Genomic DNA, 115,343 nt, shown 5'->3' with positions numbered 1-115,343 from the left:
GTCGTCGATGGCTATGCCGGGCCGCAGACCTTCGCCGCGATCGAGGCGGCGCTCTCACCCGAACCCATCATCGTCAAAGAGGAGGCTGCGATGCCTGCACTCGCGTCCATCGGCCACAATGGGGGGCCTGCTCTCGAACCGCAGATGTCGGGGCCGCCGTCGCCGGTCCAACAGTCTGCCAAGGCTGTCGGCGCCGCGAAGTGGGCGGCGATCGCCGGCGCGCTCTGGACGGCCGTCGTTGCCGCCGATGTGCTGCCGCCGGCGTTCACGACGCCTGAGTTTATCGCGGCCGTCACGGCCGCGATTGGAGCCGTCGCCGGCGCTGTTGGTAGCTACCGCGCCCCAAAAAATGCGGAGCCGGGCTGATGGATGGCCAGAAGGTGAGGCACGATTCGATCCGTGCCTCGATCGAGGGGCTCTGGATCGAATATCTCTATGGCGACGGCTGGCGCTTGGTCGAGATCGTGCTCGGCCTTCAGATCTTGTCGCGCGCGTTCTCGATCCTGTTCTTGGGCGGGATGGCGGTCGGGTACTACCTGACCTTCCCCTTTGTCGATCACGCGCTTGCCTGGGGACTGCTCACGCTCGGCATCGGCGTCGCGCGCATCGCCGGCACCGTCATCAACGGGCGCTGGAAGCGATCGCCTCGGCTTCGCTGGTGCACCGGCGTGCTCGCGTTCGCCTATCAGGGCCTGCACTGCTTTTTCTTCTGGCAGCTCGGCCTCACCATCATCGCAAGCGGCTACCTGCTTTGGACCATCTTCGAGGCCATGGCGATCATTCGCTCCACGATCGACATCGCACGGAAAAGGAACGAGGGATGCCGCGCTGGCTGATCGAACTGCTGAACAATCCGGCCGCGGTCACAGCGTTGGGCAGTGCGCTCGTTGTGCCGCTTCTTACGCTGATCGGACTGGTGATCACCAAACGCGGGACCGCGCCGCCACCTCCTGCCTATGACGTTCGAGATCTACCGGACCATCCGCTGCTGGTCTCGACGAAGGTGCATCTTGGGGAGCCGGAGCTGGAGCTTCTGAAGGATGCGGCGGCGCGATCAAGGCGAATGGAGCGGCAGCTCGATCGCCTCATCGAGAAGATCGACCATGTGAACGATCGGCTGGATTGATTATCGGAATGGTGATGGTCGTTTTGCCCGGACCACCTCCCAGACCTTTGCGAGTTCTTCGACTGATGAAAAATGCTCCATCTTCCGCCCTTCCATGAATACTGAGGCGAGATCGAAGTTGCGGATAACGCCGTGCCGCCGCTCGCCAACCAGGCGACCGTTAGAGCTGCGGCGACGCACAGCCAGTGTCTGGCCCATCCACTCGGCCGTATTGGTGATCGTTGCGATGTCCGCTGAAGCTGCACGCGTGGTAATCGCCATATCAATTCTCTGATCGGGAAAGTCGGAAAGGCGGTCGTCTGCCGCCTTTCGGTTGATCTTCAAAGAGACGGTATGATGAGCAGCGCGGCCGTCGAGATGATCGCCGCCATCAGGAGAAGGACGCACGCCATTTTCACGTCCTGCGTTCGGCCGCTCACTGCGTCTGCGTTTCAGCCGGAATCGGGGCGGTCGCGTCTATGGGCGCGGTCGCATACCAGAAGTATCCGAAGACCACTGCAGCAAGGATGAGGATGCCACCCACGATGTTTTGCTGATTTTCGGGCGTTTGAATTTGGGTCATTGGGGATCGCCTTTGATAACGGAAGTTATGCCGCTCGCTTTCGCGACGGTTTAGGCTTCATGTTCTAGGCTTGGTGGCGGCACGAGTCTGACGTGCGGCGAGTCGATCGATGTGCTGTGGATGAGATATTCGACGACTAAAGATAGTCATAGCACACTATTGCTAGGACTATAGGCCAATTCGTTTGTTTGACCTTAGTGGCGAAGATGGTGAGGTTCGGCACCCTGACAGCTCAAACACCCGCTCGGTGCCTTGGGGCTTTTCGTCGTTCTACCGACCGCACCAGATATTGCCCTCATTGGGCCAGCGTTGCGCAAGGCCATCCTCGATCAGAACTTCGCCGGCATCGCGCCCATCAGCCAAGCGGATCGTGGCGAGCTCACGCCCATAGCGCCCAGATCGATCCAGCCACTGGATCTCATAGCCGCCTGCCATCAACTCCCGCAGTCGATCGGTCGCCATGTGGCCCAGTGCTCTCTCTTGCTCGCATTCTGGCCGGCTGATCTCCGGTGTGTCGATCCCCTCATATCTCCAATTGCGACCGCCTTCCCAGCCTGTGTCGCCATCTACGAGACAGGTCAGCTCCCGCTCGGCACGGTTCGGACCTGTGCAGTCCGGCAGCGTCATCAGCAGGGAGATCGTAAGGGCTTCAATCATGGGGCTTTCTGCACTCCCTCCAGCCGCGGTCGGCCGTGTGAATTGCCGGCTGGATTGAGACATTGCGAATGAGGTGAGAGCAAGCTTCGAATCAGCCGAACGATGCTCGGACCATATGACAGGCAGTCCGGCAGCGCTAACTCCAACCCGCCCTCAATGCCGATCTCATGTCGACCTGCTGATCAAAGCAATTAAAAACTAGGGTTTATTTGCAGAGCTAAAGTGCGTTTCAACAGATTGCTTCAGCCGATGTACAAGACAGGCTTGCAGGGCTCCAGATTATTCGCGAGCATTGGATGTTTTCAAAATGGAGCAACCCATGCAGACGTCCAATGTGACGCGAGAGTACATGGCTTCTATGTTGGCCGAACTTAAGTTGATGGCAAAGCGAGAAGGGCTCGACTATCTGGCTTACGTAGTGGCAATGGCGGAGGAGGAAGCCAGGTCACATGCCTCGACAGAGGCGCCAACGATTCAGGAAACATCGAGGAAAGCCGGAGCTTAACTTGCATTTACATTGAAAATCGATTGCACTGCGCACCGGGGGACGCGTAGACCGGTGGCGCACTGCGACAATGAATTTCAATGATGTTTCCGACTACCTGATGACGGTGGAAACCCCTGATGCTGAGCGCGGGGTAAGAGTTCATCGGTTGATCTTCGATCTCTTAAAGCATCCGACAGCCGCGCAAAGTGCTGCCGAGTTCGGGAGATCATTTCAGAAATTCGAACGGGCAACGATGGAACGTTGGGGCGACGTCGAAACCGTGCGGTTCCGTGCCCTAGAAGATCTGAGCCGCCTGCGACAAGCCGTGTCGGCCGGTGCAGAGGGCTAGAAGAAGCCGAACACCGAACAACAGCAGCTTCCAAGCAGCATGAGGGCAGCAATCAGCAGTATCAAATCGGTGAAGCTGTGCAGGCGCTCTTCCGCACATAGCTCAGATCTGTGTCGCCGTCGGCGGTTCAACACTTGCATGCACTTCCTGTGTATTGAGAACCGTATGTCTCACACAGGTGCTGACAGAGCGTTGCTGGAAAACTCCTGATTTTAACGGGTTGTCAGCCTCCCAAACCATCTTTGCGCTCACCGCGAGCCACGATCTTTAGGGCATCGTCGGGAAGGGGGCGCTGGAGTGCGGCCGCCTCTGACCACTCCGCGCGCAACCAGACATCCGCTTCTTCTGCAGTCGTGAGAATGACCGGCATGGCTTTCGGATGCACGGCGCCAACGACGGCGTTCGGCTCGCAGGTGAGGAAGCCGTACAGGTCGGCGTTGATCTCGCCTTCCTTGACCTTTCTCGTACTCGTCCAGTTCGTGCAGACGCCGGCGAACATCATGAGCGGTCGGCTCTCGTCGGCCGCAAACCAGACAGGCACTTTCTTACCATCGATCGTGTCGTATTCGGAGAAGCTGGTGAACGGCACAAGGCAACGGTTTGCAGGGCCGAGCCAGCGGCGCCAGTGCGGGCTCTTCACGTTGCGGATGTTCGTGACACCGCTGTCGACCTTCTTGCCCTTCAGCACGAATTGCGGCGACGGCATGCCCCATCGCGCCATGACAAGCTCGCGCGTGCCGTCGGCTCCATTGCGCACGATCGGCGCCGGATAGTCCGGGAAGATGCCAGGCAGGGGCGGGAGGTTGCCCGTTTGGTCGCGCATGGCACGAGCAAGCTCGAGGATCGCGGCCTGGCCTTTGGTGAGTGAGTAGAGATTGCACATGGAGGCGAGGATGCCACGAGGCCGGCTCACCGTCGATATGGGATAACCTCCCGCTTCCAGATGATGCGATCCTTCGGATAGCTCGGGGCTTCGCGGAATTCCGCCGCGGGTTTCGTCTCGCCGCAAACCGTGCATTTCATCGGCAGCCTGTGCGGCGATCTGCCGTTGCCGAGAGCCTTTATCAGGTCGTCAATCTGAAACATGGCGGTATGACCGCATCGCCTGCAGCTGACGCGCAGGTACCGGAAGTGCCTGCGGGCATCGTCGAGATGGTGCAGCGTTCGCATCGATCATCGGGTCATTGATCTGGGTCCAGGTAGGTGCCGATCGTTCTCTCGGCAAAGCGGAGCGCCTCCTCGCGATCACCGAACCTGAAGTCGAGATACTCGACGCCATCAATGAACACCGCGGTTTTGAAGCGGTAGAGCGTGGCAAAATCAGTTTCGCCCAGACTTGCGCTGCATCGAAGTACCTCTGCCTCGATCCTGACGCGGTGCGGATAGGTCTTTTTCACCATTGTCCTGGAAGGGGCGCCACGAGAGCTACTCATCGTCAGGCGCCTGCCATTTGATCGCGCGCCATCCCCTCGAGAAGCCGGAAGACATGCAGGCATCGGCAAGTGCCAGTCTTCGATAGAGCGCGTTGAGATCGGCGACGAGATCACCGATGGCAGCGCGGGCGTCATGATCATAGGCAGACAGGATGGCCTCGACCTGGTCAGGCGGTCCGATTTTCTCATTTCGCACAGGTACAGCTCCGCCGCTTCCGCAGGCCAAACCAGCGGATCAAAGTTCATCGGTAGGGATTTGTTCCTATTATGTTCACGGTCGCGTCTGGAGTCAATCGGTTACGCGAAGGGTGAGTTCTTGATCAGGAGAACAGCCAGTAGAAGCCGATGAAGCTGAGGGCGAGCAGGGCGATCGCGATGAGAACGGCGCTGCGCCGCGATATCCCGCCATTGTCGTTGGTCCCGACATATTCCAGATCGGCAAAGGTAATCTCGTCGGCGCCGTGTCCCTGGCGCGCGGCGGGGTCGTATCTCATCTTCACGGTCTTGAGCTTTGGCGGCGTCATAAGGCGATGATGCCGTGTCTCGATCCACAAGACCAGATAGATCGGTTCCGGAACGCGAGCAGAGCACACCAAAAGGACGACGGCGCGCCGACTTGCAGCCGCACGCTTCCGATCAGCTCCGGCCTGATCATTGAGCCAAACATGAACAGGAATTGTCGTCCCGGCAGGAAGCTGACGGGCGGCTGCAGCGCGTCAACGCTGCACGCGACGGTCAGAGTGGAATCAGCCCGTCCAGCAACCAGCATGGCTTCGTTGCCGCGCCCGACGCCCCGAGGGGCGCATCGGGACCGTGGCGTCTACGAGGTTAAGAAACATGGAATCTCTCTTCTCTTTTGAAGAGGTGCGGCCAGTCGCTCCCGTGGCCGGCTATATCGGAGGAAAGAGGCAGCTCGCGCAGCGGCTTGCCGCCATCATCGAACAGATACCGCACACGCTTTATGCCGAGCCCTTCGTCGGCATGGGCGGCGTCTTCTTCCGCCGGCGCCTGATCCCCAAGGCCGAAGTGATCAATGACGTGTCCGGCGACGTCGCTACGTTCTTCCGGATCCTGCAGCGGCACTATCCGCAGTTCATGGAGACGTTGCGCTTTCAAATCGCGTCGCGCCGGGAATTCGACCGTTTGCTCAAATGCCGGACGGAGACGCTCACGGACCTGGAGCGAGCAGGACGCTTTCTCTATCTCCAGCGGCTGGCCTTCGGCGGAAAAGTGGTCGGCCGGTCATTCGGCGTGGCCACGACGGGTGGATCCCGGTTTAACATGACCCGCCTGGGACCGCTGTTGGAAGACGTCCATGAGCGTCTCTCCGGCGTGGTGATCGAGAACCTGGACTGGGGCGTTTTTCTCGATCGCTACGATCGACCAGACACCCTGTTCTTTCTCGATCCGCCTTACTTTGGGTGCGAGCGGGACTACGGCGACGACGTATTCACTCGATCCGACTTCGAGCGGCTCGCGGACCGGCTTGATGTCCTGAAGGGGCGCTTCATTCTCACGCTGAATGATTGCCCTGACGTCCGAAGCATCTTCGCTCGCTTCGCAATGACGAACGTGGAGCTGACATACACCATCGCCGGTGGTGAGGGGCGCCGGGTCGGCGAAGTTGTCATCTGGGACGGGCGGGATCCGCGACCGGCGAACTTGCCCAGCGGTTGAAGCCGTCGGACGACAAGTCTGCCAATACCTGTAGTTGAAATCGACGAATCGAGTTGCGATACCCACACTCTAACGGGGAGGGGCAAATGGCCTATTGGTGGGTATCGCAAAACCAGACACACAAACAGGAGCGCGAAGGAGGTTACCTTTGGGCTCCAAAAAGTGGAGCGAATGGAGCAGTATTCACCCACTGGTCCAACATGACACTGGTTCGCGCCGGCGACATAATCTTCTCTTATGCCCAACAAGCGATCGGGGCGATCGGTGTTGCCTCGGGTTCGGCCTACGATGCACCTCAACCGGCAGAGTTTGGTAACGCTTGGCTCGGGGAAGGCCGGAGGGTCGATGTCGCCTACAGCCCTATCGCGCCTCCAGTCGGACTCGACACATTTGTCGATGATTTGATGCCGTTGCTGCCAGAGAGGCACTCCCCAATTACAAGCCAGAAGAAGGGCGTCCAGGGCTACTTGTTCGCGATCCCTCCCAAGGCCGGACACCTCCTTTGTGAAAGGCTTGGTCAGATCGCTCGGGTGGACGAGGCGTTAGCCGACGCCCTCGTTCAAACCATTCCTGATGAGACAACCAGGGAAGCGATGATCAAAGCCCGAATTGGCCACGGTCGATGGAGGCGCGACCTCCTTAGCTACTGGTCGGGCAGGTGCGCTGTTACGGGATTGGACGTTGATCGGCTGCTGCGAGCGTCCCACATCAAACCGTGGCGTGACTCCGATAATGCGGAGCGACTAAATACAATGAACGGCCTCATGCTCAACGCCACCTACGACGCGGCGTTCGACGCTGGCCTCATAAGCTTCAGGGATGATGGAGCAATTTTAATTTCCCCACAACTATCCGACAGCCAACTGATTGCCGCAGGGATCTCCGCCACGGCAAAGCTGTCGAAGGTCGTGGACGCGCACCGCAATTTCTTGGCACATCATCGCAGCAGCGTGCTCAAACTCTGAGATGGTATGAGTTCCAAGTTTCACCATATGTTCGCCGAACAAGACGGCCCTTAAAGTTGGAACATACGCTAAACGGATTTGATCCCTAAGCGCCTTCTAAGCCGATGGTCGCAGGTTCGAATCCTGCAGGGGTCGCCATTGGGCGTTCTGCTCATATCCGTCAGATCGACGACATCCCAAAGGCTGTTCTTACACTCGCGCCTCGGTCGGCAAGAACGACGAGCGACTCTTTCAGAGACTAGGCTGGCATCGTGCGGCTCATGAAGGTCCGCCGACGTGCAGGTCTGTCACACGCCATTCAAAGGCGTTGCGATACCAGCCGAGCTCATGCTCGATCTCAATTGTCTGCGGAGATCGAGGATATGCTGCGCCTCTTGTGCGCGTTGTACAATCGATATTTGCGCAAGAAGAGAAGGTTGCGCTGGCGTAGGCAAACCGCGTCTGAACAATGCCATGATCGGACACATCGTCGCTGTGCGCGAAAAGGTGACTGGCCTTTCACGGCCGCAATCCGGTAAGGCAGGGCATTCGAAGAGCCGGCGGACCCGAAAATAGCGTGACCATAGCCGATATCTCCATCTTCACGGCCATCCTGGCGGGCGCGATCTCGTTTCTGTCGCCCTGCGTGCTTCCGCTCGTGCCGCCATATCTCTGTTACATGGCCGGCGTGAGTGTCGAAGATTTCCGCGCGGAGCCGGCAGGCGTCGGCGGAGCCGTGGTGGCGATGCGCACGCGGCGGGCGGTGTTGCCGGCTGCGGTCATCTTCACGCTTGGTTTCGCGACCGTCTTTGTGGCGCTCGGCGCCGGTGCGTCGCAGATCGGGGCGCTCCTTCGCTCCAACATCATGCTGCTGTCGCAGGTCGGCGGCATCGTCATCATCGCCATGGGCCTGCATTTCCTCGGCGCTTTCCGGATAGGCATTCTCAACCGGGAAATGCGGTTCCAGGGTGCAGGCAAACCGGCGACGCTGACCGGCGCCTATGTGATGGGTCTCGCCTTCGCGTTCGGCTGGACGCCCTGCATCGGGCCGGTTCTCGGGGCGATCCTTGGTGTTGCGGCCTCGCGCCAGACCGTGGGCGATGGCGCGCTTTTGCTTTCGGCCTATTCTCTGGGGCTCGCCATTCCGTTTTGGATCGCCGCCGCATTCTCCGGCCATTTCATGCGGTTCCTCACGCGCTTTCGGCGTCACCTCGGCGCCGTGGAGAAGATCATGGGCGCGCTGCTGGTCTTCACCGGCATCATGTTCCTGACCGGCGGCATGGCGCGCTTTGCGTTTTGGCTGCTGGAGACATTCCCGGTTCTCGGCACGATCGGCTGACGGTGAAATCGTGTGCATTGCGTGCGCTCTGTCACATGCTTGCCGCATGGCGCACGCATAGGCCATAGTTCGCGTCGCTAGACGGACAGCTTCGACCATGGCCGAAAAACCGAAACGCCTGCCGCCAACCATGCGCATCAGGAACTACTTCCTGACGGGCCTGATCATCTGTGCGCCGCTTGCCATCACCGCCTATCTCACATGGTCGTTCATCATGTGGGTCGATGGCTGGGTGAAGCCCTATGTGCCGCGGGTCTATAACCCCGACACGTACCTGCCGTTTTCGGTTCCGGGCTTCGGGCTCGTCGCGGCGCTGATCTTTATCACGATCGTCGGCTTCCTCACCGCCAACATCATCGGGCGCACGCTGATCGATGTCGGCGAAAGCCTGCTCGATCGCATGCCGATCGTGCGCAGCATCTACAAGGGCCTGAAGCAGATCTTCCAGACCGTGCTGGCCGAACAGTCGAATTCCTTCAAGCAGGCGGGCCTGATCGAGTATCCGCGTACCGGCCTCTGGTCGATCGTGTTCCTGGCGACCGACACAAAGGGCGAGATCGGTCACAGGCTCGAGGAGCGCGGCGACGACACCGTGTCGGTGTTCTTGCCGACGACGCCGAACCCAACCTCCGGCTACCTGCTTTTTGTCGATCGAAAGGACGTCATCATTCTGGATATGTCGGTGGAGGAGGCGGCCAAGATGATCATCTCGGCAGGCCTTGTCGCGCCGGATTATCAGCCGAAGCTGAAGGCACTCGCCGAGGCACACCGCAAGGACGAGCCACGGCCGGCAGCTTGATCATCCGGCGCGCAGAAGCCGGATCGCCTCGTCACGGCGGAAGAGGTAGAGCAGGGCTCGCAGTGCCTGTCCGCGTGAGCTAGCAAGCTCGGGATCGGTTTCCAGAATGTATCGCGCATCGTTGCGGGCCGTTTCGAGCAAATCCCCATGAGTCTCCAGGCTCGCGAAACGGAAACCCGGCGTGCCCGATTGCCGCGTGCCGAGAAGCTCGCCTTCACCGCGCAGCTTCAGATCTTCCTCCGCGATGACGAACCCATCCTCCGTGTCGCGCATCACGCCGAGGCGCGCGCGGCCGGTATCGGAGAGTGGCGACTTATAGAGAAGGATGCATGACGAGGCCTCATCGCCCCGGCCGACGCGCCCACGCAACTGGTGCAACTGGGCAAGCCCGAAGCGTTCGGCATGTTCGATGACGATGATGGTCGCGTCCGGCACGTCGACGCCGACCTCGATGACGGTGGTCGCCACGAGGAGCCGCGTCTCGCCGTTCTTGAACGCCATCATCGCGGCGTCCTTTTCCGGCCCGCTCATGCGGCCGTGCACGAGCCCGACCTTTGGCCCGAGGACGGACGCCAACAGCTTGTGCCGCTCATCCGCCGACATGAGGTCGGACACCTCCGACTCTTCCACGAGTGGGCAGATCCAGTAGGCTTTCTTGCCTTCCGCCACCGCCGCGCTCAGCCGGTCTACCATCTCGCCGATCCGCTCGTCCGGCACGGTCACGGTCTGAATCGGCTTGCGGCCGGCGGGTTTTTCGGTGAGGCGCGACACGTCCATGTCGCCAAAGGCGGCGAGCACGAGCGTGCGCGGAATCGGTGTCGCCGTCATCACGAGCATGTGGGGTGCCGCGCCCTTGGCCGTCAGCCGCAGGCGCTGGTGTACACCGAAGCGATGCTGCTCGTCGACGACTGCCAGCATCAGATCTTTGAACGTCACCGTGTCCTGGAAAAGCGCATGGGTACCGACGACGATCTGCGCGTCACCGCTTTCGATCCGCCCGAGCACGGCGGCCCGCTCGCGGCTGCCGGCGCGGCCCGTGAGGATGTCGACGCCGATCCCGAGCCCGGCCGTCAGCTTCTCGATGGTTGCCAGATGCTGCCGGGAAAGGATTTCCGTCGGTGCCATGAGCACCGCCTGGCCACCGGCTTCCACCGCCGCCAGCATTGCCATCAGCGCGACAACCGTCTTGCCGGAGCCCACATCGCCCTGCAGCAGCCGCAGCATGCGCTCGTCGGCCCGCATGTCAGCGAGGATGTCGTCGATGGCCTTGAGCTGGCCGCCTGTCAGTTTGAACGGTAAGTTGGCGCTGACCTTTCTGCTGAGCTGGCCCGTGCCGATGACGGGACGGCCCGAAAGCTTGCGGATGCGCTGCCGCACCATGGCAAGCGACAGCTGTCCCGCGAGCAATTCGTCATAGGCGAGCCGGCTGCGGAAATTGTTGCGCGGTTCGAGGTCGGCGGCCGACTGGGGCGTATGCAGGTCCCGTAGCGCTTCGTGGAAAGCCGGAAAGCCGTGACGCGTGACGATGCCGGGATCGATCCATTCGTTGATCACCGGAAGCGTCTCGAGCGCCCCGTCGATCGCACGGCGCAGCACCTTCGGCGAAAGGCCAGCCGTCAACGGATAGACCGGCTCGACGAACGGCATCGAGGCCGCATCCGCCTCCCGCACCATGTGATCCGGGTGAACCATAGAAGGCCGCCCGTTGAACCAGTCGACCTTGCCCGAGACGAGCATGGTCTCGCCCAACGGCAGCGCATGTTTCAGCCAGTCGGTTTTCGCGCGAAAGAAGGTCAGCGCGATCTCGCCCGTCTCGTCGGAGGCAAAAACGCGATACGGCACGTTTGGCTTTCCGCGCGGGCCGGGCTGGTGACGGTCGATCGTCACCTTGAGCGTCACGATCAGTCCTTCGGGTGCGGACGCGATGCCCGGCTGCTGGCTGCGATCGATGATCGAGTGCGGCGCGAGAAACATGAGATCGACGACACGCGTCTCCTCCGCCCCTTCACGGCCGGTCAGGCGCGCAATCAGGTCCGCGAGCTTCGGCCCGATACCGGGTCGGCTGGCAACGGGAACAAAGAAGGGGTCGAGTTCGCTGGGACGCATGGCCGCATACTGATGCCCCTCCGCAGGCGCGCGAGCAAGGCTGACAAGCGATGCAGGCTTGGCTATAGAGGCGCGATCAACAGGAAGCTTTCTCATATGACCGGTACGACAGTGACGAGCGCCGACCTCGATCCGCGCCGCAGGCGAATTCTCTTTCGCGCCTGGCACCGCGGCATTCGCGAGATGGACCTTATGCTCGGATCGTTCTGCGATCGCGAAATCGCGACCATGAGCGAGGCCGAGATCGCAGAATTCGAGGGTATTCTAGCGCTCGACGACCGTGAACTGGTCAAATGGGTGACGGGGGAAACCCCGATTCCGGCAAATTACGACACGCCGCTCTTCACCCGCATCCGCGCATTCGACCCCGAGATATTCGGCACGAACAGGACCTGACGATGATCGAAGGCCTGTCGCTCGATCTGCTGACGAAGAACCGCACGCCCGTCACGCTGGCCCATGTGCCGGCTGGCGCAGAACCGCTCGTCATCGCCGAAATGGCGCGGGCAGGGCAGGCGGTCGCCTATGTGGTTTCAGACGGGCAGCGCATGGGCGATATCGCGCAGGCGCTTGCCTTTGTCGCGCCGGAAATTCCGGTGCTGCAATTGTCGGCCTGGGACTGCCTGCCTTACGACCGCGTTTCGCCGAGCACCGAAGCTGCCGCGCGCCGCATTTCCGCGCTGACATCCCTCATCGGCTACCAGGCCAAGCCACATCCCGCGATCGCGCTCGTGTCCGTCAACGCGATGCTGTTGAAGGCACCGCCGGTTTCCGTCATCGACGGGCTTGGCTTCACGGCCAAGGCCGGCAGCCAGGTCGGTATGGATGCCATCATCACCCGGCTTGCGGCGAATGGCTTCGAGCGTGTCTCGACCGTGCGCGAAGTCGGCGAATTTGCCGTGCGTGGCGGCATTCTCGACGTCTATGTCCCGGGTGCACAGGAGCCGCTTCGCCTCGATTTCTTCGGCAACACGCTCGAAAGCGTGCGAAGCTTCGACCCGGCGACGCAACGCACGACCGGGCAGGCGAAGACGCTCGACCTGAACCCGATGAGCGAGGTGACGCTGACGCCGGAAACGATCAGCCGCTTTCGCACGAACTACCTGGCCCTCTTCGGTGCCGCGACGCGCGACGACGCGCTCTACCAGGCGATCAGCGAAGGCCGTCGCTATGCCGGCATGGAGCATTGGCTTCCGCTCTTCTACGACAAGCTCGATACGGCTTTCGATTATCTGAAGGGGTTTTCGTTCGTCACCGATCACCTCGTGGCTGAAGCCGCGTCGGAACGCTCGGCCCAGATCAAGGACCATTACGAGGCACGGCGCCACGCCGGCGAGCAGTCGGGCAAGGGGCAGGGCACGCCCTATAAGCCCGTGGCCCCTGAAAGCCTTTATCTCGACGCATCGGAAGTCATGGCGCGCATCGATGCGCTTCACGGCATTCGCGTGACGCCTTTCGACGAACCTGAAACATCCGATCGGCGCGTGGTAACCCTTCAGGCCAAGCCCGGTCCGCGCTGGGCGCGCAAGGTGGAGGAAGCTCGCCAGGCCGGCAGCGCCGACGACGAGCGTGAGAACCTCTTCGCCACCGCTTCGCGCCACATCGCGGACAAGCGCGCAGACGGCAAGCGCGTGCTCGTGACCGGCTGGTCCGAAGGGTCGCTCGATCGTCTATTGCAGGTGCTGAGCGAACACGGCCTTGCCCGCATCAAGCGAATCGAGAAGCTCGACGATATTCTGAAGCTCGCCAAGGGCGAGGCTGCGGCTGCGATCCTGCCTCTGGAGCAGGGTTTCGAGACGGGCGATCTCGTCGTCATCGGCGAGCAGGACATTCTGGGCGACCGGCTCGTTCGCCGCGCGCGTCGCAAGAAGCGCGGCTCGGACTACATCTCGGAAGTGGCGGGGCTTGAAGAAGGCTCGATCGTCGTCCATGCCGAGCACGGCATCGGCCGCTTCGTCGGGCTGAAGATCATCGAGGCGATGGGCGCGCCCCACGACTGCCTCGAGCTGCACTATGCCGGCGACGCCAAGCTCTATCTGCCGGTCGAGAACATCGAGCTTCTGTCGCGCTACGGGTCCGAGGGCACCGAGGTCACGCTCGACAAGCTTGGCGGCGTCGCCTGGCAGGCGCGCAAGGCCAAGCTGAAGAAGCGCCTGCTCGATATGGCAGGCGGCCTGATCCGCATTGCAGCCGAACGGCGCATGCGCTCGGCCCCGGTCCTGACGACGCCGGAAGGCCTCTACGACGAGTTCGCGGCCCGTTTCCCGTACGACGAGACGGAAGACCAGATGAACGCCATCGAGGCCGTGCGTGGCGACCTTGGCGAAGGCCAGCCGATGGATCGTCTCGTCTGCGGCGATGTCGGCTTCGGCAAGACGGAAGTTGCCCTTCGCGCCGCTTTCGTTGCGGCAATGAACGGGGTCCAGGTAGCGCTGGTCGTGCCGACAACGCTGCTTGCACGCCAGCACTACAAGACCTTTGCCGAGCGCTTCCGTGGCCTGCCGATCCGGGTCGCCCAAGCGTCCCGCCTCGTCGGAGCGAAGGAACTCGCGCTCACCAAGGGCGAGATCGCCAGCGGCAAGTGCGACATCGTCATCGGCACGCACGCACTGCTTGGCTCGTCGATCAAATTCGCAAATCTCGGCCTGCTCATCATCGACGAGGAGCAGCATTTCGGCGTCAAGCACAAGGAACGGCTGAAGGAGCTGAAGTCGGACATCCACGTGCTGACCTTGTCGGCAACGCCCATTCCGCGCACGCTGCAACTGGCCATGACCGGTGTGCGCGAATTGTCGCTGATCACCACGCCCCCGGTTGACCGCCTGGCGGTACGCACCTTCATCTCGCCCTTCGATGCTCTGACGATCCGTGAGACGCTGCTGCGCGAGCACTATCGTGGCGGCCAGAGCTTCTATGTCTGCCCGCGCATCGCCGATCTGGAGGATGTGTCGGCCTTCCTGCAGTCGGAAGTGCCGGAGCTGAAGGTCGCGACCGCGCACGGCCAGATGCCGCCGGGCCAGCTCGACGACATCATGAACGCCTTCTATGACGGCCAGTACGACGTGCTCTTGTCGACGACGATCGTCGAATCGGGCCTCGACGTGCCGCGGGCCAATACCCTGATCGTTCACCGCGCCGACATGTTCGGCCTTGCCCAGCTCTACCAGCTGCGCGGTCGCGTCGGCCGCTCAAAGGTCCGTGCCTTTGCGCTCTTCACGCTTCCGGCGAACCGGATGATCGCGCCCATGGCGGAGCGCCGGCTCAAGGTGTTGCAGTCGCTCGACGAACTCGGTGCCGGCTTCCAGCTGGCCAGCCACGACCTTGATCTGCGCGGCGCAGGCAATCTGCTCGGCGAAGAACAGTCGGGCCACATCAAGGAAGTCGGCTTCGAGCTCTACCAGCAGATGCTGGAGGAGGCCGTGGCCGAACTGAAGGGTGAGGACGAGGTGCGCGACACCGGCTGGTCGCCGCAGATCACCGTCGGCACCCCGGTCATGATCCCGGAAGACTATGTGCCGGACCTGCATCTGCGTCTCGGCCTCTACCGGCGCCTGGGCGAAATCACCGATCTTTCCGAGATCGACGATTTTGGTGCCGAACTCATCGACCGCTTCGGGCCGATGCCGACGGAAGTGCAGCACCTCCTGAAGATCGTGTACATCAAGGCGCTCTGCCGCACGGCGAATGTCGAAAAGCTGGATGCGGGACCGAAGGGCGTCGTCGTGCAGTTCCGGGACAAGCAGTTCCCGAACCCCGCTGGCCTCGTCCAGCACATCGCGCGGCTCGGCAACCAGGCGAAGATTCGCCCAGACCACAGCGTCGTCTTCATCCGCGAACTGCCGACCCCGGAAAAGCGCCTCGGCGGCGCTGCCGTGATCATGAACAAGCTCGCGGAGATCGTGAAGGCGGCTTGATCAGGTTTGCTCTCCCCTGCAGAGGGGAGAGCAAGTCTCTAGGCTACAATGTGATCCGGTAGCGGGCGAAGCCGTTCTCGCCGGCCCCGGCTTCCTCGATTGCCACGCCTTCCACATCGGCGATCACGTCAGCGGCTGCTGGGCCCGTGTCGAAGACGACGGTCGTGTCGGGCAGTGGGCTGAAGCGCCAGTTGCCGTCGGCAGCAGGATCGATCTCGCCCTGTTCGATGATGTAGCGGACGATGATGTCGCGGTTGGTGTCCGGTCCGACGAAGATGATCTTGTCGGAGGTGATGCCCGGAAAGCTGCCCCCGCCGCCGGCGCGGTAGTTGTTGGTGGCGACCGCAAAGCGTTGGCCCGGATCGACAGGCGCACCCTCGAAGGCCAAGTTCTTGATTCGGCTGGCGCTTTCATCGACGAGCACGCCGTCGGAATCGTAGCGCGATGGCTGAGACAGGTCGATCTCGTAGGTGACGCCGTCGATCACGTCGAAATTGTAGGAGGGGAAATCCGGATTGATCAGCGCGGCATCGGTCGCACCGGGCTCGATCTGGTTGAAGATCCCGGCCGAGCGCTCCAGCCACTCCTTCAGATCGGCACCGGTGATGGCGACCGCATGGATCGTATTCGGATAGAGATAGAGGTCTGCGACGTTCCTTATCGCGATCTCGCCGACCGGCACGTCGGTGTAGTAGTCCGGCCCGCCGCGCCCGCCAGCCTTGAACGGTGCGGCTGCGGAGAGCACCGGCAGATCGGCGTAATCTGGATCGCGTGAAAGGATGTCGGCGATGTACCAGGTTTGCGCCTGGCTGACGATCTGCACCGACGGATCGTCGGCGACGAGCGCAAAATAGGAATGCAGACGGGCCGCCGTGCGCCCCACGGGCGTGCGGACATAGACAATGGTCGCCTCGTGCTCGGCTTCGACGGAGGCGAGCACCTCGGCGTCGCTCTCGACCAGCGGCGTGACGGTTGCGTCCACCCGCTCGAAGATCGGCCGCGCCTCGGATGTGTGCGTGACGACCCGCCAGCTGTTGCCGTCGCGCTCGAGCAAAAGGTCGATCAACCCGAGATGCGAGCCCCAGAAGCCAGGCATCACACCGGGCTTGCCGGCAATCGTGCCTTCGGCATTGTCGACGCCGGCCACACCTTCGAATTCCTCGCCTGGAAAGACGCGATGCAGATGGCCGGTGACGATCGCATCGATGCCATCGATGGCGGCAAGCGGAATGGCCGCATTCTCCATGCCGTCGCTATGGGCTTCTTCGCCGATGCCCGAATGGGCGAGCGCGATGACGATGTCGCAGCCTTCCTCGCGCATTTGCGGCACGAAGGCGCGGGCGGCCTCCACCATGTCGCGCGCCGCGGCGTTGCCGGTGAGGTGAGCGGCGTCCCAGGTCATGATCTGCGGTGGCACGAAACCGATAATGCCGATGCGAATCGGGTGGGTTTCCCCCGCGCCGTCGGTCAGCTCTCGGTCCAGAATGACGTAGGGCTCGATATAAAGCTCGTCCTGAACCGGATTTCCGGCGAGTGCCCCGCGCGTGACATTGGCGCAGACGAAGGGAAATTCAGCGCCATCGAGCGCCTTGAAGAGAAAGTCGAGGCCGTAGTTAAATTCGTGGTTCCCGAGCGTGGACGCATCGAAGCCGAGCGCGTTCATCGCCTTGATGACGGGATGCACGTCACCCTCGTTCAGGCCGCGCTCATAGGCGATATAGTCACCCATCGGGTTGCCCTGCAGGAAATCGCCATTGTCGACCAAGATCGCGTTCGTCGCCTCCGCGCGGATCGAATTGACGATCGCCGCCGTACGGGCGAGCCCCATCGTGTCGTTCTCGCGGTCGGCGTAATAGTCGTAGGGGTAGACATGCACATGCAGGTCGCTCGTGCCCATGATCCGGAGATGCGCCTGGTTCGCCTGCGCCCGTGCCGAGAACGGGTGCAGCAGGATGAGGGTAGAGAGAGCGGCGGAGCCGGCGAGCAGATGGCGTCGGGTCAGGGCAAGCGGCCTTTTATGCATGATCACGGGTACGGTTCCTCTCGATGTCGATGTGGCCTGATCCCCAGCGCCGCGCAATCGAGCATCTGCCTGTGACGCATTGATGACGGCTGGGCGGATCGACATTAAAGCTGGCCTGAAATGGCTGGCCAAGCGGCAGGCGCGTGCTAGAAAGCTTGAAAACCTGACCATGGGAGACCGGCAATGTCATTCCTTTCCAAGCTGTTCGGCCTTGGCGGCGAGAAGGCCGCGCCCAAGCCCGTGGCAGCCGCTCCCATCGAGCATCAGGGCTGCGAAATCATCGCCCAGCCGATGAGCGAAGGCGGCCAGTGGCGCGTCGCCGGCGTCATCGCGAAGACCGTGGACGGCCAGCGTGTCGAGCGTCAGTTCATCCGCGCCGATCTCTGCATGACGGAAGAAGAAGCCGTCGAAGTCTCGCAGCGCAAGGGTCGCCAGATCATCGAACAAAACCCGCGCCTGTTTTCCGATCCGAGCGATACCGGCCCGGTCTGATCGCCCGTCGGTCTGGGACACGCTTCAGTGAATATCGAGCATGTCCTTGGGCGTGACGTGCTGATTGGCGCTCCAGTCCGTTGAGCGCTCGATCATCCGGTGGATGACCGGCTTGCCCGGTCCCTTGTGCATGGCGCGAATGGCTTCCGCGATGACGGCATCGGCCTCCGTGGTGCGCTGATGATAGCGCTGATATTCCGTCCATGTCGGCAGGTGGTAGGTCTCCTGCCAGAGCTCAGGATCTTCCAGATCGCGCATCAGCGTCCAGTGGCGCGCGCCATTCCGGAACCTGAGGCGCCGGCGTTCCGCCATGGCTTTGAGGAACTCCGGCATGTCGTCATTGCCGATCCGATACTCGACCATAATGACGATCGGGCCGCTCTGCGGCTTGATGTCGAGGGCGAGATGCGGCTCCTTCCAGCGGTTCAGCGGGTCGAGTTTCAGGCGCGGCGGTGACGGCAGCGGCAGGACGAGGCCGATCGCGGCGCCCACCACCATCAAGACAGAAGCCGCAAGAAGCGCGTTCGACGCGCCATAGCTCTCCGTGACCATGCCCCAGATCCAGGACCCGAGCGCCATGCCGGTAAAGGTCGCCATCTGATAAAGTGACAACAGCCGCCCGACGACCCAGCGCGGCGTCGACAGCTGCACGGTGGTGTTGAAGAGCGAAAGCGTCAGCACCCAGCAGGCTCCGCCAAGCGTCATCGCCGCCATGGTCAGCGGTGCGGAGCGGCTGAACGAGGCGATGAACGCGCAGACGGCGAAGCCGAGGAAGCCGGTGCGGATCAGCGTTTCACCTGCGAATCGTGCCCGCAGCGCGGAATTGGATAGCGCCACTGCCACAGCTCCGAGCCCGAAGGAGCCTAGCAGCAGGCCGAAAAGCTGCGGGCCACCGGCGAGAATGTCGCGCGCAATCAGCGGCATCAGCGCCATCACGGCGCTTGCCGAAATGCCGAACATGGCGCTGCGCAGCATGACGATCTCGATCTTCGGCGACATGACGAGATAGCGAAGGCCCGTCATGATCGCGCTGCCGAGGCTCTCGCGCGGCAGCGTGCTCGCCGGAAGCGATGGTTTCCAGCGCACGAGCACGAAGATCAGTCCGAGATAGCTCGCGGCGTTGATGGCAAAGGCCGCGGCGGCACCGGCCGCAGCGACGATGGCGCCGCCGATGGCTGGGCCGACGCTGCGTGACAGGTTGAAGCCCATGGAGTTGAGCGTGACGGCTTGCGGAAGATCGTCGCGACCGACCATGTCGCCGACGGATGCCTGCCAGGAGGGATTGTTGAGCGCCATGCCCGAACCGATCAGGAAGGTCAGGCCGAGAAGCGTCCATGGCGTCAGCGCGTCGTACCATGCCGCAATCGCAAGCATGGTCGCGACGACCAGCATGAAGCATTGAGCAAGCAGCATGACCTTGCGCCGATCGTAGCTGTCGGCGATCGCCCCCGAGATCAGCGCGAGAAAGGCGATGGGCAGCGCGTTCGATGCCTGGACAAGCGCCACCATGTCTGCAGAAGCCGCGAGCTGCGTCATCAACCAGGCGGCGCCCACCGTCTGGATCAGCATGCCGAAATTCGATGCCATGGCGCCGAGCCAGATGGCGCGGAATGTCGGATGCCTCAGCGGTGCGAGCGCGGCAAACGTCGCAGGCTTGGAAACGTCTTCCTTCATGATCGGCTTTCGGTGAGGCGGCTGCAGGCAGTTTGAAGGATGCGGGGGAGAGCGAGACTAAACCTCTGTCTCCGCTTCCGGAACCCCTGTTGCCTCAAACACCGGCGGTCAGAAATGTTCCGCGTCGATGCCGATATTCGGTCTGTCGATCACGTCGCGCAGCGCAAACGAGGAGTTGATGCGCACCACATGGGGCAAGGCCGACAACCAGTCCCGATGCAGCCGCTCGTAATCCTGGAGATCCTTGACGGCGACCCGCAGCACGTAATCGTACTCGCCGGACATCAGGTAGCAGGACAAGACGTTGGGGCAGAGCTTCACGGCCTTCTCGAACTCGGAGAGCGTGCGCGCGAATTGGCCCGACAGCGAGATGTGAACGATCGCCGTCATGCCGTAGCCGAGCGCCTTGTCGGACAGTCGCGCGTGATACCCTCGGATGACGCCGGATTTTTCGAGCAGATCGAGGCGGCGCGAGCAGGCGGAGGGCGAGAGCCCCACTGCTTCCGCAAGATTGGCGTTCGAGATTCGCCCTTCTTCCTGCAACCGCTTCAGGATCGCACGATCGATAGCATCGAACTCCATAGACGGCGAAATCCCCGAATAACCTAGCATCACGCGCAAGAATATTCGAAATTCAGTGATCTGTGAATTCATCTTCGCAAGGACATTGCAGGCATCCAATGTTGAAATCTGATCTCGTCGCCCGCCCTCCCGTCGCGGGCCGCCATGGAGGATCGCAATGCGCGTAGGCTGCCCGAAGGAAATCAAGAACCACGAATACCGCGTCGGCCTGACGCCGGGCGCCGTGCGCGAATATGTTGCCCATGGCCACGAAGTGATCGTCGAAACCGGCGCGGGCACCGGCATCGGTGCCGATGACGGTGCCTACCAGGCGGCCGGCGCCAAGATCGTTGCGACCGCTGCGGAAATCTTCCAGCGCGCCGACATGGTGGTGAAGGTCAAGGAGCCGCAGCCATCTGAATGGGCGCAGCTGCGCGAAGGCCAGCTGCTCTACACCTATCTGCACCTCGCTCCGGATCCCGAGCAGACCAAGGGTCTCGTCGAATCCGGCGTAACGGCCGTCGCCTATGAAACCGTGACCGACGACCATGGCGGCCTGCCGCTTCTCGCTCCGATGTCGGAAGTTGCCGGACGCCTCGCCATCCAGGCCGGCGCAACCGCGCTGCAGAAAGCCAATGGCGGCCGCGGTATCCTGCTCGGTGGCGTGCCGGGCGTGCTGCCTGCGCGTGTCGCGATCATCGGTGGCGGCGTGGTTGGTCTTAATGCCGCAAAAATGGCCGCAGGCCTCGGCGCGGAGGTGACGATTCTCGATCGGTCGTTGCCGCGCCTTCGCCAGCTCGACGATATCTTCAATGGCCGCGTCCGCACGCGCTTCTCCACGATCGAGGCGCTGGAAGACGAAGTCTTCACCGCCGATCTGGTCATCGGCGCTGTTCTGATCCCGGGCGCTGCGGCACCGAAGCTCGTCACCCGCGAGATGCTTTCAGGCATGAAACGCGGTGCCGTCATCGTCGATGTCGCGATCGACCAGGGCGGATGCTTCGAGACCAGCCACGCGACGACGCATTCCGAGCCAACCTACGAGGTCGATGGCATCGTGCATTACTGCGTTGCCAACATGCCGGGTGCCGTGCCGATCACATCGGCCCACGCGCTGAACAACGCGACTCTGCAGCACGGCCTGAAGCTTGCCGATCGTGGCCTGAAGGCGATTGCCGAAGACAAGCATCTGCGCGCCGGCCTCAACGTCCATGCCGGCCGCATCACCAACCGCGCCGTTGCCGAAGCGCTCGGCTACGAAGCTGCGGAACCGCAGGCGGTCCTCAAGGTCGCTTGATCGCCTGGAGGGTAGGCGCTCGGCCTCTGGCCGGGCGCCGCCTTGTCAATCGAGCTTAGCAAGCCGCAAGTGATCTGCGTCGGTCATCGGATGGATGAAGGTTTCTGTCTGACCGATCGGGTTGAAGCCCATTTTCTGGTAGAGCGGCAAAGCTGCCTTGTGGTCGAGCGTACAGGTATTCACCGTCACGCGCTCCGGTCCCAGAGCCCAGGCCGAATCGATTGCCTGGCGCAGGAACCAGCGCCCGATCCCGCGACCATGCGCGTGCTTCATCAGCCCAAAATAAGCGAGATCGACGACCTCTTCGCTTTCCCGCTTCAGCTCGAAGAACCCTGCAGGTGCGCCATCCAGGTAGAGCACGTCGATCGTGGTGGCCGGATCGTGCACGACGCCTGACAGCGTTTCGTCATCCATGCGCAGCCGGTAGACCCAGTGGTAGTCGCGCCCGATCCGATACTGCAGGTAGCGGTAGAAGTGCAGCGGTATGTCTCGGACACGCATCAGCGCTGCCTGCACGTTCACCGGCAGCGGGTGATGACCCGATGGCGGTTTCACCATTTCCAGATAGGTGACCGTCGTCGTCAGCGGTGCGGGCGTTTTGCCTTTGGCCAAGCCGTCACTCCTTCAGCGACGACGCGGCATCGTCGATGATGCCGGCACCCTGCTTCACCGGCGTATCGTCGCGCGAACCCCATTCCGACCACGAACCGTCATAGAGCTTGTTGTCCGTATAGCCGAGCGAGTGGAGCGCGAGCGTAATCGTCGCTGCCGTGACGCCCGAGCCGCAGGTGGTAACGACGGGTTTGGAAGGATCGACGCCGGCATGCTTCAGCGTCTCGGCGAGTGCTTCGAGATCCTTGAGACTTCCGTTCGCGCCGAGCGAGGCTGCCGGAACGTTGAACGCACCCGGCATATGGCCCGAGCGCATGCCGGCGCGAGGCTCGGGCTCTTCGCCGGTGAAGCGACCATGGGGGCGCGCATCTGCGATCTGGGCGGAGCCATCGTCGATCACGGCGCGCACATCGTCGATCGTGGCAACCCGGCTCGCATCGAAGGCAGGGGTGAAGACAGCTGGCTCAGGCGCGGACGTCTCGGCCGTCACGGGGCGGCCTTCGGCTTTCCAGCGGTCGAGTCCGCCATCGAGCAGAAGCACCGAACCTGCGCCCATGGTGCGGAACATCCACCAGACGCGGGGAGCGGAAAAAAGCCCCGGACCGTCGTAAACAACGATCGTGTCGTTCTCGGAGATGCCTAGGGCGCCGACTTTCTCGGCGAAGATCTCAGGCGAGGGCAGGGCGTGCGGCAGCGACGAATTCGGATCGACGATGGCGTCCTGATCGAAGAACACCGCGCCCGGGATATGGCCGCTCGCATAGTCCGCACGCTGATCGCGGTTCTGTGCAGGCAGGTACCAGGACGCATCGACGATCTGCAGGTGGGCTTCACCGAGCCGCGCCTGAAGCGTTTCGCCGTCGATGATGAATGGGCTTTTGGTCATGGCGTCATCCTCCCTGGTAGGCTTGGCAATACTAGTCCGGCGCGGGTCCGAAGCGAATGCGGAAACGCCGGTTTTCCTTGCCCTTTTTCTCGATCTTGGCGATGTGGATCGCGCCAACCTCCTGCGTTTCGGACACATGAGTGCCGCCGCAGGGCTGGCTGTCCACGCTCGAACCTTCGCCGATGCATACGAGACGGATGCGCCCGGTACCACGGGGTGGCCGGACGTTCTTGGATTTGACGATGCCCGGATTGGCGTCGAGCTCCGCCTCGTCGATCCACTGGGTGAAGATCGGGTGATTGGCCTCGACAAGTTCCATCAGCCGCGAGGTCACCTCGGCACGATCGATCGTCTCGCTCATGTCGAAATCGACCCGGCTGTCGTCTTCTGAAACCGAGGCACCGGTAATCGGGTAGGGGCAGACGACGGAGAGCAGGTGGCAGGCCGTATGCATGCGCATCAGCCGGTATCGCCGCGCCCAGTCGACATGAAGCACCAGCTTCTCGCCGAGCTCCGGCTGGGCCGCCCCGTCCTGCGGCAGGTGTATGATCTGGCCCGGCGCCTCGCCCTTGATGGTCGCAGCGATCGGAATGAGCGAGCCGTCGGCGCGCTCGAACTGTCCTACATCACCCGGCTGGCCGCCTGACGTGGCATAAAAACAGGTCTGGTCGAGCACGATTCCGCCGGCCGCATTGACGGACAGGACGGTCGCCTCGGCAGTCGAGAGATAGGCGTCTTCGATGAAGAGCGGACGCGTCGCCTCGCTCACGCCTGCACATCCTCGAATGGCACGTCGAACTTGGCAGGGTTCTCGATCCAGCCAGGCACGGGGAGATCCTTGGAGCGCAGGAACTCCGGATTGAAGAGCTTGGACTGGTAGCGGTTGCCGTAATCGCAGAGGATCGTGACGATCGTCTTGCCGGGGCCCATGTCGCGCGCCATGCGCATCGCACCGGCAATGTTTATGCCGCTGGAGCCGCCGAGGCAGAGGCCTTCTTCCTGCACGAGATCGAAGACGAGCGGCAGGGCTTCGGCATCGGGAACACGATAGGCGAAATCCGGCGTGAAGCCCTCGAGATTGGCCGTGATACGGCCCTGGCCGATGCCCTCCGTGATCGAGGTGCCGGGCGAGGCGAACTCGCCACTGGTGTAATATGAGTAGAGCGCAGCACCTTCCGGATCGGCGAGGCCGATCTTGATGTCCGGGTTCTTGTCCTTCAGCCCCATGGAGACGCCGGCAAGCGTCCCGCCCGATCCGACGGCGCAGATGAAGCCATCGACCTTTCCGTCGGTCTGCTCCCAGATTTCGGTTGCTGTCGTTGCGATATGCGCATCCCGGTTCGCGGTGTTGTCGAACTGGTTTGCCCAGATCGCACCGTTCGGCTCGGTCTTCGCCAACTGCTCGGCGAGCCGACCCGAGACCTTCACGTAGTTGTTGGGGTTCTTGTAGGGCACGGCCGGAACTTCGACCAGCTCGGCGCCAAGGAGGCGGATCGCGTCCTTCTTTTCCTGGCTTTGCGTTTCGGGAATGACGATCACGGCACGGTAGCCAAGCGCGCGGGCAACGAGTGCCAGCCCGATTCCCGTGTTGCCCGCCGTGCCTTCGACGATCACGCCGCCTTTGCGTAGGAGGCCTTGCCGCTCCGCGTCGCGGATGATGAAGAGCGCAGCCCGGTCCTTCACCGATTGACCTGGGTTGAGAAACTCCGCCTTGCCGAGAATGGTGCAGCCGGTCTCCTCCGAGGCTCGTTTCAGCTTGATCAGCGGCGTATTGCCGATGGCGTCGAGAACGGAAGGAAGAAAGGACATGAAAATCCGCCTTTTGGGATTGTTTTTCGTAGAGTAAGAACGAGGTTGTGCGTTCTCAAGCCTTCTTTGGCAAGAAATGCCGTTCGCCTTTTAAGCTCGTGGGCGGAATGCAACATGCGTCTGGTGCACGCATGCGGAGGCGTGAATGCCCGACTATTTTGACCACTGATCCGAGTTGCCGAATTGACCGTATTCTCGATAGTGGTGGTGTTGAAGAATCCTGGAAGCGGTGCTTGGGTGGAAGTGCCGAGTCAGAATAGGGCGACGAATGGTTCGTGAGCATATTGATACGATCGACTCGCTGATGGCGCGTTATGTTGCAGGCACGCTTCCGCTGCCCGCACACGTGCTGGTGCAGTCGCATCTCGAACTCCGCGAGGGTGCGCGCACCTTCGTCTCCGATCTAGAGGCAATGGCGGGCGACACGCTCGAAAGCCTTGCGCCTGCACCGATTGCTGCGCGCGACGACCTCCTGGATCGCATTTTCCAGTCAAAGCCGGATAGTATTCGTCTGACACCGATGGACTTTAGGACAGACATGTCGCGGACAGCGCCGAGCGAGGGCAGCATGCCTTTGGCGCTGCGGGATTTCGTCGGCTTCGACATCGCCGACGTTCCGTGGCGTACCAAGATGCCGGGCTTCAAGGAATACGACATGGGCGAGATCGATGGCTGCCATGTCAGCATGTTCTGGCTGCGCCCCGGCCGTGCCGTTCCTGCCCACACGCATCACGGCTGCGAGATCTCTCTCGTGTTGAAGGGCGCCTTCTCCGATGGCATGGGCCGCTATGGCCCTGGCGACATCTCCGTTGCCGACGATGATATCGACCATCGCCCCGTTGCCGAGAGCCATGGCCCCTGCATCGGCTTTGCCGTCACGGATGCGCCGCTGCGCCTCACGGGTTCTTTCCGTCAATTGATCGGCGACCTGATCGGCTGACGGGCTTCCTGCGTACCAGTTTCGAGCGGAACGAAAACCGCGCCGGCCAATTCTTGGCTGGCGCGTTTTCATTTTCGAAACGCAAGCAGGAGCCAAGCAATGCGCCATTATTTCGCCGAACCATCCCATGGAGCCGTCTGGGTCACGGGCGCAAGCTCCGGCATTGGTGCGGCGCTGGCGCTGAAGCTCGCGCAGGCGGGCTACACGGTCGTGGCCACGGCCCGCGGCGAGGACAAGCTCAACGAGCTTGCCGCAAAGGCGTCCACAGCCAAGGGGCGCATCCAGCCGATGCCGGGTGACGTAACCGATGAAGCCGACATGGCCCGGATCGTCGATTCGATCATCAGCCAGCACGGCAAGCTCGCACTCGCGATCTTCAATGCGGGCGTCTACATTCCGGTCCATGGCAACGAACTGAAGGTCGAGGACTTCCACAAGACGTTCGCCGTCAATCTGAACGGCGTCGTAAATGGGCTGGTGCCCACTGTGAATGCGATGCAGCGCGCGGGCAGGGGCCACATTGCCATCGTCTCCTCGGTCACGGGATATGGTGGTCTGCCTACGAGCGCAGCCTACGGCGCCACAAAGGCCGCGCTGACCAACATGGCGGAAAGCCTGAAATTCGATCTCGACAAGATGAACATCCGAATCCAGGTCGTTCACCCTGGATTCGTCGACACGCCGGCAACGGAAAAGAACGAATTTGCGATGCCGGCGCTGATGAAGGTGGACGATGCGGTGGACCGGATCATCGAAGGGCTGAAGCGCCCTGGCTTCGAGATCACGTTCCCCAAGCGCTTTACCTACGCCCTCAAGTTTCTCGGGCTCTTTCCCTATCCGGTCTATTTCGCCGCGATCAACCGCATGACGGGATGGTCGAAGCGCCCGTTGGAAAGCCGCGGAAGCGACTGAGCACGCGCCCTAGCTGCTTGTTTCGCCATCGATTGAGGCTCGCAGCTTGGCATGCTCGGCCTCGTCCAGCGGGAAGTTCCACATCAGAAGTACGGAGATCAGCTTCAGTGCGATCGGCACCCAGGCGTAAATGACGGCAAGCGCGAGCAGAGATGTGTCGGTGTTGTTGCCGCTCGCCTGCGGATCAAAGCCGAAGAACGCCAGCGCCGGAAAGATCGTCCCGCCGGCAAGCGCCAGTGACAGCTTGGTGGCGAGGCTCCAGGCCGCGAAGTAGATACCAGACCGCTGCTCGCCGGAGCTTGCCGTGTCGACATCGACGACGTCGGCCTGGATAGACGCGGGGATCGTCAGGTCGAAGCCGAGAAAAATCCCCGTTGCGATGCACATCGCGCCAAAGCCGTAGAGTGCGCCTTCCGGCAGCATCGGCGCCACGGCGAAGATCGCGCAATTGATCAGCATCGCCCAGCACCAGGCCCGGTGCTTACCGATTGTGTCGGCGATCTTGAGCGCGATCGGCACCCCGATGACGCCGGAGAGAAAATACAGAAACAGCAACGGGCCGCGTGCCTCGGGCAGACCAAGCCGTTCCGAGACAAAATAGAGGAAGAGCGTTGCCGGAATCCCGTTCGCCAGCCCGTTGATCAGATAGGCGAAGATCAAGCGCAGAAAGGGTTTGTTGTTGCGCAGATGGCCGAGCCCTTTTCGGAAATCGACCCGCTGCTTCGTATGTTCTTTCGGCTCCGGAACGATGACAACGGCGATCAAGCCAAAGACCGGCAGCGCAACCGCGATGCCGATGGCGAGAAGCGCGAGCCCATGGACACCTTCGGCAGTGTCGAAGCCGATCGTGAACGGCACCGCGATCGCAATCAGCGTGCCGATCAGAATGAACCCCTCGCGCCACCCGGCAAGACGTGACCTGCCGCGATATCCGCTTGACAGTTCGGCACCCCAGGCTGTCAGGGGAATGACGGATGCGGTGTAGCCGAGCGAGAGCATCATGCCCCAGCCAAGCAGGTAACCCGTGGTGGCGTCGACCGGCGGCCAGAAAAGCATGAAGCCCGACAGTGCCGTCAGCGGCAGGCTGGCCGCAAAAAGCGTGCGCCGCCGGCCGAAACGCGGCCGAAACCGATCCGCCACGAACCCGACCAGCGGATCGTTGACCGCATCGAACAGCCGCATGACGAGGAGGGCGAAGCCGACGCCCGCCAGCGAGAGCCCCAGCGTCTCGGTGTAGAACGTCGGCAGCAGGATATAGAGCGGCAACGTCATGGCCGCGAGGGGAAGCGCCGGCAGCGCATAGGCCGCCAGAATGCGCGCAGGCACCTGGTCGCCATAGGAAGCCGTGCGCGCTGCGCTGGAGGGTTCAGGCTGGCTGCGCTTAGTCATGCGCGCGTCGAAGGGGCAGAGGATCGAAGGCTCATGCCGCTTCTACGTGCTGATCACCGTGCATAGACCACTTGGCGGACATTGATATTTTCCGCCCGGAACCCAGCCTCGCAGTAGAACAGATAGAATTCCCAGAGACGCTTGAACCGCTCGTCGAACCCGAGCGGCCGGATCGTTTCCCAGCGCGCCCAGAATCGCTCGCGCCATTCGGCCAGCGTGCGGGCGTAATCGGCTGCAAAGGCCCGGTTGCCGACGATGGTGAGACCTGCCTCGTCCCCATATGTCCGCAAATGATCGTTGGTCGGCAGCATGCCGCCTGGGAAGACGTAGCGCTGGATGAAATCCGGCTGGCTGCGATACATGGGGAATACCGCGCTCGCGATGGTGATTGCCTGGATGCCGGCCCGACCGCCTTCACGCAGGCAGTCGCGCAGCTTGCCGAAATAGGTCGCCCAGAACTTCTCACCAACGGCTTCAAGCATCTCGATGGAGATGATCCGGTCGTAAACGCCGGTTTCGTCGCGGTAATCCTGAAATTTGAACGTGGCGCGGTCGGAGAGACCGGCCTTCTGGATGCGTTCTTCGGCATAGGCCAGTTGCTCGCGGCTGATCGTCAGGCCCGTGACCTTGCACCCGATCTCACTTGCGGCAAACTCGGCAAACCCGCCCCAGCCGCAACCGATTTCCAGCACATGGTCGTTCGGCCCGATGCCCGTCGCCTCTGCGAGCGCCCGATATTTGGCGGTCTGCGCAGACTGCAGGTCGTTCGCGCCGGTTTGGTAGAGCGCCGACGAGTAGGTCATCGTCGTGTCGAGCCATTCCTTGTAGAAGGCGTTTCCTAGATCGTAGTGGGCGGCAATGTTGCGCTTGGACTGGCTGCGCGTGTTGATGTTCAGCCAATGGCGCAGCTTGTCGAAGAGTTGGAGGATGCCGCGTCCACCCGTCGCGTATTTTTCGCCGAGATCCATGTTGACGAGGAAGAGCTCGAGGAACGCCGTAACGTCGGGGCTGTCCCAATCATGGTCCATGTAGGATTCGCCAACGCCGATCGTGCCGCGCATGAAGGCGCGCTGCGGAAGGTTCCAGTTGTGCAGGACAACGGTCGCTTCCGGTCCGGGCTTTGCGCCCTCCACACGAAAGGTCCGTGCATCGGGCATGCGGACATTCAGCGCGCCGTAGTTCATGTTGACCAGCGCCTTCAGCGTCACCTGCGCACGCGCCGGCAGCCCTCCCATGAAGGCCGCGACATTGTCGGCCGTAAGCCGCTCGGCGGCTGCGAAGTGATCGTTGGAGAATGTCGCATCCATACTCATGCACGTCCGTCCCAGTGATAGCCGGCTCTTTGAAGCATGACCGGCTTAAAATTGCCCCAACGGGTTCGAGTCTTGATCGTCACGGCGCTGGCAGCCGGTCTTGCAAGCATGCGCCGATGAAAAGCCAATCTGTCCTTGCGTTCAAGCGGCGTCATCATCGAAGCTTACAGCGACCGGGGCCGGCCCGCGCGACCGGTAGCGGGCGCCTTTCAGCCAGAGCCGAAGCGCCTCGAAATGGATGCCGGCCACGATCTTCCATGTCTGGAACGGCACCCGCAGCAGGCACCCGAGAATCGCTCTCGATGTGAATTCGGTGCGCTCACCGTCGAATGTTGCGGAGAGAAAAGGACCTTCTCTGTCCGTCTCCAGAATGCGCCACCGCATGGCCTCACCTGGCGGCAGCATGCGGAAATGGTAGCGCATCTCCATGTCGATGAAGGGCGATACGAAGAACCGCTTGTTCCGTTCCTGGCGGATACCGGCCGGGCTCACGTCTCCCGGTTTGCACACGCAGACATAGCTGTGACGTTCGCCGAACGTGTTGCGCACTTCGTACACCAGCGCCTTTAGAACATCGTGCCGATCATAAGCGTAGTAGACAGCGAGCGGATTGAACACGCGCCCGAAAACGCGCGGATAGCAGGCGAGCAGAATGCGATCGGCCTTCTCGGTCAACCCGGCCTCGTTCAGCAGATGATCGACATAGCTGCGCGCGCTGTCATGCGGGCCGTCGATGTGGTCGCTTTCATGAAAGGATGTGACAGCGGCACGGTTCACGCCGAAGAGCTTGCTTTGCCGATCGGCGTCGTCCAGCCGATCGAGATCGATCAGGATATTGAAGACACGGTAGGTGAAGCGATGCGGCTTCGGGCGCATGCGTTGATGCATCACGTCGCCCACATAGAGACTGACAGCCGCAGCCGGCGCCGGAAAGGCGATGGCGGCTGAGGCTTGGCTCGTCTCGAAATTGGGTGCGTGCACGGTCATGGCGAAAGCCTATTCCGCAGCCTCGACGAAGTCGACAGAGGGATCCGTTCCCCATGACCGCCAGGGAATTGTCGCGCCCAGCGCTTCGGCCGCCGCAAGCCCCGAAGACAGGCCGTCCTCGTGGAAGCCGTAGCCCGTCCAGGCACCGGCAAACCACGTGTTGGACTGCCCCTGAAGCCCAGCCAACTGCTTCTGGATCTTGACCGCGTCCGCGCCGAACTGTGGGTGGTCATAGGAGAACTCGCCGAAGACCTTTGTCGGATCCGGTTCGCGATCGGGATTGAGCGTCACGAAGAGCGGGCAAGCGGGATCAATGCCTTGAAGGCGGTTCATCCAGTAGGTGACGGCCACGTCGCCTTCGCCGCCATCGACCGACGAGCGCAGATAATTCCAGGATGCCCAGACCTTGCGGCGCTTCGGCATAAGAGCCGGATCGCGATGCAGAACGACGCGGTTTGGCCGATAGGGAATACCCTTGAGCACCTGTCTCTCTGCTTCGCTCGCATCTTGAAGCATCGCGAGCGCCTGGTCGGAGTGCGCCGCGATCACGATGGCATCGAAAACGTCTTCATGGCCCGCAGAATCGCGAACGAAGACCTTGCCACCGGAGCGCCGGACACTGACGGCACCGCAGCCCACGCGCGTCTTGTCCCTCAGTGGAGCAAGCAGGTGCTCGAGATAAGTGCGCGATCCACCGGTGACGGTCCGCCACGGCAGCTGCTGGCTGTACACGAGACGATGATTGTCGAAGAAATTGACGAAATGCTCCGCCGGGAATTCCATCATCTGCTTGGCCGGCGTCGACCAGATCGCGGCGGCCATGGGCACCAGGTAGTTGTTTGTGAAACCCGGCGAGAAGCGGCGCCAGTTGAGATAATCGCCGATCGAAATGTTGCGCAGATGGCCGTCGGCGCGATCGCGCAGGCACATCTTGTTGAAGCGCAGGATTTCCCGAAGCATCACGAGAAAGGTCGGGCGAAAGAAATTGCGCTTCTGAGCAAAGAGCGTGCGAAAGCTGTCGCCGCTCCATTCCAGCTTGCCGTGGTCGAGCGACAGCGAAAAGCTCATATTGCTCTTGTGTGTCTCGACGCCAAGATGCTCGAAAAGCGCCTTGAGATTCGGATAGTTCACCTCGTTATAGACGATGAACCCCGTATCCACGGCGATTGCCTTGCCATCATAGTCGACGTCGACCGTCGCGGTGTGTCCGCCAAGACGCGCTTCCTTTTCATAAAGCGTGACGTCGTTGTCGGCGTGCAATGCCCAGGCAGCGGACGATCCGGATATGCCGGACCCGATCACGGCGATCCGGCGACGCTGGCCGTTCTCACGGTCGATCGGGACGGCGCCGCGTTCCGGATGAGGCAAGTGAACGGTCATGCTGCTTCCTTGAGTTTCTTGTAGGCGTCGAGAGCGCGCTGGCGCGCTTTCTGATGGTCCACGATCGGGCGCGGGTAATCCTTGCCGAGCGTGATGCCCGCGCGGCTCAATATCTCGGTCGGTGCTTCCCAAGGCGTCTGGATGTATTTGTCGGGAAGCTTCGCCAGTTCCGGCACCAAGCGGCGCACATAGTCGCCCTTCTGATCGAATTTCGAGCCCTGGAGCATCGGGTTGAAGATGCGGAAATAGGGGGAAGCGTCGGCGCCGGATCCGGCGACCCACTGCCATTGCGCCGGGTTCGAAGCCGGGTCGGCATCGACGAGCGTATCCCAGAACCAGTCCTCGCCAATGCGCCAGTCGATCAGGAGATGCTTGGTCAGGAACGATGCCACGATCATCCGGACCCGATTGTGCATCCAGCCGGTCTGCCAAAGCTGACGCATCCCTGCATCCACGATCGGATAACCCGTCATCCCGTGTTGCCAGGCGCGAAGCGCATCCTTGTCCTGCCGCCACGGCATCGCGTCGAAAGCGGCATTGTAGTTCGCTTCGGCAAGATCCGGCTTGTGAAAGAGCAGGTGGTAGGAAAACTCGCGCCAGACGATTTCCTTGCGATAGGTGGTGCGATCCTCGCTCGCCACTTCCTTCGGGCGGCGGCTCGTCTCGGCCCAGATCTGATAGGGCGTGATTTCGCCGAAGGCGAGGTGCGGCGACATGCGTGACGTTCCGGCACGGTCGGGCAGGTCGCGCCCCTCGGCATAGGCATCGAAGGGACCTGCGATGAAATCGTCCAGGCATTTCCATGCGCCGGCTTCGCCCGGCGTCCAGCTGTCCGCGATTCCCCCCGACCAGTCGGGTTTGGTCGGCAGTAGCTTCCATTCGTCGAGCTTGTCTGACGAAAGATTTTCGGCTGGGTTTGTGATCTTGCGCGGTGCGCCGATCGGATCGCGCGGCGGCGTTCCGGCATCCAGCGCGCGCCAGAACGGCGTGTAGACCTTGTAATGACCACCGCTGCCCGTCGTCGTTTTGGATGGTTCGTGCAGGAGCTGTCCGTCGAAGCTCTCCACGTGAATGCCGCCATCCTTCAGGGCAGCCTTGAGTTCTGTGTCGATCGCAATGCCCGGAGGGTCGTAGCGGCGGTTCCAGAAGACGCTGCCCGCTCCCGATTCGTCGACGACGGCGCGCACGAGCTTTTCCGACCCGCCGCTCTTCAGAATCAGGGGAATGTTGAGCGCGGCGAGAGATGCCTTCAGCGCGACGAGCGAGTGATGCAGCCACCAGCGGCGCGCGCCGCCGAGCTTGCGGGGCGCTCGAGCCGTTTCGTCGAGAATGAAGAGCGCAATGACCGGCGCATCGCTGTCCACGGCCTTCGAGAGAGCGAGATTGTCTTTGACGCGCAGATCGTTGCGGAACCACACCACAACAGGTCCGCCGGCATGCGCTCCATCCGTCGCGCCACCATCCTTCTCCCGCGCTTTAGGTGCCATGAAAACGCTTTTCTGTCTGAAACGTCAGAAGGGGAGATTGGACCATCCCCGTGTTGGTGTCGTTACGTCGATACGAACGGAATGGATCAAAGGTTTCAGAGACAAAGCAAGGAGGGCTGCACATGAAAAAGGCCGCTGCCCCGTGAAACGGATGGCAAGCGGCCTTTGACATGATTGGCTCCCCGGGCCGGATTCGAACCAGCGACCGATCGATTAACAGTCGAGTGCTCTACCACTGAGCTACCGGGGAAAAACTCGTCTTTTCGTCGAGTTGGCGAGCCTATAACAAATGCCTTTCCCACTTGCAAAGCCGTTTCCAGAAAAAAGTGCTCCGTCTTGCACATTCATCGCAGAGTGCCCACTTCTCAACACCGAGGCGCCTGGGGGCGACCGTTGCGAGGTGGCGTTGCCAGCCGTGTCCGAAACCAATCCTGAAAGCAAAATGGCATCCGAAAGCCGTTTCCGGTTCGATCCCGTGACTCGCACGATCCACATCCTCGGGCGCCGGATCAGCTTGCCGCAATCGCGTGGTGCACGCATAGCGCTCGGTATTGCCCTGATTTTCGGAGGGATCTTTAGCTTCCTGCCGATTCTCGGCATCTGGATGCTGCCGCTCGGCCTGTTGGTCCTGTCGCAGGATTTTGCCTTCGTGCGCCGCTGGCGCCGGTCGGGCTCGGTCTACTACGGCAGGCGCTGGGGCCGGAAGCCCAAGGCGCCAGCCGGTCAGGACCATCCCGAGCATTGAGCGTGTTGGCGTGCGCCACAGCGTCGTTGATGATGAACACCATTGCCACGTTCCAGCCAAATCGCGCTGCTTGATGTTGGGTGAACGAATCGAAAGATGACGCCTCCAGCAAGGGTATGCGCACGTCCCAATGACTGTTTCGACCGACCGCTCCGGCACGGGGATGATGCGCAAGATGGCAATCGGGCTGGTATTGGCTTCCACGCTGTTGGCCGCGACGTTCGGCGTAGCCACGACCATTCCCGAGCACATCCTTTTTCGCCAGCGGACGCTCTTCAACTTGCTGGAACTCGACAGCCGGCTTGCCGTCCAGCCGCTCGATTACGAGACCCATGACGGCCTGACGATCCGCGCCTGGTATCTGCCTGCCGTCCCGGGCAAACCCACCATCGTCTACTTCGCCGGCCGGGAAGGCGACCTGGTTCGAAAGCCGCGGCATCTCTACGAATTGGCGGAGGAAGGCTACGGCCTGATTCTCGCGGGATACAGGGGGTATGGCGGCAATCCGGGCCGGCCGCGCGAGGGCAACATGTATCGCGATGCTGCCGCGATGCTCGATCAGGCGGAGCAGGCGGGCCTCGCCCGGGACGGCTTCGTGCTCTACGGCTACTCGATGGGTTCGGGGATCGCTACCAACGCGGCGGTGCAGATCGAGCCCCGCGCGCTGATCCTGGAAGCGCCGATGACCAGTTTTCCGGAAGCCGTTCGCCAGCAGGTTGCCCGCGTGCCGAATTGGGTGGTGCGCACCAAGTTCGACAATGTTGCGCGGCTTGCGGAACTCAAGGTTCCGGTTCTGATCGTTGCCGGTGAACAGGATCCGGTGACGCCGGCTAGGTTTGCGACCATGCTGGCATCTGCAAACGATCAGTTTGCGACGGCTGTCATCGTGCCGACTGCAAACCACGTGAACATCATCCGGCTGGGCGGACGGCAGGCGATCGCTGCTTTCATGGAGCAGTTTGACGGGAGCGGCATCCTCGCCTCGTTGTCGGCGCTCGGTGATCAAGCGAGCGACATCGCCGACCAGATTCTGCCTACCATGGACGACTGACCAGCGCTGCTTGAAGGCATTCGCTGGCTCGAAACGTCAGATCGACGATCGCGATGGTCAGCCGGCCTGGCTGACCACTCGCTCATGCACGCCGGCCACTTCTTCGCATACGCGCACATGTTCGATGAGTGCATCCATGGTCAGGCAGGCGCTGATCGTACGGATGTCACGGTTTTGAAACTTCGGCAGCCGCTGAAGCTCTTTCAAACGTTCGAGAAGGGCCACTCGTGTCATGTTGGGTCTCCTTATCGTTTGGAGCCGGTGGCCGAGATCAGCCACCGGAGCTTTCGATGCCGGCATTTGGACCGGCCAGGTCGTCAGGCAGCGCGAACGCCGGCCGACAGCGGTATTTCGATGTCTACCTCGAGCGTCGAGACCGAGTCGCCCCGGTCCATCTTCACGAGAACCTTGTCGCGATCGACCTGCACGTGCTTCGCGATCACCGCCAGGATTTCCTCGCGAAGGACCGCCACCAGATCGGAATGGCCGACCGTGGTGCGCTCATGGGCCAGGAGGACCTGCAGACGCTCGCGCGCTTTCGGCGCCGAGGTCGTTTGTCGATTGAAGAAGCTGAAGAGGCTCATGCGGCCCTCCTTCCGAAAATCTTCTCGAACAGCCCACGCTTTTCGCCCGGGATGGTCATCGCCACCTGTTCGCCGGCAAGACGACGAGCCGCATCGTGATAGGCAATAGCGGCAGCACCACGGCCTTCGGCAAGCGTCACCGGCGAACCGATGTTGGAGGCACGAAGCACATCCATGCTTTCGGGAATGATGCCGAGAAGCGGGATGGAGAGAATCTCCAGAACATCGTCGACCTTCAGCATGTCGCCACGCTCGGCGCGAACCGCATCGTAACGCGTGAGAAGCAGATGTTTCTCGACCCGCTCGCCGCGTTCGGCTTTCGCCGTCTTGGCGTCGAGAAGGCCGATGATGCGATCCGAATCGCGCACCGACGACACTTCCGGATTGGTGACGACGACGGCGATGTCGGCATGACGCATGGCGAGCGTCGCGCCACGTTCGATGCCTGCGGGGCTGTCGCAGATGATCCAGTCGAACTGCTGACGAAGCTCGGCCATGACCTTCTCCACGCCCTCGGACGTGAGATTGTCCTTGTCGCGCGTCTGCGAGGCAGGCAGCAGGTGAAGGGTATCCAGGCGCTTGTCGCGGATGAGTGCCTGCGACAGCTTCGCATCGCCCTGGATCACGTTGATCAGGTCATAGACGACGCGTCGCTCGGCGCCCATCACCAGATCGAGGTTGCGCAGGCCGACGTCGAAATCGACGACGACGGTCTTCTCATTCCTTTGCGCAAGTGCTGCGCCGAGCGCGGCGGTCGAAGTCGTTTTGCCGACCCCGCCTTTGCCCGATGTCACCACGATAACTTTAGCCATATCTCTCTCCTGTCCTGGCCGCCCCCGGCTCAAATGAGTTTTTCTGCCATGATCGCGTCGCCTTCCAGCCAGAGCTGAACGGCCTCGCCACGCAATCCAGGCTGCATGTCTTCCGCTGTCTTGTACAAACCGTCGATTGCCAGAAGCTCGGCTTCGAGCTTGCGGCAGAAGATGCGCGCCGATGCATTGCCGATCGAACCGGCAAGCGCACGGCCGCGCAGTGTTCCGTAGACGTGGATCGAACCACCCGCGACGACTTCCGCGCCGGAGGCGACCGATCCGATGATGGTCACGTCGCCTTCCGGGAAGATTACCGACTGACCCGAGCGCACCGGCTCGTGAATGATGATCGACGGCATGGCACGCATGACTTGCGGCGCGCTGACCGGCTGCGGCTTGCTGCTCGCCGCGGATTTTTCCGGCGCCGCGGTATCCGCTTCAGGCTCGTCGAAATCGGGAGCAGGGCGCCCGCCGCGCATTGCCGGAGGCATGCCGTTCGTCAGTTGAGACGGGCGCGCGCCCTCGATGCCCATGACCCGTACATTGCGCTCGGAAAGCGCGTCGATCAGCGATTTCAGCTCATGCTTGTCAACGTCAAGATCCTCGACATCCAAAACAACCGGGCGACCGAGAAAGAATCCCGCCGACCGGTGCGCAAGGTCGTCCAGGCGGGCAAGCCAGCCGTCCAAAGGCAGTTCCGGCGACAGGACGAGCGCCAGAAAGGAACGGCCTTTGAGCCTGATGGGACGGGTGTCGGTTAGCACTTTGGTCATCTACGTTAAAAATCCATTGCCAATCGATAGGCGTGCGTTGGTTAACCAACCGTTAACCGAGCTTGCCTGTGCGAAGCTGGAGCGAGGCTGGTGGCCTGTTCCAAATCGGCACGGCGCTCGGACCTGGTCGTCCGGCGAAGCGATGCCGAGACTGTCCTCCACGGCAGGGGCTCGCGAGACGACGAATCGCGACTCACTGAAGCCCCAGTCGACCTGCAAAGCTGGGCAAAGACGTGTCCGTTGGTGCTTGCGGCCAGTGGATCCCCGTTTCTTCTCGGCACCATGACGGACGCAGCGTGTGCGCCTGCGATGGAATCCGCGGTGGCAGCCAAAAAACGCACCATTGCCGTACACCCTGCTTGAACTGTGGGGGAATTCATTCTAATGCCCTCAGCCGTCGGCAGCGCTTGCCGATATGAGGCCTCGTGGCGGAGTGGTTACGCAGAGGACTGCAAATCCTTGTATCCCGGTTCGATTCCGGGCGAGGCCTCCAAACTTTCGATCCCAGCAAAAGCAGTCCAGCCGAATGCAACGCTTGTGCGTGTGCAGGCGAGGGCGGTTCTTTGTCTTTGCCATTCGCGCGACGACGGTTTATCGAAGCGACGGGCAGCGCTTGCAGCGGTGCCGACGGGGATATGCAGGAGTTTTCCAGTCCGATGACGATCGATTACGCTCAGGCGCGTGCCAAGATGGTCGACTGCCAGATCCGCACGATGGATGTCACGCAACATGCGGTCCTTGCGGCCTTCTCGGAGGTGCCGCGCGAGGCTTTCGTGCCGGCCAAGTTCGCGCAGCTTGCCTATATCGATGACGATCTGCTCGTGAAGGAAGGCAAGGACGGTGCGCCCGATCGCTTCATGATGGAGGCCGGCCAGCACGCCCGCCTCGTTCAGCTTGCGGAAATAACGCCGAACGACGTCGTCCTGGAGATCGGCTGCGCGACCGGCTACGGCGCCGCGGTCCTGTCGCGCCTTGCCGGCTCGGTCGTCGCACTGGAATCGGATCCTGAACTTGCCGAGGAGGCCAGCACGAAGCTCGCCGATCTCGGCTTCGACAACGTTGCGGTCGTGCAGGGTGACCTGGCAGCCGGCTATCAGGACGAAGCGCCATACGACGCCATCATCTTTTCCGGCGCCGTGGAGGTTTTTCCGCAGGCGATTCTGACCCAGTTGCGGGATGGTGGTCGGCTCGTCGTGGTCGAGGGAACGGGCAACGCCGCGCGCGCCAAACTCTATATACGCGAAGGCGAATTCACCGCGCAGCGGACCGTCTTCAATTCGGCCGTGAAGCCGCTCCCCGGTTTCTCCAAGGCGCCTGAATTCGTGTTTTGATCGGTTGAATGGCGCTGTTGCGATCCGGCAACGCGCTGCCGCATACTTGGCGTAAGCTTGCCTGTGTACTTGTCTCTAATAGACGGCGGCGCGATAAGCGTCTGACGGACACGATTCATCATCGTGATCGCGATGTATTTTGACTAAGGAGTTCGTCATGGCGCGTTACCGCAAATGGCTTTCGACATTCGCGCTTGCGTCTATCATGGCCTTCTCCCCCACGATCTCCATGGCCGAAACGATCCTCGGCGCCATGGCCAAGGCCTACGAGAACAATCCTGATCTGAACGCGGCAAGAGCCGGCCTCAGAGCAACCGACGAGGGCGTTGCGATTGCCCGGTCGGGATATCGCCCCCGCATCGCCGCGCAACTCGATGTGTCGGCCACCGAGACCTCGTCCAGTTTTGGCGATGGCACCGATGCGGCACTCGGGCTGTCCGTTTCGCAGACGCTTTTTGACGGGTTCCAGACGCGCAATGCCGTTCTCGGCGCGCAGTCGGATGTGTTCGCGGGCCAGGAAGGGCTTCGTAGCACCGAGCAGGATATCCTGCTGTCGGCGGCGCAGGCCTTCATGAACGTCGTGCGTGACCGCCAGATCGTTCAGATCCGTCGCCAGAACCTCGAATTCCTCAACGAGCAACTGAATGCTGCCCAGGCGCGCTTCGATGTGGGTGAAGGCACCCGCACCGATGTCAGTCAGGCGCAGGCCTCGCTCGCTGCAGCGGAAGCCGGCCTGGTGGCTGCGCGGGCACAGGTGAGCTCGTCCGAAGCCGTGTACGTCCAGATTGTCGGCGCGGCACCGCCTGCCTCCATGACGCCCGCTCCTGCCTCTGGCGGCCTGCTGCCGCCCTCGCTTGATACGGCGGTTACATCCGGTCTTGCCGAACACCCGCTGGTCAAGTCCGCTCAATTCCAGATGAACGCTGCCGACTTCTCGGTCAAGCAGGCCGAAGGCGCGCTTCTCCCCGGCGTCAATCTGAGCGGCTCGGTCGGCCAGGATCTCCAGAGCGGCGACACGCAGGCGACGATCGGCGCAACGCTTTCGGTGCCGATCTACCAGGGCGGCTTGACGTCGGCCCAGGTGCGCCAGAGCAAGGAACTGCTCGGCCAGGCGCGCATCAATGTCGATGTTGCCCGCAACCAGCTTCGTCAGGCGATCGTCACGTCCTGGACCCAGCTCGAGGCCTCGCGCGCTGCGATTGCCGCGAACCGCGCCCAGCTCAATGCATCCGACCTCGCTCTTTCCGGCGTTATCGAAGAGCGCGATGTCGGACAGCGCACCACGCTCGACGTGCTGAATGCGCAGCAGGACGTGCTGACCGCGCGCGAAACGCTGGCGCAGGCCGAGCGCGATGCCATCGTGGCGAGCTACTCGGTGCTGTCCACCACCGGCCGGTTGCTTGTCGGTCGCCTTGGTCTCCAGGTCGCCGAATATCGGCCGGAAGTCCATTACGAGGCTGTCCAGGACAAGTGGTACGGCCTGCGGACCATCGACGGACGCTAGTCTGCACATCAGTTTCGAAGTTTCTTCCCGGACAAAGTTGTGCATCCCCGGTGGCCCACGGTCACCGGGGATTCTTTTCGTCGCATCAATCGCTTATGATCAACCCGAACGAATCGGGCCGATCAGGCCCGGCAGGCGGCGGTAAGAGGGCAACGATGGTACAGACGAGCGCGGCGCGAGAGCCTTCCATGGAGGAAATTCTGGCCTCCATCCGCCGGATCATCGAGACCAACGATGCGGCGTCGCCGGACCGCGGCGATAGCCGGCCCCAACTCGCTGCCGTGCGCGAGGTGCCTCCAGTGGCACAGCCCCAGAACAGCCAAGCCGACAATCACTCCCAGTCCCAGGCTGCACCTTCGCCAGCGGCGGCCCGAACCATTTCGCTCGCCGATGTTGCCGCGCGTCTTCGGTCGGCGCCGGATGCGCAACCGACACCGGACGCCGCAGCGCCTGCCGTGGAGGAAGAGGTCGCAAGGGCCATGACGGCGGATAGCCTCGAGCGCTTCGACAGCGAAGAGCTGGACGTCGCCGAGGACAATTCCGCGAGTGACCACTGGAACCGCTTGGCCGACGAGGATGATTTCGAAGAGCCGGCCGATGGAAGCGACTGGCCGGACCTCGACGCGATCGAGCAGTCCGCCTCCGTTCTTCACCTGCGCGAGCATGCTGCAGAGAAGGCGCATGACACGCGCACATCCACCGAGCAGAAGAGCGGCGAGCTCATCTCGAGTGCTGCCGGCGCCAAGGTCGCAGCGGCCTTCGAAGACCTGAACGAAGCGGTCGTGCGCGGCCAGATGCGGTCTTTCGACGACATCGCGGAGGACATGCTGCGTCCGATGCTGAAGGATTGGCTCGACGACAATCTGCCGACGCTCGTGGAACGCCTCGTGCGCGAGGAGATCGAGCGCGTCGCGAGGGGTGGTCGGCGCTAACTCCCGACGCCGCCTTGCACGCCAACTGACATCGCAAACTGCATCTGCAAGCGGGCAGGCCTGTAGAGCCTCGCTCGGCTGCGCATTCGGTTGACTCGGCGTCGGCCATCCGGTTTACACCGCACCACCAGTTCTCCCCGAAAGCCGCGTTGATGCTTGAAAAAACCTATGATGCACGGGCGATCGAGCCTGAAATTTCCAAGCGTTGGGAAGAGGCCGATGCCTTCCGCGCCGGTGCCGGTGCCAAGGAAGGGGCGGATCCCTACACCATCGTCATCCCGCCGCCGAACGTCACCGGCTCGCTCCATATGGGCCACGCGCTCAACAACACGCTGCAGGATGCGCTGATCCGTTTCGAGCGCATGCGCGGGAAGAACGTGCTGTGGCAGCCGGGCATGGACCACGCGGGCATTGCCACGCAGATGGTCGTCGAGCGCCAGCTTGCCGAACGCCAGGAGCCCAACCGCCGTGCCATGGGCCGCGACGCCTTCGTCGACCGCGTCTGGCAGTGGAAGGACGAGTCCGGCGGGATGATCATGAACCAGCTGAAGCGCCTCGGCGCATCGGCGGATTTCTCGCGCGAACGGTTCACCATGGACGAGGGCCTGTCCAAGGCAGTCCTGGAAGTGTTCGTCACGCTCTACAAGGAAGGCCTGATCTATCGCGGCAAGCGGCTGGTCAACTGGGACCCGAAATTCGAAACCGCGATTTCGGATTTGGAAGTCGAGAATCGCGAAGTCGAAGGTCAAATGTGGCACTTCAGGTATCCGCTGGCCGGCGGAGAAACCTACGAATATGTCGAGCGCGATGCCGATGGAAACGTCGTGCTCAGCGAGACCCGCGATTATATCGCGATCGCGACCACGCGCCCGGAAACGATGCTCGGCGACGGTGCCGTTGCCGTTCATCCATCGGATGAACGTTACGCGCCGATTGTCGGAAAGCTCTGCGAAATTCCCGTCGGGCCTAAAGAGCACCGCCGCCTGATCCCGATCATCACCGACGAATATCCCGACAAGGATTTCGGTTCCGGTGCGGTCAAGATCACCGGTGCGCACGACTTTAACGACTATGCTGTCGCCAAGCGCAACGACATCCCGCTCTACCGCCTGATGGACCTGACGGCCTCGCTGCGCACCGACGGCGAAGACTACGCGACCTGCGCCGCGCAGGCTGCTGAAATCGTCCGTTCGGGCGAACTGCCTGACGAAGCGACTATCGACGAGATCAATCTCGTTCCCGACGAATATCGTGGTCTCGACCGCTACGCCGCGCGTGAGAAGATCGTTCAGGCGATCAACGCGGAAGGTCTTGCGGTCATGACGACCGACGTCGAGGGCAACACCGTGCCCTTCGTCGAGACCAAGATGATCATGCAGCCCTTCGGCGATCGCTCCGGCGTCGTCATCGAGCCGATGCTGACCGACCAGTGGTTCGCCGATGCAGCGACATTGGCAAAGCCCGCCATTGCCTCTGTCCGCGAAGGCCGCACCAAGTTCGTTCCGAAGAACTGGGAAAAGACCTATTTTGAATGGATGGAAAACATCCAGCCCTGGTGCATCTCGCGCCAGCTGTGGTGGGGTCACCAGATCCCGGCCTGGTATGGGCCGGATGGCACCGTTTTCGTCGAAAAGACGGAAGAGGAGGCGCTCCACGCTGCCATCCAGCACTACATTTCGCATGAAGGCCCGTGGAAGGCCTGGATCGAGGAGAAGCTCGAGACCTACAAGCCAGGCGAGATCTTGACCCGCGACGAGGACGTGCTCGACACGTGGTTCTCCTCCGCGCTGTGGCCGTTCTCCACGCTCGGCTGGCCCGACAAGACGAAGGAACTCGACACCTATTACCAGACCGACGTCCTCGTCACCGGGTTCGACATCATCTTCTTCTGGGTCGCCCGCATGATGATGATGGGTCTGCATTTCATGGACGAAGAGCCGTTCCACACGGTCTATGTCCATGCGCTCGTTCGCGACAAGAACGGCGCGAAGATGTCGAAGTCGAAGGGCAACGTCATCGATCCGCTCGAACTCATCGACGAATATGGCGCCGACGCGCTGCGCTTCACGCTGGCGATCATGGCGGCTCAGGGTCGCGACGTGAAACTCGATCCGGCCCGCATCGCCGGCTACCGGAACTTCGGCACCAAGCTCTGGAATGCCACCCGCTTTGCCGAAATGAACGGCGCCATTCATGGCGGGGATGTCGATCCGGCATCGGCAAAGCTGCCGGTCAATCGCTGGATCCTGACCGAACTCACCCGGACCGCGCGTGAGATGACGCGCGCGATGGAAGAATACCGCTTCAACGAAGCCGCCGCGAGCGCCTACCGGTTCGTGTGGAACCAGGTCTGCGATTGGTATCTGGAGCTTTTGAAGCCCGTCTTCATGGCCGGCAGCGCGGACGAACAGGCCGAGGCGCGCGCCTGTGCCGGCTTCGTGCTCGATTCCATCTACCGCCTGCTGCACCCGTTCATGCCGTTCATGACGGAAGAGCTGTGGCGGGTGACGGCCACGGGCGAGGGCCGTGCGACGCTTCTGTGCCACGCCGAATGGCCCAACCCGGACTTCGCCGACGACGCGGCAGCCGGCGAACTCAATTGGCTGGTCGATCTCGTCACCGGCATCCGGTCGGCGCGTTCCGAGATGAACGTTCCACCTTCGGCAACGGCGCCGCTCGTCGTTGTTGGTGCCTCTGCCGACACCGTTTCGCGGCTGGAACGCCAGCGCGACGCCATCGGTCGTCTGGCGCGTGCCACGTCGATCGATCACGCAGAGGCCCCACCTCGCGGTGCCGCCCAGATTGTCGTGGGTGAGGCGACTTATTGCCTGCCGCTCGGCCAGTTGATCGACGTGGAGGCTGAAAAGGCCCGCCTCGACAAGGCGATCGGCAAGGTCGATGCGGATCTCGCCAAGATCGGCGGCAAGCTGTCGAACGAGAAGTTCGTTGCCAATGCCAAGCCCGAAGTGGTCGAAGCCGAGCGCGAGAAGCTTGCCGAACTCGAAGCCCAGCGTGCCGGGCTGGTCGCGGCCCGCGAGCGGATCGCAGCGGCCGACTGAGGATTCGGAAGGCGCGGACCGCAAGGAACCGCGCCTCCACGTCGCAGAGCGTGATCACTGCACCGCTCTGCCCATTGGCCTGGATGGCCTGGTTCATTCAATGTGAATCACTCGGGACCGTTGCCGGGAACCGGCGGCATCCGCCTCTTGCAGGACCTTACGTAAGGGCAGATCACGTCAGGAACGACGGATGGATTGCTTTGCGGCGGAATGTTGCGCAACAGCAACAAATCGCGGTGCAAGGCCGAAATTTGTCTCAAATCGGGCCGTTCGTGCCTCAATCCGGTTGAAATCCCGTCGCGATCACCCAATGGAGCGCGAAAAGCGAGCGCTTTTGAACCGCGTGTGTGCGCGTAGAAGAAATCGCCCAAATCGTACATATTGCCATTCCGCCGCGAACAAGTACCCATTCCAGCACGCTCGTTTGACTAGACTGATCGGGGAGGGGTTACCATGAAGCGTGCACTACTTATTTCGACGGCTCTTGGCGTCGCATTGTCAGCCAGCCAGGCTTTCGCCGGCGGCCTGGAACGCGGCGGCTACAACATCGATCTCCTGTTCGATCCAAGCGACTACGCAGCCGACGCCAGCGTGACCTACGTCATGCCGAAGCGCGATCTCGAAAACGTCCGCGACATCAATCCGGCCAACGGCGTTGGCTCGAACGGCATCGGTGGCGGTCGGACCAGCGGCGTTCGTGACACCGAAAGCTATGCCGTCCCGCGCGTCGGCTTCAAGGCCGGTTTCGCCGAAGCGGCAGACTGCCTCGTGCAGTACTCCCAGCCATGGGGTGCCCACTCGAACCCGGGTGCTGACTGGGTTGGCGCGAACTCGAACATCGAGACCAAGATCGACAGCCACAGCGCCGACTTTACCTGTTCCTATCGCTTCGCGGTCGGTCCCGGCCAGTTCCGCATCATCGGCGGTGGCTACTACCAGGAAGTCGAAGGCTTCAAGGAGCGTCTCGTCGCTCCGGTTCCTCTGCTCGCACCTGGTGCCGGCAGCGGCGTCGGTCGTCTGGATCTCGAAGGCAATGGCTGGGGCTATCGCGTCGGCGCCGCCTATGAGATGCCTGAGATCGCCCTTCGCGCGAGCCTCGTCTACAACTCCGAAGTCGATCTCGGCGACGTCACCGGCACGCTCGATCTGCGTCAGGTCCCCGGTGCCATCAATCCGGCAAACCCATTTCTCGGTCGCGTAACGGACGTGTTCGGCACGGCCACCATGCCTCAGAGCGTCGAGCTCAAGGTACAGTCGGGCATCGCGCCGGGCTGGCTCGCCTTCGGTAGTGTGAAGTGGGTCGACTGGAGCGTTCTTCAGACGCTGCCGTTCTGCCCCACCGCTTTCAGTGCTGTCCCCTGCACCGCGGGTGGCCCGACGCAGGCGACCTCGCTTGAGCTGCTCTACCAGGATGGCTGGACGGTGTCGGCCGGCATCGGTCACAAGTTCTCCGAGACGATCAGCGGTGCTGCGTCGCTCACCTGGGACCGTGGCACGGCAACGACGCTCGGCACCCAGACGGACACGTGGACGGTGTCCGGCGGCCTGTCCTACACGCCAAGCGAGATGGTGGAACTGCGCTTCGGCGGCGCGCTGGGCGTGCTGACCTCCGGATCGTCCATCGACGACGATGTCGCCTACGATTTCGGCAACGATTTCGTCGGTGCGATCCAGGCTGGGGCCCGCATCCGCTTCTGATACGAGCTTCAAGTGTTGACTGCGAAACCCGGCGCATGCGCCGGGTTTTTTTGTGCTTTGCTCTAAGTCTATTGCGCGCTGCTACTCTCACTTTGTTGCGATGTGGCGCTTTGGTCACAGTCGTGGGCAGACAAGTTTGCTAACCATTCCTCGGGCATGATCTGCCCCCGTGCCGCCACAAACCGGCGGCAGTTGGAGGGGGCTCGAAGGGGGACCGCGATGATCGCGGAGTTCGAGCGAGAGAGAGTGCCGGGGTCGGGTCATTCATGGACGTCAAGTCGTTCGACAAATCGAAACTTCCGAGCCGTCATACGACGGTAGGTCCGGCGCGGGCTCCGCACCGGTCGTATCTTTACGCCATGGGTCTCTCGGCTGAAGAGATCAACCAGCCACTCGTCGGCGTCGCCAGCTGCTGGAATGAGGCAGCGCCGTGCAACATCTCGCTGATGCGCCAGGCGCAGGTTGTGAAGAAGGGCGTTGCCGCCGCCCGGGGCACCCCGCGCGAATTCTGCACCATCACCGTCACCGATGGCATCGCCATGGGCCACCAGGGCATGAAGGCGTCGCTGGTGTCCCGTGACGTCATCGCCGACAGCGTCGAGTTGACGATGCGCGGCCATTGCTACGATGCCATCGTCGGTCTTGCCGGTTGCGACAAGTCGCTCCCGGGTATGATGATGGCGATGGTCCGTCTCAACGTGCCCTCGATCTTCATCTATGGCGGGTCGATCCTTCCTGGCTCGTTCCGCGGCCGCCAGATCACCGTTCAGGACGTCTTCGAGGCTGTGGGCCAGCACTCCGTTGGTGCCATGTCGGACGAGGACCTGCTCGAGATCGAACAGGTCGCCTGTCCCTCCGCTGGTTCCTGCGGCGCGCAGTTCACGGCCAACACGATGGCCACCGTCGCCGAGGCGATCGGCCTCGCGCTGCCCTATAGCTGCGGCGCGCCGGCGCCATACGAAATCCGCGACCGCTTCTGCTACGCCTCGGGCGAGAAGGTGATGGAGCTCATCGCCCGCAACATCCGTCCGCGCGACATCGTGACGAAGAAGGCGCTGGAGAATGCTGCAGCAGTGGTTGCCGCAACTGGCGGGTCCACCAACGCCGCACTGCATCTGCCAGCCATTGCGCATGAATGCGGCATCGAGTTCGATCTCTTCGACGTCGCCGAGATCTTCCGTAAGACGCCTTATATCGCCGATCTGAAGCCCGGCGGGCGCTATGTGGCCAAGGACATGTTCGAGGCCGGCGGTATCCCGCTCTTGATGAAGACCATGCTCGAGCACGGCTATCTTCATGGCGATTGCATGACCGTGACAGGCCGCACTATCGCCGAAAACATGGATTATGTCCGCTGGAATGAGCAGCAGGATGTCGTTCGCCCAGCCGACAAGCCCATTACGGCAACGGGCGGTGTCGTGGGGCTACGGGGCAACCTCGCGCCGGAAGGCGCGATCGTGAAGGTTGCCGGCATGACGAACCAGAAATTCTCCGGACCCGCACGCTGCTTCGACAGCGAGGAAGCCTGCTTCGAGGCCGTCAGCCAGCGCGCCTATAACGAGGGCGACGTGATCGTCATTCGCTACGAGGGCCCGAAAGGCGGCCCCGGAATGCGCGAGATGCTGGCAACGACCGCGGCGATCTATGGTCAGGGCATGGGCGACAAGGTCGCGCTTATCACCGATGGCCGTTTCTCGGGTGCGACCCGCGGTTTCTGCATCGGCCATGTCGGACCTGAAGCGGCCGAAGGTGGTCCGATCGGCCTGCTGCGCGATGGCGACATCATCGAGATCGATGCGGTCGCCGGCACGCTGAACGTCCAGCTAACGGACGAGGAACTAAAGGCCCGCGCTGCGGATTGGAGCCCTCGGGAAACGGACTACGCCTCGGGCGTGCTCTGGAAATACGCGCAGACGGTCGGATCGGCGCGCTATGGCGCTGTGACCCATCCCGGCGGCGCAAAAGAAAAACACTGCTATGCGGATATTTGACACCATGCTGCGTCGGTCGCGCCTTTGTCGGTTGATGGGTTTTGTCGCAAGCGTCGCGACGGTCTGCATCGCGGCGACCCCGTCGCGCGCTTTCGACCCCGATGCCGGCGTGACGCGCGAATCCGGTCCGTTCGATCTCTTCCGCTTCGGCTTTTCCGCCTACAAGAACGGCGACAAGGACGACGCCGTCGAAGCGTATCGCTACGCAGCCGAAAAGGGCCATCCCGGTGCCCGTTGGGCGCTTGCCAACATGTACGCCTATGGCGATGGCGTGGAAGAAAACGACTACGAAGCCTTCAAGATCTATAACGAGATCGCAAGGCAGGGCGTCGAGCCCGGGTCGGAAGATCTCGGCTACTTCGTCCACGCCCTCATGTCGCTTGCCGGCTACTACAAGCGCGGCATTCCGGGCAGCCCGGTGGCCGTCGATATGGTGCAGGCGCGCCAGCTCTATTTCCACGCTGCTTCGGCATTCGGCCTCGCCGACGCGCAGTTCGAGCTCGCTCGGCTGATGATGGACGGCTTGGGCGGCGACGACGATGTCCACCAAGCTAAGAAATGGCTGAACCGAGCGGCTCAGACGGGCCACGCGGGCGCTACAGCGCTTTTGGGCCATCAGCTCTTCACCGAAGGGCAGGTCGTCCGTGGCCTGGCTTACATGACGAGCGGCTTGGAACGGGCAGGCGACGCCGAAAAGATCTGGATCCGCACGTTGCAGGAGCAGGCGTTTTCAATCGCAGACGAAAACGACCGTCGCACAGCGATCGCACTGGCCCAGGATCTTATCGCAAGGCAGTAGCTGCTCAGTAGCTCCCGATCAGCAGGAGCCGGGCTGGCGCAGCCACGACGTGTTGTTGAGCTCCATGCCGCACAGCGCGTTGTAGCGCTCTCCATTGACCTCCAGGCAAATCGTGCCGCCCTGAGCCACACGCTGACCCTGGTGCCGGCATCGCCCGCCACGGCCCATCGCAGGGTCGTCGCCGCGGTCTTGGACCTCGCCCATCGCGCTTTGGCTGGGCCATTCCCGGGGCGGCTCCTGCGCGGCTGATCCGGTTGCCATCAGTGCCGATAGTAGAACAACTCGTCCCAGCGTTTGCATTGCGACACCTCCCGCGCTCCCATCCACAGGATGCGCCGGGTTTTCCCGACAAGCAATGTCACCGAGCTACAGGTGTTCAGAACGCCAGAACGGCCGCTGCGGGCACGTGGTCCGATGGCTTTTCCCAACTGCGCACCTGCCGATCGATGTCGGCGGATACGAGCTTTGACGCTGCTTCCGGCGACAGCAGCAGATGGTCGATGCGGATGCCGTTGTTCTTCTGCCAAGCGCCTGCCTGGTAGTCCCAGAAGGTGTAGAGGCCCGGCGCATCGCTGACCGCACGGATTGCGTCGGTCATGCCCAGGTTTTCGAGCATGCGGTAGGCGTTGCGCGTCTCGGGCTGGAAGAGAGCATCGCCGAGCCATGCATCCGCATTGTAGCAGTCGTAGGGCTCCGGAATGACGTTGTAGTCGCCGGCGATCACGATTGGCTCCTCGAGCGCGAGCCGCCCCTCCAGCCAGATGTGAAGCCGTTTCATCCACGCGAGCTTGTAGGGAAATTTCGGCGTGTCGATCGGATTTCCGTTGGGCAAATAGATGCAAGCGACCCGCACGACGCCGGAGGCGGTGGAAAAGACCGCTTCCATGAAACGCGCGTGGTCGTCCTCGTCGTCACCCGGAAGACCGCGAAGCACCTCGTCGGGCGAGGTGCGCGACAGGATGGCCACACCGTTGAAGCCCTTCTGGCCGTGAGTCTCCACATGGAAGCCGAGTGTCTCGATCTCCAGTCTCGGAAAGTTCTCGTCGACGGATTTGATCTCCTGAAGGCAGATCACGTCCGCATCCGTCTCCTTCAGCCAGGTGAGAAGATTGTCGAGCCGCGCCTTGATTCCGTTGATGTTCCAGGTGACGATTTTCATGCCGATGATCTCGCTCGGGTGGAAAGGCGCCGCGAGGCGACGATCGAAGAAATGGCGGCGGTCACCACGGGAAGGAGAACGAGGCTGATGCCGAATGCGAGCAGGGATAGATCATGTGGCTCGTCCGTCAAGGCATGGCGCAGTTCCGTGCCGATGATCACCAGCAACCCCGCTGAGATCATTGCGCCGAGGACGAAGCGCCGCGCGAGCAGCCCAGGCGAATAGCCGACATGCGCCGGCGGCTGAAACCGGCGCCTCAGCCGTTCAGATCGAGAAGCTGGTGCCGCAGCCACAGGACGCGATCGCGTTCGGATTGCGGATCTGGAAGCTCTGGCCCATCAGGTCATCGACAAAATCGATCTCCGAGCCGGCCATGTAGACGAGTGACATGGAATCGATCAGCACTTTGCCGCTCTCGCCGCCAAGAACCAGGTCGTCGTCCTGTTGGTCGTCAACCAGATCGAACTTGTAGGAAAATCCTGAGCAGCCGCCGCCTTCGACCGAGACGCGCAGAGCCGTTTTGGACGGCTCGGCCGCAACGATCTCCGCAACGCGCCGGGCGGCAGCATCCGACAATGTCACTTTCTGGATATCTTGGATGGTCATGATCACTCCGTCGACAGGGCCGCGCGAGAGGCAGCAGAAATTCCTGTAACTATATATCTATAGGTATGAAGCAGGCGAGGGGGCGTCAATGGCGCTCGCCTCGTGCTTCAGACGTGAATGCGGCTTCAAGGGATGGGCGGAGATGCTGGACAAGAGCCTTCTGGGCTACGGATTTTGCGAGCGGGCACCGTATGCGGCAGACCCGGCGCGCACGCGCGGCCGGCTGGCTCCCGAAGAGCAAAGCCGCACCCGCTCCGATTTCCAGCGGGACCGCGACCGCATCATCCATTCCACCGCCTTCAGGCGGCTTGCACACAAGACGCAGGTTTTCGTGGCGCTTGAAGGCGACCACTACCGCACGCGCCTCACACACACGATGGAAGTGGCCCAGATCGCTCGCGGTCTCGCCCGTGCGCTGCGGCTTGACGAAGATCTCGCAGAGGCTGTCGCCCTCGTGCATGATTTCGGCCATACGCCCTTTGGCCACACGGGCGAGGATGTGCTCGACGAGGTCTTGGGTCACTGTGGCGGCTTCGACCACAACGCGCAGTCGTTGCGCATCGTCACCGCGCTGGAGCGCCGCTACGCGAATTTCGATGGCCTGAACCTCACCTGGGAGACGCTCGACGGCCTGGTCAAACACAACGGCCCGTTGATTGGCCCGCATGCAAACGGGAAACCGGTGCCGAAGCCGATCCTTGATTTCGACGCCCACCTCGATCTGGAACTCGACAGTTTCGCGAGCCTGGAAGCGCAGGTGGCGGCGATCGCGGACGATATCGCCTACAACACCCACGACATCGATGACGGCCTGCGCGCCGGCCTGCTGACACTGGAGATGCTGGAGGAGTTGCCATTCCTGGCCGAAATGCTCGCATCGATGCGGGCGCAGCACCCGAAGCTCGAGGCCGACCGCATCGCCCATGAGATCATGCGCCGGCAGATCACCTCCATGGTCGAAGATGTCATCACCGTCGCTCAAACCCGCATCGCGGAAGTCAATCCGCAATCGTCCGCCGATGTCCGCGCCGCGGGCCGGGCATTTGCCGTCTTCTCTGATGAAATGGCCGCGACAGACAAGGCACTGAAGCGTTTCCTGTTCGCCAACCTCTATCGCCATCCGGATGTCATGCGGGTTCGCAAGGCGGCGGCCCAGGTGCTGCATGACCTGTTTGACGCCTTGATGGACGATCCAAGCCTGATGAAAGGTCATTTCTGGCAGGACGGCGTCGTGGGGGCATCGGGCGACGACAAGGCGCGCCACGTTGCCGACTATCTGGCCGGGATGACGGACACCTACGCGCTGTCGATGCACCGGCGATTGTTTGACCATACGCCTGAATTGCGTTAGCGCAGGCCCGACTTCCCGCTTCCCCGTCGTGACCGCGTGCGAGCTCTTCAACGCCGTGAACGACTGCATTTCGGACTGAAACGATGAATCTGTTCAAAGACTTCGAAGGCCGCATCAAGAACGGGCTTCAAACCCTTGAAGACATTGCAGCTGCCGAAGGTCTGCCGCTCGATCGCATTGCCGTGGAGCCGCCACGCGACACCTCCCATGGCGACGTTGCGACGAATGCGGCGCTGGTTCTCGCCAAGCCGCTGGGTATGAACCCGCGAGCGCTTGCCGAACGCATCGTACCGGTTCTGGAAGCCGACCCCGACATCGCTGCCGTCTCGATCGCGGGGCCTGGCTTCATCAACATGAAGCTGTCGCCGGCCTATTGGCAGAAGCTTCTTGCCTATGTCCTGAAGCAGGGCACCGATTTCGGCCGCTCCGAGCTCGGCGCCGGCAAGGCCGTCAACGTCGAATATGTTTCGGCCAACCCGACGGGCCCGATGCATGTTGGCCACTGCCGCGGCGCCGTCGTGGGCGACACGCTCGCCAACCTGCTTGGCTTTGCTGGCTACGAAGTCACCAAGGAATATTACATCAACGACGCCGGCGCGCAGATCCAAGTCCTCGCCCGCTCCGCCTATCTCCGTTACCGCGAAGCGCTTGGCGAAACGATCGGCGAGATCCCGTCCGGTCTCTATCCGGGCGACTATCTCGTGCCGGTGGGCGAGGCGCTGAAGGCGGAATTCGGCGATGATCTGAAGCATATGCCGGAAGAGGAATGGCTGCCGCTCGTCTCGGATCGCGCGATCGACGCCATGATGGTGATGATCCGCGCCGATCTCGCCCAGCTGAATGTGGTGCACGACGTTTTCTATTCGGAACGCTCGCTTCATGCCGGGAGTGGCGGCGCGATCCTGTCGGCGATCAACGATCTGACCTTCAAGGGCCACGTCTACAAGGGTACGCTGCCGCCGCCGAAGGGCCAGCTGCCGGAAGACTGGGAAGATCGCGAGCAGACGCTTTTCCGCTCGACCGCTGTTGGCGATGACATTGATAGGCCGCTGGTGAAATCCGACGGAACCTTCACGTATTTTGCCGCTGACGTCGCCTATTTCCGCGACAAGTTCGAGCGCCATTTCGACGAGATGATCTACGTGCTCGGGGCCGACCACGGCGGCTACGTGAAGCGGCTTGAAGCCGTTGCGCGCGCGGTGTCCGAAGGCAAGTCCAAACTGACGGTGCTTTTGTGCCAGCTCGTCAAGCTCTACCGCAACGGCGAGCCCGTCCGCATGTCGAAGCGCTCCGGCGATTTCGTGACGCTGCGTGAGGTGGTCGACGAGGTCGGCCGCGACGCCGTGCGTTTCATGATGATCTATCGCAAGAGCAGCGAGCCGCTCGATTTCGATTTCGCCAAGGTCACCGAGCAGTCGAAGGATAACCCGGTTTTCTATGTGCAGTATGCCCATGCGCGCTGCGCCAGCGTGATGCGGCAGGCGGCGGAGGCCTTTCCCGATGCAGCACTCGACGATGCCGCATTCGCCGAAAATCTCGACCTGTTGACCGACCCAAGCGAATTGCAGCTGATCGGCAAACTCGCCGAATATCCGCGTATGGTGGAAAGCGCCGCCATCGCACAGGAGCCGCACAAGATCGCATTCTACCTCTACGATCTGGCCAGCGAATTTCACGGCCACTGGAACAAGGGGAAGGATTTCCCTGAATTACGCTTTGTTAACGATAAAAATCGAGAATTAAGCTTCGCCAGACTGGGTCTGGTGCGCGCAGTCGCCGCAGTCCTTCGTTCCGGACTGACCTTGACCGGCACTGAAGCACCAGAAGAAATGCGGTAGCAAAGCCACCATTTCCCCACAATAGTCTGGCATCCGAAACTGGTTTTGCGGGCGAGTGAGTGGTTATGGCTGACAATCAAAGGACGCGTTACACGGGTAGAGACGCGCCGTTCCTGTCGGATGGCGATCCTCTCGCGGAGCTCGCACGTATTGCGGGCTTCGACCAGCCCGAGGAGCAAGTGGTCGAACAGCACTCGACTTCGGCCGAGGACGCGGATGCATCCGCATTCGACCTCGAAGCCGAACTCATGCGCTCGATCGGCCTCGAAGACGCACCTGAGATCACGCCGGAGACGGTCGAGATTCAGCCTTCGGAAAGCCATCAGCCTGTCGAACTGAGCGAAGAGGAAATTCCGGCCTTCCTCAAAGCGCGCCCGGCGCCGGTCGAATCGGATGCGCCGCCTGCTACTGAAAATACTCCGCCGGTCCTTGTCGAAGAGCCAGTCATGGCCTCGGCCGCCGACGAAGCCTTGCCAGACCAGTCCGGGCTCGCTGACGAATTGCTGATGGCCGAACCGTCCGTGCCGGAGGTCGATCTTCAGTCTGCCGCCAATGCTGAACTTGCCATCGATCAGCGCCTGGAAGCCGTTGGCGAAAGTGCGCCTGCCGGCGAGACCGATGACGCTGTTGCGGCAGAGGCAGAACTCGAGGCGAGCCCGTCCGCGCCGATCGAGCTTGCGGAAGAAGCGACCATCGAAGCGGAGTTTGGTGGGGTCGAGGAGTTCGATGCCCCTGAGTTCGATGCCACTGAGGAGGCGCAACTCAGCGACGAGATCCTGCGTTCGTTCGACGAGGACCTCGAAACAGCTTTGCTCGACGAGCCGGCCGTCGAGGCTTGGGAGCCGGCCACGGCGTCAAGCCCGCTGCCGGCGCTGGCCGCCTATGCTCAACCGGCCGACACCAGTGCTCTGACTGATTTTTCAGCGCTCGATACTTCCGATGACGATGCCGTCTGGCGCGAGATGGTGCAATACGCGCTGCCCGGAAACGAAGCGCAGGCCGTCGCAGCCGCGCCTGCGGTGATGGCGCCCGAGCAAGTTGAAACTGCGCCTGTTGAGCCTGAGTATCACGATGCCGGGATCGTAGCCGAAGAAGCCCCGTTCGAGCCTGTCGCAGCGGAGCCGATCGCGGCCGCCGTCGCCCCCGCTCCCCTCGTCGACGATGGTCATTGGGATATCGCAGACGAGCTTGAGGCCGCATTTGCCGACTACGGCTCGCCAAAGGCCGAGCCGGCCGCCGAAGTAACGGTCCCCGAGGCCGAGGTTGAACCTCTAGCTCCGACGGTTGAGTACTCGGAAGACCTGTCGCATCCCATCGAAGAGGACCTTACCGAGGCATATGAAGCTCTTCCGTTCCAGGCCGAAGAGCAAAACACTGGGGCCTATGCCGAACCGGTTGCCCTGGAAGCGGAGGCCTTCGAACCAGCAGTTGGAGCCGAAGATGCCTATTACGAAAGCTCCGACGAGCCTGCCGTAGCGTTCGCACCGGAGCCTCAGCCAGAGCCAGAAATCGAGCTCGATTTCTCGGCACTTGAGAATCTTGATTTCGACGAACCCCAGGACCTGTTCCACAACGAGCCGGTGTACACACCCGCCTACGAGGCGCTGTCCTTCACGCCCGAAGCACCTGAAGCTCCGCAACCGGATCCGTTCATAGAAGAACTCACGATCACGGATCTGGAGTTCGATGAGCCGGCGCCTAGTGAGAGTGCTGCGGAGCAAGAATCCGTGGATATCGAGCCGGTGTCATCTGCGGATCCGTCGATCAGTGACGGACAGGACATCAATTTCGATTTCTCGGATTTCGAATTCGAACTGCAGGATGTCGGGGCAGCCGATCCCGTGCCCGCGGAACACGCTGCTGCACCCGATCAAGCGAACGAGGCACCGGTTGCCGAGGACGCTAGCTGGCAGGATCAGCCGTCTGAACCGATCATCCAGCCGGCACCGATTGCCGCCGCGGCAGCAGCGGTCGCCGCTGCGCCGACCTTGGCATCGCTCCTCGGTCGGCGGGCGAGCGACCCTGCGCCAGCCCGCGCCGAACCTGTGCGAAACGACTATTCCCGCGTCGAATCGCAGCGGAGCGAGCCAGCCCGTCCCGAGCCGACGCGCATCGAGCCCACCCGCATCGAGCCGGCCCGCATCGAGCCGGCCCGTCAGGAAGCATTGTCGTTCGAAGCGGCCATTGCCTCGCGGCCAAAACCTATCCGACAGGAACCGGCCGCGCCGGCGGTGCTGCCTTTCGAATTTCATGATGTTGCCGACACGAGCGACGTGATCGAACCGGTCCGTGAAATCGAAGTGCCCGACCTGCCGGAAGACGAAGAGGTTCCCCGCGCAGACACGAGCGACGATTTCGACCTATCGGGTCTCGAAGCGGAATTCGCCGACATTCTGGCACGCAACGAGCCGAACGAGGCTGCCGAACCATCGACAGCACAAAACAGTGCCGCTTCGGCTGTTGTCATTCCGCTGGCAGCCGCAAGACCCGAAGCTGCGCGGCCGCTTCCGGACCAGATCGATTTCACCGATTTCGATTTTGGCCAGGCCACTCGCCCATCCAGCACTGCTCCCGACCATGACAATGAACGGGATGTCGACGATATTTCGTTCGCCGACCTGGAGCGCGGAGAGATCGCCCCAGGCGCGGTTGCTCAAGGAGCCGCTGCAAGGCGCCCTGCATGGAAAACGGGCGCTGCGGCGCTCGCCATCATCGCTGCTGCCGGTCTTGCCGCGTATGCCTTCATGGGCAGCCCCGGCGGCGATAGCGGCGAGCCACGCATCATCGCGGCGAGTGAAGAGCCGATCAAAGTCGCGCCCGAAGATCCGGGCGGCCGTACCGTTCCGAACCAGGATCAGGCCGTTTATGGACAGGTCGACGGCAGCAGCGCCAATGGCGACGACATCAATCTGATTTCCCGTGCCGAAGAACCCGTCGACGTGGTTCAACGCACGGTCGATCCCAATGTGCTGCCGCTTGAGGGCCGCCCGTTCTCCGGCGGAGCGCCCGAAGACGACATGGACGTGATGGATGAGGATGTGGCGGGCCTCGGCGAAGGCAATCTCGCCATGCGCGGCGCCGTCAGCGACGAGGATCCGCTGGGTGTCGCACCCCGCATGGTTCGCACCTCCGTTGTCCGTGCCGATGGAACGCTCGTTCCTGCCGCGCCGGTGGATCTCTCGGCAGCAGCCGATGTCCCGGTCGTTGGTCAGGATGCGCAACTCCCTGGCGACGAGGCTGCGGGCATTGCCTCGATCAGCGACCAGGCGGCTCTGGATGCCACGCAACTGATTGCAGCCGCCGAAGCGGGCGCAGGTCTTACCGATGGAACCGCTCAGGTGCCGGCGGATCAGGCTGCTGCGGCGTCACCAGCGCCGGGTGTCCCGCTGCCGCAGCCTCGGCCAGATGCAGCTTCCGCGCCCGCTGTGGCGAGCGAGCGGCTTCAGGCCGAAGTGCCAGCGGCTTCAGCGGAATCGGTTGCGCCGGTGAGGACGGTTCAAACGACGACCTTCAGCAATCCGGCTCAGCCGACGCCGGGCGATCGGCCGGCAGACCAGCCGGTGACGATCGTCGGCCAGACATCGCCAGCTGCCGGGCAAGCGCCGCAGCCGGCGGCACCCGCCGAGCAGCCTGTGCAAACGGCTGCCGTTGCGCAGTCCGGTGCGCTCGACAATCCGGGCGGCTATGTCGTGCAGATCGCCTCGCAGCCCACGCAAGAATCGGCACAGTCGACCTATAACAGCCTGGCTTCGCGCTACGGCTCGATCATCGGCGGACGGCAGGTTCAGATCCAGGCCGCCGAAATCCCTGATCGCGGAACGTTCTACCGCGTTCGGGTCGCAGGCGGTTCGCGCGAAGAGGCTGTGGCACTGTGCGAGCGGTACCAGGCGGCCGGTGGCAGCTGCTTCGTCGCCCGCTGAGGCGAAGTTCTGACCACGAGGCTTTGGGGGCGGAGCGTCTAAAGATGTTGATGGCCGGGTGGCGTGCTACCCGGTCTCTGCCTCGGTCGCTATCATGGCGGAATGACCGAATCAAAAGCGATGATCCTGGGCCTCAAAGGTCCTGAAATTCTTCCGGAAGAGCGCAGCTTCTTCGAAGCAGAGCGCCCCTGGGGCTTCATTCTTTTCTCCCGAAACATCGTTGATGCCGACCAGCTTCGTGCGCTGACTGCCGACCTTAGGTCGTTCGCAGGCGACCGGCCCCTGCCGATTTTCATCGATCAGGAAGGCGGACGGGTTCAGCGTTTGCGGCAGCCATTCGCGCCCAACTATCCACCGGGCGCCCGCCTGGGCGACATCTATCGCCAGGACCGCCAGAGCGGCCTCCGCGCTGCCTGGCTACTGTCACGCATCCACGCCTTCGACCTCAACCGTTTCGGGATCAATGCCGATTGCCTTCCGGTTCTCGACATTCCCGTTCCCGGCAGCCACGACGTGATTGGTGATCGTGCCTATGGCACCGATCCGGTCACGGTCGCGGAGATGGGCGAGGCGGCAATGCAGGGTCTTCTCGCGGGTGGCGTTCTTCCAGTCATCAAGCACATTCCCGGCCACGGCCGGTCACGTGGCGATTCGCACCTTGAACTGCCGGTGGTGGACGAACCGCTCGAAGAACTGGAAGCGACCGATTTCAAGCCTTTTGCCGCACTGAACAGGGCGCCGATGGCAATGACCGCGCATGTCGTCTACCGGGCGATCGATCCCGATCATCCGGCGACGACCTCCAAAAAGGTCATCGCCGACATCATCCGCGGCCAGATGGGCTTCGACGGGTTATTGATGTCGGACGATGTGTCCATGAAGGCGCTGGCCGGCTCTTTTGCTGACCGGACACGGGCGATCTTTGCTGCCGGTTGCGATGTGGCCCTGCACTGCAATGGCGACATGGACGAGATGACCGCCATTGCAGCCGAGACGCCCCTCCTTGAAGGCCGTCCGCTCGAACGTGCCAAAGCCGCGCTTGAAGGCTTGTCGTACAGGGACGATGCGGACGAGCGCGCCATTCGCGACGAATTCGAAGGACTGACCCAAGCCGTGGCTTGAGAGGGCTGTTCAGATGCTGCCGAAGCCTGTCGAAAGCGCAAGCCAGACAACCGTCAGCCCGGCGGAGTCGACGCCCTGGGATGCGCCCGAGCGCCGACCCGAAGAAGCTCTGCATATCGACGTGGATGGTTTCGAAGGCCCGCTCGATCTGCTGCTGCATCTCGCGCGGCACCAGCGTGTCGATCTGGCACGGATTTCGATCCTCGCACTTGCCGAGCAATACCTGGATTTCATCGACCAGGCGCGAAAGGTTCGGCTCGAACTCGCGGCCGATTACCTCGTCATGGCGGCCTGGCTTGCGTTCTTGAAATCGCGCCTGCTTTTGCCAAAGCCCGCCAAGGACGATGGGCCAAGCGGCGAGGAGCTGGCAGCGCAACTCGCCTTCCGGCTGAAGCGGCTCGAAGCCATGCGCGAGGCTGCAGCCCGCCTCGTCAACCGCAACCGGCTTGGCCGCGACGTCTTCGCGCGTGGGGCGCCGGAGGAGATCGAGGTCGAACGCGGCTCGAAGTTCCAGGCCTCGCTCTATGATCTTCTGATCGCCTATGCCTCTCAGCGCCAGCGGCTCGCCGTCACAACGGTCACGATCGCCTCGCGTGCGGTCTGGTCGCTTGCCGATGCCCGCGCGATCCTCACCCGCATGGTTGGCACGATTGAGGAGTGGACGGCGCTCGACCAGTTCCTCGTGCGCTACCTGTCGCGGCCCGAGGAGCGCGCCAGTGCCATGGCCAGCGCTTTCGCGGCATCGCTGGAACTGGTGCGGGAAGGGCACCTGGACATCCGCCAGGCCGAGCCCTTCGCCCCCATCTACCTGCGCCGGGGCCCCAAGGCGGGTGCACAACCCAATGGCTGATATCGTTCCTCTGAAGCCTGGTCAGAACGGCACGTCGTCCGGGCTCGACGCCGAAATCGATGAAGCTGCGCGCATCGCGGAAGCGCTGATTTTTGCTTCGGCCGAACCGGTCGACGAAGCGCTGATCGTCCGCAAGCTGCCACAGGGCATCAACGTGCGCGTCGTCATGGATCGGCTCATGCACCACTATGCCGACCGCGGCGTGAACCTGGTCAGGGTCGGCGATGCCTGGGCGTTTCGCACTGCCGCCGATCTTGCCTTCCTGATCCGGGACGACAAGACCGAGATACGCAAATTGTCGCGGGCAGGTCTCGAAGTGCTCGCGATCATCGCCTATCACCAGCCGGTAACACGGGCCGAAATCGAAGAAATCCGGGGTGTGGCGACGTCGAAAGGCACGCTGGACGTGTTGCTGGAATCCGGCTGGGTCCGCATGCGCGGCCGGCGCCGGTCGCCGGGCCGCCCGGTGACCTATGGAACCACGAACGGCTTCCTCGACCATTTCGGCCTGGCCGAGCTCGGGGATCTGCCGGGGGTGGAGGAATTGAAGGGCGCCGGTCTCCTCTCCGGACGCATTCCGGCCAATTTCAGCTTCCCAATGCCGGGAGAGGGCGAGGAACTCGCCGAGGACGAGGACCCGATCACGCAGATGGACCTCGAAGAACTCGGCCTGCTTGCGCCACGCGGCGAAGAGAATTGAATTCACCGCGGAATAGATCGAGCGGCCAGCCGTTTATCAGCTTGAAGACTGATGCCCAATCGATTGCACGTGCGCAATGATTGGGCTAACCACTGGCAGGATTGAATTTGAAAGGGGCTGGCTCGTATCCCACATGAGGGAAGCGGGCGTGCCGCATGGGAGAATGTGATGGGTAGCTTTAGCATCTGGCACTGGCTGATCGTTCTGGTCGTCGTTCTGCTTCTTTTCGGCCGTGGCAAGATCCCCGAGCTGATGGGCGACGTCGCAAAAGGCATCAAGAGTTTCAAGCGGGGCATGAGCGACGACGAGACTGCGGCAACGCCGGACAGCTCCAAGACGGTCGAGCACCAGGCTGAAGAGCGCAAGGATCGGGTGAGCTAAGTCGGTCCGACCGTCTTTAGAGCTCAGCGCGAGGAGCGTTCACTTCCATGTTGGACTTAGGTTGGGGAGAAATCCTCGTCATCGCGATCGTGCTGATCCTCGTCGTCGGCCCGAAGGACTTGCCGCGCGTGTTGCGGACATTCGGGCGGACGATGACGAAGCTCAGATCCATGGCCGGCGAATTCCGCAGCCAATTCGACGAGGCTCTGAAGGAAGCGGAGCTCGATGACGTTCGAAAGACCGTCAACGACGCTCGTAGTCTCAATCCCGCCCGCGAATTGCGCGATGCGCTGAACCCGCTGAAGCAGGCGGGCGACGACCTTCGCTCCGACATCAACAAAGCCATGCGCGACAAGCCTACCGTCGCGCAAAAGGACCCGTCGGCTCCGGCGCCTGGTTCGAACGCCGCAAATCCGGCGCCTGCATCTACGCCGCCAGCAGTCGCGGCTGCGTCGTCTGCCGCGGCCTCCGGCGCTGCAGCGTCGACCTCATCCACTTCGGCCTCATCTGCAGTCCCTGTTTCAAAACCGGACGCAGTTGCCAAGCCAGTAGCGGCCGCCAAGCAAGTTGCTCCAGCCAAATCGACGACATCCGCTAAGCCGGCTGCGTCCGCCAGCGCCGCGCCGAAAAGCGCGGCAGGTATCGCCAAGCCGGAAGCAGTAAGTGCGACAACGGTTGGTGCGCCGCCGAGCAGCGTGCGCAAGCCAGCTGCAACGAAAACCCCAAGAGCGAAGCCGGCGTCGTCGGCCGGTGCCGTCAATCCGAAGCCGAACCAGGCGTCTGCCGATAAGCCTGCTGCCGCGCCAAGAGCCCGTCAGGCAGCAAAAAAGACAGGTGAAGCGTGAGCGCGGACATTGAGGACAAGCCCCAGCCACTGATCGAGCATCTCATCGAGCTTCGTTCGAGGCTGATGTGGGCTGTCGGCGCCTTCTTCCTCGCCTTCCTCGTCTGCTTTTTCTTTGCTCAGCCGCTGTTCAACATCCTCGTCTATCCATTCCAGTGGGCCGTCGTCTGGGCCGGGCTGGACGGCCGCGAAGTCGAGCTGATCTACACGGCGCCGCAGGAATTCTTCTTCACGCAGATCAAGATCGGCATGTTCGGCGGCCTGGTGCTCGCCTTTCCGGTGATCGCGGCGCAGATCTACAAATTCGTGGCTCCAGGCCTCTACAAGAACGAGAAGCAGGCATTTCTGCCGTTCCTTGTGGCTTCACCGATCCTGTTCCTGCTCGGTGGCGCGCTCGTTTATTTCTTCTTCACGCCCATGGTCATGTGGTTCTTCCTGGCCATGGAGCAGACCGGCGCAGGCGGCGAGGTCGCGATCCAGTTGCTCCCGCGCGTCTCGGAATATCTCGGTCTAGTCATGACCTTGATCTTCGCGTTCGGCCTGGTGTTCCAGTTGCCGGTCGTCACGACGCTGATGGTCAAGTCCGGCTTGATCACCGTTCAGTCGTTGATCGACAAGCGCAAATTCGCGATCGTGATCGCCTTCGTGGCCGCCGCCATCCTGACCCCGCCGGATCCGGTCAGCCAGATCGGTCTCGCGCTGCCCACGATCCTTCTTTACGAGATCTCCATCTGGATCGGTCGTCGCATCGAACGCCAGCGCAAGGAAGATGAGGCGAAAGCCGAGGTCGCAGAGCAGGCAACGGTGCCAGTCAAGGACTGATTGTCCGAGTGGGAGTGCGTGTCGCGAGGGGCGGGGCTTCCGCTTGCCTCTCAAATCGCGTAGAGCGCGCACACGGTCATTGAACCCAATTCCACGCAGCTCGAAGACTTCTGGACGTGCCATGCTCGACATCAAATGGATCCGTGACAATCCCGGCCTCATGGACCAGGCGCTGAAGAAGCGTGGTGCCGAGCCCATCGCCGAGCGCCTGATCGCACTGGATGAGGCGCGCCGCGCGGAGATTGCCCGGCTTCAGGACATGCAGTCGCGCCGCAACGCCGCCTCGAAAGAGATCGGCACTGCCATGGCGGCCGGTGACAAAGAACGCGCCGAAGCCCTGAAGGCCGAAGTTGCTGGCCTCAAGCAGGCGATGCAGGACAGCGAAGAGGCTGCGCGTCGCAATGACGAGGAGCTGTCGGAAGCGCTCAGCGTGCTGCCGAACATCCCGGCAGACGACGTGCCCGAGGGCGCCGACGAAGGCGACAACGTCGAAATCCGCACCCATGGTGACAAGCCAACCTGGACCCATCCGGCCAAGGAGCATTTCGAGATCGGCGAAGCGCTCGGCGGCATGGATTTCGAGGGTGCCTCAAAGATTTCCGGCGCACGTTTTACGGTCCTCAAGGGCGATCTTGCCCGTCTGGAACGCGCGCTTGGTCAGTTCATGCTGGACCTGCACACGACCGAACATGGCTATCAGGAAGTCTCGCCGCCCTTGCTGGTGCGTGACCCGGCCCTGTTCGGCACAGGTCAGCTGCCGAAGTTCGAAGAAGATCTCTTCAAGACAGGCGACGGCCGCTATCTGATCCCGACCGCTGAAGTGCCTTTGACGAACCTCGTGCGCGACGAGATCGTGGACATGGCCACATTGCCGCTGCGCTTCACGGCACTGACGCCGAGCTTCCGCTCCGAAGCGGGTTCTGCCGGCCGCGACACGCGCGGAATGCTGCGTCAGCATCAGTTCATGAAATGCGAGCTCGTCTCCATCACCGATGCGGAGAGTTCGGTGGCGGAGCATGAGCGGATGACGGCCTGTGCGGAGGAGGTCCTGAAGCGCCTCGGCCTGCACTATCGTGTCGTGACGCTCTGCACCGGCGACATGGGCTTCAGCGCCCGCAAGACCTATGACATCGAAGTCTGGCTGCCTGGCCAGAACGCCTATCGCGAAATTTCATCCTGCTCGGTCTGCGGCGACTTTCAGGCTCGGCGGATGAACGCCCGTTACCGCGTCGCCGGCGAGAAGACGATGCGCTTCGTGCACACGCTGAACGGTTCGGGCATAGCGGTCGGGCGCGCTCTCATCGCCGTGCTGGAGAACTATCTGAACGCGGATGGGTCTGTAACCATTCCCGAGGCGCTGGTTCCTTACATGGGTGGCAAGACGCGGATCGAGGCAGTTCGCTAGGACGGACGGACAAACAAGGGAGCGAGGCGCTTGCGCATTCTTCTGACCAATGACGACGGCATTCATGCCGAAGGCCTGAAGGTGCTGGAGCGCATCGCGGCAACGCTGTCCGACGACGTGTGGGTCGTCGCGCCGGAAACCGATCAGAGCGGGCTCGCCCATTCGCTGACCCTGTCGGAGCCCTTGCGGTTGCGCAAAGAAGGTGACCGGCGCTTCGCGCTTCGCGGCACGCCGACTGATTGTGTTATCATGGGCGTGCGCGAAGTGATGGACAGTCCGCCTGATCTCGTTCTGTCCGGCGTCAATGCAGGCCAGAACATCGCCGAAGACGTGTCCTATTCCGGCACCGTTGCAGGTGCGATCGAAGGCACGCTGCTCGGCATCAGGTCGATCGCGCTCAGCCAGGCGTTTCTGTCCCATCGTGAACGCCGCATCGACTGGGAAACGGTCGGCCGCCACGCACCGGCGCTGTTGAAGCGTCTCATCGGCCTGGAGATCCCGCGCGACACCTTCCTCAACGTCAACTTCCCGCCTTGCGGCCCGGAAGATGTCGTCGGCGTCAAAGTCGCGTCCCAGGCGCGCCGCCTGCATGGCCTGTCGATGGAAAAGCGCGCGGACGGCCGCGGCTTTCCCTATTACTGGCTGCGGTTCTCCCGCGATGCTGCCGAAGACATTGCACCCGGCACCGATGTCGAGGCGATGACCGAAAATCGCATATCGGTAACGCCGCTTAAACTGGATATGACCGATTATAAGTTTCAGGCGCACCTGGCAGAGGTGCTGCAAGACGCAGCAGAGTGATCGTCGTCCTTGATTGACAGCCGAAATCCTCTTGGAGAGATCGAAGGCTTTGCGAGCCTGCTCCTGCGTTTGCGGCGGGAAGGCATCGCGGACGCGACCCTGCTTGCCGCCTTGGAAGAGACGCCCCGCTCGCAATTCGTGCCCCCGATCCATGCGGATCTGGCGTACTCGTCGCGGATGATTCCGATCGAGTGCGGCACCTTCATGGAAGGCGCGGACCTGATGGCGCGTCTTCTTTACCAGCTCGATCTGAAGGCGGGGCAGCGGGTGCTGGAAGTCGGCACCGGCTCCGGTTTCGCCGCAGCCGTCATGGCGCGCATCGTCGACCGGGTGGTCAGCGTCGAGCGCTACCGTACGCTGCATGCCATTGCGCAGCAGCGGCTGGAGCATTTCGGCCTGCGGAATGTCGCGCTCAAGCTCGCCGATGGCCGGCAGGGTGTCGCTGGCGAGGGGACATTCGACCGCATCTTCGTCGCGGGCGCCTTCGAGCAGATGCCGCGAAGCTTCGTCGATCATCTTGCACCGGAAGGGCAGATGCTGACGGGCATCATCAAGGAAAACGGCCGGGTCGTCCTGTCGCGGCTGACTCGCATCGGCAACCGCTTCGAACGCACCGATGGGCCTGAGCTGCCCTATCTGCCGCTGGTCCCCGGCGTCGCAGCGCGCATCTAATAGCGGAAATCACGAAATCGATCGGCTTTTCTGCGGGTTATTCGCATCTTGTGCGGGACAATGCGTGGCGCATTAACCGGCGGGTAACATTAACAGGGCTTAATGACGGTCATGCGTATCTGCGTCGTCTTGGGGCTCTACATGCGAAAGACTGGTCCATCTAAATCCGCCAAATCCGCCGGCGTCATCGGCGCGGCACTGCTGGCCGTCCTTCTCGCCGGCTGCAGCTCTGAATCCCTGAGGCTTGGCGGTCTCGACAATTTCACCACCGCCACGGTACCGACCCCGCAGGAAAACGTTGGCCAGGGTGGCATGGGGCAGGGAATGGCGGCGCCTCAGCAGGCAGCGGTTTCCCAGCCTTACCCCGGCGATCAAAGCTATTCTTCCGGCCAGTATGCGCTCGCTCCGACCGGTGGCGTGCAGCGTTCCCAGTTGGCGCCGACGTCGGCCGCCCCCATGACGCCGGACACGATGACGACGGCAACGACCCCGGTGGCCACGGCGCCGGTCATTCCTCCGGCAACGGCGAGCGCCAACCGGCCCCGTGGCTGGTCGACCGAAGGTGCGCCGCGCGTCACCGTGCAGCCGAATGAAACACTCTTCAGCATCTCGCAGCGCTACAGCGTGCCCGTCGAGCAGATCATGCAGGCAAACGGCATCAGCGACGCATCCCAGATCAGAAGCGGTCAGCAGATCGTCATCCCGGGCTATAGCCGCGGCGGCACCGTCGCTTCGGCAGCACCTGCCCAGCCGGCGCCTGCCCAGCTTGCGGCTCCCGCAGCGCAGCAGATGGCAGCCGCTTCGTCGGCAGTGGACCCGCGTCTTGCCGAACGGTCGCTCAACGAGCAGGCCGCGCAGCTGACAGCGCCTGCCGCCTCGGCTCCTTCGGCGGGTGGTTCGACCTACACCGTCAAGGCAGGCGATACGCTGAGCCGCATTTCGCGCGAGACCGGTGTTTCCGTTGCGGCTCTTCGCCAGGCGAACAACATTTCGGGCGACAACATCCGTCTTGGCCAGACGCTGAATCTGGGTGGTGCAGCCGCTCCGCAGCCGGCAACGACGGCTGTCGCACAGGCCCCCGCTCAGCAGCCGCGGGTCGACCCGCAGCAGACCGCCGCCGTCACCACTGCTGCAGCTGCACCCGCCGCCCAGCCGCAGCAGCCTGCGGCGCCGCAGCAGAGCTACACGCCCCCGGCAGCCAGCGAGCCAGCTGCACGCATCGACGACGCCGTCGGCAACGATGTCGCCGCGATCGCTCCGGAAGCAACGGGCATCGGCAAGCTTCGCTGGCCGGTTCGCGGCCAGGTCGTAACGGCGTTCGGTGCTCAGGATGGCAGCGTGCGCAATGACGGCATCGACATTTCGGTGCCGGAAGGCTCCGAGATCAAGGCAGCCGAGAACGGCGTCGTCATTTATGCAGGCTCCGGCCTCAAGGAATACGGCAACACCGTTCTGGTGCGTCACGACAACGGCTTGGTCACGGTCTACGGCCATGCAAGGGAGCTGAAAGTCAATCGAGGCGACAACGTCACGCGCGGTCAGGTCATCGCGGCATCGGGCATGACGGGCACGGCAACACAGCCGAAAGTCCATTTCGAGGTGCGCGAAAACGCCACGCCGGTGGACCCGACCCGCTTCCTCGACTGACAGTCGATCACAAGTTTCAAAAATCGCGGCGCCCATGTGGCGCCGCTTTCGTTTGCGCCGTCAGGCGCGCCGGGCTGTGAGCGCCTTACCGCTTCGGCCGGCGAGATCCTGAATGTACTGCCAGGCGACGCGGCCGGACCGATCGCCCCGCGTCGTCGCCCATTCAAGCGATTCTCGCCTGAGCGTGTCCGCATCGGCATCGAGGCCGTAATGGCTGGCATAGGACGTCACCATGGCAAGGTAGTCGTCCTGGCTGCATTTGTGAAAGCCGAGCCAGAGCCCGAACCTGTCCGACAGAGAGACTTTTTCCTCAACCGCCTCGGAGGGATTGATCGCCGTCGAGCGCTCGTTCTCCATCATGTCGCGCGGCAGCAGGTGGCGGCGGTTGGACGTCGCGTAAAACAACACGTTCTCCGGACGCCCCTCGATCCCGCCATCGAGCGCGGCCTTGAGCGATTTGTAGTCCGTATCGTCGTGATCGAACGATAGATCGTCGCAGAAAAGGAGGATGCGGTACGCCGTTTCCAGGCGCAGAACAGCCATCAGACGCGGTAGAAGAGCGATGTCTTCGCGGTGAATTTCCACGAGCTTCAGCGGAGGCCGTGCCGGATCGGCGCTTGCCGTCAGCGTCGCATGCGTCGCCTTGATCAGGGAGGATTTGCCCATGCCGCGGGCGCCCCAGAGCAGCACATTGTTGGCCGGGAGGCCATCGGCAAACCGTTGTGTGTTTTCGACGAAGATGTCGCGGACGCGATCGACGCCCTTGATGAGGCTGAGGTCGATACGATTCGGCTGAGGAACGGGCTTCAGCGTTCCCGTCTCACCTTCGAAGAGGAAGCACTGGGCCGCAGCCAGATCCGGTTTCGGCCACTGACGACCGCCTCGCTCGACAGCCAGGCGCAGCAGGCGCACCTCCTCGATCAACTCGCTCAACACTGCCTTCGTCATCCGCCTCTACCCAGCCTCCACCAACGTTGAGGGCGCGGTTAGCATGTCATGCCACCGGGCGAAAGACGACGGCTTGGATGACGCGCCCAGTTCGGTTGCATTCCAAGGCGTCGTGGCTATATTCCGCGCACGCCAAGGGGGGCAAAAAGCCGCCGCAACGAGTTTTCCGAAGGAGCCTATTCATGTTCGTCACTCCGGCCTATGCGCAGTCCGCGGGCGGCGGCGCCGAGATCGTCATGTCGATCCTGCCGTTCATCCTGATCTTCGTCATCATGTACTTCCTCATCATCCGGCCTCAGCGCCAGCAGATGAAGAAGCGCGAGGAAATGCTGAAGGGTATTCGTCGTGGCGACCAGATCGTGACGGGCGGTGGCATCCTGGCACGCGTCACCAAGGTGATCGACGACACCGAACTGGAAGCGGAAATTGCCGAGGGCACCAAGGTGCGTATTGCCCGCGCGCTGATTGCCGACGTCCGCGTCAAGGGCGAGCCGGTCAAGGAATAGCCCTTCGCCGTAGAAAGACCATCCTGCGCTCCTAGAGGGGGCGCATAGACCGCGGACCGATGGAGCCATCGGTCCGCAATCCAATTGAAAGCACCTCGCCATGCTGTATTTCGCCCGCTGGAAAACCATCCTGATCTGGCTCGTGGTTCTCGCCGGCGTCGTCGTCGCGGCACCGAACCTGGTCTCGCAGGAACGGCTGGCGGGTCTGCCCGATTGGCTGCCTAAGCGGCAGATGACACTGGGCCTCGATCTGCAGGGTGGCGTCCATCTCCTGCTCGAGATCGATCGCGACGACATCGTCGAAGAACGTCTGCGCACCGTCGAGAGCGACGTCAGGCAGTATCTGCGTGAAGCCGGTATCGGCTATACCGGTCTCGTACGTTCCGATACGTCGGTCCGCGTGCGCATCCGCGATGCGGGGCAGCTCGCCGCAGCACGCACGGCTCTCCAGCCGCTGACGGCGCCGGTCAATTCCGGCCTGTTTGGCGGCGGAACGGTGAGCGAAGTCGCGATCAACGAGCCGGAAACGGGCGTCCTCAACATCGGGCTCACGGATTCCGGGATCGACTACCGCATGTCGTCGGCAGTCGCGCAGTCGGTCGAAGTGGTTCGCCGCCGTATCGACGAACTCGGCACGACTGAGCCGACCATCCAGCGCCAGGGCTCCAACCGCGTGCTCGTGCAGGTTCCGGGCGAGGCCGATCCGCAGCGCGTCAAGGATCTGATCGGTCAGACCGCTCGACTGTCGTTCCGCATGGTCGATACGTCCATCCCGGTGCAGGAGGCGATCAACGGCCGGCCTCCCGCCACCTCGGAAGTGCTGCAGTCCGTCGAAGGTGACCAGCCTTACCTCGTCGAAATCCGCGAGCTCGTTTCTGGCGAGAGCCTGACCGATTCCCAGGCTGGCTTCGATCAGCGCACCAACGAGCCGATCGTGACGTTCCGCTTCGATTCACGCGGTGCCCAGGCATTCGGCGCGGCGACGCAGCAGAATGTCGGCCGTCCTTTCGCGATCGTGCTCGACAACCAGGTCATCTCCGCACCTGTCATCAACGAACCTATCCTCGGTGGATCTGGCCAGATCTCCGGCAGCTTCACGCCGCAGACGGCCAATGACCTCGCCATCCTCCTGCGCGCCGGTGCGCTGCCGGCGGACCTGACCGTCGTCGAAGAACGCGCAGTCGGTCCTGGTCTCGGCGCCGATTCCATCGCGGCCGGCCAGTTCGCATCTATCATCGGCGGCCTGCTGGTCGTGGTGTTCATGGTTGTGGCTTATGGCCAGCTCGGCATCATCGCCAACATCGCGCTTGTCGCCAACGTCGCACTCATCATCGCGATCCTGACATTCCTCGGTGCGACGCTCACCTTGCCGGGCATCGCCGGCATCATCCTCACCATGGGGATGGCGGTCGATTCCAACGTCATCATCTATGAGCGCGTCAAGGAAGAGCGCAGACAGGGACGCAGCCTTGTTCAGTCGCTCGATGCGGGCTTTTCCCGCGCCATGGCTACGGTTCTCGACGCCAACATGACCACGCTGATCGCCGCCGTGATCCTGTTCTATCTCGGCTCTGGCCCGGTTCGCGGCTTCGCCATCACGCTTGCGATCGGCATCGTGACGACCGTCTTTACTGCCTTCACGCTCACCCGCTGGCTGATCGCGTTCTGGCTGCGTCGGGCCAAGCCAAAGGAAATGCCGAAGGGCATGGTCACGCTGGTGCCGCCGGATACGAAGATTGGCTTCATGCGCTGGCGCAAGGCTGCTTTCGGCTTCTCGATCGTCTCGTCCATTGCCGCGATCGCCATGTTCTTCACTATGGGCCTGAACTACGGCATCGACTTCCTTGGCGGGTCGAGCATCGAAGTGCGCGCCCAGTCGGGTGCCGCCGATGTCGCCGATGTCCGCAACAGGCTCGGCAGCCTGCAGATCGGCGAGGTCCAGGTTCAGGAATTCGGTTCCGAAAGCGATCTGCTCGTCCGCATCGGCTCTGCCGAGGACGACGTGACGACACAGGCGAACGTCACTGCCGCACAACAGGAACTGGCTTCCGACTACGAAATCCGGCGTGTCGAAGTGGTCGGGCCAACGGTTTCGTCTGAACTGGCACTGGCCGGCACGATCGGCGTTCTTGCCGCGATGGCGGCGATGCTCGTCTACATCTGGCTGCGGTTTGAATGGCACTTTGGCCTGGGCGCCATCGCCTCGACCCTGCATGACGTGATCCTGATGATCGGGTTCTTCGTGCTCTTCGGCATCGAATTCAATCTGACGAGTATCGCGGCCATCCTCACGATCGTGGGCTATTCGATCAACGACACCGTGGTCGTCTACGACCGCGTGCGTGAGAATCTGCGGCGCTACAAGAAGATGCCGTTGATCGAGCTTCTGGATCTGTCGATGAACCAGACGCTTTCGCGAACTGTGCTCACCGGCATCACGACGCTGCTGGCCTTGACGGCGCTCTACCTGTTCGGCGGTGAAGTCATTGCCTCGTTCACGCTGGCAATGATCATCGGTATCGTCGTCGGTACTTACTCGTCGATCTTCATCGCCGGTCCGATGCTCGTGCTTTTCAACCTTCGTCCGGGCGCGTTGTCGCTCGATGATGGCAACGAGCGCGGCAGCACGACCGAGGGTGCGATCGATCAGCGTCCTGGAACGGCCTGAGCCCATGGCAAAAGGCATCGTCATTCGCGAAGCGCACTTTCCGGGACGCGCACCCATCGACGCATATGGGGATGGTGGCTTCCGGTTTGCCGATATGTCGCATCGCGGATCGCTGCTGTGCCTGCCGTCGGGCATTCACGGCTGGTCGGCGGAGGAGGGCGCGGCACTGGATGTCGAGCTCTTCGAGCGGGTGCTGGCGGAAGCCGGCGACATCGAGGTGTTGCTGGTCGGCACGGGCCGCGAAATCCGACCTCTCCCCAAGGAGCTGAAGGCCGCGTTTCGGGCAGCCGGCATGACGTCCGACCCCATGAGCACAGGTGCGGCCGTGCGGACCTACAATGTCATGCTGGCCGAATCGCGCGCTGTCGCCGCTGCCTTGATCGTCGTTTGATCCCCCATGGATCGCGAGGCCGACGGCACGCTGACGCAACACGAAGCATACTGCCTCGCTGAGCTGCGCGAGCTCGACCGGGACCGCTATCTCGCCTGCCTGCTTTCACCGGCTTCGGTCCGCGGAGCGCTCGCTTCGCTCTATCTGTTCAATGCAGAGATCGCGCGTGTTCGCGACCTCGTACGTGAGCCATTGGCCGGCGAAGTGCGCCTGCAGTGGTGGCGCGATGTGATCACCGGTTCGGGTACGAGCACCGCAGCAGGCCACCCGGCTGCCGAGGCGGTTCTCGCCGCGATCGACCGACATCGCCTGCCGCGCGATGCCTTCGATCGTTTCATCGAGGCTCGCCTCTTCGATCTCTACGATGATCCCATGCCGGACCGCGCAGGCTTCGAAGCCTATGCCGGTGAGACGGCAGCGACGGTCATCCAGCTCGCGGCGGTGATTCTGGGTGGAGAGCGGGCAACGAGTGCTGCCGAAGCAGCAGGCCATGCAGGCGTTGCACAGGTGGTCGCCGGCACGCTGCTCCTGCTGCCCATCCACCATGCACGCGGCCAGCTGCTGGTGCCGGGCGATATTCTCTCGGCATGCGGCACCGATGCCGAATCGTTTCTGGGTGAGCGGCACCACGAAGGATCGGTGATTGCAGCCCTCGTCGCCTATGGACGCGATCATCTCGAGCGGGCACGCAGCGCCGCGAAACGGATGGACAGGGACCTGTTCGCCGCCTTCCTGCCAATTGCGCTCGTGGCCCCGATCCTTGATCGTGCGGCGCGGTCGGGGAAGACGATCGATGGTCTCTCGAGCATACAGCCACCCCAGTGGCGGCGACAGCTCAGGTTGCTTCGGGCTGCCTCAACAAGTCGTTTCTGACCACGACGAAGCGGCCGCAACGAAGGTGCTTGATCATCGGGCCGTTCATTGACAGCTTGACCGGCAGGGGGAGCTGGTTGCAAGGCTGGTGCGTATTCACGCTCTTGGGAGGCGGTTGCAGTGAGTCTCGGTCTGCTCGTTGCCATTGTGATAGGCGGTATCGTGCTCGTGGTCCTGACGGTTCATCGCTCAGGCGGCTCCGCACAGGCATTGCTGGATGATGCCGGCGCCGCGATCGTCGAATTCGGCAAGGCGTACCCGGCTCTTCCTATCCGCGACGTCGTGCTGACCGCGGATCGACGCGCTGCGTTCCTTCGCCTAGCCGACCAGCAGACGGGCTTCGTTCAGGCACACGGACGTCACACGATTGCACGCCTGCTGCAGGGAGGCGCCGTGCATGTGTCGGCAGGGCCGGAAGCGCGCTCGCTCGCGATCGATTTCAAGGAAACCACATTCAAGGGCGGCGTCTTCGTGTTCGCATCGGCGGAAGACGCCGCCGAAGTGTCGCTATGGCTCATCGGATCCCTGATTGCTGCCAGGGATGAAGAGCGGCCGTCCCGCGGAGAGAATGCCGATGCCTGATTTTCCGGATGTCACGCAACTCGCCATCCCGCTGTTCATCGGCGCGATGCTCATCGAAATCGTGCTGATCCGTCGGTTCAAGCGGCGCGGTGCCTTCGAAACGCGCGATACGCTGGCGAGCCTGCTGCTCGGCACCGGCAATGTCGTCTCCGGTCTGCTGCTCGGTTTCGTGTCTTTCGGCGTTCTGATCTGGGCGTGGGACTATCGCATCTTCGATTTCGGCACGTCCTGGTGGGCCATCGCGCTCTGCTTCGTGCTCGATGATCTGCGCTACTACTGGTATCACCGCATCGCCCATCGTTCCCGCTGGGTCTGGGCGGAGCACGTGATCCACCATTCCTCGCAGCACTACAATCTCTCCACCGCGCTTCGCCAGAGTTGGACCGGCACCTTCACGGGGATGTTCATCCTACGGCTGCCGCTGGTGCTGATCGGCTTCCATCCACTTGTCATCCTGTTCGTCGGCGGGCTCAATCTCGTCTATCAGTTCTGGATCCACACCGAGACGATCGGGAAGATGTGGCGGCCGATCGAATGGATCTTCAACACGCCATCGCATCATCGCGTGCACCACGCGACCAATCCGCGGTATCTGGATGCCAACTATGCCGGTTGCCTGATCATTTGGGATCGCATGTTCGGCACCTTCGTTCCGGAGTTGGATAGCGACCAGCCGCGCTACGGGATCGTCCGCAATGTCGGCACCTTCAATCCGATCCGGCTCGCATTTCACGAATGGATCGACATGTTCAAGGATGCCGCACGCCCCGGGCTGACCTTGCGCCAGAGGCTCGGATACCTGTTCGCGCCGCCAGGCTGGAGCCACGACGGCTCGCGTCAGGGGTCGCTCGAACTGAAGGAAGAGTATGTGCGCCAAAACCCTGATCAGATCGGAACGCCGGGCCTGCCGGGGCAGGGCGTAGCCCCGTGACATCAGTGGAGCAGAACCAGTCTTCGACCGGCCCGCGCAAGGGCTGGGGCAGCGTGATCGGCGAGATGTTCGATGGTACGCTCAAGGCGCTGCGGCGTTTTCCAGTCGTGGCGCTACTTCTGGTGCTCATCACCATCGAGGCAAATGGCCGTGTCGGCGAATGGTGGCCATTGTTCTGGGGCGACCGCGGTTTCGCCTATCCGTTGACGGTCGCCACCATAGCGGCATTGGCTTTCTGTCTCTCGCTACAGTCGCGGCGATTGGGGCGACTACCCGAACTGCTGCTCACCGGCCTGGCCGCGCTTCTCGCCTTCTGTCTAATCGAATGGAAAGAAGCCGTTCGTCTGTACGAGCAGACTTTCGTCGTCGCACTCGCTGGGCTGGTCCTTGTCGGCCCATTCCTGCAGCGCGGCAGCAGCGAAAGCTTCTGGTTGTTCGTGGTGCGTTTTCTGTTCGCCGGCTTGCTGGGGCTTCTCGCCTTGCTTCTCTTTGCCGGCGGCTTCTCCGCAATCCTCGCGAGCCTCACCTATCTCTTTGGCATCGCGGTACCGGAGCAGGTCTATGGTCATGTCTGGGCGACAGTCGGCTGCTTTGCAGCGCCCTTGTTCGCGCTTGGCCAATTGCCGGCGGCGACGGATTTCGACACACCGGAAGACGCTCCAATTCCCGTGCGGCGCGGCATGCAGGTGCTCGGCGATTACGTGGCCGCACCGCTGCTGATCATCTACGCCGTGCTCCTGCACATCTATGCCGCGACCATCATCCTGTCGGGTGACTGGCCGGCAGGCCAGGTAGGCTGGCTCGTGCTCACCTTCGGCGTCTGCCTGTTTGCAGCGCTGATGGTCATCCACCCGTTCCTCTCCAGCGCCCGGCCGCCGACGCGACTGCTCCTGCGCTGGTGGCCCGTCATGCTGCCCGTGCCGCTGCTCCTTCTGCTGCTGGCAACCTGGCAGCGCATCTCGGTCTATGGCGTAACGCCGGATCGTTATCTGCTGGTGCTTTTCGGAGTGGTGACGGCGGCCATCCTTCTCGCTCAACTGCGTCCGAGCCTGCGCGACGATATCCGGGTCATCGCGGCACTTCCCGTTCTGGCGCTTCTCGTCACGTCCTTCGGACCCCAGGGTGCGGTCAGCATCTCGATCGAGAGCCAGAGCGAGCGGTTTCGTGCGATGGTCGCCGATCCGCCCTTCACGCCGGAAGAGAACGCCGAGGCACTCGACATTCTCAGCTATCTCGAAGTCGCAGGCGGGCTCGGCGCGGTCGAGCCCGAGGCTCTGCCGAGTTCTGCCGAGGCGGGCACGGGCCTTTCACGCCGTATCGCGGTCGCCTATGGCCTTGATCCGACACTCCGAACCACGGGCGAAGCAGGCCAGTTCAGCCGATCGTTCCAGACATCGGGTGTCATCGCCACGGATGACTACGACATCCTGATCGTCGATTTCTCTGCATACCGCGGAACGACCGCGCGCAACTGGTCCGTGCCGGGGCTGTCGCAGCCGCTGTCGATCAGCCTGCGGGACAACTCCCTTGCGCTGAGCGTCGGAAATGAAATGGTGGTCTTCGACGTTCCGGTCGACACATTGTTGGAGATGGAAGACGGGACGCCAGCCGAAGCCGCCGAGATCACTCTGTCGAGCCAAGGGCGCCAGATCAGCATTCAGCCGAATTACGTCACCTTCGATCGGTTCGACGAGCCGTCGCTCGTAAACATCGGCGGCGTTCTCTTGCTCAGGCTCTCTGACTGGAGCAGCGCCGTCCCTGTCCAGCGCTGAGCGAAGGGCCAGGTTCCGCAGCTACTCGGCGGCTTGACGGAAATCGCTGTCGCCAAGCCAGGCGGCACAATCGGCGAGCGCGCGATGCGCCATGGCGCGCTTCTTGGCGATCGTCTTGTCCTTGCCGCGAAAGCGCTTCACGCCCTCGGGCCGCACGATCGCTCCCGGGTCCAGTGGCGGGAACAGACCGAAATTGACATTCATCGGCTGGAACGACCGCTTGCCCGGCTCATCGTCGGAAACGATATGGCCACCCGTAATGTGACCCAGCAGCGAGCCGAACGCGGACGTCGCAGGCGGCACGGAAGGCGCTAGGCCTCTGGCCTCCGCTGCAGCGAAGCGGCCGGCCAGGAGACCGATTGCGGCCGATTCGACATAGCCTTCGCAGCCCGTGATCTGTCCGGCGAAGCGGATGTCCGAACGAGCCTTCAGGCGCAGCGTCGCGTCGAGCAACACCGGCGAGTTGAGATAGGTGTTGCGATGCAGGCCACCGAGACGGGCAAATTCGGCATTCTGCAGCCCGGGTATCATCCGGAAGATCTCGGTCTGTGCGCCATATTTCAGCTTGGTCTGGAAACCGACCATGTTGAAGAGCGTGCCGAGAGCATTGTCCTGGCGCAGCTGGACGACAGCATAAGCCTTTTCGGTCGGCTTGTGCGCGTTGGTCAGGCCCATCGGCTTCATCGGCCCATGGCGAAGCGTTTCGCGGCCGCGCTCGGCCATCACTTCGATCGGCAGGCACCCATCGAAATAGGGCGTGCCTTCCCAATCCTTGAAGCTCGTCTTGTCGCCGGCCAGCAACGCGTCGACGAAGGCACTGTATTCCGCTTCCGTCATCGGGCAGTTGATATAGTCCTTGCCCGTGCCGCCGGGGCCGACCTTGTCGTAGCGCGACTGATACCAGCAGATATCCATGTCGATGGACTCGGCGTGGACGATCGGCGCGATGGCATCGAAAAAGGCGAGAGCATCGGCACCCGTGACTTGGCCGATCGATTCGGCGAGCGAGGGTGCAGTCAGCGGACCAGTCGCGATGATCGTCCGGCCCCATTCGGCGGGTGGCAGGCCCGTCACTTCCTCACGCTCGATGGTGACGAGCGGATGGTCGTTCAGCGCCTTCGTTACGGCGTCGGAAAAGCCGACGCGGTCGACGGCAAGCGCGCCGCCTGCCGGCACCTGATTGAGGTCGCCGCACGCCATGATGAGCGACCCGGCAAGCCGCATCTCGGCATGCAGGACGCCCACCGCATTCGTCTCCGCATCGTCCGACCGAAATGAGTTCGAGCAGACGAGTTCGGCGAGGCCGTCGGTGAGGTGGGCATCGGTGCCGCGGATTGGTCGCATTTCGTGGAGGACGACGGGAACGCCTGCCTGAGCGATCTGCCAGGCGGCTTCCGAACCGGCAAGTCCTCCGCCGATCACGTGAACGGGCTTTGTGTGATCTGCTGTATCTGTCATGCGCGCGTCATATCATTCCGGCGCGGCAAGGCCAACGGGCGTTTCAGCGCGCCTGGCGTCCGCTGCGGGCAACGTCGAAACGCGTTAGGCCGATGTCTTCGAGCGTCTCGTTGGAGAGGCCGCGAAGCGTGTTCATGGTGCGGCGGCGGCTGAGCCACGACCGGGCATTGTTGAGAATAAGCATGGTATTCACCTGATTGGGATGTGACGGCGCACGGGCCGTCTCTTGGTGCTGCTTCTACTGCCGATTGGCGAGCGCCAGTAGCGCTGATGTCCGAGGCCAGCCATGCGGGGCAGGCAGCGCTGGGATCGATCCGAAGCGGCAACCGTGAAATGCCGATTTTTCAGGCATACGCCGGTACTTTGAGCATTACTTGACCGCGGTGCGAGCCACGACCGGGATGTCGCGTCGGGTCAGCCCGAGATCAGCGAGCTCCCGGCTCGTCATCTGCTCGAGATCCGTGCAGGCGATACGGTATTGGCGCCAGCGTCGAAAGGACTCCGTAAGGCTCATGATGCTCGCTCTGTTCGGTCCGGGACCGCAATTTGGATCACGTCGCTCAAAACAAGAGCGCCCGCCGGGGGAGGAGATCCGGCGGGCGCACTTTGTTTGATCGGCAGCTGGGAGGAGGAGGGCCGCCGATCGCTCGGCCTGACACTGGGAGGAGGAGTGTGTCCGGCCGAATTTCTTAATTAGATCGCCTGGCGAGCGATGCGCGCGATGTCAGCGCGGTTTACACCGATGTCGCTGAGTTCGCGATCCGACATACGGGCCAGTTCGTTGCGGGTCTGACGGTACTTGCGCCAGTTGTTGAAAGTGCGTGCTACGTTCATCTTCATGTCCTTCGTATTTCCCAGGCCTGCTCTTGAGCGGCCCGATCTCGTTGGACTGAAGATAGGTGCGATGGGCCAATTTGTGCAGTGCGAAATAAGCATCGTGGCTATGCGCTGGCTGCAGACCGGATCAGATCGTTAAGATTTGATTCATTTGCACGTGCATCCGCGCCCAGGCCGATGGAGCACCGGATGACGCACGACATTGCCCGCCGCCGCCAACTGGCGAAAGCGAGGCGAAGCACATCAGATGATTTATATGAGAGAGTCGGAAAAAAATAACGCCCGCTGGGGGAGGAGGATCCAGCGGGCGTCATTTGTGGCGATGAATGGTTGGGAGGAGGAGAACCATCCATCATATCGGAGAGGCAATGGGAGGAGGAGTTTGCCGCTCCGAATTCTTTGCCGCCTTACGGGCGACCCTCGATCGAGGCGCTCAGTTGCGCCGTTCGATGACTTCAACATAAGGCGACCGATCCGATTTGTGCAGTGCAATATCTGCATGGAAGCCATGCACCTTACGCAACTCTGTCACACGTCAGCTTTTGGCCGGCCTTGCGTCCGCAATGTGAGGAGGCGATCCCAGCGTTTCAAGAGCGGGCCGCTCGCTCGCCGAGGCGAACACGGTGCATGAACGCGCTCGTTGGGCGAAGGTTCCATTCGATCTTGCGTCGATGCTAAAAGAGCGGAATGGCGGCGCCAAATACCCCATTTTTCCTTTGAACCCTCCAGAACGGGTGATATAGAGACGCGCGTTCAAGGCTGGCCCGCTATGCCTTGAGTGTTGATCTGGCGAGCAGAGCGGGTGTGGTGGAATTGGTAGACACGCCAGATTTAGGTTCTGGTGGCGAAAGCCGTGGGGGTTCAAGTCCCTCCACCCGCACCAGACAGAATTGAACGCCGCTTCCGGCAATTTGAATTCCGGTTCAGCGCTCCTCGACGACGTCGCGAGAGCGCTGCCAAGAACTATCAAGAAGGTGAACGATGCAGGTAACCGAGACCCTGGCCGAAGGCCTGAAGCGCGAGATCAAAGTCGTCGTGCCAGCGCAAGAGATGGAGCAGAAGCTCAATGAGCGCCTGGCCGATGCCAAGAACAAGGTCCGTCTGAACGGCTTCCGCCCCGGCAAGGTGCCGATGTCGCATCTCAAGAAGATGTACGGCAAGTCGTTCATGGCCGATCTCGTCAATGAGATCATCCGCGACAAGCCGGGCGCGATTCTGACCGAGCGCGGCGAGCGCTCCGCCACGCAGCCTGAAATCAAGATGACCGAGGACGAGGCGGAAGCCAACGAGATCCTCGATGCCAAGAAGGACTTCGAGTTCTCGCTGGCCTACGAAGTCATCCCGGCGATCGAACTCAAGGGCGATTCCAAGTTGACGGTCACGCGCGAAGTCGTCGACATTCCGGATGAGGAAGTCGAAGAGCAAGTTCTCCGCATCGCCGAGAACGCCAAGACCTACGAGACCAAGAAGGGCAAGGCTGCCGACGGCGATCGCGTGACGATCGACTATCTCGGCAAGATCGACGGCGAGCCCTTCGATGGCGGCAAGGACGACGATGCCGAACTGGTCATCGGCTCCAAGCGCTTCATTCCCGGCTTCGAAGAGCAACTGGTCGGCGTGAAGGCCGGCGACGAGAAGACGATCACAGTTTCGTTCCCGGATGATTACCCGGCGGCCAACCTTGCGGGCAAGGAAGCCACCTTCGACATAAAGGTCAAGGACGTCGCCGCTGCGGCCGAACTGACGATCGACGACGAGCTGGCCAAGAAGCTCGGCCTCGAATCGGCCGACAAGCTGCGCGAGGTCGTCCGCGGCCAGATCGAAAGCCAGTACGGCCAGATGACCCGCCAGAAGGTAAAGCGTCAGATCCTCGACCAGCTCGACGAACTCTACCAGTTCGACACGCCCGAGACGCTGGTCGATGCCGAGTTCAACAACATCTGGACGCAGATCACCCGCGATCTCGAACAATCCGGCAAGAGCTTCGAGGACGAGGACACGACCGAAGAAGCAGCGCGCGAAGAGTATCGCAAGCTCGCCGAACGCCGCGTCCGCCTTGGTCTGGTTCTTTCCGAGATCGGCGAAAAGGCCGGCGTGAAGGTTGCCGACGAGGAAATGCAGCGCGCCCTCTATGAGCAGGTTCGCCAGTTCCCCGGCCAGGAACGCCAGATCATGGAATACTTCCAGAAGACCCCGGGTGCAGCCGCTTCGCTGCGCGCGCCGATCTTCGAGGAAAAGGTCATCGACCACCTGCTTTCCGAAGCCGACGTCACCGACAAGACCGTCAGCAAGGAAGAGCTGATGGCTGAAGACGAGGACGAGACGGGCAGCAAGGCTGAAGCTTCCGAAAAGAAGCCGGCCAAGAAGAAGGCTGCCAAGAAGGACGAGACGGCTGCCGCCGACGAGGGCGAAAAGAAGCCCGCCAAGAAGAAGGCAGCCAAGAAGGACGACGCCGAAGAGGCCTGATCCTCGCTTCGGATCTCTAAGTTCGACAAGAGGCCGTCCGCAAAACGCGGGCGGCCTTTTTCAATGCTTGCAGCGCGCTATGTGCCGGACATCGGATGGATGAAGGGCTGAGACCACAGTGGCGCAAACGAAAGACCGCACGGGCGGAAGGCTTAGATTTGTCCTTGGCGATCAACTGAGCCGCGACCTGTCTGCGCTGGAGGGAGCCGACAAGGATCGCGACGTGATCCTGATTGCGGAAGTGGGCGCCGAGGCAAGCTATGTGCGCCACCACAAGAAGAAGATCGCCTTCCTCTTCTCCGCCATGCGCCATTTCGCACGCGATCTGGAGAGCGCCGGCTTCACCGTTCACTACATGCGATTCGACGAGGGCGTCGCGTCGCTCGATGATGCGCTGAAACGGGCGATCGACGCGCATGCACTAGAAGCGGTCGTCATGACCGAGGCGGCGGAGCACCGCGTGCTGATGATGCAGAAGGAGTGGCGCGATGGGGTAGGCGTGCCCCTGACAGTTCTTCCGGACACCCGCTTTTTCTGCTCTCACAAGCGGTTCAAGGAATGGGCGGGCGAGAACCCGAAATCGCTCCGGATGGAGTATTTCTACCGCGAGATGCGCCGCCTGACCGGCTATCTGATGGACGGCGATGCACCGGAAGGCGGGAAGTGGAACTTCGACCACGACAATCGGGAGAAGCTGCCAGCCGATCTGAAAGCGCCGAAGCGGCCGACCTATACGGTCGATGACGAGACGAAGGAAGTTCTGGCGCTCGTCGCGGAGCAGTTCGAAGAAAATTTTGGCGATCTCGAGCCGTTCGACTATCCCGTCACGCGCCGGCAGGCGCTGCACTATCTGGACTGGTTCATCGACACGGCACTTCCGAACTTCGGGACCTATCAGGACGCCATGCGCCAGGGCGAGCCGTTGCTCTTTCACTCGAACCTGTCAGGTCTCATCAATTGCGGGCTGCTTTCACCACGTGAATGCTGCGACAGAGTGGAAGAAGCGTGGCGCGACGGGGCTGTGCCGATCAACGCGGCGGAGGGCTTCATCCGCCAAGTCATCGGATGGCGCGAATTCATCCGCGGGATCTACTGGCTGAAAATGCCGGACTATGCCGGTTCAAACGCCTTGTCGGCTGACAAGAAGCTGCCCGACTTCTTCTGGACGGCGAAAACCGAGATGAACTGCCTGAAGCAGTCGATCGGCGAGACCAAGGCCAATGCCTATGCCCATCACATTCAGCGCCTGATGGTCATCGGCAATTTCTGCCTGCTCGCGGGCCTCGACCCGAAGGAAGTGCAGGAATGGTACCTGCTCGTCTACCACGACGCCTATGAATGGGTGGAGATGCCGAACGTCGTCGGCATGATCCTCTATGCCGATGGCGGCTTCTTTGCCTCCAAGCCCTATGCAGCCTCCGGCGCCTATATCGACCGGATGTCGGACTATTGCGGCAACTGCCGCTACGATGTGAAGAAGAAGAACGGCGAGAAGGCCTGTCCCTTCAACTATCTCTACTGGGACTTCCTGCTGCGCAACCGTGCCGCCTTCCAGAAGAATCACCGCATGGGCGTCATCATGAAAAGTCTCGACCGGATGGGCGAAGATAAGATTGATGCCATCAGGCGCGACAGCCGGCGCTTCCTCGATAAGCTGAGCTGAACAGGCAGCCGCCTCTTACATCAGCTGCAGGCCCCGTAGGCTCGCATGGCCCTGCCGGCCGATGATAATGTGGTCATGAACGACGATGCCGAGCGGCTTTCCGGTTTCGACGATCGTGCGCGTCATGTCGATATCGGCACGCGACGGTGTCGGATCCCCTGATGGATGGTTGTGCACGAGGATCAGCGCGCTGGCCGAAAGCTCAAGCGCACGGCGCATCACTTCGCGGGGATAGACGGGCGTGTGATCGACCGTGCCGGTCTGCTGCACTTCGTCTGCAATCAGCACGTTCTTCTTGTCGAGGAACAGGATCCGAAACTGCTCCCGTGTCTCGAACGCCATGGCGGCATGGCAGTAGTCGATGACCTGCTGCCAGGAAGCCAGCACCTGGCGCGCCGCGATCTCGCCTTTCAACATGCGTTGGCCGACCGCCGCCACCACTTTGAGATCGAGCGCCGCCGCCTCGCCGATACCGTCGATCTCGCTGAGAAGATGCGGCGGTGCGCCGAGGACCTCCGACAAGGATCCGAACCGCGCGATCAGCGCCTTTGCGATTGGTTTTGTGTCGCGTCTGGGCAGTATGCGGAAGAGCAGAAGCTCCAGAAGCTCGTAATCTGCAAGCCCTTGGACACCATTGTCTCGAAAGCGGTCGCGCAGCCGGTCTCGGTGCCCATGGTAGTGGGCGGGCGCCGTCTTCGTGGCACGAGGCGGCTGGACCGGGCCTTCTGCGAAAAAGGCGCGTTCGTCGGCGAACTGATCATCGTCCGGCTCTGTGATCGATGCCATGACGAATGTCCCCGCCGTGCCGCGTCAGCCAGGCAGGCCTGGGCGGTCGAGACCGCCAGGCGAGAGCGTGAAGATCTCGCAGCCTGTCTCGGTCACGCCGACCGTGTGTTCGTACTGAGCCGAAAGCGAGCGGTCGCGCGTCACGGCTGTCCAGCCATCGGCAAGCACCTTCACATGCGGCTTGCCCAGATTGATCATCGGTTCGATCGTGAAGATCATGCCGGGCCGCATTTCCGGGCCTTCATTCGAGCGGCCATAGTGCAGGATGTTGGGCGCATCGTGAAACAGACGACCGAGCCCGTGCCCGCAGAAATCGCGAACGACCGAGCAGCGCTCGGCCTCTGCGAAGGTCTGGATCGCTTCGCCGATCGCCCCGGTTCGGGCGCCGGGCTTCACCGCCGCGATGCCGCGCATCATCGATTCATGCGTGACCTCGAGCAGTCGCTCGGCAGCGCGCTTGATCTGCCCAACCGGGTACATGCGGCTTGAATCGCCATGCCATCCATCGACGACGAGCGTCACGTCGATATTGACGATGTCACCGTCGCGCAGCGGCTTGTCGTTCGGAATGCCGTGACAGACGACGTGATTGATCGAGGTGCAGGACGATTTGGTATAGCCGCGATAATTCATCGTAGCGGGCAGGGCGCCGTGATCGCGGCCGAATTCGAACACGAACTTGTCGATCGCATCTGTGGTGACGCCGGGCACGACCATCGGCGCCAGTGCGTCAAGGCATCGTGCGGTCAGCTGGCAGGCCTTGCGCATCCCTTCGAAGCCATTTTCGCCGTAGAGGCGGATCTGCCCGTTGTTCTTCTGTGGCGCCAATTCTGCGGCGATGTAGCTGACCATCTATGGATGTCCGGTTTTCAGGAGCCGGTCCTCGCGGACCATCATCCCGGGCTCGTCGATCACGATGAGATCCACAGGACGAATTTCTTCTGAAGTGATGTCGCATCGAACGGCAAAAGCTTCAACCCCGCGCCCCACGGCGCGGTCGAAAGCCGCAGCATAATAGGGATCGAGATCGCGACAAAGCTTCAATCGAGATCCATCGCTGCGCTGGACGAGAAACAGCATGACCGCACGATGCCCCGCTTCGATCACGTCGCCGAGCTCGTCCAGATGCTTGGCGCCGCGAGTGGTCACGCTATCGGGAAACTCAAACAGTCCCTGCACGCGCGTCATGTGCACGTTCTTGACTTCGACATAGGCCCGGCCGAGCTGCGGGTCCTCGAGCAGAATGTCGATGCGCGAGGCTTGGCCGTATTTCTGTTCGCGCTTCAGTTGGGCGTAGTCGCCAAGGTTCGAGATCAGCCCTGCACCGATCGCTTCTTCTGCAAGCCGGTTGGGCAGGCCCGTGTTGATGCCAACGATGGTGCCGTCAGCTTCGACCAGTTCCAGGCAGTGACGATATTTGCGGGTGGGGCTGTCGTGCTCGGAAAGCCAGATCCGCGAGCCCGGCGTCGTCAGGCCCCACATCGACCCCGTATTGGGGCAGGAGCCCGTAACTTTCGTGCCGTCGTCGAGGACGGCGTCGAACAAAAAGCGCTTGTAGCGGCTGACCAGCGTCGCCGGCACGAGGGGCGTCTTGAACTTCATCGAGGCGTTAGGCTCTGGCGCGAACGTAGGAGCCCGGTGCATCCTCGATAGGCTTAAGCTTCTTACCGCCGGGCTTGCGCGATTTGGCATCCACGGTGGCATCCATGCCTTCGAGTTCGGTCAGCCATTGCTGCCAGTGCGGCCACCACGATCCGGGATGCTCTTCGGCATTCTGAACCCAGTCTTCGAAAGCGCCGACCGGTGGGCCACCGGTCCAGAACTGGTATTTCTTCTTGTCGGGCGGATTGACCACCCCGGCGATGTGGCCGGAGCCAGACAGGACATATTGCACGTCACCGCCGAAGAACTGGCTGCCGATGAAGACCGACTTGGCAGGCGCGATGTGGTCTTCCTTCGTTGCCAGATTATAGACCGGTATCCGAACGTCCTTCAGCGAGAGACGATGCCCTGCAAGCTCCATCTTGCCCATGGACAGCTTGTTCTCCAGATAGCAATTGCGCAAGTAGAACGAATGGTTGGCGCAGGGCATTCGCGTCGAATCGGAATTCCAGTAGAGCAGGTCGAAGGGCATCGGATCTTTGCCCTTCAGGTAGTTGTTGACGACGTAAGGCCAGATCAGGTCGGACGATCGGAGCATGTTGAAGGCCGTCGACATCTTGGAGCCCTCGAGGAAGCCGGATTTCTCCATGCCGGCTTCGATCGCCTCGATCTGGTCTTCGTCGACGAACACCTTGAGGTCGCCCGCATGGGTGAAATCGACCTGCGTCGTCAGGAATGTCACGGATTTGATCCGCGTGTCCTTTTCCTTGGCGTGAAGTGCCAGCGTTGCCGCCAGAAGCGTGCCGCCGACACAGTAGCCGATGGCGTTGACGCCGGTTTCGCCCGTTGCCTGCTCGGCAGCGTCGAGCGCAAATCCGATGCCGTCGCGCGCATAGGACTCCCAGTCCATGTTGCGGTGGCGCTCGTCCGGGTTGACCCAGGAGATCACAAAGACCGTGTGCCCCTGCGCCACGGCCCAGGCAATGAACGACTTCTGCGGATTGAGGTCGAGGATGTAAAACTTGTTGATCCATGGGGGGCAGATGAGAAGAGGGCGCTTCAGCACCTTTTCCGTTGTCGGCTCGTATTGGATGACCTGGCAAACATCGCTTTGAGCGATCACTTTCCCTGGCGTCGTTGCCAGGTTTTCGCCGACCTTGAACTTGGATGCGTCGGACTGACGAAGCTTCAGGTCGCCTTTGCCGGCGGCGATGTCTTCGGCCAGCATGCGCATGCCGCGCACGAGGTTCTCCCCGTTCTCCGCCACGGTCTCGCGGTAGAGCTCCGGATTCGTCAGAAGAAAGTTGCTCGGCGAAAGCGCATCGATGATCTGGCGCGTGTAGAACTGCGCCTTGTGTTTCAGATGCGGGTCGAGACCTTCGGCATCGACGATCAGCTTCTCGGCCCAGTCGGATGTCACCCAATAGGCACCGCGCAGGAAATCGAAGAAGGCGTTATCGTTCCAATCCTTGTCGGCAAAGCGTTTGTCGCCGACATGTGCAGCCGGCGTGGCCGGTGGCGCGTCTGCGCCCGAGAGGCGCTGGATCGACGCATTCCAGATCGAGAAATAGGACGTGAGAAGATGCGTCTGCGCTTCGATCGCGCGCGAGGGATCGGAAAGCCAGTACTCGGAAACCTTCGCAAAGGTTTTCACCATGTCGGCATAAGGCTCTGAAATGGTGTCGGTTTTCTCGCCGCTCTCCCGCGGCGCGACCCAGGCTGCGGCAGCACGACCCAGTTCTTCGAGCATGCGCGCGAGGTTGCGCGCGAACGCCTCGGGATCCTTGACGATATAAGGCTCAATTGCCTTTGCGTCGCCGATCGGCGGCTTGTCGCTGCCAGACGCCTTTGTCATGGCCATCCTCCCTCATGCTGCGCTTGGATTGCGCGTCGCCTTAACGGCTTGTTCCCAAAGCCTACTATACCGAAGCGCTTCATTGTAAGAGAAATAAGACGATGGGATTCGATGTGTCGGCCCGTCATGCGACCGGTGCGGTCAGCATGCGGCGGAGTGTGGCGGCAGGATGGACGTATGACGAAACATTTGCGGTGGATCCTTCTGGTCCTCTGTGCGGGGCTTGCAGCGTGCACATCGAGCGACCCGAGTGCGCCGAACTACAACCCGAGCTTTGCGGCCATCAATGACACGCTGAACCGTCCGGAGCCCCGCACGCCCGCGCCTTTCGTTGAGGCCGGTGCGCGGCGTAGCGGCGTGTTTCCGACCTTTGCCACGCCGCCCGCGCGAAGCACGGTCCAGATGACCGAGCTGCAGCGCGAGATGCAGCGTGCAGAACTGGCCGCGGCACTCGCTTCGCAGCGCAACGACCGCAGCGCCGCCAACCGCTATCGCGCGCGCGTAGCCGAACTGCAGGCGCTGGCGCGAAACCATGGCCCGGAGCAGCTGGCGAGGATCGAGAACTGATCCGCCGGCCCGTTGGGATTTCGCGCGGCAACGGGCACGGGATGGGTATCGGATTGGCGCCGCCTATGGACTTCGCAACGCGTTGACGCCATAACGCGCCTGTTGAAAACAGCCGGGCGCTCGGCGTTTATCGAGGTTTCTCATGAAGAAATTTTTGCTGCAGTTCTTCACCTGGTGGAACGGCGCAACGCTCAACACGCGCTTCCACACGTGGCGACACGGCGCCGAGGTGGGAACGGATGAGTTCGGCAATGTCTACTATCAGGGCGGCACCGATTCCGAGGGCCGGACGCGGCGCTGGGTCATGTATAATGGGCTTGCGGATGCATCGCGCATTCCTGCCGCGTGGCATGGCTGGATGCACCACCGGACTGACATTGCGCCCAACGACGAGAACTATCAGCCGCGCGCGTGGCAAAAGCCGCACAAGCCGAACCTGACCGGCTCGCCGGCCGCTTACCGTCCGAAGGGGTCGATCCTGACCGGGACGGAGCGCCCCCGCGTCACCGGCGATTACGACGCTTGGACGCCGAAGTCCTGAGCGATCGACCAGCCGAAACCTTTTGGCCACAATGCGCAGTTAGGTCACCGATGAATCGGCTCGCCGCTCGTCAGGCGCAGAGCTGAGCTGAAAGCGGCTTCAAGGCAGGCGAGCATGACATCTTCGATCAGGAAACATTTTATCGTTTGCGGCGCGACCGCTTTGATCGGCGTCGCAGGTCTTGCGCAGTTCGCGATTCCTGAAGCTCAGGCTGCGCGCATCGAGAATCGCGTCGCCGTGTTCTCGGGCATCGACAAGATCACCGGGCGGATCACTACCTTCGACGTCTATATCAACGAGACGGTCCAGTTCGGTGCGCTGCAGGTGACGCCGCGCGTCTGTTATACCCGCGATGAAACCGAAGCGCCGAAGACGACGACCTTCGTCGAGGTCGACGAGATCACCCTCGACCGCAAGATCAGACGTATTTTCACCGGTTGGATGTTTGCCGATTCACCGGCGTTGAACGCCGTCGAGCATGCCGTCTACGACGTCTGGCTGGACACCTGCAAAATGGAATCGGACGTGCCTGCACCACAGGAAAGCTGATCGGCCTTCAGGACATCGAATCAAAAAGGGCCGCCGGATGGAAATCCGGCGGCCCTTTGCGTCATTGCCTTTTAGAGGCCCATTTACTGAGCCTGGGCGCTCTGAACCAGAGGCGTGATGCGGCGGACCGTCACGCGACGGTTCAGTTGTTCAGGCTCTTGCGTGTTCACCTTCAGGAAGCGCTCGCCATAGCCCTGCGTCTGCAGGTTTTCCGGCGGGATCCCAAAGACGTTGGTCAGGGCAACAGCGATCGATTCGGCGCGCTGGTCTGAAAGCAGAAGGTTTGCCTGATCGCTGCCGACAGCATCGGTGTGACCTTCGAGCAAGAAGATCTCGCTCTCGTTGGTCTCCAGCATGTCGATCATCGCATTCGCGATTTCTTCGAGAGCGGGAACCTGGCTCTCGCTGATCGATGCGCTGCCGAAGTCGAACGTGATGTTGTCGAGGTCGACGCGGGGCATGATGTCACGAACGCGAGCCGAGCGCTTCACTTCCTCGACCGAATAGATCTCGGTCACGGGTTCGATCGGCGGCTGCTCGAAGAACGTGACGTAGTCGGTGTAGTCATCCGCCCGGGTCGAGTCGTAGATGTACTCATCGACCGGAATGGTGAGCTGCAGCGGCGGCAGGTATGTGCCCGGATCGACGTAGACGTACTGTTCTTCCTGGTCGTACTCAGGAGCATAGAACAGAACGACTTCTTGGCCGTTCGGCCGGACGCGCGAACGCTGGACGATGTCGCCGTAACGGTTGCGGATCGTGATGATCTGCGAACCGTTTTCGCGGAGAACGACTTCACGAACACGGCCACGCGGTAGTTCTTCGTAATACACATCCTGAGAATTGATGGCGATTCGCTCGCGGTCGTTGTTCTCGACGATGTAGCGGTTGTTCACCTCGTAGACGTAACGATTTTCCGTTTGGTTGATGATCGTGATGTTGTTCGGCCGCTCATAGGTCGGAACCACGTCGATACGCTGGCCTTGCTCGGCAATGACCGACTGAACTTCGATCTGCGGTGCAAACTCCCGTGCGATGGCCTGCGCTTCGGCGTCCGATGTCGGGCGCTGGCTGCGCTGTGCTTCGAGAGCTTCGATGCGCTGACGAAGACGCTCGACTTCCTCGGGATCCTGAGCTGGAACAGGCTGGGCCTGAACGGCAGCATCCGCACCGGCAGCGTTCGGATCCGCATTCGGATCGACCGTTGCTTCGGCCGGGAGCGGCTCTTCCTTGGCGCTGTCGAGGATCGGTGCACCGTCTTCGACCTGCAGCATTTCCGGAGCGGGCTGTTCGACCGTGCCTTGTTCGCCGCCGGTCGCATCCGGTGCGCCCTCAACGGGCACTTCCGTGCCGGCAGGAGCCTCGCCCGGCAGCGGCTGGGCCGGAGCTGCGGCGGGATCTTCGACAGGCGCGCCATCGACTGCCGGCTCTTCGGCGGCAGGTGCTTCAGGCGCCGCATCGACCGGAGCCTCAGCTTCAGGCGCTGCATCGACCGGGGCTTCTTGCGGAACCGGCACATCTTCGGCAGCAGGGGCTTCGCCTTCGACCGGTGCTTCTTCGGCAGCGGGTGCTACTTCAACGGCCGGAGCTTCTTCCTGCATCGTCTCGACAGGAGCTTCTTCAGCCGCTGGCGCTTCTTCGGCCGGAGTCTCTTCTACGACAGGGGCTTCTTCAACCGCCGGTTCTTCCTCGACCGGAGCTTCTTCTGCCGGCACTTCCTCGACAGGAGCTTCCTCTAGAGGTGCTTCTTCAACAGCCGGAGCTTCTTCGACGGGCGCAGCCTCAGGCGCCGGTGTTTCTTCGACGGTTGGCTCTTCCATTACCGGCGCTTCTTCCGGCACGGGTGCTGGCTCAGGTGCGGGTTCTGGCGCCGGAGCAGGTTCCGGGGCGGGCTCAGGCTGAGGAGCCGGCTCTGGAGCGGGTTCCGGGGCTGGCGCGGGCTCGGGAGCAGGCTCGGCCGGAATTTCCGGTGGTGCTTCCGGAACCGGCGGCTGCTCTTGCGGCGCTTCCTCTACCGGTGGTTCAGCTTGCGGGGCAGGAGCCTCGCCGCCGACACAAGTGCCATCCATGGGCACGGTACCGGGAGGGCATTCTGCCTGAGCGAGCAGCATCGAGGTGCCAGCCGCGTTGGCAGCCTGCTTCGGCGCGGCAATGGCGCCGCCAGCGGCAATGCTGGCCGCCAATAGGGGAAGAGCCGCTGTCGCCAGCAGCCTCTTTCGAATGACTGACATATCGTGTTCCTTTTTGTTGTCCGTCCCTGCGGTCAAAAACGTGTGAACAGGTCCCTGGTTCCAGCAAGGATCGGTCGGAACACAATGAAAGCACCAAGCTGAACCGCCCATGAAAGCGTTGTTCATCAAATGCTGATAACGCAATAGTTTCAGAAGGATATATTTGGGTAGGAGAGCGCGTCGGCAAGAAGCCCGTCATAGGTCGAACGAGGTACGTCGACAGCGCCGAAGCGCTTCAGATGGTCGGTTGTGAACTGCGTGTCGAGCAGCTGAAACCCGCGCCGCTTGAGTCGGTCGACAAGATGCACCAGGCAGATTTTCGACGCATCGGTCGCGGTCGAGAACATGCTCTCGCCGAAGAACGCGGCGCCGAGCGATACACCATAGAGCCCACCCACGAGCTCATCGCCCCGCCAGGCCTCGACGGAATGCGCATGGCCGAGCCTATGGAGATCGTTGTACAGCGCGCGGATCGTTGCGTTGATCCAGGTGGATTTTCGGCCGGGCGCAGGCTCGGCGCACCCGGCGATGACTGCTGGGAACGCGGTGTTCACGCGGATGTCGAAGGGGGCCGCGCGCAGGGTGCGGGCCAGGCGCCGGGGCAGATGGAAGTCGTCGAGCGGTATGATGCCGCGCACTTCCGGCTCGACCCAGAAGATTGTCGGGTCATCTGCGGATTCGGCCATGGGAAACAGGCCGCAGCTATAGGCCTTCAGAAGCAGCTCCGGCGTCAGTTCCAGCCGACTGTCCCGTCCGCGCGCCATCGCCGTCTTGCTCTCCAGAGAATGCCGTGCGTCTCAAAAAGCCGCACGGCGCTGTTTGCTCAGGACCTGAGAAGAGCCTCAGTTCACTCAGGCTCTTTCAGAAACTTTTCCAGCCAATGGATATCATAGTCCCCATTCGCGATGTCGGGATTGTTGAGCAGTTCCCGGAAGAGGGGGATCGTCGTCTTGATGCCATCGACCACGAACTCGTCGAGCGCGCGGCGCAGACGCATCATGCACTCAACGCGCGTTCGCCCATGCACGATCAGCTTCCCGATCAGGCTGTCATAATACGGCGGGATCGCGTAACCCTGGTAGACAGCTGAATCGACGCGCACGCCGAGGCCGCCGGGCGTGTGATAATGGGTCACCGTACCCGGCGACGGCACGAAAGTTCGCGGATCTTCAGCGTTGATGCGGCACTCGATGGCGTGGCCATGGAAGCGCACGTCTTCCTGGCGAACCGAGAGCCCACCGCCCGAGGCGACGCGGATCTGTTCATGCACCAGATCGATGCCGGTGATGGCTTCCGTGACCGGATGCTCCACCTGTAGGCGCGTGTTCATCTCGATGAAATAGAACTCGCCATTCTCGTAGAGAAACTCGATCGTGCCGGCGCCGCGATATTTTAGCTTCGACATCGCCTCGGCGCAGATCTGGCCGATGCGGGCACGCTGTTCTTCATTGAGAGCCGGCGAATTGGCCTCTTCCCAAACCTTCTGGTGACGACGCTGCAACGAGCAGTCACGTTCGCCGAGATGGATCGCGTTGCCCTGGCCATCGCCCAGAACCTGGATCTCGATGTGCCGCGGCTTGCCGAGGTACTTTTCCAGATAGACGGAATCGTTGCCAAACGCAGAGCCGGCCTCCGAGCGCGCGGTCGAGAGCGCCTCGGAAAGGTCAGCGGGCGTTCGCGCGACCTTCATGCCGCGGCCGCCGCCACCTGCCGTCGCCTTGATCAGGACCGGGTAGCCGATCTCTTCGGCGATGCGGGCGGCTTCGGCATCATCCTGCACTTCGCCTTCAGAGCCAGGCACGACCGGAATGCCGAGCGCTTCGGCCGTCTTCTTCGCGGTGATCTTGTCACCCATGATCCGGATGTGTTCGGAGGTCGGGCCGATGAAGGTGAGGCCGTGCGCCTCCAGGATCTCCGCAAATTTCGCGTTCTCGGACAGGAAGCCGTAGCCTGGATGGACGGCATCCGCACCGGTGATTTCGCAGGCGGCGACGATCTGATGGATGTTCAGGTAGCTGTCGCGCGATGGCGGCGGGCCGATGCAGACGCTTTCGTCGGCAAGACGCACATGCATCGCGTTCTGGTCGGCCGTCGAATGCACGGCAACCGTTTGAATGCCGAGTTCCTTGCAGGCGCGCAGCACGCGAAGGGCGATTTCGCCGCGATTGGCTATGAGGACCTTTGAAAACATCGCGGGCGGCCTACTGGATCGTCACGAGCGGCTCGCCGAACTCGACGGGCTGGCCATCTTCGATCAGAATCGCCGTCACGGTGCCGGACTTAGGCGCCGGGATCTGGTTCATCGTCTTCATCGCCTCGATGATCAGGATCGTCTGGCCTTCCTTGACGGCTTGGCCGACTTCGGCAAAAGGCCGCGCGCCGGGCGAGGGTGCCAGATAGGCAGTGCCGACCATCGGCGAGGACAGGATGTCCTTCGGGTTGTGCTCGGGCTTGGCAGGCGCAGCCGGCTCGGCGGCGGCGGCAGCAGCCACAGGCGCTGGCGCAGCAGCCTGCGAGGCCGGTGCCTGGACGTATTGGGGAGCGGGACTGCGCGAAACGCGGATCCGAAGATCGTCCTGCTCGACCTCGATTTCGGTCAGATTTGTTTCGGTCAGGATGTTCGCGAGATCGCGGATGAGCCCCTGATCGATGCCCGGCTTCTTGTCTGCCATCGGCTTATCGCCCTTCTTCATGATCTTGTCAGTTCTTTTGCTGGTTCACGATGCCCACAAGCGCCTGAAGCGCGAGAGGGTAACCTGCGGGCCCGAAGCCACAGATGACGCCTTTGACGACTGGCGCAATCATCGTGCGGTGGCGGAAGGCCTCGCGGGCGTGGATGTTGGAAAGATGCAGTTCGACGACGGGAATGCCGATCGCACGGATCGCGTCGTGGAGCGCGATCGAGGTGTGGCCGTACGCGCCGGGATTGATGACGACGCCTTCGGCTGTTTCACCGGCCTCATGCAGCCAGTCGACCAGCACGCCTTCATGGTTCGTCTGTCGGAATTCCAGCACACAGCCAAGCTCGTCGGCCTGCTGCCGGCAGTTCGTCTCGATATCGGCCAGCGTTACGGCGCCATAAATGCCAGGCTCGCGCTTACCGAGCGCATTGAGATTGGGGCCGTTGAGGACGAACAGGGTACCTGGCACGTTCAGCTTCACTCACGATGGGCAGGCCGATGTGTGTCACGCATCCGGCGAGACTTCTGTCATCGTCGGTGGGGTCGTCCATCGGCGCGCAATCAAATTTGTGCGGGTGGTATAACGGTCCAAGTGACGCAACGGAAGGCTTTTGACACAGACAAAGCCACCATTTGCACGGTTTCGGATAGTCAATCGGCGCTCGTGGTGCGCTTCAGCAGGTCGCGCTGTCGCAGCTGCGCACGTTCTCGATCTTCTGGATCAGGAACTCGGCTCCCATCGCACCGTAAACCGCCTCGTCGCCGATGACATAGGAGGGCGTTCCCGAGATACCGAGCGCATCGGCAAGCTCATAGGATTGCCGGATCTGGGCATCGATCTGTGGATCGGCAAGCTTCTCGCGAAGCGCAGCTTCCTCGACCCCCAACTCGGCCGCAACGGCAATGGCCGATGCCTCGTCGGCGCGCTCGCCAGTCATCAGCGCATCCTGGAACTCACCATATTGCTCGGGCGACACCGCGCGAAACGCCATGCTGATGCGATGCGCGCCGATGGAATCCGGCCCGAGGATCGGGAATTCCTTCAAGATCACGCGCACATTGTCGTCGCTCGCGATGATCGCCTTCATGTCCGCATGTGCGCGCTTGCAGTACCCGCAATTGTAATCGAAGAACTCGACGATGGTGACGTCGCCGTCGGGATTGCCGAGTGCGACATCGCCCGGCGCTTCGAACAGCGCTGACGCCGAAGCTGCGATCGCCGCGCCGGCGCGCTCCTGTAGGCTGGCCTGCTGACGCGTTTCCAGCGCCTGCTGCACTTCGATCATGATCTCCGGGTTGGCGATCAGATATTCGCGAATGAACGCGCCCATCTCTTCCTTCTCCGCCTCGTCAAGCGCCAGGGCGGGGCTTGCGACGGTGAGAGCGGCACCGAGCAAAAGCGCGCCGCTATGGCGACGCAGGGTGTGGAGCAGGCTGTTCATCTGGATCCTGTTCTTTCTCGGCAGTGTCACGGTTTCGCCGAGCTTATTGGCCGACGGTGACGATGTCATTGGCACGTGTCCATGCCGGAGTGCCCGGCTGCAGCTTCTGCTGCGCCCGGGCTGCGAAAATGCGCGCTTCCTGCACGTTGCCGGCGCGGAAATAGCCCTCTGCCATGGTCAGTTCGGCATTGGCAACATCGCCGCGCTGGCCATAGGCCTGCGAGAGCTGGCGATAAGCGCTGAGATTGGTGGGGTCGGCGCCGATCGCCTCACGCAGATCGCTGATCGCCTGCTCGATGAGAGCCGGCTGGCCGGTCCGCATCAGTGCGAAACCGCGCTGCGCACGGATCAGGCCGGAATTGTTCGGGTCGAGCTGAGCCGCGCGCTGGAATGAACTGGCGGCTGCTTCAGCCTGGTTGCCGCTGAGCAGGATCTCGCCCTTGGCCTCATGGAAATACGGATTGTTCGGCTGCTCCGCGAGAAGAGCGTCGATCTTCTGCAACGCCAAGCCGACATTGCCCGACAACCGCGTCGCGATCGCGTCGCCGTAGCGATAGCCGACATTGGCCGTATTTCCGTTGAAGGCGCGCTGGAGAGCCGGATGGCCGCCGACATTGGCAGCGATCTTTCCACGCATGAGGTCGTGGCGCCGCTGCAGCGAGGCATCGACCGGGCTGTTGAAATAGGGGCTGGAACGGGCGAGGTCTTCGAGAAGCGCGATGCGCTCGCGCGGAAGAGGGTGGCTCTGCTGGTAAGGATCGACCTGCACGCCTGCGAGCGCCAGGCCCTGCGAGAAGCGGTTGAAGGTCGCGAGCATGCCGGCCGCCGACTGGCCAGTCGCATTGAGATAGGTGATCGCCGACTGGTCGGCGTTGATCTCCTCGGTGCGGCGATAGCTGAGCAGGCTGCGCTGCGCGATGCCGCCCGATGCTGCCGCAACGCCCATGCCGGCAGAGGCCGTGCCGTCATTGCCCGAGAGTGATCCGGCAGCGACAGCGCCGACGCCGAGCAGACTGCCGACCACGCCGAAAATCTGGGAGCGTGCAATCTGCTCGCGAAGCCGTGCCTGGTGACCGCCTGCGATATGGCCGGCCTCGTGAGCAAGAACGCCGATAATTTCGCCCGGCGATTCGGCCAGCAACAGCGCGCCCGTGTTGATGAAGATGCGGCGTCCATCGACGAAAGCGTTGAAGGAGCGGTTGTTGACCAGAACGATCTCGATGTTGCGCTGCGTAAGTCCCGCCGCACCGAAGATCGGGCGGGCATAATCCTTCAGCAATGCTTCGATCTCGGCGTCGCGAACGATGGCAATCGATTGCGCGCTCGCCGTTGGCACACTTGTCAGAATGGAAGAACAGGCGATGGCGGCCGTAGCCGCGAAGGTCAGTGCCTTGCGCACGAGCTTGTGCATGACGTCTCCTATCCCACCGAACGCCAAAGCCTAGCGGGTTCCTGAGCAAAATTGAACCCGCGGCATTTGGCGCTTGCCGGCCATCGCGCCATTGTGATCGCCGCACCAATCCGGCATTTGTGAGGCCGTAACGCCAGACCCCCGATGATGAGGTAATCGTGTTCGAAGTTTCCACGCGCAGCGCCGTAGAACCATTTCACGCAATGGATGTGCTGGCCGAAGCCAACCGCCGCCGCGCTGCCGGCCGCAGTGTCGTGTCGCTTGCCGTCGGCCAACCATCCCATCCGGCACCGGCCGTCGCGCTCGAAGCGGCACGACAGGCACTCGAGACCGGCCGGCTCGGCTATACCGACGCTCTTGGAACGCAATCACTGCGCCAGGCGATTGCCCAACACTATGCGGAATATTACGGAACGACCGTCGCGCCGGAGCGAATCGCTGTGATGACCGGCTCGTCTGCGGCGTTCAATGTTGCGTTTCTCACGCTCTTCGATGCCGGCGACCGGGTCGCTATCACGCGCCCCGGATATCCCGCATACCGCAACATTCTTGCAGCTCTTGGCCTGCAGCCGGTGGAGATTGCCGTCGGTGAGGAGATGGGCCACACACTGACACCCGACGCCTTGAAGGCCGCGGAAGCGGAATACGGCCGGATCAAGGGCGTCTTGCTCGCAAGTCCGGCCAATCCGACCGGCACCGTGACGGGGCGCGCCGCTTTGTCTGCATTGGCCGACCACTGCGCCCGAACCGGAACGGCCTTCATCTCCGACGAGATCTATCACGGGCTCACATTCGCGGGAGAAGAGACCACCGCGATTGCGCTCAGCGACGAGGCGATCGTGATCAACTCCTTCTCGAAGTACTACTGTATGACGGGTTGGCGCATCGGCTGGATGGTTCTGCCGCAGCATCTGGTGCGCGCGGTCGAGCGGGTCACGCAGAGCCTCTACATCTCGGCACCCGAACTGTCGCAGATCGCCGCCACGGCTGCATTTCGTGGGAAGGCGGAGCTTGACGGGGTGCGCGATCATTATCGCACGAACCGTCAGATTTTGGCGGATCGTCTCCCGGGCCTCGGCTTTCAGATCGCATCGCCCATGGATGGCGCCTTCTACGCGTATGCCGACGTCTCGCGCATGACCAACGACACGATGGATTTCGCCTGGAAGATGCTGCGCGAGATCGACGTGGCGATTACACCGGGGATCGATTTCGATCCGGTCAACGGTCACCGCACCGTTCGACTGTCCTATGCGGGCGCGACGGAAGACATTGTCGAGGCACTGGACCGCATCGCGGCCTGGGTCTGAGCAGAGACAAAAAGACCCGCCTCGATGATGAGGCGGGTCTTTTTTTGTTCAGAAGGGCTTGGTGCCCGCGCGGTCAGAAGAAGCCGCGGCGCTGCCACCAGCCGCCCTTTTTGGGCTTCGCTTCACCTTCCGGCTCGGCCTTCTGTCCATTGGACACAAGTTGCGGCTCGGCAGGCTTCGCTGGCTCCACGGGTGCTTCCGCTTCCGGTTCGGCGACGACGGGCGCGCTCTCCTGGACGGCCTCCGCAGCAACCTCCTCGGCGACGGCCGGTGCAGCTTCCTGCGTTTCCGGCTCAGCAGCGACCGCGCTCACATCCTCGGCCGGCTCGGCCTTGGCAGCTTTCTTCGCTCGCGGCTTGCGCGCAGGCTTGGCCGGCGCCGCGTCAGCGTCAGCCTCGACGGCATCGGCCCTTTTGCGCGTGGCCCGGCGCCGCTTCGGCTTTTCTTCTGACGCCGCTGTCTCGTCTTCAGCCGGCGCCGCTACGGGCTCTTCGGATACGACAGGTGCAGGCTCCGCGTCAGCCGGCGCAGCGGTAAGCTCCACCGTTTCCACCATTGCACCCTCGACGGCGTCTGCTGCGTCCTGATCAGCCTGCGCCGACTCGCTGTCGCCGACTTCGTGCTCGGCGTGCGTCTCTTCGCCAGACGCATCGCCCTCGGAAGCGTTCAGCTCCTGGCCATCCTCACCCTGACGATTGCGACGACCGCCACGCTTGCCGCGGCGGCGGCGCTTACGCGGCCGTCCGTCATCGTCCGTCGCCTGGACCTCGGAACCCGACTCTGCGCTATCCGCTGCATCATCGTCGTCGTCTTCGTCTGTTTCGGTCGAACCGGCTTCGGCTGCGACGGCACCGTTTTCGTCGTCGCGGTCACGGCCTCCACGACGGCGCCTGCGACGACGCTTCTTCCTGTCTCCGTTCTCGCCGTTCTCCACGCGTGTCTCGCTGCGCGTCTCCGCGCGTGCCTCGACAGGCGCTTCGGCAACGTCTGCGTCTTCCTCTTCCTCGTCCCAGACAGGACCGGCGACGCCATCGTCGTCATCATCGTAATTGGTCAGAGGCATGATCGTTTCGATGCGCACCGGGTTCTCGACGGGGGCACCGCGATCGATGGCGAGATGTGCCGAGCCGATGGAAGCATCCGCATCGATGGTGATCGAAACGCCGAAGCGGCGTTCCATCTCCACAATGCTCTGGCGCTTCTGGTTGAGCACGTAGATCGCCGTCGCCGGCATCGTGCGCACGATCAGGTCGTGCGTCGTGCTCTTCAGCAGGAACTCCTCGATGGAGCGGATCACATGGAGCGCGACCGACGACTGCGAGCGAACATGGCCCGTGCCGCCGCAATGATCGCAGACCTGCGTGGTCGACTCCAGAACCGAGGCGCGGATGCGCTGGCGCGACATTTCCAGAAGGCCGAAATGCGAAATGCGGCCGACCTGGATGCGTGCGCGGTCGTTCTTGAGCGCATCCTTGAGGCGCTTTTCCACCGACCGGTTGTTGCGCTTCTCTTCCATGTCGATGAAGTCGACGACGATCAGGCCGGCGAGGTCGCGCAGTCGGAGTTGGCGGGCCACTTCATCGGCTGCTTCCAGGTTCGTCTGGAGTGCAGTGTCCTCGATGGAATGCTCGCGTGTGGAGCGGCCCGAGTTCACGTCGATCGCAACCAGCGCTTCGGTCTGGTTGATGATGATGTAGCCGCCAGACTTCAGCGTCACCTGCGGCTGCAGCATGCGATCGAGCTGCGCTTCGATGCCGGAGCGCGAGAAAATCGGGTGCACTTCGCGGTAGGGCTGAACCACCTTTGCGTGGCTCGGCATCAGCATCTTCATGAAGTCTTTCGCTTCACGATAGCCGTCCTCGCCCGACACCACGATCTCGCTGATGTCCTTGTTGTAGAGATCGCGGATCGAGCGCTTGATCAGGCTGCCTTCTTCGTAGACGAGGCATGGCGCCGTGGAAGCGAGCGTCAGATTGCGCACGTTCTCCCAAAGCCGCATCAGATATTCGAAGTCGCGCTTCACTTCGGCCTTGGTGCGGTTGGCACCGGCCGTACGCAGGATGACGCCCATGCCCTGAGGCACTTCGAGGCCGCGGGCCACTTCCTTCAGGCGCTTGCGGTCCTGCGCATTGGTGATCTTGCGCGAGATCCCGCCACCGCGCGCCGTGTTCGGCATCAGGACCGAATAGCGGCCGGCGAGCGACAGATAGGTCGTAAGAGCGGCGCCCTTGTTGCCGCGCTCTTCCTTGACCACCTGAACGAGAAGGATCTGGCGGCGCTTGATGACTTCCTGGATGCGGTACTGCTTGCGCGGCTTGCGCACCGAACGATCCGGCAGTTCTTCGAGCGCATCTTCCGCGCCGACCGATTCGACGCGGCCGCCGGCTTCTTCTTCGTGATCGTCGCCGCCGCGTCGGGCCTGGTTGCGGCGTCCGCGGCGGCGTTTGCCGTCCCGCTCGCCGTCGCCGTCGCCTTCGCTCTCGTCGTCGCTGCCTGCCTGGTCGTCCTCTTCATCCTCGTCGTCGTCACTCTCGGTGACGGCGTTGCGGAGATCGAGGTTGCTGTCGGCAGCCTTGCCTTCGACGAACTTTGCGGCTTCGAAATCCACTTCGCCCGGGTCGCGCTCGCCGTCGTCGCCAGTGTCGACAGGCTCGGAAACGGACTCCGTTTCAACGATCGCAGCCATCGAGCGACCGTCGCTCTCATCGTCATCGCTGTCGTCATCACCGGCAATGGCAGACGAGCCGCCATCCAGATCCTCGACCGCGTCTTCCACGGCGTCTGTTTCGGCATCCGCCTTGCGACCGCGGCGGCGTCCACGCTTCGACTTGCGCGCCGGTGCAGCATCGTCGTCGCCATCGCTGTCGCCGATGTCTTCGCTCGCGTCGTCGGCCGGCGCCGACGCTGCTGCGCGGTCGGCCGCCTCGTCGGCTTCGTTCTCGTGCCGAGCACGCTCGGCTTCCGCTTCGGCCTCGGCAGCGAGCAGGGCCTGACGGTCGGCGAGCGGGATCTGGTAGTAGTCGGGATGAATTTCGGAGAAGGCGAGGAAGCCGTGGCGGTTGCCGCCGTAGTCGACGAAGGCGGCCTGGAGTGACGGCTCTACGCGGGTGACCTTCGCAAGGTAGATATTGCCCCGCAGCTGCTTCTTATGCTGCGATTCAAAATCGAATTCTTCTATGCGGCTGCCGCGAACGACAACGACACGCGTCTCTTCCTTGTGAGACGCGTCGATAAGCATTTTGTCTGCCATTGAACTTCTGCTCCTCGGCAGCCGCGCAGCCGCGCGCCCGCCGCACCGTCAGGACACAAGGTCCGACGAAGAGGCGGGGCGACAGATTGCAGGGTGCCGGATGTCGATATTCTCGATCGATGACGCGGGGCGGAAGATTGGGTGTCGGCCAAAGCGCCGGTCGATGACCGCCTGCCTGTCCGCTCCACCGTTCCGAACCCGAATGTCATAAAGAAACCACGAGAATAATTGTTTCCTGAAAGGCCTCGTCGAGGCCGATGAAAATGCCCGATGCACGGGCGATGGGGTGGCCGATGGCCATTAACGAGACCCGGCGCAGCCGGGCGAACGCGATTCATGGTGAGGGAAATCGGGGCGGAAGGACGTCGGATGTACCCGGGTCGGCGCTACTGCGTTTTCGCCACAGTGTCAGCCGCTGTCACGCCGGTCACTATCCCGTCATCGTCCCAATTCCTCTCTTTGCTTTTATGAATTCAAAGTTGATTAGGCAAGGAAATAAAAATGGGCGGCAGGACGGGTTGAAGCGTCGGCTACGCCGAACGGCAAAGGTTCGGCGGTGGGAGCAGAGCGGCAGAAACGGGCCGTCAACCCTTCATTAACCATGTCGGCGCAGTGTCGCAGCGCATCTGGGCAGACGTTCCGGACTTGTGGTCCAGGCTCGCATCCTGCTAGCCCCATTGAAGCCACTGACATCCGCGACACGGCATCGTCTACGCCATGACCTGAGGAGGCAGACCGAGATGGACAGGACCCGAATGACCCGGTCTTTCTTGCGTGCGGTGGCCGCGATTTTGGCGTGTCTGACCATCCTTTCGCTGCCAGCCGCTGCTCAAGAGCGCGCCGCAGGGAGCCGTCATCTGGCTTTCGGCGCGCGTATCGCCGGCGACGAGTTGCGCACCCGCGTCGTCGTGGATTTCGAGACCGAACCTCAGTTCGAGGTGCATTACCTGAACGATCCCAAGCGGGTGATCATCGATCTGCCCGAGACGGTCTTCGCGTTCGACGAGGATGCCCTGCCGCCGCGCGGCCTCTTCGAAATGATTCGCTATGGCGCCATGGGCCCTGGCCGATCGCGGATGGTGTTCACGGCCATCGGCCCCGTCGAGCTGGAGAACGCGATGGTCGAACCGCGCGAGGACGGCCGCGGCCATCGTTTCGTGTTCGACGCCGTCGCCACCAGCGATGAGGCATTCGCGTCGAATGTGCGCGGCCAGCAATGGCGCCAGGCAGGCGGCCCATCCGGAGCGCAGTCAGGCACGCAGGGTGTGACGGTCGGCGAGGGCGCAGGCGAGGCGCGCCCGTTCACCATCGTTCTCGATCCCGGACATGGGGGCATCGATGCCGGTGCGAAGGGCCGAGCCGGTACGGACGAAAAGGACGTCACGCTTGCATTCGCCAAGGCGGTCGCGGCCGCTCTGGAGACGAGCGATGACATTCGGGTGGTGCTGACCCGTGACGACGACCGTTTCATCGCGCTTGGCGAACGTGTGCGCATCGCGCGCCAGCACAGTGCGGACCTCATGATGTCGATCCACGCCGATTCGATCAGACTGCCCGAAATCCGCGGCGCGACAGTCTACACCCTGTCTGATCGCGCCTCCGACGCCATGGCGGCCGATCTCGCCCGTCGCGAAAACCGCGTGGACGAACTTGCCGGTGTCGCGACCGGCAGCGAAGATGAAGACGTGGTGGACATCCTGCTCGATCTGACCCGGCGCGAAACCCAGGTCTTCTCGGTCGGTCTTGCCCGATCGGTCCTCGACAGGATGCGCGGGGAAATCCGGTTGATCAACAATCCCCATCGATTCGCGGGATTCTCCGTTCTGAGAGCTCCTGATGTGCCGTCGCTGCTGGTCGAACTCGGCTATCTGTCCAATGCAGAGGACGAGAAACTGCTGATCGACGAGGAGTGGCGCGCCAAAACGGCGGGCCTCCTGGCGGATGCGATCAAATCCTTCCGAGCGCAGGTGTTCGCGGCTGCAAAAGATTTGTGAATGAAGCTTGGCCGCGATATGCTGTGGCCAACTGGAAACACGTTCCATCCATTCGGTTCGATAGCGACGTCTGAGGGGCCATGAGCCCTATTTTGCGCACATTCCGCGGGGTAGGTCGGGACAACGACATGCGCCGTTCAAATGGCAGCAGTCGAATGAGAAACGAACAGGCTCGGCAGACGCGATATGATCAGACTGATTGGCTATTTCTTCGGAATCGGCACCATTTTCGCCCTTATCGCCGCAGCCGCCGTCGCCTGGTACGTCGTCAACGTGACCGAGGACCTTCCGGACTACGAAGTGCTGGCGAACTACGAGCCGCCTGTGACGACGCGGTTTCATGCCGCGTCGGGCGAGCTCATGGCCGAATATGCCCGCGAGCGTCGGCTCTTCCTGCCGATTCAGGCCATTCCGGATCGGGTAAAGGCCGCGTTTCTGTCCGCGGAAGACAAGAATTTCTATTCGCACCCGGGCATCGACCCCATCGGTCTTGCCCGCGCCATCGTGGTCAACGTGCAGAACCTCGGTTCCGGCCGTCGGCCGGTGGGCGCTTCCACCATCACGCAGCAGGTGGCCAAGAACTTCCTCCTGAGCGCCGATCAGACGATCGACCGCAAGGTGAAGGAAGCGATTCTCTCGTTCCGCATCGAGCAGGCCTATTCGAAGGACCGGATCCTCGAACTCTATTTGAACGAGATCTTCTTCGGCTACGGCGCCTACGGCATCGCCGGTGCGGCGCTGTCCTATTTCGACAAATCCGTGAATGAGCTGACGATCGCAGAAGCCGCCTATCTCGCAGCGCTGCCGAAAGCGCCTTCCAACTATCATCCCTTCCGGCAGACCGAGCGCGCCATCGAGCGCCGCGATTGGGTCGTCGATCGGATGCTCGAGAACGGCTATATCAGCGTGGAGGAAGCACGCGAGGCGAAGGCATCTCCGCTGGGTGTCGAGCCGTCTACCGGCAATTCCACGCTCTTTGCGTCCGACTACTTCGCCGAGGAAGTCCGTCGCCAGATCATTTCACGCTACGGCCAGGATGCCCTCTACGAAGGTGGCCTTTCGGTCCGCACGACGCTCAACCCGCAGATGCAGATTGCAGCGCGTCAGGCGCTGCACGACGGTCTGATTGCCTATGACGAAAGCCGCGGCTTCCGCGGCCCGGTCGATACGGTCGATATCTCGGCCGACTGGGGCGTCGCCATGGCGGAAATCAACGAGCTGAGCGATGTTCCGGAATGGAAGCTCGGCGTCGTGCTCGAAGCGAATGACGCGGGTGCCACGATCGGTCTCAAGCCGCGCCCTACGGGCTCCGGCGAAGTCGGTGAGGATCGCGAGACGATCACGCTGCCGGCTGCCGGCATGGAGTGGGCCTACCGCATGAACATCGACGGACAGTCGTCCACGGCGCGCAGCCCCGCCGGCGTCCTCAATCCCGGCGACGTGGTGTTCGTCGAGGAAATGGGTGGCGAGAATGCTGGCTGGCGTCTGCGTCAGCCGCCGGAAGTGCAGGGCGCGCTCGTCGCGATGGACCCGCATACCGGCCGCGTGCTGGCGCTCGCCGGTGGCTTTTCCTACGCCCAGTCGGAGTTCAACCGCGCCACGCAGGCGATGCGGCAGCCCGGCTCGGCCTTCAAGCCGTTCGTGTACGCTGCAGCGCTCGACAACGGCTATACGCCAGCGTCGGTGGTGATGGATGCGCCGATCGAAGTCGTCTCCGGCAATGAGATCTGGCGTCCAAAGAACTACGGTGGCGATGCGGCCGGACCTTCGACACTCCGCCTCGGGATCGAGCGCTCTCGCAATCTGATGACCGTGCGTCTTGCCCAGGATATGGGCATGGACCTTGTTGCCGAGTACTCGGAGCGCTTCGGCATCTATGACAACCTCATGCCCTATCTGCCGATGTCGCTTGGCGCCGGCGAAACCACGGTTCTGAGGCTCGTCAGCGCCTATTCGGTCATCGCGAATGGCGGCAAGGCCATCGAGCCTTCGCTGATCGACCGCGTGCAGGATCGCTACGGTCGGACCGTGTTCCGTCACGAGGAGCGCGTTTGTGAAACCTGCGCCGCCAACGAATGGCAGGGCCAGGAGGAGCCGGTGATCGCCGATAACCGCCAGCAGGTGCTCGACCCGATGACGGCCTATCAGATGACCTCGATGCTGGAAGGCGTCGTGACCCGCGGAACAGCGGCGAGCGCCGTCAATCTCGGCCGTCCGACCGCCGGCAAGACAGGCACAACCAACGAAGAGCGCGATGCGTGGTTCGTAGGCTACACGCCCGACCTTGTGACCGGCGTCTACATGGGCTTCGACAATCCGCGTCCGATGGGCCGTGGGTCGACAGGGGGTGGGCTTGCTGCTCCCATCTTCAACGCTTTCATGAACGACGTGCTCGAAGGCGTGCCACCGGCTGACTTTCGTATCCCCGAAGGCCTGAACCTCATTGCCATCGACCGCCGCACCGGCATGGCATCGAACGGGCAGGGCGGCGACGTGATCATGGAAGCCTTCAAGCCGGGCACGGGCCCTGCTCAGGACTTCTTCGTCATCGGCAACCTCGACAGCTATCAGTCGAGCGAAGAAATCATCCAGTCCTCGCCACAGGCCAATCGTGCCGTCACCTCCGGTGCCGGCGGCCTCTACTGATCCGTGACACGCAGTCCGGGTCAGACTGTTGACCTGAAGACCTTTACAGGCCGGAGCCTCGTGACTAGGTTCCGGCCACGAAACGACAAATCCCATTCGACACGCAGGAAGAAGCACGCCAATGCGCTCCGAAACCGCATCCGTCGTCGACGACATCAAGCAGGGGTTGGCCCTGCTGAGGAGGCATCTTTGACTGGGATCAATCCGTCAAACGCCTAGACTACCTCAATCACAAATCCGAAGACGCGGCCCTCTGGAACGACCCGATGGAAGCCCAGAAGCTGATGCGCGAGCGTCAGTCTCTGGAAGATTCCATCACCGGCATCCGGGCACTCGAAACGTCGCTGGAAGACAATCTCGGCCTCATCGAACTCGGTGAGGAAGAGGGCGACGATGGCGTCGTGCGCGAGGCCGAGCAACTCCTGAAGGAGATGCGTGCCGAACTCGATCGACGCCAGATCGAGGCGCTTCTCGCCGGCGAGGCCGACAGCAACGATAGCTATCTTGAAATTCACTCCGGCGCCGGTGGCACGGAGAGCCAGGACTGGGCGAACATGCTTTTGCGCATGTACACGCGCTGGGCCGAGCGACGGAAGTTCAAGGTCGAGGTCATGGAAGTGCATGACGGCGAAGAAGCGGGCATCAAGTCCGCGACGCTGCTGATCAAGGGCCACAATGCCTATGGCTGGCTGAAGACCGAGTCGGGCGTGCATCGCCTCGTGCGCATATCGCCGTTCGACAGCCAGGCACGCCGTCACACGTCGTTTTCGAGCGTCTGGGTCTATCCCGTCATCGACGATACGATCCAGATCGAGATCAACGAAAGCGACTGTCGCATCGACACCTATCGGTCGTCGGGCGCCGGCGGCCAGCACGTCAACACGACCGACTCGGCCGTGCGCATCACCCACTTGCCGAGCGGCATCGTGGTGCAGTGCCAGCAGGAGCGGTCGCAGCACAAGAACCGCGAAAAAGCCTGGAACATGCTGCGCGCTCGTCTTTACGAAGCTGAGCTCAAGCGTCGGGAAGACGCGGCAAGCGCCACCGAAGCGACGAAGACGGAGATCGGCTGGGGCCACCAGATCCGTTCTTACGTGCTGCAGCCCTATCAGCTGGTCAAGGATCTGCGGACCGGCGTGGAGAGCACCAACCCGCAGGAAGTGCTAGACGGCTCCGTCGACGCTTTCATGGAAGCCGCGCTCGCGCACCGGGTCCATGGCGGCGACGAGACGATCGAAGACGTCGACTAGATGTCTTGGACTGGGACAGCGTCAGTTGCTGGCGCCGTCAACGGTCATTTCGCCGAATTCGTCGACGAAGAGTTCGAGCATGGCCGGCTCCGGCGCATCCGGAGCGTCTTTGATATAGATGAATGCAGCAAAACCCGGTGACGCGGAAACGCCGGTCGAATTCTCGGGCCGGATATCGGTGATGAACCCAGCGCGCTCCGTGATCTCGTTGACCTCGGTTGAGTCGAGAAGTTCTGGGCCGTTTTCGGTCAGCGCGATGCGTTGGAGATAGAGGCGCGAACTGTTGTCCTCGCTGCGGAGGGCCAGCGCTCGATAGTAGCCGCGCTGATCCAATTCTGCATCGGCGGGCGCTTCCGCTTCTTCGTCGTCGGTCTGCTCGGCACGCTCATTTGACTCCCAAAAGCCGCCGCTGACGACGAACAGCAGGCGAGGGGATAGTTCCTGTGCCAGATCCCCGGGCTCCTGTGCAGAAGCCGAGTACGGTCCCAAGAGTGCGAGAGAAAACGCCAGCGCCAAACAATGCATTGTTCGTTTTGAAATCACTGCGGGCATCCTTCGTAAAGCGTCCAGTTGCCCGAAGATATGCTGCAATGATGACGGTTCTCAAGTCGCACGTCGCCAGCAGCCATCAAACGTATTTCCAAAATACTGATAAATCGGGGTCGCATCTTCGCCGAGGTCTGGGCAATAATTGTTTCTCGGTTTGGCTGAACGTGACGTTCTGGGCACTATTTGTGGAAGCCAACGGGTGGTTAAGCCACCCTCCGATCAATAGATTGTTCAGTGTCGCTGTCGCTTCGCGCTTTGTGCGTGCGGCACAATTCTATCAAGTTGCTGATACGCGACGAGATGAAAGGGAACGACCTTATGATGATCAAAAAATATTCGATCATGGCGCTCGCGGCCGTGAGCTTAGCATTGCCGGCCACGGGCCTAGCCGTCGCACAAGAAGCGGCCCCAGCGCAGCCTCAGGCCGAGCAGCCCATGGCGGAGCAATATTCCGACGACACGCTTCGTTCCTTCGCCACGGCGTTCCTGCAGGTTGACGAGGTCAATCGCGAATACACCCCGCGTCTGCAGGAGGCGACGACGCCCGAGGAGCAGGAGCAGATCCAGGCGGAAGCCAGCCAGCAGATGGTGAGCATCGTCGAGGAGTCAGACGTCACGGTGCAGGAATACACGTCCATCATGCAGGCAGCGCAGGCTGATCCGGCATTGGCAGAAAAGCTTACCCAGTATATCGGCGAAGCATCGGGCGGCGCCCCGGCACCGGCGCAATAACAAGGCCGGCCTCAAACAGGTCGGGTTTCGGTCCGAGGACTTCTCCCACTCGGGTCGTCGAGCGGCTGCCGGACACGTCCGGCGGCCGTTTTTTATGATCGAAGCGGGATGTCGATCGAGCCCACCCCGTCGATCACAAACTGCACCGCCAGCGCTGCGAGAATGACGCCCAGCAGCCGTGTCAGGATCATGCGGCCCGTGGCGCCCAGAAAGCGATCCAGCCTTTCGGCGACGACCAGCGTTCCGAATAGGATCAAAATGCAGAAGAGGATCACGCCCACGAGTTCTGCGCGCTCGATCGGTCCCTGAAAAGAGCCAGAGAGCAGGATGATCGCCGAAATCGCGCCGGGTCCCGCGACGAGCGGTATCGCCAGCGGAAAGACGGCGATGTTGGAGATGTGATCCTGCGTAATGGCGCGTTCGGCAGTGGTTTCGTGACGCTCCTGCCGCTTCTCGAAAATCATTTCGAAGGCGATCCAGAAAAGAAGCAGCCCGCCGGCGATACGGAATGCCCCGAGCGTGATGCCAAGCAGCGAGAGAATGGCGGAACCGGTGACGGCGAACAGGCTGAGGAGGACTGCTGCGATGATGCAGCCACGCAGCGCGACCTGGAAGCGCTGCGCCCTGTTCATGCCGTTGGTCAGGCCAAGAAAGATCGGCGCAAGCCCCGGCGGATCGATGAGGACGATGATGGTCGCCAGCGCATTGAGGAGAAGGTCGTAATTCATCGCGCGGCTCTCACTGAAAAAGAAGGCGGCGGAAGCGCTGGATGCGCTCCCGCCGCCGATGGCTGTATCTTGAACGACTTAGTTGCGCTTGGAAACCGGCACGTATTCGCGCTGAGCCTCGCCCGTATAGAGCTGACGCGGACGACCGATGCGCTGGGACGGATCCTCGATCATCTCGTTCCACTGGGCGATCCAGCCGACCGTACGTGCCAGCGCGAAGAGCACCGTGAACATCGTGGTGGGGAAGCCGAGCGCCTTCAGCGTGATGCCCGAATAGAAGTCGATGTTCGGATAGAGCTTCTTCTCGACGAAATAGTCGTCGGTGAGCGCGATGCGCTCCAGCTCCATGGCGACGTCGAGCAGCGGATCGTCCTTAATGCCAAGCTCGCCGAGAACCTCATGCGTCGTCTTCTGCATGATCTTGGCGCGCGGATCGTAGTTCTTGTAGACGCGGTGGCCAAAGCCCATCAAACGGAACGGATCGTTCTTGTCCTTGGCGCGTGCGATGAATTCCGGAATGCGATCGACCGAGCCGATTTCGCCGAGCATGTTGAGCGCAGCTTCGTTCGCGCCGCCATGTGCGGGGCCCCAGAGGCAGGCAATGCCAGCCGCGATGCAGGCGAACGGATTTGCACCCGACGAGCCGGCGAGGCGAACCGTCGAAGTCGATGCGTTCTGCTCGTGGTCGGCATGCAGGATGAAGATGCGGTCCATGGCGCGCGACAGCACCGGATTGACCACATATTCCTCGCAGGGAACGGCAAAGCACATGCGCAGGAAGTTCGACGTGTAGTCGAGGTCGTTCTTCGGATACACGAAGGGCTGGCCGACGTGATACTTGAACGCCATCGCAGCGATCGTCGGCATCTTCGCGATCATGCGGAGGCTCGCAACCATGCGCTGGTGCGGATCGGTGATGTCGGTAGAGTCGTGGTAGAAGGCGGACAGAGCACCAACGACGCCGCACATGATGGCCATGGGATGCGCGTCGCGGCGGAAGCCGGTAAAGAAGCGCGACATCTGCTCATGGATCATCGTGTGATGGGTCACGCGATAATCGAAGTCTTCCTTTTGCGCCTTCGTCGGCAGTTCCCCGTAGAGAAGCAGGTAGCAAACTTCGAGGAAGTCGCCATGCTCGGCAAGCTGCTCGATCGGGTAACCGCGGTGCAGCAGGACACCTTCGTCGCCGTCGATATAGGTGATCTTGGATTCGCAAGAAGCGGTCGAGGTGAAGCCCGGATCGTAGGTAAAGGCGCCGGTGTGCTTGTAGAGCGCGGCGATATCGTAGACTTCAGGGCCGATCGTCCCCTTGCGGACCGGAAAATCCACTTCCTTGCCATCCACGGTCAGTTTGGCGCTTTCAGTCATGTCGAACCCTTCCCAATCTCTCCGAAACATGAGCGCATTCGTCAGAAAGGCGCCCATGGCTGGCGAATTGCTATATGATTTCGCTGCACCTGCCAAGTTGTCGACAATCGAATTGTGCAGCGCCGCAATCTGTGCTTAGGCCAGCACCGTCGATGACAATGCTCTTGTCGATCGAGCGAGACGTTTCAATCGGTTAGCCGAGCTGATCGGCAATTCGACCGAGTGACTCTTCGCGGCCCAAAACCTTCAGAACATCGAACACGCCTGGCGAAACGGCCCGCCCCGTGAGTGCAGCGCGAAGAGGCTGGGCGACCTTGCCGAGCTTGAGTCCTTCGCGCTCCGCATAGGCGCGGACGATCGGATCCAGCGACTCGATTTCCCAGGACTGAAGCGCCTGCAGCTCAGGAAGAAGACCCTCGAGAACCGGGCGACCTTCGGCGAGAATCATCGCCGCCTTCTCGTCGTTCTGCAGCGGGCGCTCGTCGAACAGGAAGCGCGCGCCATCGGCGAGCTCGACGAGAGTCTTTGCGCGCTCCTTCAGCCCCGGCATCGCCGCCAGAAGTTGGGCGCGGCGCTCGTCCGTCATGCGGTCGATGAAATAGGCGCCGCCTTCCATCTCGGGAAGGATGGCGATCAGGCTGTCGACGAGCCGCGCGTCATCGGCCTGGCGGATATAGTGCCCGTTCAAGGCTTCCAGCTTCTTGATGTCGAACCGGGCCGCACCCTTGTTGATATCGGAGACGTCGAACCACTCGATCATCTGCTCGGTCGACATGATCTCGTCATCGCCATGGCTCCAGCCGAGGCGCACGAGATAGTTGGTAAGCGCTTCGGGCAGAAAACCCATCGCGCGATAGGCTTCGGCACCGAGCGCGCCGTGGCGCTTGGAGAGCTTGGCGCCATCGGCGCCGTGGATCAGCGGAATATGGGCCATGGAGGGGATGTCCCAGCCCATTGCCGTGTAGATGATCGACTGGCGCGCGGCATTCGTCAGGTGGTCGTCGCCGCGGATGATGTCGGTCACGCCCATGTCGTGGTCGTCGACGACGACCGCAAGCATATAGGTCGGATTGCCGTCTGAGCGCAGGATGATGAAATCGTCCAGATCGGCATTGGGGAAGCGCACATCGCCCTGTACGCGGTCCTGGACCAGCGTTTCGCCATCGCGCGGCGCCTTGATGCGGATGGCGGGTTTGACGCCTTCCGGTGCTTCGGAAGCATCGCGGTCGCGCCAGCGCCCGTCGTAGCGCGGCGGCTTGCCGGCGGCCCTCTGCGCCTCGCGCATCGCATCCAGTTCTTCAGCTGAGGCATAGCAGTAATAGGCCTCGCCACGCTTCACCAGTTCCTCGGCGATTTCGCGGTGGCGCTCGGCACGTTCGAATTGCGAGATCGGCTCGCCGTCCCAGGAGAGCCCCAGCCAGCTCAGCCCATCCAGAATGGCGTCGACGGCAGCATCGGTCGAGCGTGCGCGATCGGTATCTTCGATGCGCAGCAGCATCTTGCCGCCCCGGTTCTGGGCATAGAGCCAGTTGAACAGCGCCGTGCGCGCACCGCCGATGTGGAGGTATCCAGTGGGCGAAGGCGCGAAGCGGGTGACAATCCCTTCGGACATGATCTTGAACCTGTGAGTGATGCTGGTTGAGCAACGATCGGGCCGTTAGAGGCCGCATCGTCCTGTTGGCGGTGATCTAACACACGAGGGCGACAGCGCAAGGCTTGCGGTGTATACTGGGACCGGGCGAGGGGGCCCGACCAGGATGGCGCATGCCGATGCTGAACGCGAGCCAGTGAATGGCTCCGCTTGCGAGCGGACTGCGTTTACGTTCGACCCCGCCGATCCTCATGCCGATCATGATCCGAACAAAGATCCTCGCCTGATCCCGACCGCGTATCGATCGTGGCGCCGACGCTGGTCGCATTTGAGTGTCAGGCAGGCACTTGATGAGGAGCGAGGCCACGGCGCGCTGTTTCTCTGGGCCTCCGCCTTCTTCGCGACAGGTGCCGCGCTCTGGCGCATTCTGCCAAGCGATCCGCCGTTTGTTGCAACGCTTGGGCTCACCATCGCTGTGGGATTGGCCGCGGCACTCACGGCCAGCCGGCTGCGAAACCTGCTCGCCGCGCTGTGCATGATCCTGGCGGGGTTGGCCTCCGCAGCAGCGGAGGCGGATCGCCGCGCCATCACCGTTCTGGATAGTCCCGTGGTCACCACGATCTCCGGCCGGGTGCTGTCGCGAGAAATCGATGAGGAGGGTCGCTGGCGTTACCTCGTCGAAGTCCTGTCGACGCATGACCCGACGCTGCGCCGGCCGCCCGAACGCGTCCGACTTCTGGCGCGCAGCGACCATCCCGATATAGAGATTGGTGCATCGATCATCGGCTTGGCGCGACTTGCGCCACCGTCCGGTCCCGCGATGCCCGGCACGTTCGATTTTGCCTTCAACTCCTATTTCACCGGCATCGGCGCTTTCGGGTTTTTCTACGGCCCGCCCGGAATCATGCCCGGTGCTCAGGTCGAAGAAGGTTACGCCAACCGGATCGCCCGATGGACGACTGAACTCCGCGAAACGATCGCGTTTCGGATCAAGGAGGTGATTCCGGGTGACGCGGGTGCCGTTGCAGCCGCCATGACGGTGTCCGACCGTCGCTCGATCTCCGAGGAGACCAACGAAGCCTTTCGCATCACGGGGCTTGCCCACATCCTGTCCATTTCCGGCCTGCATATGTCGCTGGCCGCAGCACTAATGTTCACCGGGCTGCGGCTCGGCTTCGCGCTCGTGCCAGGCGTCGCCCAGGCCTGGCCGGTGAAGAAATTCGCTGCGCTCGGCGCCATCGGCACCTCCACCTTCTACCTGCTGATCTCCGGCGCCGTCATCTCCGCACAGCGCGCCTGGATCATGGTGGTCGTCATGCTGATCGCGGTGTTGCTCGACCGGGCTGCGCTGACCATGCGCAATGTCGCGATCGCCGCATTTCTCATTCTCCTCGTCACGCCATCAGCGGTGACATCGCCCGGTTTCCAGATGTCTTTTGCAGCAACCGCTGCCCTCATTGCCGCCTATGGCGGCTGGGCAGCGCGCAACAGGATCAAGACGCCGGATTTCACGACCTCAAAGCCCGGCTTCGTCTGGCGCTGGACATTGCTGATCCTCGGGTTGGCCGTGACGTCGCTGATTGCCGGCGCGGCGACGGGGATCTTCTCGGCGCATCATTTCCACCGCATGTCGAGCTACGGAATGATCGCCAACGTGGTTGCGATGCCCGTCATTTCGGTCATCGTCATGCCCTTCGGCACGCTTGCGCTGCTGACGATGCCATTCGGCCTCGACGCGATTTTCCTCACGATCATGGGGCTGGGGTTGGAGGCGGTCATCGCCATCGGCCATCATGTTGCAGCCTATGGCGATGGTTTCGCCACGGGGAAGATCCCCGGAGCCGTTACGGCGCTTCTGTCGCTTGCGCTGCTCATCCTGGTTTTTACGCGAACCTGGCTGCGAGGTGCCGCTTTGATACCCGCGCTGGCCGCTGCCCTCATTATGGCGGCCGAACTGCGCGCCGATCGACCCTTGCTGCTGATTGCCGAGGACGCTCGGCTGGCCGCGATCCTGCGCGAGGACGGCCTGGCAACCAACCGAGCGCGTCCGAGCAGCTTCATCTTCGATCAATGGGCAACGGCAACCCGGCTTGCGACCCATGTCCCGCCAATCGTCGCTGTCGACGACCAAGCCCAACTGTTGTTAGACGAGATGACTTCCGATCCGGACGAAGCTGAAGCCGAGATCGACCCTGCCATTGCCTATGGGATGATGCGCCAGGCAGTCCGCGAATTGGATGACGGGCAAATGATCGGCGTGTTCCAATGCCGCCGAGGCGCGTTTTGCGTCGCACGGCTGGAAAACGGCACAATGGTCGCGTGGCTGGAGGAGCCGGCCTATGTCGGTCCCGCATGCGACATGACCGATATCGCCATCATTCCGATACCGCTGTCGATGCGCCAATGCCGCTCCGGCGCGAAGCTCTTCACCGCCCGTACACTGCGTGAAACCGGCGCGATCGCCGTCTACGCGGCGTCGACGGGAGAAGGCTTCGCGGCGAACGAGGCGCGAGCGGCGGGCACGGGGTCGGGTACACAATTCGACCCGCAGCCGACGTTCCGCTTCGAGCAGTCTGCCGGCCGAATGCGCGCCTGGACGCGGCACCGCTATTATGACTGGAGAACGGGCAGTTTTACCGAGCCTGGCGGGGATGACGCCTCTTCCGTCAACACACACATGAGCGAAGACAGAAGAGCTGCCGACAGCATCGATCAGTGATAGCGCCGGATGAGCCCGACGAGCTTGCCCTGGATCTTGACGCGATCCGGTCCGAAAATCCGCGTTTCGTAGGCCGGGTTGGCGGCCTCGAGCGCGACCGACGCACCTTTGCGACGGAAACGCTTCAACGTCGCTTCCTCGTCGTCGACCAGAGCCACGACGATGTCGCCTGGATTGGCCGTCGACGAATTCTTGATGATGACCGTGTCGCCGTCAAAGATGCCGGCTTCGATCATCGAGTCGCCCTTGACCTCGAGCGCGTAGTGCTCGCCGCCGCCCAGCATATCCGGCGGCACGGCAATCGAATGGGTATTGTTCTGGATGGCGGAGATCGGCACACCCGCCGCGATGCGGCCCATGACGGGCACGCTGATGGCGCGATTGTCGTTGTCGCGCGGCATCTCGCTCTGGCGGCGCTCGGCTGCGATCTCGGGCTTCGGCGTCTTGCCAAGCGATCCTTCGATGACACTCGGCGAAAAGCCGCGACGCTGAGGCACTGCCGCGTTGTAGCTATCCGGCAGCTTGATGACTTCCAGCGCACGCGCACGGTTTGGCAGACGGCGAATGAAGCCACGTTCCTCTAGCGCGATGATGAGGCGGTGGATCCCCGATTTGGACGCGAGATCGAGGGCTTCTTTCATCTCGTCGAAGGATGGCGGCACGCCGCTTTCCTTCAGGCGCTCATGGATGAAAAGAAGCAGTTCCTGCTGCTTACGCGTCAACATCGGCTGCTTAGGCCCCCGCTTGATCGGATGGAAACAAATGTGGAACACACTCTATCTGTTCCTTTTGTGTTCCGCAAGTCCAACAGGGAAACCGACGGCTAGATTCGTCGCAGCAGGATTGCCCGCACAGTGTCTCCTGCCTTGGCCGCGGGAGCAAATGGTGGCCGGACGACGAGGCCGTCTGCCTCGGCGAACACGCGCATCATGGAGGAATCCTGCTTGGTGGCCGGCCTGACGACCAACGTTCCATCCGCCCGTCGGCTCATCGCCGCGCGCAGATAATCCTGGCGCACGTCGTTTTCGGCCAGGTCTACGTCGAGGATTGCGTCGACCGCCTGCACATGATGGGTGCGGCCGACGAGCTTTGCGATCAGAGGCGTCAGGAAGACGTGCGAGCAGACAAGGCTCGAGACAGGGTTGCCCGGAAGCCCGAGAACATGCATCGGGCCGATGCGGCCGCTCATCAGCGGCTTGCCCGGCCGCATTGCGATCTTCCAGAAGGCAAGCTCGAGACCGCGCGATTCCAGCACTTTGCGAACCAGGTCGTGATCACCAACCGAGGCGCCGCCAAGCGTCACCAAAATATCGGCGCCGGCCGCCTGGGCGGAGTCGATCGATCGGTTCAGGCCATCCAGCGTATCGGCAGCAATGCCGAGGTCGATCGGTTCGCCGCCCGCTTCCCTGACGATGGCGGCGACGCCAAAACTGTTCGACGCGATGATCTGATCGTCGCGTGGATCGGCACCCGGCGGCACGAGCTCGTCGCCGGTCGCCAGAATGGCGACGCGCGGGCGCCGATGCACGGGCAGGGCGGGGAGGTTCATGGCTGCTGCCAGCGTCAGCCGGCCTGCATCGAGCATCGCGCCCTTGGCGATCACCGTCTCGCCACGATGGAAGTCGAGACCTGCACGCCGCACGAACCGCCCGACCTGCACCGGCTCGATCACCTCGATCATGGTCTTTTCGAGTGGCCGTGCGTTTTCCTGGATGAGAATCGCATCCGCGCCTTCCGGAACCGGCGCGCCGGTGAAGATACGGACGGTCTCGCCGCGTCCGATGGCGCCCGTGAACCCGTGCCCGGCTGCCGATTCGCCGATAACCCGCAGCGTCGCACCCGGCTCTGCCGTATCCGCCGCAATGACGGCGTATCCATCCATGGCCGAGGCAGG

The 115,343-nt window shown here is 62.3% G+C and carries 105 protein-coding genes and 4 tRNA genes (2 of these 109 running past the window's edge); 57 read left to right on the top strand and 52 right to left on the bottom strand.

Going from position 1 to position 115,343, the window contains the following annotated elements; genetic code table 11:
- The 3 genes in view from PU133_RS13130 to PU133_RS13120 are tightly spaced (each overlapping or abutting the next) and all read left to right on the top strand, a layout consistent with a single transcriptional unit that may run on beyond the window.
- On the top strand, positions 1-366 hold the 3' end of the coding sequence (locus PU133_RS13130) for an N-acetylmuramidase domain-containing protein (RefSeq protein ID WP_404862061.1). The gene continues 795 nt to the left of window position 1, outside the view; only the last 366 of its 1,161 coding nucleotides appear in the window; its start codon lies beyond the left edge, outside the window; it ends in the stop codon at positions 364-366.
- Positions 366-836 (top strand): hypothetical protein, encoded by a 471-nt coding sequence (locus PU133_RS13125; RefSeq protein WP_404862060.1) that lies wholly within the window; start codon positions 366-368, stop codon positions 834-836. The genes PU133_RS13130 and PU133_RS13125 overlap by 1 nt, the downstream gene beginning before the upstream one ends.
- A complete protein-coding gene (locus PU133_RS13120) occupies positions 821-1,126 on the top strand; it encodes a hypothetical protein (RefSeq protein ID WP_404862059.1) in 306 nt (101 codons plus the stop codon). The genes PU133_RS13125 and PU133_RS13120 overlap by 16 nt, the downstream gene beginning before the upstream one ends.
- Here PU133_RS13120 and PU133_RS13115 read toward each other — a convergent pair whose 3' ends face one another.
- The 3 genes from PU133_RS13115 to PU133_RS13105 form a co-directional block, all read right to left on the bottom strand.
- The gene (locus tag PU133_RS13115) at positions 1,127-1,513 is read right to left on the bottom strand and encodes a hypothetical protein (RefSeq protein WP_404862058.1); all 387 of its coding nucleotides are present in this window, start codon (positions 1,511-1,513) and stop codon (positions 1,127-1,129) included.
- A gap of 28 nt (positions 1,514-1,541) precedes the next feature.
- Complete coding sequence (locus PU133_RS13110; RefSeq protein ID WP_404862057.1) at positions 1,542-1,688, bottom strand: hypothetical protein; 147 nt, start codon at positions 1,686-1,688, stop codon at positions 1,542-1,544.
- 270 nt (positions 1,689-1,958) lie between these two features.
- The gene (locus PU133_RS13105; RefSeq protein WP_404862056.1) at positions 1,959-2,345 is read right to left on the bottom strand and encodes a thermonuclease family protein; all 387 of its coding nucleotides are present in this window, start codon (positions 2,343-2,345) and stop codon (positions 1,959-1,961) included.
- A 575-nt stretch (positions 2,346-2,920) separates the two neighbouring features.
- On the opposite strand from PU133_RS13105, the gene PU133_RS13100 reads away from it, so the two are divergent.
- Positions 2,921-3,181, top strand: coding sequence for a hypothetical protein (locus PU133_RS13100; RefSeq protein WP_404862055.1), 261 nt, complete (start codon positions 2,921-2,923; stop codon positions 3,179-3,181).
- A 223-nt stretch (positions 3,182-3,404) separates the two neighbouring features.
- Here PU133_RS13100 and PU133_RS13095 read toward each other — a convergent pair whose 3' ends face one another.
- The 4 genes from PU133_RS13095 to PU133_RS13080 all read right to left on the bottom strand — a co-directional run bounded on the left by PU133_RS13095 (position 3,405) and on the right by PU133_RS13080 (position 5,108).
- A complete protein-coding gene (locus tag PU133_RS13095; protein WP_404864535.1) occupies positions 3,405-4,064 on the bottom strand; it encodes an SOS response-associated peptidase in 660 nt (219 codons plus the stop codon).
- Between the two features lie 298 nt (positions 4,065-4,362).
- Entirely contained in the window at positions 4,363-4,581 is a 219-nt protein-coding gene (locus PU133_RS13090; protein ID WP_404862054.1) for a hypothetical protein, read from the bottom strand.
- A gap of 25 nt (positions 4,582-4,606) precedes the next feature.
- The gene (locus PU133_RS13085) at positions 4,607-4,810 is read right to left on the bottom strand and encodes a hypothetical protein (RefSeq protein WP_404862053.1); all 204 of its coding nucleotides are present in this window, start codon (positions 4,808-4,810) and stop codon (positions 4,607-4,609) included.
- A 124-nt stretch (positions 4,811-4,934) separates the two neighbouring features.
- Positions 4,935-5,108: a hypothetical protein gene (locus PU133_RS13080; RefSeq protein ID WP_404862052.1), complete on the bottom strand. Its 174-nt coding sequence runs from the start codon at positions 5,106-5,108 to the stop codon at positions 4,935-4,937.
- Positions 5,109-5,451: 343 nt separating this feature from the next.
- Here PU133_RS13080 and PU133_RS13075 point away from each other — a divergent pair, with 343 nt between their 5' ends.
- The 5 genes from PU133_RS13075 to PU133_RS13055 all read left to right on the top strand — a co-directional run bounded on the left by PU133_RS13075 (position 5,452) and on the right by PU133_RS13055 (position 9,373).
- Entirely contained in the window at positions 5,452-6,291 is an 840-nt protein-coding gene (locus PU133_RS13075) for a DNA adenine methylase (protein WP_404862051.1), read from the top strand.
- Positions 6,292-6,377: 86 nt separating this feature from the next.
- Positions 6,378-7,256 (top strand): HNH endonuclease, encoded by an 879-nt coding sequence (locus PU133_RS13070; protein WP_404862050.1) that lies wholly within the window; start codon positions 6,378-6,380, stop codon positions 7,254-7,256.
- 45 nt (positions 7,257-7,301) lie between these two features.
- A tRNA-OTHER gene (locus tag PU133_RS13065) sits at positions 7,302-7,394 on the top strand.
- Positions 7,395-7,812: 418 nt separating this feature from the next.
- Positions 7,813-8,574, top strand: a complete 762-nt coding sequence (locus PU133_RS13060; protein WP_126010555.1) for a cytochrome c biogenesis CcdA family protein — start codon at positions 7,813-7,815, stop codon at positions 8,572-8,574.
- A 97-nt stretch (positions 8,575-8,671) separates the two neighbouring features.
- Positions 8,672-9,373 carry a DUF502 domain-containing protein gene (locus PU133_RS13055; protein WP_404862049.1) on the top strand — a complete coding sequence of 234 codons (702 nt, stop codon included), beginning with the start codon at positions 8,672-8,674 and terminating at the stop codon, positions 9,371-9,373.
- Here PU133_RS13055 and recG read toward each other — a convergent pair whose 3' ends face one another.
- Positions 9,374-11,479, bottom strand: a complete 2,106-nt coding sequence (gene recG, locus PU133_RS13050) for an ATP-dependent DNA helicase RecG (protein ID WP_404862048.1) — start codon at positions 11,477-11,479, stop codon at positions 9,374-9,376.
- Positions 11,480-11,575: 96 nt separating this feature from the next.
- On the opposite strand from recG, the gene PU133_RS13045 reads away from it, so the two are divergent.
- Positions 11,576-11,875, top strand: coding sequence for a succinate dehydrogenase assembly factor 2 (locus PU133_RS13045; protein ID WP_126010552.1), 300 nt, complete (start codon positions 11,576-11,578; stop codon positions 11,873-11,875).
- Between the two features lie 2 nt (positions 11,876-11,877).
- Positions 11,878-15,393 carry a transcription-repair coupling factor gene (mfd, locus tag PU133_RS13040; protein ID WP_404862047.1) on the top strand — a complete coding sequence of 1,172 codons (3,516 nt, stop codon included), beginning with the start codon at positions 11,878-11,880 and terminating at the stop codon, positions 15,391-15,393.
- 43 nt (positions 15,394-15,436) lie between these two features.
- Here the strand turns inward: mfd and PU133_RS13035 are convergent, their stop codons facing one another.
- Positions 15,437-17,416 carry a bifunctional 2',3'-cyclic-nucleotide 2'-phosphodiesterase/3'-nucleotidase gene (locus tag PU133_RS13035; protein ID WP_404864534.1) on the bottom strand — a complete coding sequence of 660 codons (1,980 nt, stop codon included), beginning with the start codon at positions 17,414-17,416 and terminating at the stop codon, positions 15,437-15,439.
- 183 nt (positions 17,417-17,599) lie between these two features.
- Between PU133_RS13035 and PU133_RS13030 the strand changes: the two genes are divergently transcribed.
- Complete coding sequence (locus PU133_RS13030) at positions 17,600-17,908, top strand: HlyU family transcriptional regulator (RefSeq protein ID WP_404862046.1); 309 nt, start codon at positions 17,600-17,602, stop codon at positions 17,906-17,908.
- 24 nt (positions 17,909-17,932) lie between these two features.
- On the opposite strand, the gene PU133_RS13025 is transcribed toward PU133_RS13030, so the two are convergent.
- Positions 17,933-19,582, bottom strand: a complete 1,650-nt coding sequence (locus tag PU133_RS13025) for an MFS transporter (protein ID WP_404862045.1) — start codon at positions 19,580-19,582, stop codon at positions 17,933-17,935.
- Positions 19,583-19,690: 108 nt separating this feature from the next.
- Complete coding sequence (locus PU133_RS13020) at positions 19,691-20,164, bottom strand: Lrp/AsnC family transcriptional regulator (RefSeq protein ID WP_404862044.1); 474 nt, start codon at positions 20,162-20,164, stop codon at positions 19,691-19,693.
- A 157-nt stretch (positions 20,165-20,321) separates the two neighbouring features.
- Here PU133_RS13020 and ald point away from each other — a divergent pair, with 157 nt between their 5' ends.
- Positions 20,322-21,440, top strand: coding sequence for an alanine dehydrogenase (ald, locus tag PU133_RS13015; RefSeq protein WP_404862043.1), 1,119 nt, complete (start codon positions 20,322-20,324; stop codon positions 21,438-21,440).
- Positions 21,441-21,485: 45 nt separating this feature from the next.
- On the opposite strand, the gene PU133_RS13010 is transcribed toward ald, so the two are convergent.
- Genes PU133_RS13010 through PU133_RS12995 form a run of 4 tightly spaced genes read right to left on the bottom strand, consistent with a single transcriptional unit; the run spans position 21,486 to position 24,747 of the window.
- Positions 21,486-21,998: a GNAT family N-acetyltransferase gene (locus PU133_RS13010; protein ID WP_404864533.1), complete on the bottom strand. Its 513-nt coding sequence runs from the start codon at positions 21,996-21,998 to the stop codon at positions 21,486-21,488.
- 58 nt (positions 21,999-22,056) lie between these two features.
- Positions 22,057-22,938: a 3-mercaptopyruvate sulfurtransferase gene (gene sseA / locus PU133_RS13005; RefSeq protein ID WP_404862042.1), complete on the bottom strand. Its 882-nt coding sequence runs from the start codon at positions 22,936-22,938 to the stop codon at positions 22,057-22,059.
- Positions 22,939-22,969: 31 nt separating this feature from the next.
- Positions 22,970-23,707: an alanyl-tRNA editing protein gene (locus PU133_RS13000; protein WP_404862041.1), complete on the bottom strand. Its 738-nt coding sequence runs from the start codon at positions 23,705-23,707 to the stop codon at positions 22,970-22,972.
- Entirely contained in the window at positions 23,704-24,747 is a 1,044-nt protein-coding gene (locus tag PU133_RS12995) for a cysteine synthase A (protein ID WP_404862040.1), read from the bottom strand. The genes PU133_RS13000 and PU133_RS12995 overlap by 4 nt, the downstream gene beginning before the upstream one ends.
- 268 nt (positions 24,748-25,015) lie before the next feature.
- Here PU133_RS12995 and PU133_RS12990 point away from each other — a divergent pair, with 268 nt between their 5' ends.
- Together PU133_RS12990 and PU133_RS12985 are read left to right on the top strand one after the other, a co-directional pair.
- Positions 25,016-25,687 (top strand): ChrR family anti-sigma-E factor, encoded by a 672-nt coding sequence (locus tag PU133_RS12990; RefSeq protein WP_404862039.1) that lies wholly within the window; start codon positions 25,016-25,018, stop codon positions 25,685-25,687.
- Between the two features lie 99 nt (positions 25,688-25,786).
- Positions 25,787-26,599: an SDR family NAD(P)-dependent oxidoreductase gene (locus PU133_RS12985; protein WP_404862038.1), complete on the top strand. Its 813-nt coding sequence runs from the start codon at positions 25,787-25,789 to the stop codon at positions 26,597-26,599.
- Between the two features lie 9 nt (positions 26,600-26,608).
- Here the strand turns inward: PU133_RS12985 and PU133_RS12980 are convergent, their stop codons facing one another.
- The 6 genes from PU133_RS12980 to PU133_RS12955 form a co-directional block, all read right to left on the bottom strand.
- Positions 26,609-27,988 (bottom strand): MFS transporter, encoded by a 1,380-nt coding sequence (locus PU133_RS12980; protein WP_404862037.1) that lies wholly within the window; start codon positions 27,986-27,988, stop codon positions 26,609-26,611.
- A 53-nt stretch (positions 27,989-28,041) separates the two neighbouring features.
- On the bottom strand, positions 28,042-29,295 hold the full coding sequence (locus tag PU133_RS12975) for a class I SAM-dependent methyltransferase (protein ID WP_404864532.1): 1,254 nt from the start codon (positions 29,293-29,295) through the stop codon (positions 28,042-28,044).
- A gap of 147 nt (positions 29,296-29,442) precedes the next feature.
- Positions 29,443-30,288, bottom strand: a complete 846-nt coding sequence (locus PU133_RS12970) for a DUF1365 domain-containing protein (RefSeq protein ID WP_404862036.1) — start codon at positions 30,286-30,288, stop codon at positions 29,443-29,445.
- Positions 30,289-30,297: 9 nt separating this feature from the next.
- Entirely contained in the window at positions 30,298-31,668 is a 1,371-nt protein-coding gene (locus tag PU133_RS12965) for an NAD(P)/FAD-dependent oxidoreductase (RefSeq protein WP_404862035.1), read from the bottom strand.
- Positions 31,665-33,155: a cryptochrome/photolyase family protein gene (locus PU133_RS12960; protein ID WP_404862034.1), complete on the bottom strand. Its 1,491-nt coding sequence runs from the start codon at positions 33,153-33,155 to the stop codon at positions 31,665-31,667. Before PU133_RS12960 ends, PU133_RS12965 begins: the two co-directional genes overlap by 4 nt.
- A 175-nt stretch (positions 33,156-33,330) precedes the next feature.
- Positions 33,331-33,405, bottom strand: a tRNA-Asn gene (locus PU133_RS12955).
- A gap of 192 nt (positions 33,406-33,597) precedes the next feature.
- Here PU133_RS12955 and PU133_RS12950 point away from each other — a divergent pair.
- Complete coding sequence (locus PU133_RS12950; RefSeq protein WP_126010536.1) at positions 33,598-33,900, top strand: hypothetical protein; 303 nt, start codon at positions 33,598-33,600, stop codon at positions 33,898-33,900.
- A gap of 130 nt (positions 33,901-34,030) precedes the next feature.
- A complete protein-coding gene (locus PU133_RS12945) occupies positions 34,031-34,951 on the top strand; it encodes an alpha/beta hydrolase (protein WP_126010535.1) in 921 nt (306 codons plus the stop codon).
- Between the two features lie 57 nt (positions 34,952-35,008).
- Here PU133_RS12945 and PU133_RS12940 read toward each other — a convergent pair whose 3' ends face one another.
- The 4 genes from PU133_RS12940 to minC all read right to left on the bottom strand — a co-directional run bounded on the left by PU133_RS12940 (position 35,009) and on the right by minC (position 37,120).
- On the bottom strand, positions 35,009-35,185 hold the full coding sequence (locus PU133_RS12940) for a hypothetical protein (RefSeq protein WP_164527894.1): 177 nt from the start codon (positions 35,183-35,185) through the stop codon (positions 35,009-35,011).
- Positions 35,186-35,268: 83 nt separating this feature from the next.
- Positions 35,269-35,535 (bottom strand): cell division topological specificity factor MinE, encoded by a 267-nt coding sequence (gene minE / locus PU133_RS12935; RefSeq protein ID WP_126010534.1) that lies wholly within the window; start codon positions 35,533-35,535, stop codon positions 35,269-35,271.
- The gene (minD, locus tag PU133_RS12930) at positions 35,532-36,347 is read right to left on the bottom strand and encodes a septum site-determining protein MinD (RefSeq protein ID WP_126010533.1); all 816 of its coding nucleotides are present in this window, start codon (positions 36,345-36,347) and stop codon (positions 35,532-35,534) included. The genes minE and minD overlap by 4 nt, the downstream gene beginning before the upstream one ends.
- A gap of 29 nt (positions 36,348-36,376) precedes the next feature.
- Positions 36,377-37,120, bottom strand: a complete 744-nt coding sequence (gene minC, locus PU133_RS12925; RefSeq protein ID WP_404862033.1) for a septum site-determining protein MinC — start codon at positions 37,118-37,120, stop codon at positions 36,377-36,379.
- A gap of 419 nt (positions 37,121-37,539) precedes the next feature.
- Here minC and PU133_RS12920 point away from each other — a divergent pair.
- The 8 genes from PU133_RS12920 (at position 37,540) to PU133_RS12885 (ending at position 48,434) form a co-directional block, all read left to right on the top strand.
- Positions 37,540-37,613: transfer RNA gene (locus tag PU133_RS12920), tRNA-Cys, on the top strand.
- 169 nt (positions 37,614-37,782) lie between these two features.
- Positions 37,783-38,451: a protein-L-isoaspartate O-methyltransferase family protein gene (locus tag PU133_RS12915; protein ID WP_404864531.1), complete on the top strand. Its 669-nt coding sequence runs from the start codon at positions 37,783-37,785 to the stop codon at positions 38,449-38,451.
- 157 nt (positions 38,452-38,608) lie between these two features.
- Positions 38,609-39,955: a TolC family outer membrane protein gene (locus tag PU133_RS12910; protein ID WP_126010531.1), complete on the top strand. Its 1,347-nt coding sequence runs from the start codon at positions 38,609-38,611 to the stop codon at positions 39,953-39,955.
- Positions 39,956-40,110: 155 nt separating this feature from the next.
- Positions 40,111-40,887, top strand: a complete 777-nt coding sequence (locus tag PU133_RS12905; RefSeq protein ID WP_404862032.1) for a PopZ family protein — start codon at positions 40,111-40,113, stop codon at positions 40,885-40,887.
- Positions 40,888-41,039: 152 nt separating this feature from the next.
- On the top strand, positions 41,040-43,946 hold the full coding sequence (locus PU133_RS12900) for a valine--tRNA ligase (protein WP_404862031.1): 2,907 nt from the start codon (positions 41,040-41,042) through the stop codon (positions 43,944-43,946).
- Between the two features lie 453 nt (positions 43,947-44,399).
- Positions 44,400-45,644, top strand: coding sequence for an OmpP1/FadL family transporter (locus PU133_RS12895; protein WP_404862030.1), 1,245 nt, complete (start codon positions 44,400-44,402; stop codon positions 45,642-45,644).
- A gap of 266 nt (positions 45,645-45,910) precedes the next feature.
- Entirely contained in the window at positions 45,911-47,635 is a 1,725-nt protein-coding gene (ilvD, locus tag PU133_RS12890; RefSeq protein WP_404862029.1) for a dihydroxy-acid dehydratase, read from the top strand.
- 34 nt (positions 47,636-47,669) lie between these two features.
- On the top strand, positions 47,670-48,434 hold the full coding sequence (locus PU133_RS12885; protein ID WP_404864530.1) for a tetratricopeptide repeat protein: 765 nt from the start codon (positions 47,670-47,672) through the stop codon (positions 48,432-48,434).
- Between the two features lie 18 nt (positions 48,435-48,452).
- Here the strand turns inward: PU133_RS12885 and PU133_RS12880 are convergent, their stop codons facing one another.
- The 4 genes from PU133_RS12880 to erpA form a co-directional block, all read right to left on the bottom strand.
- On the bottom strand, positions 48,453-48,638 hold the full coding sequence (locus PU133_RS12880) for a hypothetical protein (protein WP_404862028.1): 186 nt from the start codon (positions 48,636-48,638) through the stop codon (positions 48,453-48,455).
- A gap of 172 nt (positions 48,639-48,810) precedes the next feature.
- The gene (xth, locus tag PU133_RS12875; RefSeq protein WP_126010524.1) at positions 48,811-49,593 is read right to left on the bottom strand and encodes an exodeoxyribonuclease III; all 783 of its coding nucleotides are present in this window, start codon (positions 49,591-49,593) and stop codon (positions 48,811-48,813) included.
- The gene (locus PU133_RS12870) at positions 49,590-49,760 is read right to left on the bottom strand and encodes a hypothetical protein (protein WP_404862027.1); all 171 of its coding nucleotides are present in this window, start codon (positions 49,758-49,760) and stop codon (positions 49,590-49,592) included. The genes xth and PU133_RS12870 overlap by 4 nt, the downstream gene beginning before the upstream one ends.
- Before the next feature lie 97 nt (positions 49,761-49,857).
- Positions 49,858-50,199: an iron-sulfur cluster insertion protein ErpA gene (gene erpA / locus PU133_RS12865; RefSeq protein WP_404862026.1), complete on the bottom strand. Its 342-nt coding sequence runs from the start codon at positions 50,197-50,199 to the stop codon at positions 49,858-49,860.
- Between the two features lie 142 nt (positions 50,200-50,341).
- On the opposite strand from erpA, the gene PU133_RS12860 reads away from it, so the two are divergent.
- The 13 genes from PU133_RS12860 to PU133_RS12800 all read left to right on the top strand — a co-directional run bounded on the left by PU133_RS12860 (position 50,342) and on the right by PU133_RS12800 (position 66,552).
- Entirely contained in the window at positions 50,342-51,550 is a 1,209-nt protein-coding gene (locus tag PU133_RS12860; protein WP_404862025.1) for a deoxyguanosinetriphosphate triphosphohydrolase, read from the top strand.
- Positions 51,551-51,633: 83 nt separating this feature from the next.
- Positions 51,634-53,388, top strand: coding sequence for an arginine--tRNA ligase (argS, locus tag PU133_RS12855; protein WP_404862024.1), 1,755 nt, complete (start codon positions 51,634-51,636; stop codon positions 53,386-53,388).
- Between the two features lie 65 nt (positions 53,389-53,453).
- A complete protein-coding gene (locus PU133_RS12850) occupies positions 53,454-57,308 on the top strand; it encodes an SPOR domain-containing protein (RefSeq protein WP_404862023.1) in 3,855 nt (1,284 codons plus the stop codon).
- 102 nt (positions 57,309-57,410) lie between these two features.
- Positions 57,411-58,430 carry a beta-N-acetylhexosaminidase gene (gene nagZ / locus PU133_RS12845; protein WP_404862022.1) on the top strand — a complete coding sequence of 340 codons (1,020 nt, stop codon included), beginning with the start codon at positions 57,411-57,413 and terminating at the stop codon, positions 58,428-58,430.
- Between the two features lie 13 nt (positions 58,431-58,443).
- Entirely contained in the window at positions 58,444-59,280 is an 837-nt protein-coding gene (locus PU133_RS12840) for a segregation and condensation protein A (RefSeq protein WP_404862021.1), read from the top strand.
- The gene (gene scpB / locus PU133_RS12835) at positions 59,273-59,980 is read left to right on the top strand and encodes an SMC-Scp complex subunit ScpB (RefSeq protein WP_404862020.1); all 708 of its coding nucleotides are present in this window, start codon (positions 59,273-59,275) and stop codon (positions 59,978-59,980) included. Before PU133_RS12840 ends, scpB begins: the two co-directional genes overlap by 8 nt.
- A 168-nt stretch (positions 59,981-60,148) precedes the next feature.
- On the top strand, positions 60,149-60,361 hold the full coding sequence (locus PU133_RS12830; RefSeq protein ID WP_126010517.1) for a twin-arginine translocase TatA/TatE family subunit: 213 nt from the start codon (positions 60,149-60,151) through the stop codon (positions 60,359-60,361).
- Positions 60,362-60,408: 47 nt separating this feature from the next.
- On the top strand, positions 60,409-61,206 hold the full coding sequence (tatB, locus tag PU133_RS12825; protein WP_404862019.1) for a Sec-independent protein translocase protein TatB: 798 nt from the start codon (positions 60,409-60,411) through the stop codon (positions 61,204-61,206).
- A complete protein-coding gene (tatC, locus tag PU133_RS12820) occupies positions 61,203-62,027 on the top strand; it encodes a twin-arginine translocase subunit TatC (protein WP_404862018.1) in 825 nt (274 codons plus the stop codon). The genes tatB and tatC overlap by 4 nt, the downstream gene beginning before the upstream one ends.
- 121 nt (positions 62,028-62,148) lie before the next feature.
- On the top strand, positions 62,149-63,432 hold the full coding sequence (gene serS, locus PU133_RS12815) for a serine--tRNA ligase (protein WP_404862017.1): 1,284 nt from the start codon (positions 62,149-62,151) through the stop codon (positions 63,430-63,432).
- A 30-nt stretch (positions 63,433-63,462) separates the two neighbouring features.
- Positions 63,463-64,233 carry a 5'/3'-nucleotidase SurE gene (gene surE, locus PU133_RS12810; protein WP_404862016.1) on the top strand — a complete coding sequence of 257 codons (771 nt, stop codon included), beginning with the start codon at positions 63,463-63,465 and terminating at the stop codon, positions 64,231-64,233.
- Between the two features lie 9 nt (positions 64,234-64,242).
- The gene (locus PU133_RS12805; RefSeq protein ID WP_245451297.1) at positions 64,243-64,905 is read left to right on the top strand and encodes a protein-L-isoaspartate(D-aspartate) O-methyltransferase; all 663 of its coding nucleotides are present in this window, start codon (positions 64,243-64,245) and stop codon (positions 64,903-64,905) included.
- Between the two features lie 111 nt (positions 64,906-65,016).
- Entirely contained in the window at positions 65,017-66,552 is a 1,536-nt protein-coding gene (locus tag PU133_RS12800) for a LysM peptidoglycan-binding domain-containing protein (RefSeq protein WP_404862015.1), read from the top strand.
- Between the two features lie 60 nt (positions 66,553-66,612).
- On the opposite strand, the gene PU133_RS12795 is transcribed toward PU133_RS12800, so the two are convergent.
- Entirely contained in the window at positions 66,613-67,500 is an 888-nt protein-coding gene (locus PU133_RS12795; protein ID WP_404862014.1) for an ATP-binding protein, read from the bottom strand.
- Positions 67,501-67,682: 182 nt separating this feature from the next.
- Between PU133_RS12795 and yajC the strand changes: the two genes are divergently transcribed.
- The 7 genes from yajC (at position 67,683) to PU133_RS12760 (ending at position 75,223) form a co-directional block, all read left to right on the top strand.
- Entirely contained in the window at positions 67,683-68,006 is a 324-nt protein-coding gene (gene yajC, locus PU133_RS12790) for a preprotein translocase subunit YajC (RefSeq protein ID WP_126010510.1), read from the top strand.
- Between the two features lie 100 nt (positions 68,007-68,106).
- Positions 68,107-70,674 (top strand): protein translocase subunit SecDF, encoded by a 2,568-nt coding sequence (gene secDF, locus PU133_RS12785; protein WP_404862013.1) that lies wholly within the window; start codon positions 68,107-68,109, stop codon positions 70,672-70,674.
- Positions 70,675-70,678: 4 nt separating this feature from the next.
- Positions 70,679-71,065, top strand: coding sequence for an Mth938-like domain-containing protein (locus tag PU133_RS12780; RefSeq protein ID WP_126010508.1), 387 nt, complete (start codon positions 70,679-70,681; stop codon positions 71,063-71,065).
- A gap of 6 nt (positions 71,066-71,071) precedes the next feature.
- Positions 71,072-71,938 carry a phytoene/squalene synthase family protein gene (locus PU133_RS12775; protein ID WP_404862012.1) on the top strand — a complete coding sequence of 289 codons (867 nt, stop codon included), beginning with the start codon at positions 71,072-71,074 and terminating at the stop codon, positions 71,936-71,938.
- Between the two features lie 120 nt (positions 71,939-72,058).
- Positions 72,059-72,520, top strand: a complete 462-nt coding sequence (locus PU133_RS12770) for a hypothetical protein (protein WP_404862011.1) — start codon at positions 72,059-72,061, stop codon at positions 72,518-72,520.
- Positions 72,507-73,451 carry a sterol desaturase family protein gene (locus PU133_RS12765; protein WP_404862010.1) on the top strand — a complete coding sequence of 315 codons (945 nt, stop codon included), beginning with the start codon at positions 72,507-72,509 and terminating at the stop codon, positions 73,449-73,451. Before PU133_RS12770 ends, PU133_RS12765 begins: the two co-directional genes overlap by 14 nt.
- Positions 73,448-75,223, top strand: coding sequence for a DUF4153 domain-containing protein (locus tag PU133_RS12760; RefSeq protein WP_404862009.1), 1,776 nt, complete (start codon positions 73,448-73,450; stop codon positions 75,221-75,223). The genes PU133_RS12765 and PU133_RS12760 overlap by 4 nt, the downstream gene beginning before the upstream one ends.
- Positions 75,224-75,244: 21 nt before the next feature.
- On the opposite strand, the gene trmFO is transcribed toward PU133_RS12760, so the two are convergent.
- The 4 genes from trmFO to PU133_RS12740 form a co-directional block, all read right to left on the bottom strand.
- Positions 75,245-76,681: a methylenetetrahydrofolate--tRNA-(uracil(54)-C(5))-methyltransferase (FADH(2)-oxidizing) TrmFO gene (trmFO, locus tag PU133_RS12755; protein ID WP_404862008.1), complete on the bottom strand. Its 1,437-nt coding sequence runs from the start codon at positions 76,679-76,681 to the stop codon at positions 75,245-75,247.
- Between the two features lie 43 nt (positions 76,682-76,724).
- The gene (locus PU133_RS12750; protein WP_404862007.1) at positions 76,725-76,865 is read right to left on the bottom strand and encodes a DUF1127 domain-containing protein; all 141 of its coding nucleotides are present in this window, start codon (positions 76,863-76,865) and stop codon (positions 76,725-76,727) included.
- A gap of 186 nt (positions 76,866-77,051) precedes the next feature.
- Entirely contained in the window at positions 77,052-77,195 is a 144-nt protein-coding gene (locus PU133_RS12745; RefSeq protein WP_404862006.1) for a DUF1127 domain-containing protein, read from the bottom strand.
- 179 nt (positions 77,196-77,374) lie between these two features.
- Complete coding sequence (locus PU133_RS12740) at positions 77,375-77,515, bottom strand: DUF1127 domain-containing protein (RefSeq protein WP_126010500.1); 141 nt, start codon at positions 77,513-77,515, stop codon at positions 77,375-77,377.
- Between the two features lie 801 nt (positions 77,516-78,316).
- Here PU133_RS12740 and PU133_RS12735 point away from each other — a divergent pair.
- The 3 genes from PU133_RS12735 (at position 78,317) to PU133_RS12725 (ending at position 81,647) form a co-directional block, all read left to right on the top strand.
- Positions 78,317-78,401 (top strand) — tRNA-Leu (locus tag PU133_RS12735).
- A 98-nt stretch (positions 78,402-78,499) separates the two neighbouring features.
- On the top strand, positions 78,500-79,984 hold the full coding sequence (tig, locus tag PU133_RS12730; RefSeq protein ID WP_404862005.1) for a trigger factor: 1,485 nt from the start codon (positions 78,500-78,502) through the stop codon (positions 79,982-79,984).
- Between the two features lie 118 nt (positions 79,985-80,102).
- Positions 80,103-81,647 carry a cryptochrome/photolyase family protein gene (locus tag PU133_RS12725; RefSeq protein WP_404862004.1) on the top strand — a complete coding sequence of 515 codons (1,545 nt, stop codon included), beginning with the start codon at positions 80,103-80,105 and terminating at the stop codon, positions 81,645-81,647.
- Positions 81,648-81,662: 15 nt separating this feature from the next.
- Here PU133_RS12725 and radC read toward each other — a convergent pair whose 3' ends face one another.
- Genes radC through PU133_RS12705 form a run of 4 tightly spaced genes read right to left on the bottom strand, consistent with a single transcriptional unit; the run spans position 81,663 to position 85,896 of the window.
- Complete coding sequence (gene radC / locus PU133_RS12720) at positions 81,663-82,433, bottom strand: DNA repair protein RadC (protein WP_404862003.1); 771 nt, start codon at positions 82,431-82,433, stop codon at positions 81,663-81,665.
- 24 nt (positions 82,434-82,457) lie between these two features.
- Positions 82,458-83,285 (bottom strand): type I methionyl aminopeptidase, encoded by an 828-nt coding sequence (gene map, locus PU133_RS12715; protein ID WP_404862002.1) that lies wholly within the window; start codon positions 83,283-83,285, stop codon positions 82,458-82,460.
- Positions 83,286-84,035, bottom strand: coding sequence for a DNA/RNA nuclease SfsA (gene sfsA / locus PU133_RS12710; RefSeq protein ID WP_404862001.1), 750 nt, complete (start codon positions 84,033-84,035; stop codon positions 83,286-83,288). It abuts the gene before it with no gap.
- Positions 84,036-84,042: 7 nt separating this feature from the next.
- Positions 84,043-85,896 carry a PHA/PHB synthase family protein gene (locus PU133_RS12705; RefSeq protein WP_404862000.1) on the bottom strand — a complete coding sequence of 618 codons (1,854 nt, stop codon included), beginning with the start codon at positions 85,894-85,896 and terminating at the stop codon, positions 84,043-84,045.
- A gap of 171 nt (positions 85,897-86,067) precedes the next feature.
- On the opposite strand from PU133_RS12705, the gene PU133_RS12700 reads away from it, so the two are divergent.
- From PU133_RS12700 to PU133_RS12690, 3 genes are all read left to right on the top strand, one after another.
- Positions 86,068-86,457, top strand: a complete 390-nt coding sequence (locus PU133_RS12700; protein ID WP_404861999.1) for a hypothetical protein — start codon at positions 86,068-86,070, stop codon at positions 86,455-86,457.
- Positions 86,458-86,599: 142 nt separating this feature from the next.
- On the top strand, positions 86,600-86,998 hold the full coding sequence (locus PU133_RS12695) for an NADH:ubiquinone oxidoreductase subunit NDUFA12 (RefSeq protein ID WP_404861998.1): 399 nt from the start codon (positions 86,600-86,602) through the stop codon (positions 86,996-86,998).
- Between the two features lie 114 nt (positions 86,999-87,112).
- On the top strand, positions 87,113-87,547 hold the full coding sequence (locus PU133_RS12690) for a DUF2155 domain-containing protein (protein WP_404861997.1): 435 nt from the start codon (positions 87,113-87,115) through the stop codon (positions 87,545-87,547).
- Between the two features lie 83 nt (positions 87,548-87,630).
- On the opposite strand, the gene PU133_RS12685 is transcribed toward PU133_RS12690, so the two are convergent.
- The 7 genes from PU133_RS12685 to PU133_RS12655 form a co-directional block, all read right to left on the bottom strand.
- The gene (locus PU133_RS12685; RefSeq protein WP_404861996.1) at positions 87,631-89,778 is read right to left on the bottom strand and encodes an OmpA family protein; all 2,148 of its coding nucleotides are present in this window, start codon (positions 89,776-89,778) and stop codon (positions 87,631-87,633) included.
- A 149-nt stretch (positions 89,779-89,927) separates the two neighbouring features.
- A complete protein-coding gene (aat, locus tag PU133_RS12680; protein ID WP_126010490.1) occupies positions 89,928-90,542 on the bottom strand; it encodes a leucyl/phenylalanyl-tRNA--protein transferase in 615 nt (204 codons plus the stop codon).
- An 83-nt stretch (positions 90,543-90,625) separates the two neighbouring features.
- Complete coding sequence (accC, locus tag PU133_RS12675; protein WP_126010489.1) at positions 90,626-91,969, bottom strand: acetyl-CoA carboxylase biotin carboxylase subunit; 1,344 nt, start codon at positions 91,967-91,969, stop codon at positions 90,626-90,628.
- Between the two features lie 10 nt (positions 91,970-91,979).
- A complete protein-coding gene (gene accB, locus PU133_RS12670) occupies positions 91,980-92,450 on the bottom strand; it encodes an acetyl-CoA carboxylase biotin carboxyl carrier protein (RefSeq protein ID WP_404864529.1) in 471 nt (156 codons plus the stop codon).
- 28 nt (positions 92,451-92,478) lie between these two features.
- Positions 92,479-92,928 carry a type II 3-dehydroquinate dehydratase gene (gene aroQ / locus PU133_RS12665; protein ID WP_404861995.1) on the bottom strand — a complete coding sequence of 150 codons (450 nt, stop codon included), beginning with the start codon at positions 92,926-92,928 and terminating at the stop codon, positions 92,479-92,481.
- 205 nt (positions 92,929-93,133) lie between these two features.
- On the bottom strand, positions 93,134-93,901 hold the full coding sequence (locus PU133_RS12660; RefSeq protein WP_404861994.1) for a DsbA family protein: 768 nt from the start codon (positions 93,899-93,901) through the stop codon (positions 93,134-93,136).
- Positions 93,902-93,944: 43 nt separating this feature from the next.
- On the bottom strand, positions 93,945-95,312 hold the full coding sequence (locus PU133_RS12655) for a M48 family metalloprotease (protein ID WP_404861993.1): 1,368 nt from the start codon (positions 95,310-95,312) through the stop codon (positions 93,945-93,947).
- A gap of 158 nt (positions 95,313-95,470) precedes the next feature.
- Between PU133_RS12655 and PU133_RS12650 the strand changes: the two genes are divergently transcribed.
- Positions 95,471-96,622, top strand: a complete 1,152-nt coding sequence (locus tag PU133_RS12650; RefSeq protein ID WP_404861992.1) for a pyridoxal phosphate-dependent aminotransferase — start codon at positions 95,471-95,473, stop codon at positions 96,620-96,622.
- A gap of 73 nt (positions 96,623-96,695) precedes the next feature.
- Here PU133_RS12650 and PU133_RS12645 read toward each other — a convergent pair whose 3' ends face one another.
- A complete protein-coding gene (locus PU133_RS12645) occupies positions 96,696-99,872 on the bottom strand; it encodes an Rne/Rng family ribonuclease (protein WP_404861991.1) in 3,177 nt (1,058 codons plus the stop codon).
- Positions 99,873-100,627: 755 nt separating this feature from the next.
- Here PU133_RS12645 and PU133_RS12640 point away from each other — a divergent pair.
- From PU133_RS12640 to prfB, 3 genes are all read left to right on the top strand, one after another.
- Positions 100,628-101,866: an N-acetylmuramoyl-L-alanine amidase gene (locus PU133_RS12640; RefSeq protein ID WP_404861990.1), complete on the top strand. Its 1,239-nt coding sequence runs from the start codon at positions 100,628-100,630 to the stop codon at positions 101,864-101,866.
- Positions 101,867-102,052: 186 nt separating this feature from the next.
- Entirely contained in the window at positions 102,053-104,512 is a 2,460-nt protein-coding gene (locus tag PU133_RS12635; RefSeq protein WP_404861989.1) for a penicillin-binding protein 1A, read from the top strand.
- Between the two features lie 121 nt (positions 104,513-104,633).
- A protein-coding gene (prfB, locus tag PU133_RS12630; RefSeq protein WP_404861988.1) for a peptide chain release factor 2 occupies positions 104,634-105,762 on the top strand; the annotation gives its coding sequence in 2 pieces (ribosomal slippage) (positions 104,634-104,702 and positions 104,704-105,762; 1,128 coding nt in all).
- 21 nt (positions 105,763-105,783) lie between these two features.
- On the opposite strand, the gene PU133_RS12625 is transcribed toward prfB, so the two are convergent.
- On the bottom strand, positions 105,784-106,353 hold the full coding sequence (locus PU133_RS12625; protein ID WP_404861987.1) for a hypothetical protein: 570 nt from the start codon (positions 106,351-106,353) through the stop codon (positions 105,784-105,786).
- A gap of 192 nt (positions 106,354-106,545) precedes the next feature.
- Here PU133_RS12625 and PU133_RS12620 point away from each other — a divergent pair, with 192 nt between their 5' ends.
- Positions 106,546-107,043: a DUF4168 domain-containing protein gene (locus tag PU133_RS12620; RefSeq protein ID WP_126010480.1), complete on the top strand. Its 498-nt coding sequence runs from the start codon at positions 106,546-106,548 to the stop codon at positions 107,041-107,043.
- Positions 107,044-107,135: 92 nt separating this feature from the next.
- Here the strand turns inward: PU133_RS12620 and PU133_RS12615 are convergent, their stop codons facing one another.
- The 3 genes from PU133_RS12615 to gltX all read right to left on the bottom strand — a co-directional run bounded on the left by PU133_RS12615 (position 107,136) and on the right by gltX (position 110,751).
- Entirely contained in the window at positions 107,136-107,771 is a 636-nt protein-coding gene (locus PU133_RS12615) for a MarC family protein (RefSeq protein WP_126010479.1), read from the bottom strand.
- A 78-nt stretch (positions 107,772-107,849) separates the two neighbouring features.
- A complete protein-coding gene (gene gltA / locus PU133_RS12610) occupies positions 107,850-109,139 on the bottom strand; it encodes a citrate synthase (protein ID WP_404861986.1) in 1,290 nt (429 codons plus the stop codon).
- A gap of 193 nt (positions 109,140-109,332) precedes the next feature.
- Complete coding sequence (gene gltX, locus PU133_RS12605; protein WP_404861985.1) at positions 109,333-110,751, bottom strand: glutamate--tRNA ligase; 1,419 nt, start codon at positions 110,749-110,751, stop codon at positions 109,333-109,335.
- Between the two features lie 307 nt (positions 110,752-111,058).
- On the opposite strand from gltX, the gene PU133_RS12600 reads away from it, so the two are divergent.
- Positions 111,059-113,449, top strand: a complete 2,391-nt coding sequence (locus PU133_RS12600; RefSeq protein ID WP_404861984.1) for a ComEC/Rec2 family competence protein — start codon at positions 111,059-111,061, stop codon at positions 113,447-113,449.
- Here PU133_RS12600 and lexA read toward each other — a convergent pair.
- Entirely contained in the window at positions 113,443-114,174 is a 732-nt protein-coding gene (lexA, locus tag PU133_RS12595; RefSeq protein WP_126010475.1) for a transcriptional repressor LexA, read from the bottom strand. The genes PU133_RS12600 and lexA overlap by 7 nt on opposite strands.
- Before the next feature lie 98 nt (positions 114,175-114,272).
- A protein-coding gene (gene glp, locus PU133_RS12590) for a gephyrin-like molybdotransferase Glp (RefSeq protein ID WP_404861983.1) crosses the window boundary here: on the bottom strand, positions 114,273-115,343 show its 3' portion. It continues 147 nt past the right edge of the window; 1,071 of the gene's 1,218 nt are visible here — the last part of the coding sequence; its start codon lies beyond the right edge, outside the window; it ends in the stop codon at positions 114,273-114,275.

Origin of the sequence: Georhizobium sp. MAB10, from assembly GCF_045012825.1 — a bacterium.
Taxonomy (GTDB): domain Bacteria; phylum Pseudomonadota; class Alphaproteobacteria; order Rhizobiales; family Rhizobiaceae; genus Georhizobium; species Georhizobium profundi.
The sequence above is the reverse complement of the archived record's forward strand: the minus strand, read 5'-3'. Positions and strand labels throughout refer to the sequence as shown.

Coding starts and splice junctions, on each gene's coding strand:
- PU133_RS12860 (WP_404862025.1), top strand. CDS start 50,342: ATGCTGGACAAGAGCCTTCTGGGCTACGGATTTTGCGAGCGGGCACCG.
- erpA (WP_404862026.1), bottom strand. CDS start 50,199: ATGACCATCCAAGATATCCAGAAAGTGACATTGTCGGATGCTGCCGCC.
- PU133_RS13035 (WP_404864534.1), bottom strand. CDS start 17,416: ATGCATAAAAGGCCGCTTGCCCTGACCCGACGCCATCTGCTCGCCGGC.
- PU133_RS12945 (WP_126010535.1), top strand. CDS start 34,031: ATGACTGTTTCGACCGACCGCTCCGGCACGGGGATGATGCGCAAGATG.
- PU133_RS12615 (WP_126010479.1), bottom strand. CDS start 107,771: ATGAATTACGACCTTCTCCTCAATGCGCTGGCGACCATCATCGTCCTC.
- PU133_RS12910 (WP_126010531.1), top strand. CDS start 38,609: ATGGCGCGTTACCGCAAATGGCTTTCGACATTCGCGCTTGCGTCTATC.
- recG (WP_404862048.1), bottom strand. CDS start 11,479: ATGCGTCCCAGCGAACTCGACCCCTTCTTTGTTCCCGTTGCCAGCCGA.
- nagZ (WP_404862022.1), top strand. CDS start 57,411: ATGACCGAATCAAAAGCGATGATCCTGGGCCTCAAAGGTCCTGAAATT.
- PU133_RS13080 (WP_404862052.1), bottom strand. CDS start 5,108: ATGAGATACGACCCCGCCGCGCGCCAGGGACACGGCGCCGACGAGATT.
- PU133_RS12705 (WP_404862000.1), bottom strand. CDS start 85,896: ATGGCCATGACAAAGGCGTCTGGCAGCGACAAGCCGCCGATCGGCGAC.
- PU133_RS12900 (WP_404862031.1), top strand. CDS start 41,040: ATGCTTGAAAAAACCTATGATGCACGGGCGATCGAGCCTGAAATTTCC.
- PU133_RS12795 (WP_404862014.1), bottom strand. CDS start 67,500: ATGACGAAGGCAGTGTTGAGCGAGTTGATCGAGGAGGTGCGCCTGCTG.
- PU133_RS12700 (WP_404861999.1), top strand. CDS start 86,068: ATGACGAAACATTTGCGGTGGATCCTTCTGGTCCTCTGTGCGGGGCTT.
- PU133_RS12660 (WP_404861994.1), bottom strand. CDS start 93,901: ATGAACAGCCTGCTCCACACCCTGCGTCGCCATAGCGGCGCGCTTTTG.
- PU133_RS12840 (WP_404862021.1), top strand. CDS start 58,444: ATGCTGCCGAAGCCTGTCGAAAGCGCAAGCCAGACAACCGTCAGCCCG.
- PU133_RS12985 (WP_404862038.1), top strand. CDS start 25,787: ATGCGCCATTATTTCGCCGAACCATCCCATGGAGCCGTCTGGGTCACG.
- PU133_RS12995 (WP_404862040.1), bottom strand. CDS start 24,747: ATGTCCTTTCTTCCTTCCGTTCTCGACGCCATCGGCAATACGCCGCTG.
- PU133_RS12800 (WP_404862015.1), top strand. CDS start 65,017: ATGCGTATCTGCGTCGTCTTGGGGCTCTACATGCGAAAGACTGGTCCA.
- PU133_RS13110 (WP_404862057.1), bottom strand. CDS start 1,688: ATGACCCAAATTCAAACGCCCGAAAATCAGCAAAACATCGTGGGTGGC.
- ilvD (WP_404862029.1), top strand. CDS start 45,911: ATGGACGTCAAGTCGTTCGACAAATCGAAACTTCCGAGCCGTCATACG.
- radC (WP_404862003.1), bottom strand. CDS start 82,433: ATGGCATCGATCACAGAGCCGGACGATGATCAGTTCGCCGACGAACGC.
- lexA (WP_126010475.1), bottom strand. CDS start 114,174: ATGTTGACGCGTAAGCAGCAGGAACTGCTTCTTTTCATCCATGAGCGC.
- mfd (WP_404862047.1), top strand. CDS start 11,878: ATGATCGAAGGCCTGTCGCTCGATCTGCTGACGAAGAACCGCACGCCC.
- PU133_RS12655 (WP_404861993.1), bottom strand. CDS start 95,312: ATGCACAAGCTCGTGCGCAAGGCACTGACCTTCGCGGCTACGGCCGCC.
- argS (WP_404862024.1), top strand. CDS start 51,634: ATGAATCTGTTCAAAGACTTCGAAGGCCGCATCAAGAACGGGCTTCAA.
- tatB (WP_404862019.1), top strand. CDS start 60,409: ATGTTGGACTTAGGTTGGGGAGAAATCCTCGTCATCGCGATCGTGCTG.
- accC (WP_126010489.1), bottom strand. CDS start 91,969: ATGTTTTCAAAGGTCCTCATAGCCAATCGCGGCGAAATCGCCCTTCGC.
- gltA (WP_404861986.1), bottom strand. CDS start 109,139: ATGACTGAAAGCGCCAAACTGACCGTGGATGGCAAGGAAGTGGATTTT.
- PU133_RS12695 (WP_404861998.1), top strand. CDS start 86,600: ATGAAGAAATTTTTGCTGCAGTTCTTCACCTGGTGGAACGGCGCAACG.
- PU133_RS13100 (WP_404862055.1), top strand. CDS start 2,921: ATGAATTTCAATGATGTTTCCGACTACCTGATGACGGTGGAAACCCCT.
- PU133_RS12885 (WP_404864530.1), top strand. CDS start 47,670: ATGGGTTTTGTCGCAAGCGTCGCGACGGTCTGCATCGCGGCGACCCCG.
- PU133_RS12980 (WP_404862037.1), bottom strand. CDS start 27,988: ATGACTAAGCGCAGCCAGCCTGAACCCTCCAGCGCAGCGCGCACGGCT.
- PU133_RS13120 (WP_404862059.1), top strand. CDS start 821: ATGCCGCGCTGGCTGATCGAACTGCTGAACAATCCGGCCGCGGTCACA.
- accB (WP_404864529.1), bottom strand. CDS start 92,450: ATGGCAGACAAGAAGCCGGGCATCGATCAGGGGCTCATCCGCGATCTC.
- PU133_RS13010 (WP_404864533.1), bottom strand. CDS start 21,998: ATGGTGAAACCGCCATCGGGTCATCACCCGCTGCCGGTGAACGTGCAG.
- PU133_RS13090 (WP_404862054.1), bottom strand. CDS start 4,581: ATGGTGAAAAAGACCTATCCGCACCGCGTCAGGATCGAGGCAGAGGTA.
- PU133_RS13020 (WP_404862044.1), bottom strand. CDS start 20,164: ATGGAGTTCGATGCTATCGATCGTGCGATCCTGAAGCGGTTGCAGGAA.
- ald (WP_404862043.1), top strand. CDS start 20,322: ATGCGCGTAGGCTGCCCGAAGGAAATCAAGAACCACGAATACCGCGTC.
- PU133_RS12645 (WP_404861991.1), bottom strand. CDS start 99,872: ATGGCAGACAAAATGCTTATCGACGCGTCTCACAAGGAAGAGACGCGT.
- xth (WP_126010524.1), bottom strand. CDS start 49,593: ATGAAAATCGTCACCTGGAACATCAACGGAATCAAGGCGCGGCTCGAC.
- PU133_RS13105 (WP_404862056.1), bottom strand. CDS start 2,345: ATGATTGAAGCCCTTACGATCTCCCTGCTGATGACGCTGCCGGACTGC.
- sseA (WP_404862042.1), bottom strand. CDS start 22,938: ATGACCAAAAGCCCATTCATCATCGACGGCGAAACGCTTCAGGCGCGG.
- PU133_RS13125 (WP_404862060.1), top strand. CDS start 366: ATGGATGGCCAGAAGGTGAGGCACGATTCGATCCGTGCCTCGATCGAG.
- PU133_RS12940 (WP_164527894.1), bottom strand. CDS start 35,185: ATGACACGAGTGGCCCTTCTCGAACGTTTGAAAGAGCTTCAGCGGCTG.
- minC (WP_404862033.1), bottom strand. CDS start 37,120: ATGACCAAAGTGCTAACCGACACCCGTCCCATCAGGCTCAAAGGCCGT.
- PU133_RS12750 (WP_404862007.1), bottom strand. CDS start 76,865: ATGCTTATTCTCAACAATGCCCGGTCGTGGCTCAGCCGCCGCCGCACC.
- PU133_RS12950 (WP_126010536.1), top strand. CDS start 33,598: ATGGCATCCGAAAGCCGTTTCCGGTTCGATCCCGTGACTCGCACGATC.
- PU133_RS12685 (WP_404861996.1), bottom strand. CDS start 89,778: ATGTCAGTCATTCGAAAGAGGCTGCTGGCGACAGCGGCTCTTCCCCTA.
- PU133_RS12635 (WP_404861989.1), top strand. CDS start 102,053: ATGATCAGACTGATTGGCTATTTCTTCGGAATCGGCACCATTTTCGCC.
- sfsA (WP_404862001.1), bottom strand. CDS start 84,035: ATGAAGTTCAAGACGCCCCTCGTGCCGGCGACGCTGGTCAGCCGCTAC.
- PU133_RS12690 (WP_404861997.1), top strand. CDS start 87,113: ATGACATCTTCGATCAGGAAACATTTTATCGTTTGCGGCGCGACCGCT.
- PU133_RS12775 (WP_404862012.1), top strand. CDS start 71,072: ATGGATCGCGAGGCCGACGGCACGCTGACGCAACACGAAGCATACTGC.
- trmFO (WP_404862008.1), bottom strand. CDS start 76,681: ATGACAGATACAGCAGATCACACAAAGCCCGTTCACGTGATCGGCGGA.
- PU133_RS13070 (WP_404862050.1), top strand. CDS start 6,378: ATGGCCTATTGGTGGGTATCGCAAAACCAGACACACAAACAGGAGCGC.
- secDF (WP_404862013.1), top strand. CDS start 68,107: ATGCTGTATTTCGCCCGCTGGAAAACCATCCTGATCTGGCTCGTGGTT.
- PU133_RS13025 (WP_404862045.1), bottom strand. CDS start 19,582: ATGAAGGAAGACGTTTCCAAGCCTGCGACGTTTGCCGCGCTCGCACCG.
- PU133_RS12990 (WP_404862039.1), top strand. CDS start 25,016: ATGGTTCGTGAGCATATTGATACGATCGACTCGCTGATGGCGCGTTAT.
- PU133_RS12895 (WP_404862030.1), top strand. CDS start 44,400: ATGAAGCGTGCACTACTTATTTCGACGGCTCTTGGCGTCGCATTGTCA.
- PU133_RS12850 (WP_404862023.1), top strand. CDS start 53,454: ATGGCTGACAATCAAAGGACGCGTTACACGGGTAGAGACGCGCCGTTC.
- map (WP_404862002.1), bottom strand. CDS start 83,285: ATGGTCAGCTACATCGCCGCAGAATTGGCGCCACAGAAGAACAACGGG.
- PU133_RS12905 (WP_404862032.1), top strand. CDS start 40,111: ATGGTACAGACGAGCGCGGCGCGAGAGCCTTCCATGGAGGAAATTCTG.
- PU133_RS12960 (WP_404862034.1), bottom strand. CDS start 33,155: ATGGCACCTAAAGCGCGGGAGAAGGATGGTGGCGCGACGGATGGAGCG.
- PU133_RS13045 (WP_126010552.1), top strand. CDS start 11,576: ATGACCGGTACGACAGTGACGAGCGCCGACCTCGATCCGCGCCGCAGG.
- PU133_RS12880 (WP_404862028.1), bottom strand. CDS start 48,638: ATGGGCGAGGTCCAAGACCGCGGCGACGACCCTGCGATGGGCCGTGGC.
- PU133_RS13055 (WP_404862049.1), top strand. CDS start 8,672: ATGGCCGAAAAACCGAAACGCCTGCCGCCAACCATGCGCATCAGGAAC.
- PU133_RS12740 (WP_126010500.1), bottom strand. CDS start 77,515: ATGAACGTAGCACGCACTTTCAACAACTGGCGCAAGTACCGTCAGACC.
- PU133_RS12745 (WP_404862006.1), bottom strand. CDS start 77,195: ATGAGCCTTACGGAGTCCTTTCGACGCTGGCGCCAATACCGTATCGCC.
- PU133_RS12780 (WP_126010508.1), top strand. CDS start 70,679: ATGGCAAAAGGCATCGTCATTCGCGAAGCGCACTTTCCGGGACGCGCA.
- PU133_RS12975 (WP_404864532.1), bottom strand. CDS start 29,295: ATGGATGCGACATTCTCCAACGATCACTTCGCAGCCGCCGAGCGGCTT.
- PU133_RS13095 (WP_404864535.1), bottom strand. CDS start 4,064: ATGTGCAATCTCTACTCACTCACCAAAGGCCAGGCCGCGATCCTCGAG.
- minE (WP_126010534.1), bottom strand. CDS start 35,535: ATGAGCCTCTTCAGCTTCTTCAATCGACAAACGACCTCGGCGCCGAAA.
- PU133_RS12965 (WP_404862035.1), bottom strand. CDS start 31,668: ATGACCGTTCACTTGCCTCATCCGGAACGCGGCGCCGTCCCGATCGAC.
- gltX (WP_404861985.1), bottom strand. CDS start 110,751: ATGTCCGAAGGGATTGTCACCCGCTTCGCGCCTTCGCCCACTGGATAC.
- yajC (WP_126010510.1), top strand. CDS start 67,683: ATGTTCGTCACTCCGGCCTATGCGCAGTCCGCGGGCGGCGGCGCCGAG.
- minD (WP_126010533.1), bottom strand. CDS start 36,347: ATGGCTAAAGTTATCGTGGTGACATCGGGCAAAGGCGGGGTCGGCAAA.
- PU133_RS13030 (WP_404862046.1), top strand. CDS start 17,600: ATGTCATTCCTTTCCAAGCTGTTCGGCCTTGGCGGCGAGAAGGCCGCG.
- scpB (WP_404862020.1), top strand. CDS start 59,273: ATGGCTGATATCGTTCCTCTGAAGCCTGGTCAGAACGGCACGTCGTCC.
- PU133_RS12830 (WP_126010517.1), top strand. CDS start 60,149: ATGGGTAGCTTTAGCATCTGGCACTGGCTGATCGTTCTGGTCGTCGTT.
- PU133_RS12765 (WP_404862010.1), top strand. CDS start 72,507: ATGCCGATGCCTGATTTTCCGGATGTCACGCAACTCGCCATCCCGCTG.
- tig (WP_404862005.1), top strand. CDS start 78,500: ATGCAGGTAACCGAGACCCTGGCCGAAGGCCTGAAGCGCGAGATCAAA.
- serS (WP_404862017.1), top strand. CDS start 62,149: ATGCTCGACATCAAATGGATCCGTGACAATCCCGGCCTCATGGACCAG.
- aat (WP_126010490.1), bottom strand. CDS start 90,542: ATGGCGCGCGGACGGGACAGTCGGCTGGAACTGACGCCGGAGCTGCTT.
- PU133_RS12640 (WP_404861990.1), top strand. CDS start 100,628: ATGACCCGGTCTTTCTTGCGTGCGGTGGCCGCGATTTTGGCGTGTCTG.
- PU133_RS12970 (WP_404862036.1), bottom strand. CDS start 30,288: ATGACCGTGCACGCACCCAATTTCGAGACGAGCCAAGCCTCAGCCGCC.
- PU133_RS13075 (WP_404862051.1), top strand. CDS start 5,452: ATGGAATCTCTCTTCTCTTTTGAAGAGGTGCGGCCAGTCGCTCCCGTG.